The 113,998-nt window shown below is 59.1% G+C and carries 110 protein-coding genes (2 of these 110 running past the window's edge); 54 read left to right on the plus strand and 56 right to left on the minus strand.

The window, feature by feature from the left end; all coding sequences use genetic code 11:
* Positions 1–239, plus strand: the final stretch of a protein-coding gene (locus C4S59_RS10760; protein WP_103910513.1) for a capsule biosynthesis protein. 1,498 nt of this gene lie to the left of the window's left edge; the window shows 239 of its 1,737 coding nt (coding positions 1,499–1,737); the start codon falls outside the window, past its left edge; the stop codon is at positions 237–239.
* Between the two features lie 33 nt (positions 240–272).
* Here the strand turns inward: C4S59_RS10760 and C4S59_RS10765 are convergent, their stop codons facing one another.
* Entirely contained in the window at positions 273–1,313 is a 1,041-nt protein-coding gene (locus C4S59_RS10765; protein WP_103910514.1) for an NAD(P)/FAD-dependent oxidoreductase, read from the minus strand.
* A 50-nt stretch (positions 1,314–1,363) separates the two neighbouring features.
* Here C4S59_RS10765 and mnmD point away from each other — a divergent pair, with 50 nt between their 5' ends.
* On the plus strand, positions 1,364–2,038 hold the full coding sequence (mnmD, locus tag C4S59_RS10770; protein ID WP_103910515.1) for a tRNA (5-methylaminomethyl-2-thiouridine)(34)-methyltransferase MnmD: 675 nt from the start codon (positions 1,364–1,366) through the stop codon (positions 2,036–2,038).
* Complete coding sequence (locus C4S59_RS10775; RefSeq protein WP_103910516.1) at positions 2,035–2,901, plus strand: DMT family transporter; 867 nt, start codon at positions 2,035–2,037, stop codon at positions 2,899–2,901. The genes mnmD and C4S59_RS10775 overlap by 4 nt, the downstream gene beginning before the upstream one ends.
* On the opposite strand, the gene C4S59_RS10780 is transcribed toward C4S59_RS10775, so the two are convergent.
* Positions 2,875–4,830 carry a lytic transglycosylase domain-containing protein gene (locus C4S59_RS10780; RefSeq protein ID WP_103910833.1) on the minus strand — a complete coding sequence of 652 codons (1,956 nt, stop codon included), beginning with the start codon at positions 4,828–4,830 and terminating at the stop codon, positions 2,875–2,877. The genes C4S59_RS10775 and C4S59_RS10780 overlap by 27 nt on opposite strands.
* 133 nt (positions 4,831–4,963) lie before the next feature.
* On the opposite strand from C4S59_RS10780, the gene dapA reads away from it, so the two are divergent.
* Positions 4,964–5,839: a 4-hydroxy-tetrahydrodipicolinate synthase gene (gene dapA / locus C4S59_RS10785; RefSeq protein ID WP_103910517.1), complete on the plus strand. Its 876-nt coding sequence runs from the start codon at positions 4,964–4,966 to the stop codon at positions 5,837–5,839.
* 120 nt (positions 5,840–5,959) lie between these two features.
* On the opposite strand, the gene rlmH is transcribed toward dapA, so the two are convergent.
* From rlmH to C4S59_RS10815, 6 genes are all read right to left on the minus strand, one after another.
* Positions 5,960–6,430: a 23S rRNA (pseudouridine(1915)-N(3))-methyltransferase RlmH gene (gene rlmH, locus C4S59_RS10790; RefSeq protein WP_103910518.1), complete on the minus strand. Its 471-nt coding sequence runs from the start codon at positions 6,428–6,430 to the stop codon at positions 5,960–5,962.
* A 27-nt stretch (positions 6,431–6,457) separates the two neighbouring features.
* Complete coding sequence (gene rsfS, locus C4S59_RS10795) at positions 6,458–6,832, minus strand: ribosome silencing factor (RefSeq protein WP_103910519.1); 375 nt, start codon at positions 6,830–6,832, stop codon at positions 6,458–6,460.
* 162 nt (positions 6,833–6,994) lie between these two features.
* Positions 6,995–9,328 carry an aldehyde dehydrogenase family protein gene (locus tag C4S59_RS10800; protein ID WP_103910520.1) on the minus strand — a complete coding sequence of 778 codons (2,334 nt, stop codon included), beginning with the start codon at positions 9,326–9,328 and terminating at the stop codon, positions 6,995–6,997.
* Complete coding sequence (locus C4S59_RS10805) at positions 9,325–9,624, minus strand: hypothetical protein (protein WP_103910521.1); 300 nt, start codon at positions 9,622–9,624, stop codon at positions 9,325–9,327. Before C4S59_RS10805 ends, C4S59_RS10800 begins: the two co-directional genes overlap by 4 nt.
* A 3-nt stretch (positions 9,625–9,627) precedes the next feature.
* Positions 9,628–10,611 (minus strand): deoxyribose-phosphate aldolase, encoded by a 984-nt coding sequence (deoC, locus tag C4S59_RS10810; protein ID WP_103910522.1) that lies wholly within the window; start codon positions 10,609–10,611, stop codon positions 9,628–9,630.
* Positions 10,612–10,683: 72 nt separating this feature from the next.
* On the minus strand, positions 10,684–11,373 hold the full coding sequence (locus tag C4S59_RS10815) for a glycosyltransferase family protein (protein ID WP_103910523.1): 690 nt from the start codon (positions 11,371–11,373) through the stop codon (positions 10,684–10,686).
* Between the two features lie 184 nt (positions 11,374–11,557).
* Between C4S59_RS10815 and C4S59_RS10820 the strand changes: the two genes are divergently transcribed.
* Positions 11,558–14,485 (plus strand): error-prone DNA polymerase, encoded by a 2,928-nt coding sequence (locus tag C4S59_RS10820; RefSeq protein ID WP_103910524.1) that lies wholly within the window; start codon positions 11,558–11,560, stop codon positions 14,483–14,485.
* Here C4S59_RS10820 and C4S59_RS10825 read toward each other — a convergent pair.
* The 8 genes from C4S59_RS10825 to uraH all read right to left on the minus strand — a co-directional run bounded on the left by C4S59_RS10825 (position 14,471) and on the right by uraH (position 22,394).
* Entirely contained in the window at positions 14,471–15,094 is a 624-nt protein-coding gene (locus C4S59_RS10825; protein WP_146064528.1) for a LysE family translocator, read from the minus strand. The two genes, C4S59_RS10820 and C4S59_RS10825, sit on opposite strands and share 15 nt — an antisense overlap.
* 130 nt (positions 15,095–15,224) lie before the next feature.
* Entirely contained in the window at positions 15,225–16,019 is a 795-nt protein-coding gene (locus tag C4S59_RS10830) for an SDR family oxidoreductase (protein ID WP_103910526.1), read from the minus strand.
* A gap of 302 nt (positions 16,020–16,321) precedes the next feature.
* Complete coding sequence (locus C4S59_RS10835; RefSeq protein ID WP_103910527.1) at positions 16,322–17,506, minus strand: amino acid aminotransferase; 1,185 nt, start codon at positions 17,504–17,506, stop codon at positions 16,322–16,324.
* The gene (gene sseA, locus C4S59_RS10840; protein WP_103910528.1) at positions 17,506–18,363 is read right to left on the minus strand and encodes a 3-mercaptopyruvate sulfurtransferase; all 858 of its coding nucleotides are present in this window, start codon (positions 18,361–18,363) and stop codon (positions 17,506–17,508) included. Before sseA ends, C4S59_RS10835 begins: the two co-directional genes overlap by 1 nt.
* A gap of 89 nt (positions 18,364–18,452) precedes the next feature.
* Positions 18,453–18,743 (minus strand): hypothetical protein, encoded by a 291-nt coding sequence (locus C4S59_RS10845; RefSeq protein ID WP_103910529.1) that lies wholly within the window; start codon positions 18,741–18,743, stop codon positions 18,453–18,455.
* A gap of 129 nt (positions 18,744–18,872) precedes the next feature.
* A complete protein-coding gene (smpB, locus tag C4S59_RS10850) occupies positions 18,873–19,346 on the minus strand; it encodes an SsrA-binding protein SmpB (protein ID WP_103910530.1) in 474 nt (157 codons plus the stop codon).
* Positions 19,347–19,411: 65 nt separating this feature from the next.
* Positions 19,412–21,964, minus strand: coding sequence for a cation:proton antiporter (locus tag C4S59_RS10855; RefSeq protein WP_103910531.1), 2,553 nt, complete (start codon positions 21,962–21,964; stop codon positions 19,412–19,414).
* A gap of 70 nt (positions 21,965–22,034) precedes the next feature.
* Positions 22,035–22,394 carry a hydroxyisourate hydrolase gene (gene uraH, locus C4S59_RS10860; protein ID WP_103910532.1) on the minus strand — a complete coding sequence of 120 codons (360 nt, stop codon included), beginning with the start codon at positions 22,392–22,394 and terminating at the stop codon, positions 22,035–22,037.
* A gap of 159 nt (positions 22,395–22,553) precedes the next feature.
* Here uraH and puuE point away from each other — a divergent pair, with 159 nt between their 5' ends.
* Genes puuE through C4S59_RS10880 form a run of 4 tightly spaced genes read left to right on the plus strand, consistent with a single transcriptional unit; the run spans position 22,554 to position 26,680 of the window.
* Complete coding sequence (puuE, locus tag C4S59_RS10865; protein WP_103910533.1) at positions 22,554–23,969, plus strand: allantoinase PuuE; 1,416 nt, start codon at positions 22,554–22,556, stop codon at positions 23,967–23,969.
* On the plus strand, positions 23,966–24,781 hold the full coding sequence (locus tag C4S59_RS10870) for a bifunctional allantoicase/(S)-ureidoglycine aminohydrolase (RefSeq protein WP_103910534.1): 816 nt from the start codon (positions 23,966–23,968) through the stop codon (positions 24,779–24,781). Before puuE ends, C4S59_RS10870 begins: the two co-directional genes overlap by 4 nt.
* Positions 24,778–25,284 carry an ureidoglycolate lyase gene (locus C4S59_RS10875; RefSeq protein WP_103910535.1) on the plus strand — a complete coding sequence of 169 codons (507 nt, stop codon included), beginning with the start codon at positions 24,778–24,780 and terminating at the stop codon, positions 25,282–25,284. Before C4S59_RS10870 ends, C4S59_RS10875 begins: the two co-directional genes overlap by 4 nt.
* Positions 25,285–25,321: 37 nt before the next feature.
* Entirely contained in the window at positions 25,322–26,680 is a 1,359-nt protein-coding gene (locus C4S59_RS10880) for a uracil-xanthine permease family protein (protein WP_103910536.1), read from the plus strand.
* A gap of 77 nt (positions 26,681–26,757) precedes the next feature.
* Here the strand turns inward: C4S59_RS10880 and C4S59_RS10885 are convergent, their stop codons facing one another.
* The 4 genes from C4S59_RS10885 to C4S59_RS10900 form a co-directional block, all read right to left on the minus strand.
* Entirely contained in the window at positions 26,758–27,423 is a 666-nt protein-coding gene (locus tag C4S59_RS10885; protein WP_160006832.1) for a GntR family transcriptional regulator, read from the minus strand.
* A 117-nt stretch (positions 27,424–27,540) separates the two neighbouring features.
* A complete protein-coding gene (locus C4S59_RS10890) occupies positions 27,541–28,320 on the minus strand; it encodes an ATP-binding cassette domain-containing protein (protein ID WP_103910538.1) in 780 nt (259 codons plus the stop codon).
* Entirely contained in the window at positions 28,317–29,384 is a 1,068-nt protein-coding gene (locus C4S59_RS10895; protein WP_103910539.1) for an ABC transporter permease, read from the minus strand. The genes C4S59_RS10890 and C4S59_RS10895 overlap by 4 nt, the downstream gene beginning before the upstream one ends.
* A gap of 150 nt (positions 29,385–29,534) precedes the next feature.
* Positions 29,535–30,572 carry a sugar ABC transporter substrate-binding protein gene (locus C4S59_RS10900; protein ID WP_103910540.1) on the minus strand — a complete coding sequence of 346 codons (1,038 nt, stop codon included), beginning with the start codon at positions 30,570–30,572 and terminating at the stop codon, positions 29,535–29,537.
* 199 nt (positions 30,573–30,771) lie between these two features.
* Here C4S59_RS10900 and C4S59_RS10905 point away from each other — a divergent pair, with 199 nt between their 5' ends.
* Complete coding sequence (locus C4S59_RS10905; protein WP_327346337.1) at positions 30,772–31,995, plus strand: ROK family transcriptional regulator; 1,224 nt, start codon at positions 30,772–30,774, stop codon at positions 31,993–31,995.
* A 121-nt stretch (positions 31,996–32,116) separates the two neighbouring features.
* Here C4S59_RS10905 and C4S59_RS10910 read toward each other — a convergent pair whose 3' ends face one another.
* Together C4S59_RS10910 and C4S59_RS10915 are read right to left on the minus strand one after the other, a co-directional pair.
* Positions 32,117–33,436: an ammonium transporter gene (locus C4S59_RS10910; protein WP_103910541.1), complete on the minus strand. Its 1,320-nt coding sequence runs from the start codon at positions 33,434–33,436 to the stop codon at positions 32,117–32,119.
* Between the two features lie 38 nt (positions 33,437–33,474).
* Positions 33,475–33,813: a P-II family nitrogen regulator gene (locus C4S59_RS10915; RefSeq protein ID WP_103910835.1), complete on the minus strand. Its 339-nt coding sequence runs from the start codon at positions 33,811–33,813 to the stop codon at positions 33,475–33,477.
* Positions 33,814–34,072: 259 nt separating this feature from the next.
* On the opposite strand from C4S59_RS10915, the gene C4S59_RS10920 reads away from it, so the two are divergent.
* The gene (locus tag C4S59_RS10920; protein ID WP_103910542.1) at positions 34,073–36,244 is read left to right on the plus strand and encodes a transglycosylase domain-containing protein; all 2,172 of its coding nucleotides are present in this window, start codon (positions 34,073–34,075) and stop codon (positions 36,242–36,244) included.
* Between the two features lie 9 nt (positions 36,245–36,253).
* Here the strand turns inward: C4S59_RS10920 and C4S59_RS10925 are convergent, their stop codons facing one another.
* Positions 36,254–37,147, minus strand: a complete 894-nt coding sequence (locus C4S59_RS10925; protein ID WP_103910543.1) for a class I SAM-dependent methyltransferase — start codon at positions 37,145–37,147, stop codon at positions 36,254–36,256.
* 80 nt (positions 37,148–37,227) lie between these two features.
* On the opposite strand from C4S59_RS10925, the gene C4S59_RS10930 reads away from it, so the two are divergent.
* The 6 genes from C4S59_RS10930 (at position 37,228) to C4S59_RS10955 (ending at position 43,105) form a co-directional block, all read left to right on the plus strand.
* Positions 37,228–38,964 carry a type I secretion system permease/ATPase gene (locus tag C4S59_RS10930; protein ID WP_103910544.1) on the plus strand — a complete coding sequence of 579 codons (1,737 nt, stop codon included), beginning with the start codon at positions 37,228–37,230 and terminating at the stop codon, positions 38,962–38,964.
* Positions 38,961–40,265, plus strand: a complete 1,305-nt coding sequence (locus C4S59_RS10935) for an HlyD family type I secretion periplasmic adaptor subunit (RefSeq protein ID WP_103910545.1) — start codon at positions 38,961–38,963, stop codon at positions 40,263–40,265. The genes C4S59_RS10930 and C4S59_RS10935 overlap by 4 nt, the downstream gene beginning before the upstream one ends.
* A gap of 90 nt (positions 40,266–40,355) precedes the next feature.
* Positions 40,356–40,820: a RidA family protein gene (locus C4S59_RS10940; RefSeq protein WP_103910546.1), complete on the plus strand. Its 465-nt coding sequence runs from the start codon at positions 40,356–40,358 to the stop codon at positions 40,818–40,820.
* Positions 40,820–41,575, plus strand: a complete 756-nt coding sequence (locus C4S59_RS10945; RefSeq protein WP_407703054.1) for a glycerophosphodiester phosphodiesterase family protein — start codon at positions 40,820–40,822, stop codon at positions 41,573–41,575. The genes C4S59_RS10940 and C4S59_RS10945 overlap by 1 nt, the downstream gene beginning before the upstream one ends.
* 43 nt (positions 41,576–41,618) lie before the next feature.
* Positions 41,619–42,818, plus strand: coding sequence for a GNAT family N-acetyltransferase (locus tag C4S59_RS10950; protein WP_103910548.1), 1,200 nt, complete (start codon positions 41,619–41,621; stop codon positions 42,816–42,818).
* Positions 42,815–43,105 carry a 4a-hydroxytetrahydrobiopterin dehydratase gene (locus C4S59_RS10955; protein ID WP_103910549.1) on the plus strand — a complete coding sequence of 97 codons (291 nt, stop codon included), beginning with the start codon at positions 42,815–42,817 and terminating at the stop codon, positions 43,103–43,105. Before C4S59_RS10950 ends, C4S59_RS10955 begins: the two co-directional genes overlap by 4 nt.
* 82 nt (positions 43,106–43,187) lie before the next feature.
* Here the strand turns inward: C4S59_RS10955 and C4S59_RS10960 are convergent, their stop codons facing one another.
* Complete coding sequence (locus C4S59_RS10960; protein WP_103910550.1) at positions 43,188–43,676, minus strand: peroxiredoxin; 489 nt, start codon at positions 43,674–43,676, stop codon at positions 43,188–43,190.
* 79 nt (positions 43,677–43,755) lie between these two features.
* Here C4S59_RS10960 and C4S59_RS10965 point away from each other — a divergent pair, with 79 nt between their 5' ends.
* Both C4S59_RS10965 and rsmD read left to right on the plus strand, forming a co-directional pair.
* Positions 43,756–44,964 (plus strand): NAD(P)/FAD-dependent oxidoreductase, encoded by a 1,209-nt coding sequence (locus C4S59_RS10965; RefSeq protein ID WP_103910551.1) that lies wholly within the window; start codon positions 43,756–43,758, stop codon positions 44,962–44,964.
* Positions 44,961–45,518, plus strand: a complete 558-nt coding sequence (rsmD, locus tag C4S59_RS10970) for a 16S rRNA (guanine(966)-N(2))-methyltransferase RsmD (protein WP_103910552.1) — start codon at positions 44,961–44,963, stop codon at positions 45,516–45,518. The genes C4S59_RS10965 and rsmD overlap by 4 nt, the downstream gene beginning before the upstream one ends.
* On the opposite strand, the gene C4S59_RS10975 is transcribed toward rsmD, so the two are convergent.
* Positions 45,515–46,693, minus strand: coding sequence for an MFS transporter (locus C4S59_RS10975; RefSeq protein WP_160006837.1), 1,179 nt, complete (start codon positions 46,691–46,693; stop codon positions 45,515–45,517). The genes rsmD and C4S59_RS10975 overlap by 4 nt on opposite strands.
* A complete protein-coding gene (map, locus tag C4S59_RS10980) occupies positions 46,686–47,495 on the minus strand; it encodes a type I methionyl aminopeptidase (RefSeq protein WP_146064529.1) in 810 nt (269 codons plus the stop codon). The genes C4S59_RS10975 and map overlap by 8 nt, the downstream gene beginning before the upstream one ends.
* Positions 47,496–47,688: 193 nt before the next feature.
* Here map and C4S59_RS10985 point away from each other — a divergent pair, with 193 nt between their 5' ends.
* Positions 47,689–48,294, plus strand: coding sequence for a hypothetical protein (locus tag C4S59_RS10985; protein WP_103910555.1), 606 nt, complete (start codon positions 47,689–47,691; stop codon positions 48,292–48,294).
* Positions 48,295–48,438: 144 nt separating this feature from the next.
* Entirely contained in the window at positions 48,439–49,197 is a 759-nt protein-coding gene (locus C4S59_RS10990) for a DUF695 domain-containing protein (protein ID WP_103910556.1), read from the plus strand.
* 88 nt (positions 49,198–49,285) lie between these two features.
* Here C4S59_RS10990 and sfsA read toward each other — a convergent pair whose 3' ends face one another.
* A complete protein-coding gene (gene sfsA / locus C4S59_RS10995; RefSeq protein WP_103910557.1) occupies positions 49,286–49,996 on the minus strand; it encodes a DNA/RNA nuclease SfsA in 711 nt (236 codons plus the stop codon).
* 48 nt (positions 49,997–50,044) lie between these two features.
* Between sfsA and C4S59_RS11000 the strand changes: the two genes are divergently transcribed.
* The 5 genes from C4S59_RS11000 to C4S59_RS11020 all read left to right on the plus strand — a co-directional run bounded on the left by C4S59_RS11000 (position 50,045) and on the right by C4S59_RS11020 (position 54,405).
* On the plus strand, positions 50,045–50,767 hold the full coding sequence (locus tag C4S59_RS11000; RefSeq protein WP_103910558.1) for a competence/damage-inducible protein A: 723 nt from the start codon (positions 50,045–50,047) through the stop codon (positions 50,765–50,767).
* A complete protein-coding gene (locus tag C4S59_RS11005; protein WP_103910559.1) occupies positions 50,764–51,486 on the plus strand; it encodes a GNAT family N-acetyltransferase in 723 nt (240 codons plus the stop codon). The genes C4S59_RS11000 and C4S59_RS11005 overlap by 4 nt, the downstream gene beginning before the upstream one ends.
* A 16-nt stretch (positions 51,487–51,502) precedes the next feature.
* Positions 51,503–52,075, plus strand: coding sequence for a peroxidase-related enzyme (locus tag C4S59_RS11010; protein WP_103910560.1), 573 nt, complete (start codon positions 51,503–51,505; stop codon positions 52,073–52,075).
* Positions 52,059–52,982 (plus strand): OmpA family protein, encoded by a 924-nt coding sequence (locus C4S59_RS11015; protein WP_234994739.1) that lies wholly within the window; start codon positions 52,059–52,061, stop codon positions 52,980–52,982. The genes C4S59_RS11010 and C4S59_RS11015 overlap by 17 nt, the downstream gene beginning before the upstream one ends.
* A gap of 73 nt (positions 52,983–53,055) precedes the next feature.
* Entirely contained in the window at positions 53,056–54,405 is a 1,350-nt protein-coding gene (locus C4S59_RS11020) for an aminotransferase class III-fold pyridoxal phosphate-dependent enzyme (RefSeq protein ID WP_103910836.1), read from the plus strand.
* A 77-nt stretch (positions 54,406–54,482) separates the two neighbouring features.
* Here the strand turns inward: C4S59_RS11020 and serA are convergent, their stop codons facing one another.
* Positions 54,483–56,078 (minus strand): phosphoglycerate dehydrogenase, encoded by a 1,596-nt coding sequence (gene serA / locus C4S59_RS11025; RefSeq protein WP_103910562.1) that lies wholly within the window; start codon positions 56,076–56,078, stop codon positions 54,483–54,485.
* Between the two features lie 81 nt (positions 56,079–56,159).
* A complete protein-coding gene (locus C4S59_RS11030; RefSeq protein WP_103910563.1) occupies positions 56,160–57,314 on the minus strand; it encodes a phosphoserine transaminase in 1,155 nt (384 codons plus the stop codon).
* 282 nt (positions 57,315–57,596) lie between these two features.
* On the opposite strand from C4S59_RS11030, the gene serB reads away from it, so the two are divergent.
* Positions 57,597–58,469 carry a phosphoserine phosphatase SerB gene (gene serB, locus C4S59_RS11035; RefSeq protein ID WP_103910564.1) on the plus strand — a complete coding sequence of 291 codons (873 nt, stop codon included), beginning with the start codon at positions 57,597–57,599 and terminating at the stop codon, positions 58,467–58,469.
* Positions 58,470–58,472: 3 nt separating this feature from the next.
* On the opposite strand, the gene C4S59_RS11040 is transcribed toward serB, so the two are convergent.
* Entirely contained in the window at positions 58,473–59,468 is a 996-nt protein-coding gene (locus C4S59_RS11040) for an asparaginase (protein WP_103910565.1), read from the minus strand.
* Between the two features lie 170 nt (positions 59,469–59,638).
* Between C4S59_RS11040 and C4S59_RS11045 the strand changes: the two genes are divergently transcribed.
* Positions 59,639–60,166: an invasion associated locus B family protein gene (locus C4S59_RS11045; protein ID WP_103910566.1), complete on the plus strand. Its 528-nt coding sequence runs from the start codon at positions 59,639–59,641 to the stop codon at positions 60,164–60,166.
* A gap of 138 nt (positions 60,167–60,304) precedes the next feature.
* Positions 60,305–61,483: a 23S rRNA (adenine(2503)-C(2))-methyltransferase RlmN gene (rlmN, locus tag C4S59_RS11050; protein ID WP_103910567.1), complete on the plus strand. Its 1,179-nt coding sequence runs from the start codon at positions 60,305–60,307 to the stop codon at positions 61,481–61,483.
* 143 nt (positions 61,484–61,626) lie between these two features.
* Here the strand turns inward: rlmN and C4S59_RS11055 are convergent, their stop codons facing one another.
* The 5 genes from C4S59_RS11055 to dnaK all read right to left on the minus strand — a co-directional run bounded on the left by C4S59_RS11055 (position 61,627) and on the right by dnaK (position 68,724).
* Entirely contained in the window at positions 61,627–62,532 is a 906-nt protein-coding gene (locus C4S59_RS11055) for a LysR family transcriptional regulator (protein ID WP_103910568.1), read from the minus strand.
* Between the two features lie 192 nt (positions 62,533–62,724).
* On the minus strand, positions 62,725–63,285 hold the full coding sequence (locus tag C4S59_RS11060) for a type 1 glutamine amidotransferase domain-containing protein (protein WP_103910569.1): 561 nt from the start codon (positions 63,283–63,285) through the stop codon (positions 62,725–62,727).
* A gap of 121 nt (positions 63,286–63,406) precedes the next feature.
* Entirely contained in the window at positions 63,407–65,431 is a 2,025-nt protein-coding gene (locus tag C4S59_RS11065; protein WP_103910570.1) for an NADPH-dependent 2,4-dienoyl-CoA reductase, read from the minus strand.
* A 147-nt stretch (positions 65,432–65,578) separates the two neighbouring features.
* A complete protein-coding gene (gene dnaJ / locus C4S59_RS11070) occupies positions 65,579–66,730 on the minus strand; it encodes a molecular chaperone DnaJ (protein WP_103910571.1) in 1,152 nt (383 codons plus the stop codon).
* Positions 66,731–66,810: 80 nt separating this feature from the next.
* On the minus strand, positions 66,811–68,724 hold the full coding sequence (dnaK, locus tag C4S59_RS11075) for a molecular chaperone DnaK (RefSeq protein WP_103910572.1): 1,914 nt from the start codon (positions 68,722–68,724) through the stop codon (positions 66,811–66,813).
* 246 nt (positions 68,725–68,970) lie between these two features.
* Between dnaK and C4S59_RS11080 the strand changes: the two genes are divergently transcribed.
* Entirely contained in the window at positions 68,971–69,558 is a 588-nt protein-coding gene (locus C4S59_RS11080) for an alpha-ketoglutarate-dependent dioxygenase AlkB family protein (protein ID WP_407703062.1), read from the plus strand.
* 4 nt (positions 69,559–69,562) lie between these two features.
* Here C4S59_RS11080 and C4S59_RS11085 read toward each other — a convergent pair whose 3' ends face one another.
* Positions 69,563–70,393 carry an ABC transporter permease gene (locus C4S59_RS11085; protein ID WP_103910574.1) on the minus strand — a complete coding sequence of 277 codons (831 nt, stop codon included), beginning with the start codon at positions 70,391–70,393 and terminating at the stop codon, positions 69,563–69,565.
* 96 nt (positions 70,394–70,489) lie between these two features.
* Here C4S59_RS11085 and cysQ point away from each other — a divergent pair, with 96 nt between their 5' ends.
* The 8 genes from cysQ (at position 70,490) to C4S59_RS11125 (ending at position 79,955) form a co-directional block, all read left to right on the plus strand.
* Positions 70,490–71,311 carry a 3'(2'),5'-bisphosphate nucleotidase CysQ gene (gene cysQ / locus C4S59_RS11090; protein WP_103910575.1) on the plus strand — a complete coding sequence of 274 codons (822 nt, stop codon included), beginning with the start codon at positions 70,490–70,492 and terminating at the stop codon, positions 71,309–71,311.
* Between the two features lie 3 nt (positions 71,312–71,314).
* On the plus strand, positions 71,315–72,556 hold the full coding sequence (locus C4S59_RS11095; protein ID WP_103910576.1) for a glycosyltransferase family 2 protein: 1,242 nt from the start codon (positions 71,315–71,317) through the stop codon (positions 72,554–72,556).
* 124 nt (positions 72,557–72,680) lie between these two features.
* Complete coding sequence (galU, locus tag C4S59_RS11100; protein ID WP_103910577.1) at positions 72,681–73,574, plus strand: UTP--glucose-1-phosphate uridylyltransferase GalU; 894 nt, start codon at positions 72,681–72,683, stop codon at positions 73,572–73,574.
* 4 nt (positions 73,575–73,578) lie between these two features.
* On the plus strand, positions 73,579–74,562 hold the full coding sequence (gene galE, locus C4S59_RS11105; RefSeq protein WP_103910578.1) for a UDP-glucose 4-epimerase GalE: 984 nt from the start codon (positions 73,579–73,581) through the stop codon (positions 74,560–74,562).
* 4 nt (positions 74,563–74,566) lie between these two features.
* Positions 74,567–75,760 carry a glycosyltransferase family 4 protein gene (locus tag C4S59_RS11110; RefSeq protein WP_234994741.1) on the plus strand — a complete coding sequence of 398 codons (1,194 nt, stop codon included), beginning with the start codon at positions 74,567–74,569 and terminating at the stop codon, positions 75,758–75,760.
* A gap of 50 nt (positions 75,761–75,810) precedes the next feature.
* Positions 75,811–76,821, plus strand: a complete 1,011-nt coding sequence (locus C4S59_RS11115) for a glycosyltransferase family 2 protein (RefSeq protein WP_103910580.1) — start codon at positions 75,811–75,813, stop codon at positions 76,819–76,821.
* On the plus strand, positions 76,818–78,518 hold the full coding sequence (locus C4S59_RS11120) for a DUF5927 domain-containing protein (protein WP_103910581.1): 1,701 nt from the start codon (positions 76,818–76,820) through the stop codon (positions 78,516–78,518). Before C4S59_RS11115 ends, C4S59_RS11120 begins: the two co-directional genes overlap by 4 nt.
* A gap of 6 nt (positions 78,519–78,524) precedes the next feature.
* Positions 78,525–79,955, plus strand: coding sequence for a sulfotransferase family 2 domain-containing protein (locus C4S59_RS11125; protein WP_103910582.1), 1,431 nt, complete (start codon positions 78,525–78,527; stop codon positions 79,953–79,955).
* A gap of 66 nt (positions 79,956–80,021) precedes the next feature.
* Here the strand turns inward: C4S59_RS11125 and C4S59_RS11130 are convergent, their stop codons facing one another.
* The 6 genes from C4S59_RS11130 to C4S59_RS11155 all read right to left on the minus strand — a co-directional run bounded on the left by C4S59_RS11130 (position 80,022) and on the right by C4S59_RS11155 (position 83,852).
* Positions 80,022–80,486: a PTS sugar transporter subunit IIA gene (locus C4S59_RS11130; RefSeq protein ID WP_103910583.1), complete on the minus strand. Its 465-nt coding sequence runs from the start codon at positions 80,484–80,486 to the stop codon at positions 80,022–80,024.
* A 51-nt stretch (positions 80,487–80,537) separates the two neighbouring features.
* The gene (hpf, locus tag C4S59_RS11135) at positions 80,538–81,104 is read right to left on the minus strand and encodes a ribosome hibernation-promoting factor, HPF/YfiA family (RefSeq protein WP_103910584.1); all 567 of its coding nucleotides are present in this window, start codon (positions 81,102–81,104) and stop codon (positions 80,538–80,540) included.
* Between the two features lie 244 nt (positions 81,105–81,348).
* Complete coding sequence (lptB, locus tag C4S59_RS11140) at positions 81,349–82,107, minus strand: LPS export ABC transporter ATP-binding protein (protein ID WP_103910585.1); 759 nt, start codon at positions 82,105–82,107, stop codon at positions 81,349–81,351.
* Entirely contained in the window at positions 82,107–82,613 is a 507-nt protein-coding gene (gene lptA, locus C4S59_RS11145; protein WP_103910586.1) for a lipopolysaccharide transport periplasmic protein LptA, read from the minus strand. Before lptA ends, lptB begins: the two co-directional genes overlap by 1 nt.
* Before the next feature lie 10 nt (positions 82,614–82,623).
* On the minus strand, positions 82,624–83,238 hold the full coding sequence (lptC, locus tag C4S59_RS11150; protein ID WP_103910587.1) for an LPS export ABC transporter periplasmic protein LptC: 615 nt from the start codon (positions 83,236–83,238) through the stop codon (positions 82,624–82,626).
* On the minus strand, positions 83,238–83,852 hold the full coding sequence (locus C4S59_RS11155) for a ribonuclease D (protein ID WP_103910588.1): 615 nt from the start codon (positions 83,850–83,852) through the stop codon (positions 83,238–83,240). The genes lptC and C4S59_RS11155 overlap by 1 nt, the downstream gene beginning before the upstream one ends.
* A gap of 930 nt (positions 83,853–84,782) precedes the next feature.
* On the opposite strand from C4S59_RS11155, the gene C4S59_RS11160 reads away from it, so the two are divergent.
* Positions 84,783–85,472, plus strand: coding sequence for a sugar transferase (locus tag C4S59_RS11160; RefSeq protein ID WP_103910589.1), 690 nt, complete (start codon positions 84,783–84,785; stop codon positions 85,470–85,472).
* 6 nt (positions 85,473–85,478) lie between these two features.
* The gene (locus C4S59_RS11165; RefSeq protein ID WP_103910590.1) at positions 85,479–85,880 is read left to right on the plus strand and encodes a VOC family protein; all 402 of its coding nucleotides are present in this window, start codon (positions 85,479–85,481) and stop codon (positions 85,878–85,880) included.
* Here C4S59_RS11165 and C4S59_RS11170 read toward each other — a convergent pair.
* The 3 genes from C4S59_RS11170 to C4S59_RS11180 all read right to left on the minus strand — a co-directional run bounded on the left by C4S59_RS11170 (position 85,871) and on the right by C4S59_RS11180 (position 88,137).
* Positions 85,871–86,419 carry an NADPH-dependent FMN reductase gene (locus C4S59_RS11170; protein ID WP_103910591.1) on the minus strand — a complete coding sequence of 183 codons (549 nt, stop codon included), beginning with the start codon at positions 86,417–86,419 and terminating at the stop codon, positions 85,871–85,873. The two genes, C4S59_RS11165 and C4S59_RS11170, sit on opposite strands and share 10 nt — an antisense overlap.
* A 90-nt stretch (positions 86,420–86,509) precedes the next feature.
* A complete protein-coding gene (locus C4S59_RS11175; RefSeq protein WP_103910592.1) occupies positions 86,510–87,178 on the minus strand; it encodes an OmpA family protein in 669 nt (222 codons plus the stop codon).
* A 122-nt stretch (positions 87,179–87,300) separates the two neighbouring features.
* On the minus strand, positions 87,301–88,137 hold the full coding sequence (locus C4S59_RS11180) for a methylated-DNA--[protein]-cysteine S-methyltransferase (RefSeq protein ID WP_103910593.1): 837 nt from the start codon (positions 88,135–88,137) through the stop codon (positions 87,301–87,303).
* Positions 88,138–88,245: 108 nt separating this feature from the next.
* Between C4S59_RS11180 and nth the strand changes: the two genes are divergently transcribed.
* Together nth and C4S59_RS11190 are read left to right on the plus strand one after the other, a co-directional pair.
* Positions 88,246–88,890 carry an endonuclease III gene (gene nth / locus C4S59_RS11185; RefSeq protein WP_103910594.1) on the plus strand — a complete coding sequence of 215 codons (645 nt, stop codon included), beginning with the start codon at positions 88,246–88,248 and terminating at the stop codon, positions 88,888–88,890.
* On the plus strand, positions 88,887–89,876 hold the full coding sequence (locus C4S59_RS11190) for an adenosine kinase (RefSeq protein WP_103910595.1): 990 nt from the start codon (positions 88,887–88,889) through the stop codon (positions 89,874–89,876). Before nth ends, C4S59_RS11190 begins: the two co-directional genes overlap by 4 nt.
* A gap of 54 nt (positions 89,877–89,930) precedes the next feature.
* Here the strand turns inward: C4S59_RS11190 and C4S59_RS11195 are convergent, their stop codons facing one another.
* The 3 genes from C4S59_RS11195 to C4S59_RS11205 form a co-directional block, all read right to left on the minus strand.
* A complete protein-coding gene (locus tag C4S59_RS11195) occupies positions 89,931–90,614 on the minus strand; it encodes an SGNH/GDSL hydrolase family protein (RefSeq protein ID WP_234994742.1) in 684 nt (227 codons plus the stop codon).
* A gap of 31 nt (positions 90,615–90,645) precedes the next feature.
* Complete coding sequence (polA, locus tag C4S59_RS11200) at positions 90,646–93,462, minus strand: DNA polymerase I (RefSeq protein WP_103910838.1); 2,817 nt, start codon at positions 93,460–93,462, stop codon at positions 90,646–90,648.
* A gap of 158 nt (positions 93,463–93,620) precedes the next feature.
* Positions 93,621–93,800 (minus strand): zinc-finger domain-containing protein, encoded by a 180-nt coding sequence (locus C4S59_RS11205; RefSeq protein ID WP_103910596.1) that lies wholly within the window; start codon positions 93,798–93,800, stop codon positions 93,621–93,623.
* Positions 93,801–93,875: 75 nt separating this feature from the next.
* Between C4S59_RS11205 and C4S59_RS11210 the strand changes: the two genes are divergently transcribed.
* On the plus strand, positions 93,876–94,808 hold the full coding sequence (locus tag C4S59_RS11210) for an ABC transporter ATP-binding protein (RefSeq protein WP_103910597.1): 933 nt from the start codon (positions 93,876–93,878) through the stop codon (positions 94,806–94,808).
* 90 nt (positions 94,809–94,898) lie between these two features.
* Here C4S59_RS11210 and C4S59_RS11215 read toward each other — a convergent pair whose 3' ends face one another.
* Positions 94,899–95,270, minus strand: coding sequence for a histidine triad nucleotide-binding protein (locus tag C4S59_RS11215; protein WP_103910598.1), 372 nt, complete (start codon positions 95,268–95,270; stop codon positions 94,899–94,901).
* 8 nt (positions 95,271–95,278) lie between these two features.
* The gene (locus C4S59_RS11220; RefSeq protein WP_103910599.1) at positions 95,279–96,856 is read right to left on the minus strand and encodes a DUF5928 domain-containing protein; all 1,578 of its coding nucleotides are present in this window, start codon (positions 96,854–96,856) and stop codon (positions 95,279–95,281) included.
* A gap of 151 nt (positions 96,857–97,007) precedes the next feature.
* Between C4S59_RS11220 and C4S59_RS11225 the strand changes: the two genes are divergently transcribed.
* Entirely contained in the window at positions 97,008–97,826 is an 819-nt protein-coding gene (locus tag C4S59_RS11225) for a sulfotransferase family protein (protein ID WP_103910600.1), read from the plus strand.
* Positions 97,827–97,828: 2 nt separating this feature from the next.
* Here the strand turns inward: C4S59_RS11225 and C4S59_RS11230 are convergent, their stop codons facing one another.
* Together C4S59_RS11230 and C4S59_RS11235 are read right to left on the minus strand one after the other, a co-directional pair.
* A complete protein-coding gene (locus C4S59_RS11230) occupies positions 97,829–98,584 on the minus strand; it encodes a hydroxypyruvate isomerase family protein (RefSeq protein WP_103910601.1) in 756 nt (251 codons plus the stop codon).
* Positions 98,585–98,587: 3 nt separating this feature from the next.
* Complete coding sequence (locus C4S59_RS11235) at positions 98,588–99,166, minus strand: DUF1285 domain-containing protein (protein WP_103910839.1); 579 nt, start codon at positions 99,164–99,166, stop codon at positions 98,588–98,590.
* A gap of 69 nt (positions 99,167–99,235) precedes the next feature.
* Between C4S59_RS11235 and C4S59_RS11240 the strand changes: the two genes are divergently transcribed.
* From C4S59_RS11240 to C4S59_RS11255, 4 genes are read left to right on the plus strand one after another with little or no spacing between them, the layout of a single operon-like run.
* The gene (locus C4S59_RS11240; protein WP_103910602.1) at positions 99,236–100,243 is read left to right on the plus strand and encodes an AAA family ATPase; all 1,008 of its coding nucleotides are present in this window, start codon (positions 99,236–99,238) and stop codon (positions 100,241–100,243) included.
* On the plus strand, positions 100,240–101,118 hold the full coding sequence (locus C4S59_RS11245; protein ID WP_103910603.1) for a DUF58 domain-containing protein: 879 nt from the start codon (positions 100,240–100,242) through the stop codon (positions 101,116–101,118). Before C4S59_RS11240 ends, C4S59_RS11245 begins: the two co-directional genes overlap by 4 nt.
* On the plus strand, positions 101,115–103,874 hold the full coding sequence (locus tag C4S59_RS11250) for a DUF4159 domain-containing protein (RefSeq protein ID WP_103910604.1): 2,760 nt from the start codon (positions 101,115–101,117) through the stop codon (positions 103,872–103,874). The genes C4S59_RS11245 and C4S59_RS11250 overlap by 4 nt, the downstream gene beginning before the upstream one ends.
* Positions 103,871–105,913, plus strand: a complete 2,043-nt coding sequence (locus C4S59_RS11255) for a hypothetical protein (RefSeq protein ID WP_103910605.1) — start codon at positions 103,871–103,873, stop codon at positions 105,911–105,913. The genes C4S59_RS11250 and C4S59_RS11255 overlap by 4 nt, the downstream gene beginning before the upstream one ends.
* A gap of 3 nt (positions 105,914–105,916) precedes the next feature.
* Here the strand turns inward: C4S59_RS11255 and C4S59_RS11260 are convergent, their stop codons facing one another.
* From C4S59_RS11260 to C4S59_RS11270, 3 genes are read right to left on the minus strand one after another with little or no spacing between them, the layout of a single operon-like run.
* Complete coding sequence (locus C4S59_RS11260) at positions 105,917–106,303, minus strand: hypothetical protein (RefSeq protein ID WP_234994743.1); 387 nt, start codon at positions 106,301–106,303, stop codon at positions 105,917–105,919.
* A 36-nt stretch (positions 106,304–106,339) separates the two neighbouring features.
* Positions 106,340–107,059 carry a DUF599 domain-containing protein gene (locus C4S59_RS11265; protein ID WP_103910606.1) on the minus strand — a complete coding sequence of 240 codons (720 nt, stop codon included), beginning with the start codon at positions 107,057–107,059 and terminating at the stop codon, positions 106,340–106,342.
* 2 nt (positions 107,060–107,061) lie between these two features.
* Positions 107,062–107,472: a CopD family protein gene (locus tag C4S59_RS11270; RefSeq protein ID WP_103910607.1), complete on the minus strand. Its 411-nt coding sequence runs from the start codon at positions 107,470–107,472 to the stop codon at positions 107,062–107,064.
* 120 nt (positions 107,473–107,592) lie between these two features.
* Between C4S59_RS11270 and C4S59_RS11275 the strand changes: the two genes are divergently transcribed.
* From C4S59_RS11275 to C4S59_RS11300, 6 genes are all read left to right on the plus strand, one after another.
* Positions 107,593–109,041 (plus strand): FAD-linked oxidase C-terminal domain-containing protein, encoded by a 1,449-nt coding sequence (locus C4S59_RS11275; RefSeq protein WP_103910608.1) that lies wholly within the window; start codon positions 107,593–107,595, stop codon positions 109,039–109,041.
* A 19-nt stretch (positions 109,042–109,060) separates the two neighbouring features.
* Positions 109,061–110,176 (plus strand): FAD-binding protein, encoded by a 1,116-nt coding sequence (locus C4S59_RS11280; protein WP_103910841.1) that lies wholly within the window; start codon positions 109,061–109,063, stop codon positions 110,174–110,176.
* Positions 110,173–110,514: a hypothetical protein gene (locus C4S59_RS11285; protein WP_103910609.1), complete on the plus strand. Its 342-nt coding sequence runs from the start codon at positions 110,173–110,175 to the stop codon at positions 110,512–110,514. Before C4S59_RS11280 ends, C4S59_RS11285 begins: the two co-directional genes overlap by 4 nt.
* A complete protein-coding gene (gene glcF / locus C4S59_RS11290; protein WP_103910610.1) occupies positions 110,514–111,827 on the plus strand; it encodes a glycolate oxidase subunit GlcF in 1,314 nt (437 codons plus the stop codon). The genes C4S59_RS11285 and glcF overlap by 1 nt, the downstream gene beginning before the upstream one ends.
* 77 nt (positions 111,828–111,904) lie before the next feature.
* Positions 111,905–112,708, plus strand: a complete 804-nt coding sequence (locus C4S59_RS11295; protein ID WP_234994744.1) for a trypsin-like serine peptidase — start codon at positions 111,905–111,907, stop codon at positions 112,706–112,708.
* A gap of 130 nt (positions 112,709–112,838) precedes the next feature.
* Entirely contained in the window at positions 112,839–113,312 is a 474-nt protein-coding gene (locus tag C4S59_RS11300) for an Hsp20 family protein (RefSeq protein WP_103910843.1), read from the plus strand.
* A 76-nt stretch (positions 113,313–113,388) separates the two neighbouring features.
* Here C4S59_RS11300 and C4S59_RS11305 read toward each other — a convergent pair whose 3' ends face one another.
* Positions 113,389–113,998, minus strand: the final stretch of a protein-coding gene (locus C4S59_RS11305) for an NAD-dependent succinate-semialdehyde dehydrogenase (RefSeq protein ID WP_103910844.1). 866 nt of this gene lie beyond the right edge of the window; the window shows 610 of its 1,476 coding nt (coding positions 867–1,476); its start codon lies off the right edge, out of view — the gene reads right to left on this strand; the stop codon is at positions 113,389–113,391.

Below are 113,998 nucleotides of genomic sequence, written 5' to 3' on the forward strand. Positions count from 1 at the left end.
CCGACCTCGCGACCCGCGATATGATGTTGCAGGCGGCTCTGGAACGGCTGGAAACGGCCCGCGCCGATGCGACCAGTCAGGCACGTTACCTGACCACGTCGGTTGTGCCCGTCGCCTCAGAAGACCCCGCCTATCCGCGCAAATTCGAGAATACGATTTTGTCGTTCCTGATTTTCTCGGGTCTGTATCTGCTGTTCTCGCTGACAGCGTCGATCCTGCGGGAACAGGTGTCGTCCTAAGCTTTCGGGACAGGAAAAATACGGGTCGTGGCCTCAGATCGAGGCTGCGACCCGAAAGCTTTCAGGGATGGTGTCACGGCCTTCCAGCAGCAGATCGGCCATGACCTCGGACACTTTCGGTGCCATGCCAAAGCCGATCTTGAACCCGCCGTTCACAATGAAATGCCCGTCCCGATCCGGCCAAGCGCCCAGCATCGGAGCGCGCGACTTGGCGCGAGGCCGCACCCCTGCCCAACGTTCGATCGCGGGGGCATCGGCCAGTTCCGGCAAAGCAGCGATAGCGCGGTCGATCAGCGTATCACACTGATCGTCCGTCGCAGTCGGACTGTCGAATTCCCGTTCGCTGGTTGATCCGATGGCAACCGTTCCATCTGCGTGGGGCACGATGTGCAAGCCATCGACAAACAGCTGTGGCGCGTCCGGCGCGGCGTAGTCGAACAACACCGCCTGCCCTTTGATCCCCGCACCGACGTTTTTGCCGACCCAAGTGTTCAGGTCCAACAACCCCTGCCAGCCTGTCGCCCAGACGACCAGCCCTTCGTCGGGCGCGTCCGTCACGACCTCGCAGCCCTTAGCCTGCAAAGCCGCAACCAAAGCAGCGCAGGCACGGCGTGGGTGCATGCGGGCGGTCAGTGTGTCGTGGATCAATAGGCCGGACGGCGTGGCAGGCCGAAACGCACCTGCGGCGTCTGCTGGCTTTACCCCCCATTCCGCACGGCCTTTCCACAGGCTCTTGGCATTTTCGCCCCGCGCCCGCGCCAGACCTTCGGCGGCGTCATCTGCAACGGGCTGCAACCGTCCTGTCCGGCCATAGCCGGACGACACACCGCCTGCGGCCTCGACCGCGGCCCAAAAACCTTCGGCCATCAGCAGGCTTTCCAGTTGGAATTCCTTTTTGTCGTTCCAGTTTTCCGGCACGTGCGGGGCCAGCGCCCCCACGATCCCGCCGGACGATCCCGCCCCTGCGCCGAACGGATCAACCACGCGCACAGAGGCCCCGCGCATCACGCAGGCCCATGCCACCGACAGGCCGAAAATCCCTGCCCCGCGAACTGTGATGTCGATCCTTGCCATTCCCGTTTTTCCGTCGCAGTGTCCACCTGACCCAACTAAGGCTTTCAGGCATGGACGACCAGACTCCACTTGACTGGCGCGATGGACGCGTGCCGGTTTCGACCCGTTTTGATGACCCGTACTATTCGCTGGATAACGGTCTGGCGGAAACACAGTACGTGTTTCTGGCGGGCAACGGTCTGCCTGATCGGTTCAAGGATGGGTTCCTGATTGCCGAACTGGGGTTCGGCACGGGCCTGAACCTTTTGGCCGCGCTAAAGCTGTGGCGCGACAGCGGGCAAACCGGCCAGATGCGGTTCACGACCTTTGAGCTTTATCCCCTTTCCGCCGGCGACATGATCCGCGCGCAGGCCGAATTCCCCGAGGTCGCGGATATCGCCGCCGAACTGGCCCCGTTCTGGGAACAGGGCGCGACGGACATCGACCTGCCCGACCTGCAATTCCGGATGATCACAGGCGATGCGCGCCAGACGCTGCCGCATTGGACTGATCAGGCCGATGCGTGGTTTCTGGACGGCTTTGCGCCTGCGAAAAACCCCGAGCTGTGGGAACCCGATCTGATGGCCGAGGTTGGACAACACACCGCGCCAGATGGCACCGCTGCAACCTACTCTGCCGCAGGTGCCATCCGCCGCGCGCTTGAGGCGGGTGGATTTACCGTTGACCGCATTCCAGGATTTGGCCGCAAACGCCATATGACCGTCGCCCGAAAGGCCACCGCATGACACGCAACGACACACGCACCGGTATCTGGCTGATGGTCGTCACGACCTTCATTTTCGCCATGCAGGACGGCATCTCGCGCCACTTGGCCGAGGCCTATAACACCTACATGGTCATCATGATCCGTTACTGGTTCTTTGCGGCCTTCGTGATCGCCATCGCGCGACTTCAGGCCGGGTCGATCAAGAAAGCCGCCGCCACGACCCAGCCGCTGGTTCAGGGCTTCCGCGCTGCGATTCTTGCGCTTGAGGTGTTGGTGATGGTGCAGGGCTTTGTCTATCTGGGGCTGGTCGAAAGCCACGCGGTTTTCGCCTGTTACCCGCTGTTGATCGCCGCCCTGTCGGGCCCTGTTCTGGGCGAATATGTGGGCTGGCGCAGATGGGCCGCGATTGGCGTGGGCTTCATCGGGGTGATTATCATTCTGCAGCCCTCGGGCGGTGTGTTTTCACCCTACGCCGCGATTCCCCTGTTGGCGGCTTTCATGTTCGCGCTTTACGGCCTGTTGAACCGCTATGTGGCGCGTAAGGACAGCGCTGCGACCACGTTCTTCTGGACGGGCGTTGTTGGCGCGGTCGTCACCACCGCGATCGGCATCTGGCATTGGGAACCTATGAGCCAGACCGACTGGATGTGGATGGGCGTGTTGTGCCTGACCGCCTCTTTGGCGCATTGGACGCTGATCAAAGCCTATGAGGCCGCCGAGGCCAGCGCTGTTCAGCCCTTTGCGTTCCTCCAACTGGTCTTTGCCTCTGCACTGGGTGTGACTGTGTTTGGCGACACGATCCGCACGAATGTGGTTCTGGGCGCTGTCATCATTGTCAGCGCGGGCCTCTTCACCCTATGGCGAGCGCGGCAAAAGGGTTGATCCGACCAACTCTTTGGAAAACGGGATAGGCAGGGGATCACGGCCCAAGCGTGCTCGGTAGATCGGCAGGCTTTCGGCAACCCGCATCACATAGTTGCGGGTTTCGTCGAACGGGATGGTTTCGATCCAGTCGATCACGTCGATCTGGCCCTTGCGCGGATCGCCATATAGCTCCATCCAGCGTTCTGGCCGCGATGGGCCAGCATTATAGCCCGCCGACATCATCACGACGTTGCCGTTAAAATCCTCGGCCAGTTTTGCCAGATAAGCAGAGCCCAGTTCCGCATTATATTCCGGATCACTGGTCAGTCTGGACAGTTCATAATCCTTGCCCAACCAGCCCGAAACAGCCTCGGCTGTGCGAGGCATCAACTGCATCAATCCACGTGCGCCGGCGTGCGAGATGACCTTTGGGTCAAATTCGGATTCCCGCCGCGCGATGGCCAACACCATTTCGGTCGGGATCGGGAAACTCCGGTCAATCAGCGGATGCAGCGCATAGTACGAGGCATGCATTTCCATCCCCACCTGCGCGGCGCGTTTGCCCAGCATGACCTGGACATGGGGTCGGTCGAAATCCGCCAGCATCCGGCCCATTTGCCCGATCTGAGTGCGATCCAGAGACTCGGCCAGATGCGTCAGAAAGCGTTCGCCAAGGTCCAGTTCGTCCGACGCCAACAGTAGAACCGCCGCCTGATAGACCGAGGACTTCAACCATTCCGCATCTTTCCAATCGGGGAACTCCTCATTTCCCGCCAAACGCGGATCAACATCCATCCCCGCCTTTTCCGCAGCAAGCAGTCCGTAGAACGATGTCTGATACGCGCCACCGAATTCATACGCCTGCTGCGCGGCCTGTACGTTGCCAGCGGCCTCTTCCGCGCGACCGATCCAATACCCCGCTCGGCCCAGTGAAATCGGCGTGTCCACGGCCAACAACTGGTTGCGGAAATGCTCGACCGCCTTTTTCGGCTCTTTCAGGAACCGCAGAGCAATATAGCCCGACAGCCACTCCAATTCAGCGAAATCCGACCCCTCTGTCAGGAAATGGGTCGAGGCGATTTTGTACGCCTCTTGATAGCGCCCGTCGCGCATCGCCTCACGCGTCAGATCGCGGCGCGGGTTGCCCCACGCCCAAGGCTCTTTCAGGCTTTCGGCGGATGTGGACCGTTCCAGCAGCAACTCCACCGCATCCGCTGTACGACGCTTTGCCAAACGCCACGCAAACCGATCACGCGCCAACCCTGCATCATTCTGCAAGGCCGCGGGAACGGCCTCGATAAAACTGTCCACCCCTGCCGCCTCGGATTGCAGGGCAAGCCGCGCCTCGGCCAAGGCCCGTTCACCGTCAGAGACCAAAGGCAACATGGCCCGCGCGTTGGATGACCAGCGTTTCCAAAGCGCCATATCCAGACGCGCCGCGTGGTGCGGTTTCAGCAATGCACCGTGATCCGCCAAAAACGCCGCGTGTTCGTCCGACGACAGCGCCAAAGTCCGCCACGCCAGAACGATCTCGGCCTCAGCCTCGCCCCCACGCCCCGCGGCCTGCAACGCCCGCGCATAGCTGAGCGCGCCTGTTCCTGTCTGCGGGCCTTGTTCGGCAAAAAACGCGCGCACCGCATCATGTGATGCCTCGACAATCGCCGCTTCGCTTTTCTCACGCAGATAAGGCATGCCGGGCCAATCAGGATTACGCGTCACAAAATCGATCAACTGCCGCGCATCGCCGTGACCTGCGCGCAGCCAATGCCATAGAATCAGATCAAGCCCGACCTGCCCGTCGCCCCGCGCGGTGATCATGGCTGCGGTCCAGTTGCCGTCGCGCATTTCGTCCATTGCGGTCGCAAGCGGCCTGTCCTGAGCTGCAGTCCCGAATGGCAAGGCAAACAGCACACAGCAGAGGGCGATCTTGGCAAAGACGCGATACATGATCTTGCATTTTCCCGTTTGAAACACGATAGACACGCGTTGGAACATATCCTTTGCGCCAGCCGATACAAATCAACTCGGCGGGATTATGCAAAGAGCCACCACGAACGTGTGAAAATGAAAGGAGCGTGTCATGTTCAAAGGGTCAATGCCTGCACTGGTCACGCCGTTTAAAGACGGCGCAGTGGATTTTGACACGCTTAAACGTCTGGTTGACTGGCACGTCGATCAGGGCTCGCACGGTCTGGTGCCGGTGGGGACAACGGGCGAAAGCCCCACGCTGACCCACTCCGAACACGAAGCCGTCGTAGATACCGTGGTCAAAGCCGCCGCTGGGCGCATCCCTGTCATCGCAGGCGCGGGCTCGAACAACACAGCCGAAGCGCTGCGTTTTGTGCACCACGCGCAGAACGTCGGTGCAGACGGCGCGCTGGTCGTGACACCCTACTACAACAAGCCGACGCAAGCGGGCCTGTACGAACACTTCCGCATGCTTCATGACGAAAGCAATATTCCGATCATCATCTACAACATTCCGGGTCGCTCGGCTGTGGATATGACACCGGAAACCATGGGCAAACTGGCCCAGCTGCCGCGTATCGCAGGCGTCAAGGATGCCACCGGCGATCTGGCCCGTGTCTGCGCCCAGCGCATCACCTGCGGACTGGACTTCATTCAGGTCTCTGGCGAAGACGCCACGGCACACGGCTTCAACGCCCAAGGCGGCACAGGCTGCATCTCGGTCACCGCAAACGTGGCCCCTGCGCTCTGCTCGCAGATGCAAGAGGCCTGCCTTGCGGGCGACTACGCCACAGCGCTCAAACTGCAAGACCGTCTGATGCCGCTGCATCAGGCCATCTTCACCGAACCGGGTGTCAGCGGCGCGAAATACGCCATGAGCCTCTTGGATCTTTGCGAAGACAGCGTGCGCCTGCCACTGATGCCGCTGACCGATCCGACAAAGGACAAAATCCAAGCCGCCCTGCGCCACGCAGGCCTGCTGAACTAAAACAAAACGGCCCGCGGATCACCCCGGGCCATTTTTCGTTTAAAGCTTTCATCTGTCCTTAAATACTCCGGGGGTCTGGGGGCTTGCCCCCAGCCTGTTGTCTCGCGAAGCGAGGCGAAATCATTCCCTGTGATAGGGGGAGCCCGCCAGAATGGAGGCCGCACGGTACAGCTGTTCGCTGAGCATCACGCGGGCCAGCATGTGCGGCCAGACCATTTTGCCAAAGCTGAGTGACATGCGTGCCTCGGCCCTGAGCGACGGATCAATCCCGTCTGCCCCGCCGATGACAAAGGCCATGTCTTGCGTGCCCTGATCGCGGAACTGGCCAAGGCGTTGGGCAAACTCGGGCGAGGTCATCACTTCGCCCCTCTCGTCCATACAGCAGAGCGTGGCGCCCTTGGGGATCGCGCGGCGCAGCAGATCGGCTTCGGCAGACATGCCGCCGCCTTTCTTATCCTCGACCTCAATAATCTTTGCCGGACCAAGGCCAAGCGCCCGTCCGGTTTTGTCAAAGCGTGTCAAGTAGTCGTCGATCAGGGTGCGTTCCGGACCGGCCCGTAGCCGGCCCACGACGCATAGGCTTACGCGCATATCACTGCCTCGTTCAGCCTGTCAGGCTTATTGTTCTGTCGGCTTGCCGGTTGCGCCTGCGGGCAGCCACATCTTCTCAAGCTGATAGAATTCGCGCACTTCGGGGCGGAACACGTGAACAATCACGTCGCCAGTGTCGATCAGAACCCAGTCGCCTGTTTCCTTGCCTTCCATCTTGGACAGAACGCCAAAGTCGGCTTTCAGGTCTTCTGTGACCTTTTCCGCCAAGGCAGCTACCTGACGGGACGAGCGGCCCGAGCAGATTACCATGTAATCGCCCATGGCTGTTTTGCCGCGCAGGTCAATCTGCACGATCTCTTCCGCCTTGTTGTCATTCAGGGACTCAAGAACCGAGGCAAGGATTGCTTCGCTTGTCAGTTCAGGATGGGTGGCGCCCGTCATCGGGTGACCCGCGTCTGCGGCATTGGCCGCATTTGTGTCGAGTGACAGGACATTGTCCTCCTATAGTCAACACGCCGACCAGTATGGCCCCGGCGCTGGGCCTTACTGCAAAGATAACATCGGATTCGCAAAATCTCAATGACCGGAGGTGTTGGCGCGGCGTTACGCGCCATAGGGAACCCAAACGGTTTTGACCTCGGTCGCTTCTTCAAGGAAGTTGCGGCTTTGGCCATCGGGTCCGAACCAGTCGCGGCCGTGGCCGTGGTTGACCCATGTGCGCTTCAGGTTGCCAGCGGCGCGGCGTTCGATATCGCCCGCCAGGGCCGCAGCACCAAAGGACCAGAGCGCATCGACATCGGCGTGATCCGCCAGTGTCGCAGCCAGTTCTGCATGGGGCCCTGTGATCAGGTTCACGGCGCCTGCGGGCACGTCAGAGGTTTCAAGGATCTGCGTCAGGTCCTGCGTGATCAGCGGGTAAGCTTCGGACGCGACGATGACCGTGCGGTTGCCCATGGCGATGGCGGGGGCCATGACAGACACAAGACCCAGCAGCGGGAATTCGTTGGGGGCAATCGCACCGATCACGCCCACCGGTTCGCGCAGGGCCATAGCTAGGCCGCGCATCGGAACGGCGCGGGCGTCGCCTGCGAATTTGTCGGACCATGCGGCGTAGTGGAACAGGCGGTTTACGGCGACTTCGACCTCATCCGCGCCGGTATCCTGTCCGGTCATGCGGTCAATCGTTTTGGCCAGTTCGCCTGCGCGGGCAGATAGGTTTTCAGCAAGGAAATAGATCACCTGCGCGCGGTTGTGCGCGGTGGCCGCTGACCAGCCCTTGGCACCGCGTGCCGCCTCGACCGCGTTGCGGATGTCTTTGCGGTTGCCGATGGGCGATTGGCCGATCAGCGCGCCGGACGCGTCATAGATATTGCGGGCATAGCCCCCGTCGGGCCGCGCCTGTTTGCCGCCGATATAATGCTTGGCGGTACGGTCCACCGGCTGCGGTTCGGCGCTGTCGCCTTCGAAGGCTGCGATTTCCGTGACCAGCGGGCCTTTTTCGGCGGGCTTGGAGTAGGCCCGGAGCCCCTCGGGCCCACCTTCGCGGCCAAAGCCGGATTCGCGGATGCCGCCAAAGGGCGCTGCTGCGTCGAACATATTGGTGCCGTTCACCCAGACCACCCCTGCGGCCAGTCTCGGCGCAACGTCCAGCGCGACGTTGATGTTTTCAGACCAGACCGTCGCGGCAAGGCCATAGCGCGTGTTGTTCGCGATCTCGATCGCCTCGGACGGGGTGCGGAAGGTCGTGGCGACCAGAACGGGGCCAAAGATTTCTTCCTGCATCAGCGGATCGGCATTCGACAGATCGGTGATCAGCGTGGGGGCATAGTAGCAGCCCTCGGGCACGCCAGCGGTCTGGTGCATATCGCCGCCGCTGGCCTCGACCATCGCGCGGATGCGGGCCAGTTGTTCGGGGTGCACGATGGCACCCACATCGATGGATTTGTCCAGCGGGTTGCCCACGCGCAGCTTGTCCATGCGGGCGCGCAGTTTGGCGTAAAACCGATCCGCGATGCCTTCCTGCACCAACAGGCGCGACCCTGCGCAACAAACCTGACCGCCGTTGAACCAGATCGCATCGACCAGCCCTTCGACGGCGCTGTCCAGATCGGCGTCTTCGAACACGATGTAGGGGGATTTCCCACCCAGTTCGAGCGTCAGGGATTTGCCGCTGCCTGCGGTGGCCTGACGGATTTTACGCCCCACTTCGGTCGAGCCGGTAAAGGCGATTTTGTCGACGTCGGCGGTGACAATCATCTCGCCCACAGCACCGTCACCAGTGACGATGTTTACAACACCCTTGGGCAGACCCGCCTGACGGCAGATATCAGCAAACAGCAGCGCTGTCAGCGATGTCCACTCGGCAGGTTTCAGAACCACTGTGTTGCCCATCGCCAGCGCAGGCGCGACCTTCCACGCCAGCATCAGCAGGGGGAAGTTCCACGGGATGATCTGGCCGCAGACGCCTTGTGCCACGCGGCCTTGCGCCTGTGTTTCTTCCAGCTGGGCGCAGCCCGCGTGATAATAGAAATGACGATGCGCCAGCGCGATATCCACGTCCCGCGCCTCGCGGATCGGTTTGCCGTTATCCAGCGTCTCCAGCACCGCAAACAGGCGGGAATGCTTTTGCAGCAAACGGGCCAGCGCATAAAGGAACCGCGCGCGGGCAGGGCCGCCGATGGCTTCCCATTCCGGCTGTGCCGCGCGTGCGGCTGCGACGGCAGCGGCCACGTCGTCAGCGGTTGCCTGTGTGATGTCTGCCAGCACCTCGCCCGTGGCGGGGTTGGTGGTTTCGAACGTGTCGCCCGGAGCCGTGAATTCACCGTCGATAAACAGGCCAAACCGCGCACCCTGATCCGTAATCCAAGCCAACGCATCGCCCGCGCTTTCAGGGGCGCTGCCGTAGTCCATGTTTTCGAAAATATCTTTGACGGTCATAGGAACTGCTTTCTCAGGACGAGGAAGATAACAAAAGCCAGCCACAGTCCGGCAAGGCCCCAAAGGCCCTTCTGGATTTGGCCGCTACGGCGATGAAGGCGCAGATAGCCCGCCAGTTCAGGCGGCGCGCTGTCTTGTGATGGTGGCAGGTAATCCGGCTCTGGCCCCAGCAAGCGGCGGCTGGCTGTCGGCAGGTCGCGCACGGCACGGCGTAGACGATTGCGCCGCCACGATTTCGCGCCCAGCCAGATGGCAAAGAAGATGCCGAACAGAAGGATGTAGGGGTTATTCTGCATCCCTTACGCCATCGCGTGCCGCCACGATGCCGAATAGGCACCAGTGACATGATGTTCGATCTGGCGTTCGATATCGCCCAACAGGGACGACGCACCAAAACGGAACAGATCGGGCCGCAACCAGCGATCGCCCAACTCTTCCTTGATCAGCGCCAGATAGGTGATCGCGTCTTTGGCCTTGGAAATTCCGCCCGCGGGTTTGTAGCCGACGCGGTATCCCGTCGCGTCATAGAAATCACGGATCGCGCGGATCATGACCAGACTGACGGGCAAGGTCGCGTTGACGCTTTCCTTGCCGGTCGAGGTTTTGATGAAATCCGCCCCTGCCATCATGCAGATCAGGCTGGCCTTCGCGACGTTCGACAGTGTGCCCAGTTCGCCCGTGGCAAGGATGGCTTTCACATGGGCATCACCGCAGGCGTCACGGAAAGTGCGCATTTCATCATAAAGCGCCTGCCAGTTGCCGGTCAGCACATGGCGGCGCGAAATCACGATGTCGATCTCGGCGGCACCGGCAGCGACGCTTTCCTTGATCTCTTGCACACGCAGGTGAAACGGCGACAGACCGGCAGGGAAACCTGTGGATACCGCCGCAACCGGAATACCGGAGCCGTCTAGTGCTTCAACCGCAGGGGCGATCATGTCGTGATAGACGCAGACGGCACCGACCGTCAGATCGGGCAGGCCAATCGCTTCTAGCAGATCGGCGCGGACCGGCTGTTTTGCCTTGGCGCACAGACGACGGACGCGGCCAACAGTGTCATCGCCCGCCAGCGTCGTCAGATCGATGCAGGACACAGCACGCGCCAGCCAAGCCGCCTGATGATCCTTTTTGACCGACCGGCGTGCAGGCAGGGTTGCCGCGCGGCGTTCAATCGCGGACCGGTTGGCCGTGGCGCGCATGACCCAATCAAGATCAAGCGCAGTTCCGGGGTTACGGGGCTCGACCGTTTGGGGAAGGGTGCCGGTTGCGCTGATGGTCTGCATGGGCGATACCTTTTTATCAATTGGTCAAGAAATGCCATGTCGCCCCCGCCAAGACAAGCAGCGACGCCACGTCTAACGTATCAGATTCGACAGCCACCGTTTGATCGGGTTCTTCTGGGGCCGCAAAATCTCAAGATGCAGGATACGCGGGCGCGGCTGATCCGACCAGATCAGTTCTGAGGCCTCGAACACCCGTTTGTTGAACTGTGTCGGCAGCACATAAAACGCGATGTCGGACCGCCACAGCACTTCACGGAAGCTGGGTTGGTCGATTTTCAAACCAGACGCGAGAAAGGTATCAGTCCAGTCCTTCAAAAATGCCAAGACGCGATCCGTCTTACGATAGAGTAGCACACCTGCATTGATCTCTGGAAATGACTCGGGCAGGTCGAGATTGACCTTTTTCTGATGTCGCGGTCGATGCCACAGGATGACTTGTGCACCGCACATTTCGTACTTTTGTAAAAGGTCGAACATGGACCCAAGATCGTCACGCACAATTGTGTCGTTGTCCAAATAAAGCGTTTCATCGTATGGGCTGTCCGCCAAGGCCTCCACCTTGGGACGTTTCATTTGTTTTGGGATGATAAACGCCTGATCAAAGCCGCTGGTATCATCGCCCTCCTTGCACCATATTGCTGTGCCCAGATCGGGGTTGGTTCGCTTTACACTGGCAGCAGAGCGGCGTGCCACATCCACGTGGTCATGGCCCCAAGCGGTATAAATGACACCGCGTGTTGGTTTGGCGGATGTTTCGGCCATGATTATTCCTCTTCTTGCACGCGCTTTGGTCTATCCGCTCTGAGGGCAATGGAAAACCCATGGGCTGTGTCGGGGTGGCAGTTTCCTGCACAGGCGCGGCAAAGCCCCTCTTCGAAAAAGAACAAAAGTAGAACACAATGGGCGTACTGTATCCCGATTCGTCTTTTGGTCCTGATCTGATCCCATGTTTGCCGAACTCAGTATCACGTCGAATTTCACTTTCCTCACAGGGGCCTCCCACCCCGAGGAATATATGGAGCGTGCGGCCCTGACCGGCCTGTCCGCCATCGCGATCGCCGATGAGAACTCGGTCGCGGGGATCGTACGGGCATGGACCAAGGCCCGCGATATCGCGCGGCAAGTCAAAGAACGCACCGAGGCCGAGGCGGTGGATGGCCCCATCGGCCCGCCCGCGCCGGACGGGCATATCCCGCAGGGCATCGATATCACCAACGTCCCCCGCCTGATCCCCGCGGCACGGCTGGTGTTCCGCGAAGGGATTGAGATTACCGCTCTGGCGGCCAGCCGGACAGGCTGGGCGCATCTCTGCCGGTTGATCACGAAAGGGCGGCTGAGAACGGAAAAAGGCAGCTGCGATCTGCGTCTGGACGACCTGACGAACATGGCGGGCGGGCTGCAACTGATCCTGCATCCCTCAACACAAGCGACTACGTCACCGCGCGGCGCGGGGGCTTGGCTGACACAGGCGGAACGGCTGTCGCGCCGCTTTGCCGGACAAATCCACCTTGCGCTTGGCCCTGTCTATGACGGGCAGGATGCCCAACGTCTGACTGCCCACACAGAACTCGCCCAACACCTTAATATCCCCACCATCGCCACAGCCCGCCCGCTGATGCACCACGGCGCACGGCGCAGGCTGGCGGATGTACTGACCGCTGTGCGTCTGGGGTGCCGCGTTGATCAACTGGGGCGCAACGCGCTGGCCAATGGCGAACAACGCCTGCGCAGCGAAGGCGAAATGCGCCGCATCCTTGGCCCCCACGCCGATGCCATTGCGCGCACCCAAGCGCTGGCCGACACATGCCAGTTCGATCTGGGTAGCCTGCGCTACGAATACCCGTCCGAGGTGGCCCAAGGCGAAAGCGCCAGCGACAGGCTGGCGCGCCTCGCCCGTGCGGGGCTGAAGTGGCGCTACCCCTACGGCGCGCCGGAACGGGTCCGCGCCATGCTGGAACACGAACTGACCCTGATCGCCAAGCTGAAGTACGAACCCTATTTCCTGACCGTGCGTGACATCGTGGCCTTTGCCCGTGATCGCGGTATCCTCTGTCAGGGCCGCGGCTCGGCGGCCAATTCCGTGGTCTGCTACTGCCTTGGCGTCACCAGCGTCAGCCCCGAAATCGGCACCATGGTGTTCGAACGCTTCGTGTCCGAGGCTCGCGACGAGCCGCCCGATATCGACGTGGATTTCGAACATGAACGCCGAGAAGAGGTGATCCAGCACATCTATGACCGCTACGGCCGCCACCGCGCGGGTCTTTGCGCAACCGTCATCCACTACCGTGGCAAACGCGCCATTCGCGAGGTCGGGGCAGCCATGGGCTTGAGCCAAGATACCATCGGTGCGCTCAGTTCCCAGCTTTGGGGGTTTTTCTCGACCAAGGGGCTGGAACCCCAGCGGATGCGCGAAATCGGGCTGGACCCGACCGACCGGCGGCTGATCCAGACGATGGATCTGATTTATCAGATCATCGGCTTTCCCCGCCACCTGTCGCAACACGTGGGCGGGTTCATCGTGACCGAAGGCAGGCTCGATGAACTTGTGCCCATCGAAAACGCCGCGATGGAGGACCGGACCGTTATCTGTTGGGACAAAGACGATATCGACAGCCTTGGCATCCTGAAGGTCGATGTGCTGTCTCTGGGGATGCTGACCTGTATCCGCAAGGCCTTTGATCTGCTGCGCCAGCACCATGGCGACACCCACACGCTTGCCACGCTGCCGCCCGAGGATCCGGCAGTCTACGACATGCTGTGCAAGGCCGACAGCATCGGGGTGTTTCAGGTGGAAAGCCGCGCGCAGATGAACTTTCTGCCGCGCATGCGCCCGCGCTGTTTCTATGATCTGGTGATCGAGGTCGCGATCATCCGGCCCGGTCCCATTCAGGGCGACATGGTCCACCCCTACATCCGCCGCCGCAACGGCGAGGAAGAGGTGTCGTTCCCGTCAGATGCGTTGGGGCAGGTGCTGGGCAAAACGCTGGGCGTGCCGCTGTTTCAGGAACAGGCCATGCAGATCGCCATCATCGGCGCGGGCTTTACCCCGTCCGAGGCTGACCGCCTGCGCCGGTCACTGGCCACGTTCAAAAAACACGGATCGGTCAGCGAATTCCGCGACCGGTTTCTGCGCGGCATGCGCAAGAACGGCTATGATCAGGACTTTGCCGAACGCTGCTTTTCCCAGATCGAAGGGTTCGGGTCCTACGGCTTTCCCGAAAGCCACGCAGCCAGTTTTGCGCTGCTGGTCTATGCCAGCGCGTGGATCAAATGCCATCACCCCGGCATCTTTGCCTGCGCGCTTCTGAACGCCCAGCCCATGGGGTTCTACGCCCCCGCCCAGATCGTGCGGGATGCGCGCGAACATGGCGTGACGGTGCTGCCCGTGTCGATCAACGCCAGTTTCTGGGACAATGTGATGGAACCCGACGGCAGGGGCGGTCTGGCGCTTCGGCTGGGGTTCCGGCAGATCAAGGGGTTGCGCGAAGAAGACGCCGCATGGCTGACGGCGGCGCGGGGCAACGGTTATCAGGCGCTGCGCGATGTCTGGCGCCGCGCGGGCCTGCCGCCCAAGGTGCTGGTCCGTCTGGCCGAAGCGGATGTGTTCGCCGATATTGGCCTGAACCGGCGCGAGGCGTTGTGGGAGGCCAAGGCGCTGGATGCGGACAAACCCCTGCCGCTGTTCGCCGGTGATCTGGAGGGCGACGGCATCATCGAGCCTGCCGCCCATCTGCCCGAGATGACGGAAGGAGAACAGGTGGTCGAGGATTACGTCGCCCTGCGCCTGACCCTGCGCCGTCATCCTGTGGCTTTGCTGCGCCCGATATTGACGCCGGAACAAGGCCGCGCGCCCGGGTTTTCAGGGCTGCCGTGAAAACAGCGTCGCGACCCCTGCACCAATGATCGTCACACCCGCCGTCCGGTTCACGCCGGTCTGAACCCGAGGCGACCGGATCAAACGGCCCAACCTGTCGGCCAGAAGGGCATAGCAGGTGTCAACCACCATGCCGGTCAGGACGAAGACCATAACGAACACGGTGGCTTGGGTCGTGTAGGCCAGTTCGGCTGTTATGAACTGCGGAACGAAGGCTGCGAAAAACAGGATGCCTTTGGGATTGAAGACCATGACCAGAAACCCGTCACGGAAGGTGGTGAACGGCGTCTCGTCCGGTGTGATGGAGATGTCGAAATCCTGAGGTTTCGCGGTCAGCAGTTTGAAGCCAAGGTAGAAAAGATAAAGCGCGCCGACCAGTTTGAGCGCGTTGAACGCCGTAGCCGATCCCATCAGGATGGCCGACACCCCGGCAAGCGCCAATGTCGCCGTGACTGTGCCACCCGCTGCGATCCCGAGAACCATCGGAACAGCATTGCGTTTTCCATGCGACATGGATTTCGAGATGATCAGGGCGATTGTCGGGCCAGGCACGACCAACAGGATCAAGCTGGCAGTGATGAAGGTCAGGAGGGTCGGGAAATCAGGCATATAAAATTCCACAGAAGTGATTTTGAGATAGCCTGACTTGCCGCGACCCGCATGTCCAGTTCTGAGGATCGGTTTCGCTTTGGCTTACCCAAAGCGACCGGAGCGGGGGCAAGCCCCCAGACCGCCAAGCTCACTGACCAGGCGTTGCTGCTGACCCTGCCAGTATCCCGCCATCAATCGACAGCTCGGCCCCCGTCATATACGCCGCTTCATCTGACGCCAGCATCGCTGCCACCGCCGCCACTTCGCTCGCCTCTCCGAACCGCCGCATGGGCGTGTCGGCAACCATGGCGGCCTCTTTCTCGGCCCGATCAGGGCCATCGCCCAACATCGGCTCCCACATGGGTGTCATGATCCCGGCGGGATGGATCGAGTTGCAGCGGATCCGAAGGCCCTGCCCCGCACAGTACAAAGCCACGGATTTGGTGTGATTGCGCACCGCCGCCTTGGACGCAGCATAGGCCACCGCCATGGGGATACCGACGATGCCCGAACGGGACGAGATGTTGATGATACTGCCCTGCCCTTTCGTGCGCATGGCGCGAATCCCATAACGACAGCCAAGGAACGTCCCATCGTTATTCACCGCATGAACCGCCCGCCAATCCGCAAGCGTTGCATGCTCGGGATCATGCGCAGGCGGCGCTCCGTCAAACGGCCCCTCGAACCCTGTGATACCGGCGTTGTTCACCAGCACGTCGATCTGGGGAAACTGCGCCTCAATCCGCGCCCAGTCGTCCTCTGATGACACATCAAGACGGGCAAATACGGCCCCGATGCGATCGGCCAACGCCTGACCAGCGACCGCATCGACGTCCGTCACAATGACATGCGCGCCTTCTTGTTGAAATCTTTCCGCAATAGCGGCGCCAATGCCCCGCGCAGCCCCTGTCACAAGGGCAATTTTATGTTCCAGTCTTTGCATGGAAACTCCGAATAATGAACGTGATGGAAACCGGGCAGAAGGTGCCCGAAGCGCAGGTCATCCCTCAACAGGAAACCCTATTCAAAAACCGCGCTGATCCATCGTCGTTCACTCCTCTTCGGATGCCCAAAGGCTACGCCCCTCAGACCCGATGGTCAATAAACGCAAAAAGGCCCGCCACACGGGCGAGCCCCAATTCTTTATCCCAACCCTCCCCAAAGGCACCCGCCCGAGGAAAAATCCAAAGGGTTTTGACGAGATAAAACAGCGCGCGGCGACAGCCGCGCACCGCCAGATCACGCTTAGCAGCCGACGTCGATGATCGCCTTGGCCAGCTTCGGGATCGTCATATCGTTCAGACCCGCAATGTTCATACGGCTGTCGCCCACCATGTAGATGCCATGCTTTTCACGCATCGCTTCCACCTTGTCGGGACCAACACCCAGACGCGAGAACATGCCGCGGTGCTGTGCCAGGAACCCGAAACGGTCAGAACCGGACAACGTGCGCAGCTCATCCGCCAAAGCCTGACGCAGGCGCAGCATACCCAGACGCACCTCTTCCAGTTCCGCCTCCCAATCCGCGCGCAGGGCCGGATCGTTCAGAACCATCGTCACAAGGCGTGCACCGTGATCCGGCGGGAACGAAAAGTTCTGGCGGTTCAGATAGGACAGTGTACCCTGGTTCACCTTGAACTTCGCCGGATCGCTGGACACAGCCATCAACAGACCTGTGCGCTCGCGATAGATGCCAAAGTTCTTGGAACAGGACGCCGCAATCAACACCTCGGGGCAGCTGGATGCCACCAGACGGGTTGCTGCAGCATCCGCTTCAAGACCGTCACCAAAGCCCTGATAGGCAATGTCGATCATCGGAACCGCGCCGGTTTTGTTCAGCAGGTCCACAACCTCTTGCCACTGGGGCAGTGTCAGGTTTGCGCCTGTCGGGTTGTGGCAGCAACCGTGCAGCAGAACCACATCGCCAGCTTTCACATTCGCCAGATCAGCCATCATGCCATCAAAGTTCACGCCACCTGTTTCCGCGTCGAAATAGCGGTAGGGCACGTGTTCGATGTTCATGTGCTTCAGGATCGACAGGTGGTTCGGCCATGTGGGATCGGACACGAAAACACGCGCATTCGGGTTCGCCATCTTGATCAGGTCGAACGCCTGACGCACAGCACCCGTACCGCCCGGCGTCGCCGCAGCAGCAACAGAGCCACGCGCAACCGCGTCACCCAGAACCAGCGACACCATCGCATCCGCGAAACCCGGATCGCCCGCCAGACCTGTGTAGGACTTCGTCTCTTCCGCTTCCCAAAGCTGCTTTTCCGCCGCTTTGATCGCACGCATGATCGGCGTCTTGCCTTCTGCGTCCTTGTAAACGCCTACGCCCAGATCGATCTTGTCGTCCCGCGGATCTTCACGGTACGCCGCCATCAGGGCGAGGATTTTGTCAGCCGGTTGTTCCTTGAGCTGTTCGAACATCATTGGTCTCCAGTGGCGACGGGCAAGGTGGGGAACTGCCCCCATTCAGACCAAGACCCGTCATAAAGCGAATGATCAGTTTTCCCGAAGCGTTCCATCGCCAGCGACAGGATCGCAGCGGTCACGCCAGAGCCGCAGGTCATGATTGCCGGTTTCGAAAGATCAACACCCGCTTTTTCAAAAATCTCGCGCGTGGCTTCGGGGGATTTCATAGTGCCGTCTGCATTCAGCAGCTCACCAAAGGGCACGTTGCGTGACCCGGGTATATGACCGGACCGCAGGCCTTCGCGTGGTTCCGGCACTTCGCCGCGGAACCGTTCGGCCGCGCGGGCGTCGATGATTTCGTGATCGACCAGTTTCGACGCGGCAGACACCTGCGTGACGTCCTTGACCATGTGGTTCTGGCGGCGGACGGTCATGTGACGGTCACGGATGATCGGCGGCAGGTCCTCTGTCGGGCGGTCTTCTGCCAGCCATTTCGGCAGGCCACCATCCAGAACAGCAATGTCCATCTGCCCCATCAACCGGAACAGCCACCACACACGCGCCGCCGAAAAGATACCGACCGAGTCGTAGACCACGACCTGATGGCCGTCACCCACGCCCATGGCGCGCATACGGCTCATGAATTTTTCCACCGGCGGCACCATGTGCGGCAGCGGCGAACGCAAATCGCTGATTTCATCAATGTCGAAGAAGCGTGCGCCGGGGATGTGGCCTGCGTCATATTCCGCGCGGGCGTCACGATCTGAACCGGGCATATGCCAGCTTGCGTCAAGCAATCTCAGGTCTGGATCCTTGAGATGCGTGGCCAGCCAGTCAGTAGAAACAAGTGTCTTCGGGTCGTCAGCAGCCATGGCAGCCTCCTTGCGTCACGTCGGTGTGTTAGGCAAGCAAGCCGTGGCATGCAAGCGGGACTCGGCCCCGCTTGCACCATTTTGTCGGGTTATTTACTCAAAACATTGCGCAGAAGGCCAACAACGGCCAGACCTGCGCCACCACCAACACCACCCGATAGCACCTGACCGATGATTGCCCCGATATCGAGGCCACCCGCTGCACCTGCAGCACCGGCCAGATCAGGAGCACCCAGTGCGCTCAGGATTGTACCACCCAAACCTCCACCAAGGATGCCCGCGATCGAGTTGATCAGCGTCCCTTGATCGATACCTTTCACAGCGGCACCTGCCGCGTTTCCGCCGACAGCACCGGCGATGAGCGAGATAATCAATTCCATTGTGACAGTCCCCTTCCAATGGCCACTCGGTAACCAACAAGGACTGTATACGCGGCCACAACAGACACGCGCGACGGGAGAATGCAAACGCAATTCCCCCCAAATATTCCGATAGTCAAATGAAAGGCTTTAGCTACCCTGTTTCAGCAAGCGCTGCTTCTGGCGGTTCCAGTCGCGCTTGGCGTCGGTGGCGCGTTTGTCGACGTTCTTCTTACCCTTGGCGATGCCGATCTTCAGCTTGGCCACGCCTTTGTGGTTGAAGTACAGAACCAGCGGAACAAGGGTCATACCCTTGCGCTGCGTATCGCTCCAAAGCCTTGCGAGTTCACGCTTGGACACCAGCAGTTTACGACGGCGGCGGTCTTCGTGGCCGAACATCGCCTGCTCGTAGGGCGCGATGTAGCTGTTGACCAACCACAGTTCGCCGTTATCGACGGTGGCATAGCTTTCAGCGATATTGGCGGAATTCACCCGTAGGGATTTGACCTCGGAGCCTTGCAGGATGATCCCGCATTCGATGTCGTCCTCGATGGCATAGTCGAACCGTGCCCGCCGGTTTTCGGCGATCACTTTGTAGTTCGGGTTTTCTTTCTGCTTAGCCATGGGGCGCTTGGGTATCCGATAGGGTCAGTGCTGTCCATCGCAGATAGGCATCAATCCCTGCCGTATCAATCCGATTCCGCGGGCTTTTCTGCTTTGCCCCGCTTTCGTTGCTTTGCCGCAAGCTCATCCAGATAGGGCACCGAGATGCCGCGTTTTTCTGCGCTTTCGCGAACAGCCTGCTGCACTTTGACCGACCGGCGCAGCAACCGTCGGAAGCGGCGTTCTTCCAGTGTCAGAAGCGTGGACGGCGCAATCGCCCGCACCTCGGTGCGCGGGGTGGATTTGTTCAGCATGGATAGCTGGCCAAACAATTCGCCCCGACCCAGTCTATGCGATGTGGCCGCAGCAGTACGCAAATCGACCGCGCCAGAGGCGATGAAATACACACGATCCGGCTGACGCCCGCGCGCAAGGATCAGATCGCCTTCGTTGACATAGCGGGTGGTCAAGGCACGGCTCAGGCGTTTCAGCGTCGCCTCGTCCAGTTCGCCGAACAGCGGGAACTGGCGGGCCAGATCGGCCTTGCGTACCGCGATGTCCAACTTGGGGCGTTTGGCGACGGCATTGAAACGGGTATCAAGCTGGTCTTCGAGATCGGCAAACACCTCATCCCCGATCAGGCCTTCTTCGTGCAGCTGGGCGTATTCCTGACGTTCCAACCGCAGGGCGGTACGGCGGATAAAGCGGCGTTCCAGTTCTTCGGCATAGCCGGGGTACTGAAGGCGCAGACCATCCAGAGCCTGTTCGATCATTTCGCGGCGGCGGTTCAGCAGTTCATGTAGCAGATCCGCCACACGCCGCCCGTGGATGCGCCGGATACGCGTGTCGATAAAGCTGTCCAGATCGCGCATCACCAGACCCTGCAGCAGCAGAATTTCGAACCTGTCCGCCGTTTGCTGCGCCAATGGCGCGGAAATGCGCAGACGGTTATAGGCCCACAGGGCCAGACGCAGACCACCGCCCAAGCCCACGCTCTGGCGCGCGGCCTTGCGATAGCCCGTCCGCCCCGACTGACGCGCGGCTTCGGCCAGACGGTCCACATCCGTGACAACGCGGTCTTTCAGACGCGAGGATAGACCACGCTCCGACAGCCTCTCTAACACCAGGTCACGTTCGGCCCCTGCCAACGCGATCAGTCCCAGCGTGATGCGGTCACGGTCTTGGATATCGTCGGTATTCTCAGCCCGCCGCACGGCCTTTTCCAGACGTTCGCCAAAGGCCTTGGCCTCGGATCGGGTGGTTTCGCGGCTGAGGTTATAGTTCTCGGTGATCTCGGCCACCTGTTCGCGCACGCTTTGAAGCGCGACCGCGATAACCTGTTTTGAAAGCGCCGCATCAATCGGCTGAAGCTTATCCAGCCCCAAGCGCCGGATCACATAGCGCAGGCTGGTGCCCTGCACGACCAAAGTAAACAGCGTGTAGCCGGTGGCCAGCACACCCACCATGCGGCGGGTTTCCGGCGGCACGCGCAGGCTTTCTGTCACGGCCAGCGCCAGCGCCAGCGTAACGGCCCCGCGCAAACCGCCCCACAGGATCGCGCCGCGATAAGCGGGTTCCACATGTGGCGACATCCGCAAAAGGGTGAGCGCAGGCAAAACGCCAAACAGGATCAATGCCCGCGCCAAAAGCGCGGCGGCTGCCACGACAAGGATCAGGCCGAAGTCCACCAACGTCACGTCCTCTAGCAATCGCGGGATCAACAGCGCGGCCAGCACAAAGATCATTGCCCCCGCCCAGTGGGCCAGCAAATCCCACGTGTCGCGCATGTTGCGCCATGCGCTGGTGGTCAGAACCGCAGGGGCCGTGACGTTCACGGTCAGGCCCACGGCTACAACGGCAATCACACCCGATGCGCCAAAGACCTGTTCCGCCAGAATATAGGCAAAGTACGGCAATGCGACCGAGGCCGAGATTTGCGCCAGTTCATAGCGCTGCATGAACGCCATACAGATGACCGCCAGACGCCCCAGAACAATACCGACCGCTGCGCCACCAAGGATCAGGAACGGGAACCGCGCAAGGGCCGAGCCCAGATCAGGGTCCGGCACGCCCCGCATGACAAAGCCCATGAACAGACCGAAAATCGCGATGGCGGCGGCGTCATTCATCAGGCTTTCGCCTTCGATGATACGGGCCAGACGGCGCGGGGCTGCGATCGAGCGAAAGATCGTCACAACCGCCGACGGATCGGTGGTCGAGATGATCGAGCCAAGCAACAAACAAGGGATCAGGGCGATGCCGCTGATCCACGACAGCGAATAGCCCACAACGATGGTCGATACGAACACCGCCACAACAGCCAGCGTCAGGATCGGCACCCAGTCATCCGCCATCCGGCGCAGGTTCATGCCCAAAGTGACCTGAAACAACAGCGTCGGCAGAAAGACATACAAGAAGACGTTCGACCGGATCGGCAGGTTCAGAATGCCGGTGGCAACAGGGTTCAGGACATCGGTCAGATCGGTGCGCAGGAAAAACGCAGCTGCAAGACCGATGATAATCCCCAGCCCCGCAAGCATGACGCTGTAGGGCAGGCGCAGACGCGCTGCCAATGGTTCGGCCAGACCAAGCACAAGGAAAAGGGATGCGATGATCCCTGTAATAACGACGACGTCCATGCGTCTGAATTATCCAACCTGCCCGATAAGCGGAATAGACATTCAGTCGCTACTGCCGCTTTTCCGCCGATCAGCTGCCGCGATAGGTGGAATATCCGTAAGGCGACAGCAAAAGCGGCACGTGATAGTGCGTGTCGGCATCCGACATGCCAAAGCGGATCGGCACCTGATCCAGAAACAGCGGATCATCCCCTGCCTGATCGCTCGCGCGCAGATAGTCGCCCGCATGGAACACAAGTTCGTACTGACCCGTGGCAAAGTCACCCTCAGGCAGGATTGGCGCGTCAGTGCGACCGTCGCCATTGGTCACCATCTCCGCCATTTTTTTGCGCGTCTCACCGTCCAAATAGAACAGTTCGATCCGCAAACCGGCGGCGGGTGTGCCCTTGGCCGTATCCAAAACATGGGTCGTCAGATATCCTTGGGCCATGAAGTGCTCCTTTTTGCGGCGTTTCACAGGTAGTTTGCCCGACAACGCACCGGTTTGAAGCCCAAATCAAGCTGCCGAAAGACCTTTCGGATTTTCTTGAAAATGCTTCGGTGATTTTCTTGTCTATTGTGCACAGAGTTTCATCCAGAAGGGAACAGAATGAACAGATACCCCCGTGACATGATCGGATATGGCCCCACCCCGCCGGACCCGCAGTGGCCCGACGGCGCGAAGGTCGCGGTACAGTTTGTCCTGAATTACGAAGAAGGCGGCGAAAATTGTGTCCTGCATGGCGATGCAGGGTCCGAGGCGTTTTTGTCCGACATCGCAGGTGCCGCCCCGTGGCCCGGTCAGCGGCACTGGAACATGGAATCGATCTACGAATACGGCGCAAGGGCCGGTTTCTGGCGCCTGCACCGCATGTTCACCGGCGCGGATATTCCCGTGACGATCTATGGCGTGGCAACGGCGCTGGCCCGTTCCCCCGAACAGGTCGAAGCGATGCAGGACGCCGGTTGGGAAATTGCATCGCATGGTCTGAAGTGGGTCGAACACAAGGACATGCCCGAGGAAGAGGAACGCGCCGCCATTGCCGAGGCCGTGCGCCTGCACACCGAAGTCACCGGCGAACGCCCGCGTGGCTGGTACACGGGCCGCTGTTCGGTCAACACCGTGCGGTTGGTCGCAGAAGAAGGCGGGTTCGACTACATCTCGGACACCTATGACGATGACCTGCCCTATTGGGCGCAGTTCAGCGGGCGCGATCAGTTGATCATCCCCTATACGCTGGAAGCCAACGACATGCGCTTTGCAACAGCACCGGGGTACATCACGGGCGAACAGTTTTTTAGCTATCTCAAAGATGCGTTCGACACGCTTTATGCCGAAGGTCAGGCGGGCCATCCCGCGATGATGTCGATCGGCCTGCACTGCCGTCTGATCGGGCGTCCGGGCAAGTTTGCGGGACTGCAAAGGTTCATCGAGTACATCAAGGGCTTTGACGATGTCTGGTGCCCGCGCCGGATCGACATTGCGAAACATTGGGCAAAGGTGAACCCGCCCAAGGCTGGCCTGAAGCCATCACAAATGTCGCAAAGCGATTTCGTGGCGGCCTTTGGCGGGATTTACGAACATTCCCACTGGGTCGCCGAACGTGCCTTTGATCTGGAACTCGGGCCGGCCCATGACCGCCCCGCCGGTCTGGCCAACGCCATGGCCCGCGCCTTCCGGTCGGCCAGCGACGACGAACGCCTGTCGGTCCTACGCGCGCACCCTGATCTGGCCGGTAAGCTGGCGGCTGCCAAACGGTTGACCGAGGCCTCGACCTCGGAACAGGCCAGCGCGGGGCTGGATGCGCTGACCGATGACGAACGCGCGCGGTTTACCGAATTGAACAACGCCTACACCGACAAACACGGATTTCCGTTCATCATCGCCGTCAGGGACCACGACAAAGCGTCGATCCTTGCGGCGTTTGAACGGCGCATCAACAACGACACGCAGACAGAAATGGCCGAGGCCTGCAAACAGGTCGAACGCATCGCACGCCTGCGCCTGAACGAGGTTCTTTTATGACCGACTACGCCTTTCCCATGGGCGGCTTGCCCGGGCAAAACCAATCGCCCGAAGGCAAAGCGATTTTCACCACGGCCTACGCCGTTATCCCCGCGGACACGATGCGCGATATCGTGACGTCCTTCCTGCCCGGCTGGGTCCACACGCGGGCTTGGGTTCTGGCGCGCCCGCTGTCAGGCTTTGCCGAAACATTCGCACAACTGGCCGTCGAACTGGCGCCGGGTGGTGGCAGCAACGATCCAGAGCCTGACAAAGGCGCCGAGGGCGTTTTGTTCATGGCCTTTGGCGAAGCACGCCTGACCCTTGGTCGTGACAGTTATGAGCTGAAGGCAGGCAGCTATGTCTATCTGCCACCCGCTGCAGTTTGGACGATCTTCAATACCTCTGACGAACCCTGCGGCTTTCATTGGGTGCGGAAGAAATACAAAGAGGTCAAAGGCATCACGGTGCCCGAGGCCGTTGTCACACACGAAACCGATGTCGAGATCGCCCTGATGCCCGGCACCGAAAAATGGGGCACGCAACGCTTTGCGGATCCGCTGGATCTGGGCCACGACATGCATGTGAACATCGTGACGTTCCAACCGGGCGGGCGCATTCCGTTTGCCGAAACCCACGTGATGGAGCACGGGCTGTATGTGCTGGAAGGCACCGCAGAATACCTGCTGAACGACACATGGGTCTCGGTCGGCCCCGGTGATTTCATGTGGCTGCGCGCCTTCTGCCCGCAGGCCTGCATTGCAACTGGCGACAGGCCGTTCCGGTATCTTCTATACAAAGACGTCAACCGCCATCCGGAGCTGACGCTGTGAAACAGATCATCGCACAGCCCCTGACGGCCAAGGCCTTTGCCCCCTTCGGCGATGTGCTGGATGCCACTGGAACGGCAGACAAGCTGATCAATCAGGGTCTGTGCGAACGTCACCATGACCGCGCTGCGCTGGATTTCGGGCCGGACGGTCAGGCGGGCATTAGCATTTTCAACGCCAAGGCCCGCAGCCTGCCCTATCAGCTTGATCTGGTAGAACGTCACCCCGAAGGATCACAGGCCTTTCTGCCGATGCACGGCAATCCTTGGCTGGTTATCGTGGCAGAAGGCGGCGATCAGCCCGGCGACATCCACGCCTTTCTGGCCTCGCCCTATCAAGGCATCAATTTTCACCGTGGCACATGGCATGGCGTTCTGACGCCCCTTGCTGACCCCGGACTGTTTGCTGTGGTCGACCGCATCGGCGCCACGCCCAACCTTGAAGAACACTGGCTGGATCAGCCCGTGCTCATCACCGCGCCCGAAGGCGCCCAATCCTGCACGTAGAAGGCAGACCATCTGAAACCAACAAGGGAACAGTAACATGACAGACGCTACATCATCGGGGCTGGGCACACCTGCGCAGTTGTCCGATCCGAACTATACGCCACCACTTGGCAAAGCCGTGCCGCTGGGCATCCAGCACGTTCTGGCGATGTTTGCCTCGAACGTGACGCCCGCGATCATCGTTGCCGGTGCGGCGGGCTTCGGCTTTGGGTCGAACAGCCCTGATTTTCCGAACATGATCTACATGATCCAGATGTCGATGCTGTTTGCCGGCATCGCCACGCTGTTCCAGACCATCGGCATGGGCCCTGTGGGCGCACGCCTGCCGATTGTTCAGGGCACATCCTTTGCCTTCCTGCCTGTTATGATCCCCGCCGTCGCGGGTCAGGGCGTGGCCGGATTGGCAGGCCTGATGACCGGTGTCGCCATTGGCGGTATCTTCCATTTCATCATCGGTACCTTTGTGGGGCGCATCCGCTTTGCCCTGCCGCCGCTGGTCACCGGCCTGATCGTTTTGATGATCGGTCTGTCGCTGATCAAAGTCGGCATCCAGTATGCTGCCGGTGGTGTGCCGCTGATTGGCAAGCCCGAGTACGGTTCGCTTGCGATGTGGACCCCTGCCTTGGCGGTGATCATCGTCACTTTGGCGCTGAAGTTCTTCACCAAGGGCCTGATGTCTGTCGCCGCCGTACTGGTTGGCCTGATCGCAGGCTACGTGGTTGCGCTGATGATGGGTCAGGTGAACTTTGGCAACGTTGGCCGCGCGGCGATGTTCGCCCCGCCGATGCCGTTCAAATGGGGCTTTGAGTTCAACAGCGCGATCATCATCGGCATGTGCTTTATGGCGGTCATCTCGGCCATCGAAACTGTCGGTGACGTGTCCGGTATCTGCAAAGGCGGCGCGGGTCGTGAAGCAACTGACAAAGAGATCGCAGGCGCGACCTATGCGGACGGTCTGGGCACAGCGGTGGCCGGTGTCTTTGGCGGTCTGCCGAACACATCTTTCAGCCAGAACGTCGGCCTGATTTCGATGACAGGCGTCATGAGCCGCCACGTCGTCACCATCGGCGCGATCTTCCTGATCGTCTGCGGTCTGATCCCGAAAATCGGCGCGATTGTTTCGACTGTTCCGATCAACGTGCTGGGTGGCGGTGTGATCGTCATGTTCGGCATGGTCGCGGCTGCCGGTGTGAACATGCTGTCCGGCGTGAACTGGAACCGCCGCAACATGGTGATCTTTGCAGTATCGCTGTCCATCGGCCTGGGCCTGCAACTGGAACCCGGCGCGCTTCAGCACCTGCCCAAGACAGCGCAGATCCTGCTGACCTCGGGCCTGTTGCCTGCCGCGTTCCTGTCCATCGTTCTGAACCTGATCCTGCCGGAAGAACTGGACTGAACCGAGCCCGACTGAACAACAAAGGGCCCCGTGCATTGCGGGGCCTTTTTTGTATCTGATGCCGTCGGGACGAAGACCTAAAGATCAATCGGCAAAGGGTCTGGCCGCGCCATACGGTCCAGCACATCGCTGATCAACTGCCAGCGGATCAGGACCTGTTCGGCTGACGCCTCTGCGTCGCCCTTTTCAATGGCGTTAATCAGGCGATTCTGTGTCTGGATCGCTTTGCGCAGTGCCTTGCGATCCTTCTTTTTGTCCGGCGCATAGAAATCGACGCTGAAACGGGTCACGTCGATCATCAATCGGGTCAAACACAGATCAAGGTAAGGGTTCCGAGACGCAGCACCCAAGGCCGCGTGAAAGTCATGCGCCGCCAGTGCGGCCGCTTGGGCGTCGTCCTGTTCAATGGCCTCGGCCATACGCGTCTGCTGGGCATGCAGCGGATCAATGTCGGTCGGGCCGCGAAATTGGGCCGCCTGACGGACAACCGCGTTCAGCAGCATCGGGCCGGTCTGCACAAGGCTTCGGAAGCCGTGCAAATCCAGCGCGGCAACCCGCGGGCGACTGTTGTGATCGTTGGTCACATAGCCAACACCGGACAGACGTTGAAAAATCTCGCGCAGCGGGGTGCGGGAAAGTCCATATTCCGCGCAGAAACGGGACTCTTCCAGAATTTCATCGGGTTTCAGAGTGCCCAGCAGGATGCGACGTCGCAGATCGTCCTGAGCTTCGATTTTCGACATTGCTACCATGGATTCAGCATAGGGCCGGAACTTCGATTCGCACTACTCTCTTTTGATTTCCTCAGGCGACAAAAAAACCCGCACGGGCGGACCGTGCGGGTTCTGCGTAAAGGGGATTTACGCAGCTTGCGGATGTTCAGGGGGTTCCTGCGCACCCGTCATAAAGGCCACTGCATCTGACATGCTGTGTTCTTTCGGATCAATGACACACAACCGGCGACCCAGACGATGAACGTGGATGCGGTCGGCGACCTCGAACACGTGCGGCATGTTGTGCGAGATCAGGATGATCGGAATGCCACGCGATTTCACGTCCTGGATCAGCTCCAGAACACGGCGGCTTTCCTTGACCCCAAGTGCGGCGGTCGGTTCGTCCAGAATGATCACCTTGGACCCGAAGGCCGCTGCGCGGGCCACGGCAACACCCTGACGCTGACCGCCAGACAGGGTTTCCACCGCCTGATTGATGTTCTGGATCGTCATCAGACCCAGTTCATTCAGCTTTTCGCGGGCGATTTCCTGCATCTTGGCTTTGTCCAGACGACGGAACAGTTTGCCCATGACGCCGGACTGGATGATCTCACGGCCCATGAACATGTTGTCGGCAATCGACAAAGCAGGCGACATAGCGAGCGTCTGGTAAACGGTTTCGATCCCTGCCTCGCGCGCATCGATGGGCGAATGGAAATCGACCTTCTTGCCGTCCAGCTCGACCGAGCCCTCGTCCGGCACAACCGCGCCGGACAGCGCCTTGATCAGGGTGGATTTACCGGCACCGTTGTCGCCGATCACGGCAAGGATTTCACCGGGCATCAGGTCAAAGTCACACCGGTCCAGCGCTGTCACTTTGCCATAGCGTTTGGTCAGGCCGCGGGCCTTGAGGATGGGCTGTGTCATGCTGTCACCTTTCTGATCCACTGGTCCACACTGACGGCGGCAATGATCAGCACACCGATAAGAAGATAGGTCCACTGCGGGTCGGCACCTGCCATGCGCAGGCCAAGTTCAAACACGCCCACGATCAGCGCACCAAAGAACGCACCCATGATCGAACCGCGCCCGCCGAACAGCGAGATGCCCCCGATCACAACCGCAGTAATCGCCTGAATGTTGCCGATCACACCGGTCGTGGCAGACGGCGAAACCGAGCCATAGCGACCGATCATCACCCAAGCGGCCAGGCCGCAGATAAAGCCAACCAGCATGTAGACGGACATCAGCGTTTTGTGGACGTTCACGCCCGCCAGTTCCGCTGCCTCGGGATCATCACCCACGGCATAGACGTGACGGCCCCATGCGGTAGAGCGCAGCATATAGGCCAGCACCAGAACCAGCGCGATCATCAGGATCACACCCAGTGGGAACACCGCGCCGCCGAACTTCAGCTTGTAACCAAGGAACTGCAGGAACGCCGCGTCATTGGCGATATCCTGACTGCGGATCGTCTCATTGTCCGAATACAGGTAGTTGGCCGCCAGAACGATCTGCCACATGCCCAGCGTTACGATGAACGGCGGCAGCTTCACGCGGCTGACCAGCCAGCCGTTCACCGCGCCGATCGCTGTGCCCATGGCCAAACCACAGGCCACAGCCGCCGCAGGAGGCATGCCATAGCGGAAAGAAAACTGGCCCATGATCACGGTGCAGAAGACAGCAATCGCGCCAACCGACAGGTCAATACCTGCCGTCAGAATAATCAAGGCTTGCGCCGCAGCCAGAACACCAACGATCTGCACCTGCTGCAGGATCAACGTCAAAGCAAAGGGCGAAAAGAATTTCGACCCTAACACCAATCCGAAAATACAAATGGCTGCGACCAGAACGATCAGCGGAACCAAAGCGGGATTGACGTGCAGCGTGTGCTGGATTTGACCAACCAGCCCTTTGTGCGTGTCTTCGAAGGATGCAACGTCGGTTGCTGCACCACTCGCGGCTGCTTCAAAATTGTCCGATTGGGACATCAAGCCTCTCCATGTTTTTGAGGTTTAAAACGAGAGAACTAGCAAAAAGTCAGGGGCGGGCCGAACCCGCCCCCGCGCTTTACACTGTTCTGTGCCGGGGGTTTTGGTCAAGGGCGCGGTCCAAACCGCACCCTCACCCCCAAGGAGCGATTAGCCCCAGCAGAGTTCGGTGCCTTCGGCGGTATCGATGCTTTCAACACCTTCCGCAGGTTTGTCTGTGACCAGAGCAACGCCTGTGTCAAAGAAGTCTTTTCCTTCGGTCGCAGCCGGCTTCACGCCGTCCTTGGCCCATGCGGCAATCGCTTCGATGCCTTTGGATGCCATCAGCAGCGGGTACTGCTGGGATGTCGCGCCGATCACACCGTCTTTGACGTTCTGAACGCCCGGGCAACCGCCGTCGACAGACACGATCAGCACGTCGTTTTCACGACCGATGTCTTTCAGCGCTTCGTATGCACCGGCAGCGGCAGGTTCGTTGATGGTGTAGACCACGTTGATTTCAGGGTCTTTCGCCAGCAGGCTTTCCATCGCCTTACGGCCACCTTCTTCGTTACCGGCGGTTACGTCGTTGCCAACGATACGCGGATCTGTTTCATCGCCCCATTTGTTCGGGTCGCCCAGATCGATGCCAAAGCCCTGAAGGAAGCCCTGATCGCGCAGAACGCCAACGGTCGGCTGGCTGATCGCAAGGTCCAGCATGCCGATTTTCGCGTTTGCCGCGTCGTCACCCAGTGTGGCTGCGGCCCACTGACCGATCAGTTCGCCAGCAAGGAAGTTGTCTGTCGCGAATGTCATGTCAGCCGCGTCGATCGGGTCCAGCGGTGTGTCCAGCGCGATGACCAGCAGGCCTGCGTCGCGCGCTTGCTGTACGGACGGCACGATGCCGGATGTGTCAGACGCTGTCAGCAGGATGCCTTTCGCGCCGTTCGCGATGCATGTCTCGATGGCCTGAACCTGAGTTTCGTTGTCGCCGTCGACTTTGCCCGCGTACGAGTTCAGCTCGATGCCCAGCTCAGCCGCTTTTGCTTCCGCACCTTCACGCATTTTTACAAAAAACGGATTTGTGTCCGTTTTAGTAATCAGGCACGCGCTGACAGAGTGACCGGCTGCAAACGCAGGGGCCGCCATAGCTGTTGTGATCGCTGCCGCACCCAAGAGTGTCGCAATGCGAGTTGTTTTGAATGTCATGTTCTTCCTCCCATGCAGGCGGATGGTCCGCCCAAATCAATCAAAGGCGAAGAAGGCGCTGATCCGCCCGCTTCGTCGGGATGCAGAAAACACAGAATCACCGGCGACTGTCAATAAATAAATCACTCTTATTTATTATTGACAGCGACCAGCCGCTTGCCCAATGTCACGGCCACTGTGAAGACGTTCGAGGTAAGCCGTGACACCATCCCACAATTCCGAAAAAGACGATCGCGCGGATGGCGTTCTTATCTCGTCGGCACGCGGCACCAACCAAAGCGGGATGCGCGCACGCAATGAACGGCTGGTTCTGACACTGGTCCGCCGCCATACCGCGCTTGCCAAAGCTGAAATCGCCCGCGCCACAGGGTTGTCCGCGCAAACCGTGTCCGTGATCATGCGCGAATTGGAGGCGGACGGCCTGCTGGTCAAAGGCGAACCTATTCGCGGGAAAGTCGGGCAGCCTTCTGTGCCTATGCGCCTGTGCCCGGAGGGTGCGTTTTTCTTCGGTCTCAAGATCGGCCGCCGAAGCGCCGAACTGGTTCTGACCAACTTTCTTGGGGAAGAAATAGAAAGCCGCCAGTCGACGCACCGTTTCCCGAAGTTCGAAGATATTTTGTCCTTTACCATGAAAGGCATAAACGAACTGACCCGCAAAATCCCACCCGAGCATCGCAACCGGATTGCGGGACTTGGCATCGCGATGCCCTTCCAGATCTGGGACTGGGCGCGCATGATGAACCTTGAACCCAGCGTAGCCAACGCATGGCGCACCCGAAGCATGCGCGAGGAAATCGCGGCCAGCCTGCCTTATCCCGTATTCATGCAGAACGACGCCAGCGCCGCTTGCGGAGCCGAGCTTGTTTTCGGCACGCAGGAAGATCTGCCTTCGACGTTTCTGTACTTCTACATCGGCTATTTCATCGGCGGTGGCGTGGTTCTGAACGGGGCGCTTTATACGGGCGAATCCGGCAATGCCGGCGCCATCGGTTCGATGCCCGTGCCCACCGGTTCGGGCAGCGCGCAGCTTATCGATCTGGCGTCGCTTTCTGGCATTGAAGCGATGATCGAAAAGCGCGGCGAAAACGCCGATTCACTCTGGAAACAACCCGAAAGCTGGGAGGTCGATTCGACAATTCTGGACGAATGGCTGGCGCAGGCGAGCATGGGAATCGCCCATGCGATCGCGGCATCCGTGTCGGTGATTGACTTTGAACTGGTGATGATCGACGGCTGGATGCCCGAACATCTGCGCACACGACTGGTCGAAGAAACACAAACAGCCATCGCCAAAGTGAACATCGCAGGCCTGTCCACGCCCCAGATTGTCAGCGGCACCGTCGGACCCAAGGCCCGCGCCATGGGCGCCGCCAGCCTGCCGCTGTCGGAACGGTTTCTGCTGGAAGGCGCGGCCTTCTACTAAACCCCGCCAGATCCGCACCAAACAAAACCGCCCACATCTGTCGGGCGGTTTTTCTTTTGGCCAACAAAAAACCCGGGCGCGAACGCCCGGGTCAGTAAGAAACGCTGATTGGAAGGAGTTATCAGCCTTTCGAGAACTCAGGGTACGCTTCCATACCCAGCTCAGCCATGTCGAGACCGTTGATCTCGTCCTCTTCGCTGACACGGATACCTGTGACGGCTTTGAGGATGAACCAAACAACGGCGGAGACGACGAAGGTGAAGACACCGATGGCGATGATGCCAGTGATCTGAGCACCCCAGTTACCTGTGTAGAAGGCAACCGCCAGAGTACCCCAGATACCTGCAATCAGGTGAACCGGGATCGCACCAACAACGTCGTCGATCTTCATTTTGTCCAGCATCGGGACGGCGAAGACAACGATCACACCACCGATACCACCAGTGATCAGCGAGCCGAACAGGGACGGTGCCAGCGGTTCCGCTGTGATGGATACCAGACCGGCCAGAGCGCCGTTCAGGGTCATTGTGAGGTCAGGCTTTTTGTACAGAACCTGTGTCAGCAGCAGAGCAACTACAGCACCGGCGGCCGCCGCCATGTTTGTGTTGGCGAAGATGCGGGATACGTCTGTTACGTCACCTACTGTGCCCATTGCCAGCTGCGAACCGCCGTTGAAGCCGAACCAACCCAGCCACAGGATGAATGTACCCAGTGTTGCCAGTGCAAGGTTCGAACCCGGCATCGGAACTGTGCGGCCGTCTTTGTACTTGCCGATACGCGGGCCAAGGATCAGAGCACCTGCCAGAGCTGCCCAGCCACCTGCTGCGTGTACCAGTGTGGAACCGGCGAAGTCAGAGAAGCCCAGTTCGGACAACCAGCCGCCACCCCACTGCCAGGACGCTTCGATCGGGTAGATAAAGCCTGTCAGTACGACAACGAAGATCAGGAAGGGCCACAGTTTGATACGCTCGGCCAGAGTACCGGAAACGATCGATGCTGTTGTGGCACAGAACATCAGCTGGAAGAAGAAGTCGGAACCAACGGATGCATAATCCAGAGCAGCTGCGTCAGCCGCCAGACCTACGGGCTCAAGCACTGTCGGCGAGAACAGCGTGCCAAGGTAGCCGGAAACGATCCAGCCGTCGCCCGGGTACATCAGGTTGAAACCAACCAGCCAGTACATGATTGCCGCGATCGAGAAGAGCGCGATGTTTTTTGTCAGCTGCATGGTCACGTTCTTGGAACGCACCAGGCCTGCTTCAAGCATTGCGAAACCGGCTGCCATCCAGAAGACGAGGAAACCGCCCATGAGGAACAGCAGGGTCGTAAAAATATAGGGGTTGATGTCAGGCGTTGCGGCCGCTTCGGCCTCCTGCGCCATACCGAGCGTCGGAAGTGCGGCAAGCGCGACGACCGGGGCCAGTGTTTTCAAAAGCTTCATTGTCCGTTTTCCCTTAGTTTTTTGTGTGCTGGCAGAAATCAGATCGCGTCTGCGTCTGTTTCACCGGTCCGCACACGAACCGCTTGCTGAACGTCCAGCACAAAGATTTTGCCGTCGCCGATTTTGCCGGTCTGAGCTGTCTTGGTGATGGTTTCGACCACTTGGTCGGCCATCGAACCCGCAACTACGATTTCCAGCTTGATTTTCGGCACAAAGTTCACGGCGTATTCCGCGCCACGATAAATCTCTGTGTGTCCCGACTGAGAGCCGAAGCCCTTGATTTCTGTCACCATCATGCCGCGAACGCCGATGGCGGTCAGTGCTTCGCGGACCTCCTCCAGCTTGAACGGCTTGATCGTCGCAATGATCAGTTTCACCTTGTTCCCTTTCCGGTCTTTGGCAGGACGGACCTGCACTTCGCCCTTGCAGCAAAAGAGCGTGAGGGACTGTTTTGAAAGGTGAACTGCCCATTTTCTGGGCCTCTGGACTCGAATAGTTGCACAATTTTTGCACAATTTAAGTTTAATGATGAAAATTTAAGCACAAATAAAACCCAAACCGGCACTTGCAATGGTGCACATTGCTGCCGTCAGCCACTATCTTAGGTGCAAACTAAGACTGGCTGGGCAGAGCAAAATGGCTGATTCACCCCGTGGCAAAGGCAAGCTTGTTGCCGACCGCCGCTATCCGAAAAGAAAATCGGCACCTGCCAGTAAGGCAAAGGCGGCGCCCAAGAAACGCAAAGCGGCCAAAAAGCCCGTCAAAGGTGGAAACGTTGTGACGCGTGGCATTCGTGGACTGTTCCGCTGGATATTCCGCGTGATCTGGCTTGTTACCTCGCGGGTTACCGCCGTTGGCCTGATCATCCTCGGGCTTGCTGTGGCGTATTTTTATGCACAACTGCCCGAAGCAAAGGCATTTGTAGACGGTCGCGCACAAGGGTCGGTCACGATGTACGACCGCAATGGGCAGGTTTTCGCATGGCGCGGCGACCAGTTCGGCGGTGCGGTCACCGCAGACTCGGTCTCGCCCCACCTGAAAAACGCGGTCATCGCGACCGAAGACAAACGTTTCTACTGGCATCTGGGAATCAGCCCGCGGGGTATTGCCTCGGCGGTGCGCATCAACCTGCGCGAAGGACGTGGACCGCTTCAGGGGCACGGCGGCTCGACCATCACCCAGCAGACCGCGAAACTTCTGTGCCTTGGCGTCGAATATGATCCCGCGATTTGGGAAACCGAAGCGGAATATGTTGCTGACTGTCGCCGTTCGTCGCTGGCCCGCAAGGCCAAAGAGGCGATCTATTCCATGGCGATGGAAGTCAAATACACCAAGGATGAAATCCTTTCGATCTACCTGAACCGCGCCTACATGGGCGCAGGTGCCTACGGCGCAGAAGCAGCATCCCAGCGCTATTTCTCGAAACCTGCGTCGGCGCTGAATGCATCCGAGGCCGCGATCCTTGCAGGCCTTCTGACTGCTCCCAGCACACTGGCACCCACATCAAACCTGGAACGCAGCCGCAACCGTGCCGAAGTCGTCCTTGGGCTGATGGAAGATCAGGGATACCTGACTGCGACCGAAGCCGATGCTGCCCGCGCCAATCCTGCGGTTCTGTCGGATGCCGCCGAACGTTTGCGTGGCGGCTACTTTGCTGACTGGGTGATGGACACCCTTCCGCCTTTTGCAGACGTGTCGTCCCGTCAGGACATCGCGATCCAGACAACACTCGATCCGCGCCTGCAACGCGCAGCCGAACAGGCGATGACCGAGATTTTCAGCACCAAGGTCCGCGAAGGATCAAAGGCGCAGGCCGCAATTGTGGTCATGAGTGCCGACGGCGCTGTCCGCGCCATGGTCGGTGGCCGCCAGATTAACGTATCGGGCGTCTTCAACCGCGCGACACAGGCGAAACGGCAGACCGGTTCGGCGTTCAAGCCATTTGTTTATGCGACTGCGCTGGAGCTGGGGTACTCGCCCTATGACACTGTGATTGATGAGTCATACTGCTTGTTCGCCAACGGAAGAAATGAATGGTGTCCTAAAAACTATACAAACCGGTACGAAGGCAAAGTGACTCTGGTTTACGCACTTAAACACTCACTGAACATTCCTGCCGTGAAGATTTCCGAAAGCGTCGGTCGCGACTTGGTACGCCGTGTCGCGGGGGACTTCGGCATCAACAGCGACCTGATCGATACACCGTCTTTGGCACTTGGCGCGTCCGAGGCTTCGCTTCTGGAAATGACCGGTGCCTACGCGGGTATTTTGAATGGTGGCTCGTCCGTACGCCCCTATGGCGTCCGCGAGCTACGCATCAAGGGGGATGACGAAGCGATGATCGGCCAGCGTGGCGGGATCGGTGAACGGGTCATTAACGAAACAGCCGCCAAGCAGCTTGTCTTCATGATGGAAAAGGTCGTGTCCGAAGGCACAGGTCAACGCGCCAAACTGCCTGACCGTCAGGCGGCGGGCAAAACGGGCACAACACAGGCCGCTCGGGATGCGTGGTTTGTGGGCTTTACCGCTGATTACGTCGCCGGTGTCTGGATGGGCTATGACGACAACACACCACTGACCGGCGTCACAGGTGGCGGTCTGCCAGCAGAAATCTGGCGCGAAACCATGGTGCGTGTGCATGAGGGCGTCCCGCCCAAGCCGCTGCCGATGATCGTACCGGAACCGCCGCGCGTTGTTGAAACCCAGCCCGCGCCGCAGCCTGCCCCGCGTCAGCAACAACAGCCGCGCCGTCAGGATCCGGTCGAGGGTTTCGTCGAACAGCTGCTGCGCGATATTTTCGGCAACTAAGGCAGAGTATCAGGCCAGTGCGGAGAACACATTGATCCGCGCTGGCACCGAAATGCCTGTGTCGGTCGCAAATTCGCTGAACGCCTTATCCAGATCATCGAACAACGCGGCGCGCTGTTCCTGCGTGACCTCGCAGTCGCGCAAGAAGCGCCCCACAGGCCCGATATGCGGCACCAGTTGGCGCAACGCGGGCCACCCGTCGGGGTGATCCAATGTCAGATCGACCGCCTCGCCCACCGGATCGGCAAAACCGCCCGCCTTCAGAAAGCTTACCCCGCGATCGATATCGCGCAGCGACATCGGGCCGGGCGCATCCGGATCGCCATCGGGCAAATCGCCGAAATGCTGCACCGCGATTTTTCGGGCCAGCGAGAACCACGGGTTAAATTCGGACGCGGCCCAAGTAATGAACACGATACGGCCACCGGGACGCAGGGCGCTGTGCAGGTTGGCAAAGGCCGCCTCGGGATCGTCAAAGAACATCACCCCGAATCGCGACACGATCAGGTCGGCAGACCCGTCAAAACCCGCCGTTTGCGCATCCGCCAGATGAAAACTGACGTTCGACACGCCTTTCTCGGCACGGCGTTCTTCGGCTTTGGTCAAAAGAGGCTCGGAAATATCATAGCCCGACACGGACCCTGACGACCCGACCAGTTCCGCCAGCGCAAACGAAGACGTGCCCGCCCCGCAGCCGATATCGATCACCGTTTCACCGGCCTCGGGCGCGGCGCAATCCAGAAGCTTTTCCAGAACCGAGTGATGCATGATGTCCAGATCGCGGTAGAACCGCACCCAGTTCGCACCGGGTTTGTCGTTCCAGAACTGGCGTTGGCTTTCGTTCGCTTCGGTCACTGTGATCCCCCGAATATGCCCGAACCTCTGAAAGTTGTTCTTGGGCATTCTGCATTCATCCTTTAACGAATGTGTCTATAAAGAATTTCAGTATGTAAACATGTCCCGATTTTTGGGCGGAGCCTTTTATGACCAAACTCAGCGAAACCACAGGGGCCGAGGAACTGCGCCAGGCGCGCCGTGAAAGTCGTGGGCTGTATTGGGCGGTGGGTATTTTCAGCGTCTTTGTGAACCTGCTGATGCTGACGGGCCCGCTTTATATGTTGCAGGTCTATGACCGCGTTCTGGGGTCACGGTCGGTCGAAACGCTGGTGGCTTTGTCGGCGGTGGTTCTGTTCCTCTATGCGATGATGGGCCTTCTGGACTATGTGCGCGGTCGGATCATGGCGCGGGTGGCCGCGCGATTCCAGTCGCGCCTGGACACGCGCGTGTTTGACGCCGTGATGCGCCGTTCTGCTGTGCGCCCTGATGCGTTGGCCGCAACCGGCCTGCGTGATCTGGAATCGGTGCAGCGCCTGATGTCATCCCCCGTGATCGGTGCCCTGTTCGATCTGCCATGGACGCCCGTATTCCTGTTCGGAATTATGCTGTTCCACCCGTGGCTGGGATACCTTGCCATGTCCGGTGGTGCCGTTCTGATCGCGATCACGCTGTTCAACCAGTGGCTAAGCCGGAAACCTACGTTGGCGTCCCAACGCGCGGGCCACGCGGCAGATAAAACCGCAGAAGATATTCGAGCAGAGGCCGAGATGGTACAGGCCTTGGGCATGCGCGATCAGGCCTTTGGCCGGTGGCAAACCGCCCGCGACACATCGCTTGAGGCGCATATCGCAACCACCGATGTGACCGGCGGCTTTACCGTCATGACCAAGACTTTCCGCATGATCCTGCAATCGGCGATGCTGGGTCTGGGGGCCTATCTGGTTCTGCAAAACGAACTGACTGCTGGCGCGATGATCGCGGGGTCAATCCTGTTGGGTCGTGCGCTGGCCCCGATCGAACTGATCGTCGGGCAATGGCCCATGGTCGAACGGGCACGCAAAGGGTGGGACAACCTCGCCACCTTGCTGACCGAACATCCCGTTGAACAGTTGAAGACACAGCTGCCCGACCCGCGCGCGATTCTGAACGTTCAACAACTGACCATCGTGCCGCCGGGCGACCAGCAGGCAGCGCTGCGCATGGTCAGCTTTCAACTGAACCAAGGTCAGGCCCTAGGCGTGATCGGGCCGTCTGGTGCGGGGAAATCCACACTGGCTCGGGCCCTGACGGGCATCTGGCATCCGGCGGGCGGCAAAATCCGTCTCGATGGCGCGACGCTGGATCAGTATGGGGTCGAACGGCTGGGCCGCCACATCGGGTACTTGCCCCAGCGCGTGACGCTATTCGAAGGCACAGTCGCCGAAAACATCGCCCGACTGCAGCCTGATGCCGACCCCGCCAAGATTGTCGAGGCCGCAAAGAAAGCCGCCGCGCACGACATGATCCTCAAGCTGCCCGAAGGCTATGACACCCGCATCAGCGCCACAGGCGGTCGCCTGTCCGGCGGGCAGATGCAGCGGATCGGTCTGGCCCGCGCGCTTTATGGTGATCCTGTCCTGCTGGTTCTGGACGAGCCGAACTCGAACCTCGACAACGAAGGATCCGAGGCCGTGAACGCCGCAATCCGCGATTTCAAAAACACCGGCCGCGCCGTGCTGGTCATGGCCCACCGCCCCGCCGCCATTCAGGAATGCGATCTGCTGTTGATGCTGGAAGGCGGGCAGCGCACCGCCTTTGGTCCGCGCGATGAGGTGTTGAAATCGGTGGTGTCGAATTACCAGCAACTCACAGGCGCTAAGAAAGCGCCGGGGGGCGTACGATGACCGACAAGAAACGCTATTCCGTCCGTGGATTTACGATGCTGGGTCTATTGGGTCTGGCCATTTTGGTCGGCGGCTTTGGCACATGGGCCGCGATCACCAACATCTCGGGCGCGATCATTGCGCCGGGCCAGATCGTGGTCGACCGCAACCGTCAGGTCGTTCAGCACCCTGATGGCGGCGTTGTGTCGGAAATTCTGATCGATGAGGGCGACACAGTTGTGGCCGATCAGGTTCTGCTGCGGCTGGACCCGACGCTGTTGCAATCGCGCCTGTCGATTGTCGAAAGCCAGTACTTTGAAATCATCGCACGGCGCGCACGGCTTCAGGCGGAACGGGATGGACTGGAACAGATTTCCTTTCCTGAAGAATTGCTGACCGAGGCCGAAACCTCGGCCGAGGTGGCTGAACAGATCGAAGGTCAGCGTAGCCTTTTCGTGGCCCGCAAGGCGTCGGACGCGCGCGAGTTGGAGCAGCTTCAGAAACGGGCCGATCAGATTGCCGACCAGATCGTCGGCATCGACGCCCAGCAAGATGCGCTGAACGAACAACTGGAATTGATCGAAAGCGAATTGGTCGATCAGCAATCGCTGTTGGACAAAGGATTGGCGCAGGCCAGCCGCGTTCTGGCGCTGAAGCGCGAGAAATCGAACCTGATGGGCACCGTCGGTGAACTGACCGCACAAAAGGCCCAATCCGAAGGCCGGATCACCGAACTGGACCTTGAGGCGATCAAGCTGGAAACCCAGCGCCGTGAAGAAGCGATTAGCGAAATCCGCGACCTTCAAGTGAACGAACGGGAAATGGCCGAAGAACGCCGCGCGCTTCGCGAACAGCTTGACCGTCTGGACATCCGCGCGCCGGTGTCGGGCGTGATCTATGGCCTGACGGTCTTTACCCCGCGCTCGGTCATTCGCGCGGCTGATCCGGTGCTGTTTCTTGTGCCTCAGGATCGCCCCCTGATCATCGAGGCCCGCGTCGACCCGATCCACATCGACCAGATCCGACTGGGTCAAGAGGTGCTGTTGCGCTTCTCGGCTTTGGATCAACGCAGCACGCCGGAACTGGTGGGGCAGGTCACACAGGTGTCCGCCGACGCGTTTCAGGATGATAACACCGGTCTGAGCTTCTACATGGCTGAAGTGACCCTGTCCGAGGGCGAAATCGACCGCCTGCCAGAGGGTGTGACCCTGATCCCCGGCATGCCTGTCGAAAGCTTCCTGCGGACAGAAGATCGCACGCCCTTGGCCTATTTTGTCAAACCGCTGTCAGATTACTTTGCTAAGGCGTTCCGCGAAAGCTGACCCGCTGTCGTGATTGCGCCGAAAAGCGATCTTTCGCTGCGCGCGACAACGGCGTAGCGTGGCCGCAAAGCAAACACCTAAGGACACGACATGACACAAGATGCCCTGACAAAACTGGCCGAACTTGGCCTAACCCTGCCCGCTGCCCCCGCACCTGCGGCGAACTACGTGCCGTTCGTCAAATCGGGCAACCAGCTGTTCGTTTCCGGCCAGATTTCCAATGGCCCCGACGGGCTGATCACAGGCAAACTGGGCGCGGACATGTCGGTCGAAGAGGGTGCTGCCGCCGCACAGTCCTGCGCACTTAGCCTGATCGCCCAGCTGAACGCCGCCGTTGATGGCGATCTGAGCCGTCTGGTCCGCGTCGTCAAACTGGTAGGCTTTGTGAACTCGACCGCCGATTTCACGGACCAGCCCAAGGTCATCAACGGCGCGTCCGATCTGATGGTTGCGGTCTTCGGCGATGCTGGCCGCCACGCGCGCTCGGCCGTTTCTGCCGCATCCCTGCCCCTTGGCGTCGCGGTCGAGATCGAAGCGATTTTCGAGATCAACTGATGAAAACCCTGCCCGCCTCGTTTCTGGCCGCTCCGATTGCCCATCGCGCCTATCATGACATCCATGACGGACGTCCTGAAAACAGCCGCTCCGCAATCCGCGCGGCCATCGCGGCGGGCTTCGGGATCGAGATTGATCTGCAACTGTCCAAAGACGGGCAGGCCATGGTTTTTCACGACTATGACCTGCGCCGTCTGACACCCGAACAAGGTGCCCTGCGCCAGCGGACAGCGGCAGAATTGCAGGCCATTCCCCTGCTGCACGGTGACGAAGGCATTCCGACCCTGATCGAGGTGTTGGACATCGTCGCGGGCAAGGTACCGCTGCTGATCGAAATCAAGGATCAGGATGGCGGCATGGGCACCAACGTAGGACCTTTGGAACAGGCTACCGCCGACGCGCTTAAGGGCTATACCGGCCCTGTGGCGGTCATGTCCTTCAACCCGCACAGCATCGCGGAAATGGCCCGCCTTGCGCCCGATGTCGCGCGCGGCCTTACCACCAGCGCCTATGATCCGGACGATTGGAAAACGCTGAAACAGTCCACCTGCGACACGCTGCGCGATATCCCCGATCTGGAGCGCACCAGATCGTGCTTTATCAGCCACGAAGCCGCCGACCTGCCCCGCCCGCGCGTGGCCGAGATCAAGGCGCAAGGCCTGCCGATCCTGTGCTGGACAATCAGATCGCCGGAACAAGAGGCAGAGGCGCGGAAAATCGCGGATAATGTCACCTTCGAGGGCTACGCCGCTTGAAGCGCCGCCGCGGAACACCAGATACTCTGGTGCACGAGGGCCCATGACTGACATCACCGAAGATACCACTTTCACCATCAACGCGCTGTCGTCACTGGACCAGATCGACGCCGCCACATGGGATGCCTGCGCCTGCCCCGAGGCCGCGGATGGTGGCCGCCCAATTGACCCGTTCACGACCTACCGCTTTCTGAAAGCGCTGGAAGACAGCGGATCCGTGGGGGCCGGAACGGGCTGGGATCCGCGCTATCTGACGGCTGAAATCGACGGTCAGGTGATCGCGGTCGCGCCGCTTTACGGCAAATCCCATTCACAGGGCGAATACATCTTCGATCACAACTGGGCCCATGCCTATGAACAGGCGGGCGGGCGGTATTATCCGAAACTGCAAATGGCGGTGCCCTTCACACCTGCCACAGGCCGCCGGTTCCTGACCCGTCCGGGCTATGACACCGTCGGCATGTCGGCCTTGGTTCAGGGGGCTGTTGAGCTGGCCACACAGAACCACGTCTCGTCGCTGCACATCACCTTCTGCACCGAGGCCGAGGCGATCGCAGGCGGCAAAATGGGCCTGATGCGCCGCATCACCCAGCAGTTCCACTGGCTGAACGACAACTACGCCAGTTTCGACGATTTCCTGACCAGCCTTTCGTCGCGCAAACGCAAAACCATCCGCAAGGAACGGCGCACCGCGCAGGACTTCGGAGGAGAGATCGTCACCCTGATCGGCGACGATATCCAACCCGAGGATTGGGACAGCTTCTGGCAGTTCTATCAGGACACCGGCGCGCGCAAATGGGGCTCGCCCTATCTGACGCGGGCGTTTTTTGATATCATGCACGACACAATGCGCGACGACATCGCCTTGGTCATGGCGCGGCGCGACGGGCAGAACGTGGCAGGCGCCATGAACCTGATCGGGCGCGATACGCTCTACGGACGATACTGGGGATGTATCGAAGATCATCCCTGCCTGCATTTTGAGGCATGCTATTATCGGGCAATTGATCTGGCGATTCAGCTGGGCCTGAAACGGGTCGAGGCCGGCGCGCAGGGCGAACACAAACTGGCCCGCGGCTATCTGCCTGCCGAAACCCATTCGCTGCACTGGGTCGCCGATGCCGGATTTGCCAACGCAATCGACCGCTATCTGGCCGAAGAACGCCGCGCGGTCAGCCACGACATAGAAGTCCTGACAAGCTACGGCCCGTTCCGGAAAACCGAAATCGAGGAACAACAATGATCGAAAAACTGAGCGAGACCGCCCGAAAGACGATGCTGGAACCCCTGTTCGACACAGGCTGGGCCATGGTCGATGGTCGCGACGCGATCAGCAAGACCTATACGTTCGAAACCTTCGTCGACGCGTTCGGCTGGATGACCCGTGCCGCGATGTGGGCGGAAAAATGGAACCATCATCCCGAATGGTTCAACGTCTACAACAAGGTCACTGTCACCCTGTCGACCCATGACGTAGACGGCCTGTCATCGCTTGATGCGAAACTCGCCCGCAAAATGGACAGCCTGTAGTTTGGGTATTTTCTGTCCCCAAATACCTTGGGGGAATTGGCCGCAGGCCAAGGGGGCAAAGCCCCCTCGCCCCTAGCCAGAATCACATCGCTTCCAGCAATGTCTCACCAGCAGAAATGCTGCACTCGCCCGCCGCTTCTTCTTCGTTCAGGATGGTCACAACGCCGTCCTCGACCAGCATCGAAAACCGCTTGCAGCGGTCATAGAAACCAACCGGCGGTGCGGTAAATTCCATGCCGATCGCTTTGGTGAACGATGCATCGCCATCCGCCAGCATTGTCAGGCCCGCGTCTTCTGCGCCTGTGTTTTCCGCCCATGCCTTCATGACAAACGGGTCGTTCACGGCCACACAGATGATTTCATCCACGCCTTTTTCGGCAAACGCATCTTTGGTGCGGATAAAGCTGGGAACATGCGCCGCCGAACAGGTGCGGGTGAACGCGCCCGGAAGACCGAACAGAACAACCTTCCGTCCTTTCAGCTTCTCGGCCAGATCGACCGTCGCCGGACCCTCGTCGCCCATGACCAGAAATGTTGCATTCGGCAGTGTATCGCCTTTTTTGATAGCCATTACGCTCTTCCCAAATTTGCGTTTCGTTCTCTGCCAGATATAGGGTGCCCCAAGCAAAAACCAGTAAGGGTTCGAAAAGATGACAAAGGTCGTTGTTGTAGGTGCCGGACAAGCCGGCGCTTCGGTGGTTGCAAAGCTTCGCAACAAGGGGTTCGAAGGGGCGATCACCATGATCGGCGAAGAACCCGCAGTGCCGTATCAGCGCCCGCCGTTGTCCAAAGCCTACCTGCTGGGCGAGATGGAACTGGACCGCCTGTATCTGCGTCCCGAAAGCTTTTATGCGGAAAACAACATCGACCTGATCCTGTCCAATAAGGTCGAGTCCATCGATCCCGCGGCAAAGACCGTCACCGTGGATGGCAAGACCGTGGATTATGACGAGCTGGTGCTGACTACAGGCTCCTATCCCCGTCGCTTGCCCGCTTCGATTGGCGGCGATCTGGACGGTGTGTTCACTGTTCGCGGTCTGGCCGATGTAGATGCCATGCAGCCGCGTTTTACCGAAGGCGCCAAGGTGCTGATCGTCGGCGGTGGTTATATCGGGCTTGAGGCCGCAGCCGTCGCTGCCAAGCTGGGTTTGGATGTGACGCTGGTCGAAATGTCCGACCGTATCCTGCAGCGCGTTGCGGCCAAGGAAACCTCGGACTATTTCCGCAAACTTCACACAGATCACGGCGTAAAAATTCTGGAAAGCACCGGCCTGAACCGCCTAACAGGTGAAGGTCATGTATCCGGTGCGGAACTTAGTGACGGCACCACGCTGGATGTGGATTTCGTGATTGTTGGTGTGGGGATCGTGCCAGCCACCGAACTGGCCGAGGCCGCGGGCCTTGAGATCGACAACGGCATCAAGACCGACAACTTTGGCCGCACATCCGATCCGCACATCTGGTCGGCAGGCGACTGCGCGTCCTTCCCCTACAAAGGCGACCGCCTGCGTCTTGAAAGCGTGGGCAACGCGATTGACCAGGGCGAAATCGTTGCTGAAAACATTATGGGCGCGGAAACACCCTATACCGCCAAGCCGTGGTTCTGGTCGGACCAGTATGACTGCAAACTGCAGATCGCGGGCCTGAACGCGGGCTATGACCGTATCGTGACGCGCCAAGGGGCCGATGGATCGGTGTCCTACTGGTACTACAAGGGCGAAACGCTGCTGGCGTTGGACGCGATGAATGACCCGCGCGCCTACATGGTCGGCAAGCGCCTGATCGAAAACGGCAAGTCGCCCAACCCGACGCTGATCGCCGACCCTGCCCAAGATCTCAAACCGCTGCTCAAAGCGTGAGGATCATCGCAGGCACCCATCGCGGTCGCGCCTTGACCCCTGTGGGCAAGGGCGATCCGGGCGCACATCTGCGCCCGACCACCGACCGTGTCCGCGAAAGCCTGTTCAACACGTTGGCGGGGGGCCGTTTCGGTGACCCGTTCGACAGCGCGCAGGTGCTGGACCTGTTCGCGGGAACCGGCGCTTTGGGGCTCGAGGCGCTGTCGCGCGGGGCCGAACACGTGACCTTTGTCGACGACGGGCGCAAAGCCGGTCAGCTGGTGCGTGCGAATATCAAGCTGTTGGGCGTGGGCGGGCAAACCACTGTTCTAGGCACCAACGCCACCCGCCTGCCCGCCGCGACCACCCCCGCCACGCTGGTTTTTCTGGACCCGCCCTACGGCAAATCGCTGGGGGAAAAGGCGCTGGCATCGGCGCGTGACGCTGGCTGGATCGCACCCGAGGCCCTGATCGTCTGGGAAGAATCCGCCCCAATGGACGCGCCCGAGGGCTTCGAGTTTCTGGAACACCGCAAATACGGCGACACGCATGTGACGCTGCTGGAAGTCGTTTAGGTCTCGCGCCCTGCCAGCTTAGCCGCGCGGTGGGTCCAAAGCACGTGGCCCAAAGCCCCCAGTGCTCCGATCCCGCCTGCGATGCCCAACGCCAGAAGACCGAATTGTTCAAGCACCAGCCCGCCCACAGCCGCGCCAGTCGCCGTGCCGACGTAGATCGCGGCAGCGTTCAGGGCAAAGACCACGCTGGCCTCTTCAGGCGCCAGGGCCAACAGGCGGATTTGCTGGGATGCCATAAAGGCCCAGCAGGACATGGACCAGAAGAACACCACAGCGAACAGCCCGAGCTTGGCAAAGGGCAGCGCAGAAAACAGCGGCATTAGAAAGACCAGCGCAAGGCATAGGATCACCAGCGTTTTGACTGCGCCCAAGGCATCGGCCATCCGCCCGCCCAACTGGTTGCCCGTTACAGCGGCGATCCCGAAGATCAACAGAACCAGCGCGATCCCGTCGCGGCCAAAGCCCATCGTGTCTGTCAGCAGCGGCGACAGGTAGGTGTAGATGATGTAGATCGGCCCAAGGAATGCGGCGGTGAACAGAACCACCGCGATCAACAGCCCGTCCTTCAACACCCGCCCCAGATCACGCAGCGACACGGGCTGAAGGCTTAGCCCCTTAGGCACACGCAGCCACACGACCACCAAAGCGATCAGAGCCAGCACAAGCACCATGACAAAGGCCATGCGCCAGCCGAATGTATAAGCCACCCAACTGCCCGCAGGCACGCCGAACACCTGCGCCAGTGACAGGCCGAAGACCACATTCGCCAGGGCCCGCCCACGCGCGGCCGCAGGTGATACCGCTGCCGTCACCGCCGCTGCGACGGGCGTGAACATCCCCGCGCCCGCCGCCGCCAAAGCGCGCGAGGCATAAAGCGTCGGCAGGTTCGGGGCAAAGGCACATCCCGCAGCGCCCAGCGCGAACATCCCCATGCCCAGCGCCAGCACACGCCTACGCCCGATGGCACCGGTTGCTGACACCAGAAGCGGGGACAGGATTGCATAGGAAATGGCGTAAAACGTCATCAGCCACCCCGCCGCCGCGCGCGAGATGGTAAAGGCGTCGGCCACCGGATCGATCAAACCGACCACGATGAACGCGCCCATGCCGATAACAAAGTTGCAGGCCGACAGCGCCCAGATCAGATCGGTGGGCGCCGAGGTATCCTTAGCCATAGGTGGGGTGGAACTTGCCTGCCGGTGACAGGGTAAAGATATCCACGCCATCTGCCGTCACGCCGACGGAATGTTCGAACTGCGCCGACAGGGATTTGTCGCGGGTGACCGCTGTCCAGTCGTCTGCCAGAACCTTGGTTTCGGGGCGTCCCAGATTGACCATCGGCTCGATGGTAAAGAACATACCTTCTTCCAGCACAGCGCCTGTGCCAGCGCGGCCATAGTGCAGAACGTTCGGCGGGGCGTGGAACACGCGGCCAAGACCGTGGCCACAGAAATCCCGCACGACGGACATGCGCTGCGCTTCGACATAGGTCTGGATCGCGTTTCCGATGTCGCCGAATGTGTTGCCGGGTTTGACCATCTCGATCCCCAGCATCAGCGCATCATGGGTGACCTGAATAAGCCGTTCGGTTTTGCGCGACAGCTTGCCCGCCACATACATGCGGCTTGTGTCACCGTACCAGCCATCGACAATCACGGTGACGTCGATGTTCAGGATATCGCCATCCTTCAGCTTTTTGTCGCCGGGGATGCCGTGGCAGACCACGTGGTTCACGCTGATACAGGTCGCGTGCTGATAGCCCTTATAGCCGATCGTCGCCGAAATCGCGTTTTCTTCCTCGATCCGGTTGCGGATGAAGTCATCAATCGCGCCAGTGGTCTGGCCCGGAAAGACATGCTCGGCAACTTCGTCCAACAACTGCGCTGCCAGACGACCGGCCTTGTGCATGCCGTCATAGTCGCTTGCGTCGTAAATGCGGATGCCTTCGCGGGTCAGGCGGCCTCTTGCTTCGTTCAAAACGGGACTCCCGTAGCTTCGTTGCCCGTTATGTAATGCCGTTTTCGCCAAGAGGCCAGAGTAACGCCGCGGTGCCGCTAATTTCGAAGGCGTTGGCATCTAAGCGAACGATGCAGGCAGCCACATGAGTATTGACCAATCCAACGGGACGTCCGACTATCTACCCTAGATTGAAAACAAAGGCGTTAGACTGTTGATTTACAAATTACTCGGCGTGATTTTCGGTGCCTCGGTGGCGGCAACTTTCTTCATTTGGAAAAGCCAGCAAGTCGACCAATCGTTAGAGCAAGACTTCGTCGAACTGTTCGAACGCTGCCGGACATCCATCGAAACCGGCCAGCCTTTTGACAGCACCGGATTAGAGGAAACCGAGGTTCGGAAAAATAGTAAGCAAAACTATGGCATGTCGTCAGAGCAAGTCGCGTGGGCCCTGCCCGGCTCTGATTTTCAGGTTCTTTTAACCGCGTGGGTTGGCCGAAATAACGTCACTCGGCATCTCTGCGATATTGAGCTGCAAGACGAACGTCGCTTCCTGAGCCCCGTTGAACAAGGGCTTCTGATGCGCCAATTCGCTATTTTTCAGGGAAAGTACGTCGGCGCCAGAACGCATAAACTCGACCCTCTCTATGTCCTCATACCACCGGTGATAACGAACACGTTTTTGCTTTCTGAACGCAATCCAAGAGGATGTTCGGTGATCAATACGATCAGCATGGGGCCTGATGGCTACTTCTTTTCCGCAGGCAGCGGCGAGCAGGGTACAAAAGAATGCGAGACCGAGAAGGCTTCACTCAACTAGCCCGATCATAAGGCGCGCAGCAAATTCAGGGCCATAGTATCGTGAAGCTGGAAGAGCTTTGGCGTCAGTGGTGACTAAAACCTTTATTGGGCCGCCCACATCGCTACTGTATGCGCATCGTATTTGTTGAAAGCCGTTTTAATCATGTCTTTACACACAGCCTCTGACAACTGGGATTTCTATTCCTGCTCAATTGAAGAAAAGCCACATTCCACGATGGTAAACCTATCTTTGCACGACCTCGCACCAATACGCGGGCTGGATTGGTTTCATTGCTTAGAGGTCCTTCTGAAGTCGCCCAATCCCCAAAACGGGATGACGACAAGTGACGAATTCGAACCCCTTAGTGAAATCGAAGATTTTATTGCGCGGAATGAATCTGAAAGCCTGAGATACGTCGCGCGGCAAACAGGGGACGGCCGACGCAAATTTTATTTTTACGCAACACCCGACTTCAAGTTCTCGGATATCGTCGATGAAATAAACCAAGCGTTTCCGACCTACGAGAAAAGCACATTCAATTTTGAAGACGCGGAATGGGAGACATATTTTGGCAATTTGTATCCCAACGCCATGGCGATGAATGAAATTGCCAATCGAAGTGTTTTCCTGCTGCTCGAAGAACACGGTGACAATTTAGAAGTTCTGCGGGAAATCGATCACAACTTTATCTTCAAAAACCGCGAACACGCAGAGCAACTTACTAAGACGCTGGAGGAAAAAGGCTTCAAGGTAAGCACCAGCACCCGCGGCCTCTTTAAAAAATCCTACGATCTTCTTGCTCAACGGGTTGATGCACCACGCCAACTCGACCCGATCACATTCGAATTAAAGCAACTCGCCGACGAACTTGGAGGGGAATACGATGGCTGGGGATGCTCGGTGCAATCCGATAGCGAATAGCGCCATTTGTTCTCACTTAGAGCCCTTCAGTCACGAAAGGTACTCAGAGAGCGACGCATAAAACCGCACAAGCTAAATTTTTCCCAATTTATCCCTCTGCCACAAACGGCAGCTTCCGACCCAGTGTGATCTGCTCTGGCGTGATCTGGCAATCGTAGGCGATGACTTCGATGCCCTGTTTGGAGGCCTCTGCAAAGGCCTTTGCGTAGGCAGGGTCGATGTCAGCGGCCAGTCCAACGCGGTCGGCATCTGTGCGTTGCACCAAATAGAGCATCACCGCCCGCGCGCCTGCCTGAGACATCTGCGCCAGTTCGGCCAGATGTTTCGCCCCGCGTTTGGTCACGCTGTCAGGAAACTCGGCCAGACCGGACTGGCGCATCAGCGTAACGGATTTGACCTCGACATAGGTGTCCGGCTGATCCGCGCCTTGCAGCAGGAAATCGATCCGGCTGCTTTCGCCGTATTTCTGTTCGGGCTTGACCGTGTCGAACTGCGTCAGCCCCTCGACCAGACGGTCCTGAATGGCTGCTTTCAGCATCCGGTTCGGCACGGCTGTGTCCACCCCCGTGAACGCGCCGCTGTCGTGCTCCACCAGCTTCCACGCCCATTTCAGTTTGCGCTTGGGATCGTCGTTCGGCTCCAGCCAGACGCGCAGCCCTTCGTCTGCCAGTCCCATCATCGATCCGGGGTTGGCGCAATGGGCCGTGACCTCGCGCCCGTCTTCAAGACGGACATCTGCCAGAAAGCGTTTATAGCGACGTATCAGCCGGGCGGGGACGAGAGGGGTTTGAAAGCGCATGGTGCCGCCCTATAGCTTGTCCCGAAGACAACGCCAAGGAGTGCCGCCATGTCCAACCCTACAGCCGCCATGCTGGTGATCGGTGACGAAATCCTGTCCGGCCGGACCCGCGATGCGAACATGCACTATCTGGCAGGAGAAATGACCAAGATGGGCATCGACCTGAAAGAGGTGCGCGTGGTCAGCGATGATCGCGATGCGATCATCCGTGCCGTGAATGATCTGCGCAGTGGGTATGACTCGGTCTTTACCAGCGGCGGCATTGGCCCGACGCACGACGACATCACCGCCGATTGCGTGGCCGCAGCTTTTGGTGTGCACATCGACGTGCGCGATGATGCCAGTGCGCTTTTGGCAGCATTCTATGAACAAACGGGCCGCGAGTTGAACGAAGCGCGGCTGCGCATGGCGCGCATCCCGGACGGCGCGACGCTGATCGACAATCCTGTTTCTGTAGCACCGGGTTTCAAGCTGGAAAACGTCTATGTCATGGCCGGTGTGCCGTCGGTGTTTCAGGCCATGTTGGCCAGCATCACCCCCACACTGACCGGCGGCGCACCGCTCTTGACCCAATCCATCCGCATTGAACGGGGCGAAGGCGATATCGCCGCGCCTTTGGGCAAACTGGCTGACGAGTTCTCGGACCTCAGCTTTGGCTCCTACCCCTTCCAACACAATGGTGTGCATGGTGCGAATATCGTGATCCGTGGTACCGATGGCGCACGCGTTGAGGCGGCGGCGATCCGAGTGGCAGGACTTTTTGACGAATGACCAAACCCGATATCCAGAAACTGTACGATGTGACCGAGGCCACATGGCCGCCCGCTGCGCGTTTCGACCTTGGGCCTGTCACGCTCCGCGATGGAGCGGGTGGTGGCAAACGTGTGTCGGCGGCGACGGCACAAGATGGCTGGACGCCCGTCGATCTGGACGCCGCAGAGGCGCGGATGAATGAGATGGGGCAGCAGCCGCTGTTCATGATCCGCGAAGGTCAGGATGATCTGGACGCCACGCTAGATGCCAAGGGCTATAAGGTCATTGATCCCGTCTATGCCCGCATGTGTCCTGTGTCGAACCTGACCGATCTGCCGATCCCGCGTGTCACGGCCTTTGCCATTTGGGAACCGCTGGCCATCATGCGGGATATCTGGGCCGAAGGCGGCATCGGGGCGGAACGGCTGGCCGTGATGGACCGTGCCTGCGATCCGAAGACAGGCATTCTGGGCCGCGTCGATGACAAACCCGCCGCCACCGCCTTTGCGGCGATCCACGATGGTGTGGCCATGGTCCATGCAGTGGAAACCCGCGTCGCGCATCGCCGCAAGGGCATGGGCAAATGGGTCATGCGTCAGGCCGCGCATTGGGCGGCGGCCAACGGGGCCGACTGGATCGCGATCCTTGTGACCACTGGCAACGAAAGTGCAAATGCGCTGTATGAATCCTTGGGTATGGAGATCGTCGGCAAGTATCACTACCGTATCAAAGCCTAATAGGAGGATCGGCAGCATGACCAAATCAGATCAAGTCACCGCACTGGACCTGCCAATGGTCGATCCGCTACCACCCGAAACCCAACGCTATTTCGACATCTGCCAGGAAAAGCTGGGGATGATCCCGAATGTTCTGAAGGCTCACGCCTTTGACATCGACAAGCTGAACGCCTTTACCGCTTTGTACAACGATCTGATGTTGGGCAACTCTGGCCTGAGCAAGCTTGAACGCGAAATGATCGCGGTCTGTGTCAGCAGCATCAACAAATGCTTTTACTGCCTGACGGCGCATGGGGCGGCTGTGCGTCAACTGTCCGGCGATCCTAAACTGGGCGAAGCGCTGGTGATGAACTGGCGGGCGGCTGATCTGTCTGATCGGCAGGTCGCGATGCTGACATTCGCCGAAAAGGTCACCAAAGCATCCCATGAAGTGGTCGAAGCCGACCGTCAGGCGCTGCGCGATGCTGGTTTCAGTGATCGCGACATTTGGGATATCGCCAACGTGACCGGTTTTTACAACATGTCGAACCGTGCGGCCTCTGCCGTCGATATGCGGCCTAATGACGAATACCATGCGCAGTTCCGTTAAATCGGCGCTCACTGCATTTTTGCTGCTGGCGGGTCTGCCTGCCGCAGCGCTGGATCTGGAGCTGCCGATCAGCGCACAGTTGTCCGTCGCGACATCAGATCCGCTTTCCAGCTATCGCCTGCCCGTCGGCAAATGGACCGAAGAAACAGGCGTGCCCGTGAAGGTCTATGAAGGGGCGATCGAACGTCAGGCATGGCGATTGGCGGGTAACAGCGCGACCACGCTGCAAATGATGGATCCTCTGCGCGACGATCTGACGGACGCCGGATACGAGATCGTGTTTCAATGCGCCAATCAGGGCTGCGGCGGGTTCGATTTCCGCTTTGATATCGAGGTGCTGCCCGCGCCTTCGATGCATGTGAACCTGATCGACTACCGGTTCCTGTCTGCCGAACACCCGACCGAAGGCGCGATCAGCATCCTGACCAGCCGCAACCAAGCCGCAGGCTTCATCCAGATCATCCGCGCGGGCGGCAAGCAAAAGCAATCTGTGAATGTCGAAACCACGGCCCTGCCCGCCGAGGTGGCGACAGGCGACATTATCGGATCGCTCGAAACGCTGGGCCACGTCGTTCTAAGCGATATGCGGTTCAAAGCGGGCTCATCCGAGCTGGCCGATCAGGTTCCGTCACTGGATCAACTGGCCGCCTATCTGAAGGCTCGGCCTGACCGTGTAATCGTCTTTGTCGGGCACACGGATGCCACCGGATCGCTTGCCGCCAATCAGGCGCTTTCCCTGCGCCGCGCGACGTCGGCGGTGGATTATCTACAAGATCGCCATGGCATCACCAGCGCCCAGATTTCGGCGGACGGGGTCGGGTATCTCTCGCCCATCGCGACCAATCTGACCGAAGAAGGCCGCATCAAAAATCGACGTGTCGAGGCTGTTCTGATCTCGACCGAATGATTTCTCTTTTGTCGTCGCGGCGACTCTGGCAAAGTGCGGTCCAAATTTGATCAAATTATGGATCGAGATCGCCATGAAAGACGAAAACTTCCTGAAGGAAAACAATGCGCGCCATCTTTGGCACCCCATGGGTCACCCCGGCGATGCGCAACAAAACCCGCCCAAGATCATCACGGACGCGGAAGGTGTGAAGATCACTGATATCGACGGCCATTCCGTTGTGGATGCCGTGGGCGGCCTGTGGTGCGTGAACCTTGGCTACTCCAACGATGTGGTGAAAGAGGCGATCTCGAAACAACTGTACGATCTGCCTTACTATTCGGCCTTTGCGGGGTCGACGAACCCACCGGCGATCGAGGCCAGCCATGCTGTGCGCGAATTCTTTGAAGAAGACGGCATGGCGCGGGTGTTCTTTACTTCGGGCGGATCGGATTCGGTCGAAACCTGCCTGCGTCTGGCGCGGCAGTATCACCGCCTGCGCGGCGAACCGACACGAACCAAATTCCTGTCGCTGAAAAAGGGCTATCACGGAACGCACTTTGGCGGCGCGTCAGTGAACGGCAACAACCGCTTCCGCCTGAACTATGAACCTTTGCTGCCGGGCTGCCACCACCTGCCCGCGCCCTATCCCTATCGCAACCCGTTCAACGAAACGGACCCTGCGAAACTGGCGCAGAACATCGCCGCCGTGCTTGAGGATGAAATTGCTTTCCAAGGCGCGGAAAACATCGCAGCGCTGATCATGGAGCCGATCCTTGGTGCAGGCGGCGTGATCGTGCCCGACGCGACCTTTATGCCGCTGATGCGCGAGATCTGTGATCGCCACGGCATCCTGCTGATCTCGGACGAGGTCATCACCGGTTTTGGTCGTACAGGCGACTGGTCCGGCGCGCGTCACTGGGGTGTGAAACCGGATATGATGAGCACGGCCAAGGGCATCACATCGGGCTACTTCCCTGTGGGTGCTGCGCTGTTCAGCGACAAGGTGGCAGAGGTGTTTGAGACCGCCGGTGCCGATGGCGCGATCTTTACCGGCTACACCTATTCCGCCCATCCTGTTGGTGCCGCAGCGGTAATTGCGACGCTGTCCGAAACCAAACGCCTGAACACCGCCGCCAACGCAGGCCCGCGTGGCACGCAGCTGTTCGAAGGCGTTCAGAAACTGGCCGAGAAATACGACATTATCGGCGATGTGCGCGGTGGCCACGGGCTGATGACCGGGATCGAGATCGTGTCGGACAAAGCGGCAAAAACGCCGATGAATGCCGCGACGATGAAGCGTATCCACGAAACCACCTATCAGGCAGGCGCGATGGTGCGTCTGGGGATGCACAACATTCTGATGTCGCCGCCGCTGACCATCACAGAGGACGAAGTGAACGTCATCCTGTCGGCGCTTGATGCAGGCTTTGCTGCCGCCTGATCCGGCAGTTCAGACAAAAGAAAAGGGCATCGCGAACCTGTCGCGATGCCCTTTCTGATTTCTGGCGTTGCCCGCGATTAGGCGACGTCGAATGCCAGCGGCTTGACCTGGTTGAACAGGCCGGTTGCTTCCAGCTTGCCCAGAACTTCGCCCGGGACCGGTGCGTCAACGTACAGCAGAGCAATCGCTTCGCCCTTCACAGCCGCACGGCCAAGGGTGAAGTTCGCGATGTTGACGTCGTTTGTGCCCAGCGTCTGGCCCAGCGTACCGATGATGCCCGGAACGTCTTCGTTTGTGGTGTACAGCATGTGCGCGCCGACCTCGGCATCGATGTTGATGCCTTTGATCTGGATAAAGCGCGGCTTACCATCCGAGAAGACAGTACCAGCAATCGAACGTTCGCGTGTATCTGTCACAACCGTCACTTTGATATAGCCGTCAAACGCGCCCGACTTTGCCTGATTGGTGGTCGAGATTTTGATGCCACGCTCTTTCGCGATGACCGGCGCGGAAACCATGTTCACGTCAGGGTTCGCGCGCTTCATGATGCCCGCCACAACCGAGCAGTTCAGCGCAGCAAGGTTCATCTCGGACACGGAACCGTCGTACAGGATGTTGATCGCCTTGACCGGCTCGTCTGTCATCTGGCCGATGAAGCTGCCCAGATGGTCAGACAGTTTGATCCACGGGCCCATGACCTTGGCTTCTTCCGCTGTCACGGACGGCATGTTCAGAGCGTTCTCAACAGCGCCTGTCAGCAGGTAGTTGGACATCTGGTCAGCAACCTGAAGCGCCACGTTTTCCTGTGCTTCTGTTGTTGCGGCACCAAGGTGCGGTGTGCAGACAACGTTCGGCAGGTTGAACAGCGGGTTTTCTTTTGCAGGCTCGACCGAGAACACGTCGAACGCCGCACCAGCCACGTGGCCGGATTTCAGCAGTTCTGCCAGTGCTTCTTCGTCTACCAGACCGCCGCGGGCACAGTTGATGATGCGCACGCCTTTTTTGGTCTTGGCCAGGTTTTCCTTGGACAGGATGTTACGTGTCGTGTCTGTCAGCGGAACGTGCAGCGTGATGAAGTCAGCGCGCGCCAGCAGGTCTTCCAGTTCGACCTTCTCGACACCCATTTTCTGGGCTTTCTCTTCGCTCAGGAAGGGGTCGTAGGCCGCAACTTTCATCTTCAGGCCACGGGCACGGTCGCACACGATACCACCGATGTTACCGGCACCGATGACGCCCAGTGTCTTGCCTGTCAGTTCGACACCCATGAACTTGGACTTTTCCCATTTGCCTGCGTGTGTAGATGCGGACGCTTCGGGGATCTGACGCGCAACTGCGAACATCATCGCGATGGCGTGTTCGGCTGTTGTGATCATGTTGCCGAACGGCGTATTCATGACGATCACGCCTTTTTTCGACGCGGCTTCACGGTCGACGTTGTCGACACCGATACCGGCGCGGCCGATGACTTTCAGGTTTGTCGCCGCTTCAAGGATCTTGTCGGTAACTTTGGTGGCGGAACGGATCGCCAGACCGTCGTACTGACCGATCACTTCGGCCAGCTTGTCCTTGTCTTTGCCAAGGTCGGGCTGGAAATCAACGTCGATGCCACGATCGCGGAAGATCTGAACGGCGGCTTCGGACAGCTTGTCGGAAATAAGAACTTTGGGGGCCATGTATCTTGGTCCTTTGGATGTATCTCTGGGTCACGGGCGCGCGTCAGGCGCACCCGCTGATATGTCAGGAAAGTAGTCGGATCAGGCCGCTTCGGTCTGAGCTTCGATCTCGGCGTGGAAGGCCCATTCAAGCCACGGCAGCATGGCCGCAACGTCGGACTGTTCCACAGTACCACCGCACCAGATGCGCAGACCGGCAGGCGCGTCACGGTAGGCGCCGATGTCCAGTGCAACACCTTCCGCTTCCAGACGCTTGGCCACGGCCTTGGCAAAGGCTGCGCCGTCCTGAATGCGGTCGTCGGTGAACTTCAGGCAGACCGAAGTGTTCGAACGTGTCGCCGGATCTTCGGCAAGGTTCGCGATCCAGTCGTTCGCATCGCAGAAATCCCAAACGGTTTTCGCGTTTGCATCTGCGCGGGCCATCAGACCTTTCAGGCCGCCTTCGGCGCGTGCCCAGTCCAGAGCGACAAGGTAATCTTCAACCGCCAGCATGGAGGGCGTGTTGATTGTCGCGCCTTCAAAGATACCGTCGATCAGCTTGCCGCCTTTGGTCAGGCGGAAGATTTTCGGCAGGGGCCATGCGGGTGTGTAGCTTTCCAGACGTTCAACAGCGCGGGGGCTGAGAACCAGAATGCCGTGCGCCGCTTCGCCGCCCAGAACCTTCTGCCAAGAGAAGGTGGTCACATCCAGCTTGTCCCACGGCAGGTCCTGCGCGAAGGCGGCGGATGTTGCGTCACAGATCGTCAGACCTTCGCGGTCAGCGGGGATCACGTCGCCGTTTGCAACGCGGACGCCCGATGTTGTGCCGTTCCATGTGAACACAACGTCTGTGTTGTAATCGATAGACGCCATATCGACGATCTTGCCATAGTCGGCTTCCAGAACGTCAGCGTCGATTTTCAGCTGCTTGACCACGTCGCTGACCCAGCCAGAGCCGAAGCTTTCCCATGCGACCATGGTTGCTTTGCGTGCACCCAGAAGCGACCACATAGCCATTTCAACCGCGCCAGTGTCGGACGCAGGAACGATGCCAATTTTGTAGTCTGCAGGGATGCCCAGAATTTCGCGCGTGCCTTCGATGGCCGCTTTCAGCTTGTCCTTGCCGACTTTCGCACGGTGCGAACGGCCAAGTGCTGCGTCCTGCAGCAATTCAAGCTTGAATGTGGGGATTTTGGCGCAGGGGCCAGAGGAGAAACGCGGATTAGCCGGCCGCGTTGCCGGAGTGGTCAGTGCCATGTTGTGATACCCTCACAGATATATGCCCTTCGTTGGGGAAGGGTGTCCCACCGCCGGACCTATTGCGTTGCTTGAAATCGCGCAATGGGGATTCTGCACCTTGTGACCGCCTGTCGCATTTTTTTTATGAATGGTCGGTTCCGATAGGAAACTTCGGATTTTGGCGGGGCTCGACGCTTTCATGTCAGGCAGGCCCATAGTCCCAGTGAACCCTTCCGTTCCGCCCGCGCATTGCGTATGTCCCCCGTCGAAACCCCTGTTCGACTGCGTGAAAGAGACGCCATGTATACCGTCACCCTTTTGACCAACCCCGAAACCCCTGCCCTGCAACCCGCTGCCGCAGATGCGCTGCGCAACGCGTGGGGCGGTGGCGATATCCAGTGGTTGGCCGCGGATGAGGCCTGCGCCTTTAACATCGCAGAAATCCCCGAAAACCGCTGGCAGGTGTGGGAAGACATGCAGGCGCTGAAAACCGATATGGTGATCCAGCCCACAGCCACTCGACGCAAAAAGATGCTGCTGGCGGATATGGATTCGACCATGATCCAGCAGGAATGCATCGACGAGCTGGCAGAAGAGGCCGGCGTCGGCGCGCATGTCAAAGACATCACCGCCCGCGCCATGAACGGCGAGTTGGATTTTGAAGGTGCGCTGACGGAACGCGTGGCGCTGCTCAAAGGTCTACCGGAAAGCGTCATTGATCAGGTCCTGCAAACACGCATCACCCTTATGCCGGGCGGCAAGACACTTCTGGCGACCATGAAAGCAAACGGCGGCTATGCGGCGCTGGTGTCTGGCGGCTTCACCGCGTTCACAGCCAAGGTCGCGGCGGAACTGGGCTTTGACGAAAACCGCGCGAACACGCTTATCGCCGAAAACGGCACCCTGACAGGCGAGGTTGGTCGCCCGATCCTTGGCCGCGAAGCCAAAGTGTCGGCGCTGGAAGAGATCAGCAAACGTCTGGGCATATCCGAAGCAGACGTGCTCGCCGTGGGTGACGGTGCCAACGATCTGGGCATGCTGGGCCGCGCAGGCACAGGCGTTGCCCTGCACGCGAAACCCTCGGTGCAGGCGCAATGCGATGTTCGGGTGAATTTCGGTGATCTGACCGCCCTGCTGTACCTGCAGGGCTATGCCAAATCTGAATTCGTCTAAGACTTAGGCCATCAAACCCGGCGCGGGGCGAATCTGTCCCGTGACCAAACCGGCGCGGTTCTTGATATCGGGGTTCAGGAAGCGTTTTACGTCGGGATGATCCGCATCCAGAACGCCCATGCGCACCAGAACCGCCGCAATCGCGCACTCTGCACCGCGCGTCGCACCATCCACACATTTCACCGCCACACCAATCCCGCGCTGCGGCAGGATCGCGATGAAGTAACCCTCGGCCCCTGTTTTCAGCGCAACCGGTTCTTTGGCCGCTTGCATCAGAAGGGTACAAGCACGGCCTTGGCCCGCGACCAGCATCGGATGCGCGATCATCGCCTCGGTCAACTGCGCAGCAGCACGGCTTAGCGAATCGTCACGCGACGCGGCAGTCGCAAAGAACGCCATCGCACGGGCCATTCCAGCCATCGACGTGCCGAAATTCGGCGCAGAACAGCCATCGATCCCGTATCCCGGGCTTGGCATACCAGTGACCGACTCAAACATCTCTTTCGCCATCTGCTGAACTGGGTGATCCGGTTCGACGTACTCGGACCCGCCACCCACATGCTTGTTCAGCGTCAGAAAGCCCGAGTGTTTGCCGGAACAGTTGTTGTGGCACTGATTGGGGTGCTCACCGTCGCGGATCATCTGGAGCTTCAGCTCTTTGTCTCGCGACACCTCGGGCCCACAGCGCAGATCGCTTTCGGACAGGCCGATATGATCCAGCCAAGTCATCACAGCATCAGCGTGCAACGGCGCACCTTGATGACTGGCACAAGCCAAAGCCAGATGTTCGCTGTTCAGCCCGAATTCCCGCGCAGCCCCTGTCGCCACCAAAGGCAACGCCTGCATCATCTTGGCCGAGGACCGAGGCAGAATGATTGCTTCGGGATCGCCCCAGGCTTCGATGATTCCCGACTGGTCTGAAACCACGATATGGCCGTTGTGCAGGGACTCGGCGATGGGTCCACGCCAGACTTCTGCGATAGGTGCGGGCACAGGCATACTGTTAATCCTTGGACAGTGGCGAATATCTGCCAACAGGGGTTTTCGCTACGTGAAAAAACGCGCTACACTCGCGCGCATCACATCGGGTTGACGTGGCAACATAAGCTTGGACAAAACAAACGCAACCCGCCTTCATTGGGGCATGAGGATCGCTGGAGAGTGGATAAATGAATTCTTGGACGACACGCGTCATCAGCAGCGCAGTACTTCTTGCGGCCGCGAATATGGCCGCCGCTCAGCAGGAAAGCACAAACCGGGTTAACGCGATCACCGCATGGTCGGTGTTTGAAGAAAAAGACCCGCGCGAATGCTGGGCCGTTTCGACCTACAAGGAAAGCGTCAACACCAAGAACGGCAACGTCGTTGCGGTGACACGCGGCGATATTCAGTTGATGGTGTTCTACCGTCCTGACGCTGGCGTAAACGGTCAGGTTGCCTTCACAGGTGGCTATCCCTTTGCCGAAGGGTCGACCGTGAACGTGAATGTAGGCGGGACCGAGTTTGAACTCTTTACCGAAGGTCAGTGGGCATGGCCCGCGACCCCGCAGGACGACGTAAAACTGGTCACTGCCATGAAACGCGGTGCGGATGCGATTCTGACGGCACGGTCTTCGCGCGGCACCCAGACCAAAGATACGTTTTCTCTGATCGGCTTTACCGCTGCCGTCGAGGACGCCGCGAAACGCTGCCAGTAAGCGAAGCTGTCGCACTGGAAACACGCAAGGCCAGAGGCAACTCTGGCCTTTTGCCGTCGAAACCGGACCGGAACGCTTTTCTTTTGGATTCCGTTTCGCTTTCCTATATGAGGCAGGACTTCTGAACAGGAGCCGACCATGAGCGCATCTGCACCGATCACACAGGACCTCGTGACAATCCCCCGCAAAATGCCGGAGGGACCGACCAATATCGTCGGTCTGACACGTGACACCCTGCGCACCGCTTTGATCGAAGCGGGCACAGCGGAAAAGCAGGTCAAGATGCGCGTCAATCAGATCTGGCAGTGGATCTACCACTGGGGTGTCCGTGACTTCATGGACATGACCAACCTTGCCAAAGACTACCGCCAACTGCTGGCCGATAACTTTGTGATCGAGCTGCCCGAGATCGTGTCGAAACAGGTCTCGGCTGACGGCACACGCAAATATCTGGTCAAAATCGCGGGCGGCCACGAGGTTGAAGTCGTCTACATCCCCGAAGCCGATCGCGGCACGCTTTGCATTTCGTCTCAGGTCGGCTGCACACTGACCTGTTCGTTCTGCCACACAGGCACCCAGAAACTGGTGCGCAACCTGACCGCTGGTGAAATCGTCGGTCAGATCATGCTGGCCCGTGACGATCTGGGCGAATGGCCCAAACCCGGCGAAAAGAAAGACGAAACACGCCTGCTGTCCAACATCGTTCTGATGGGCATGGGCGAACCGCTTTATAACTTCGAAAACGTACGCGACGCGATGAAGATCGCCATGGACCCCGAAGGCATTTCCCTGTCCCGCCGCCGCATCACCCTGTCGACCAGCGGCGTGGTCCCCGAAATCGCCCGCTGCGCCGAAGAAATCGGCTGCCTGATGGCGGTCAGCTTCCACGCCACCACAGATGAGGTCCGCAACAAGCTGGTCCCCATCAACAAGCGTTGGAACATCGAAGAACTGCTGAACGCCCTGCGCGAATACCCGCGTCTGTCGAACTCGGAACGGATCACCTTTGAATACGTGATGCTGAAAGACGTGAACGACACGGACGCCGATGCACGCCGTCTGGTCAAACTGATCCAAGGCATCCCTGCCAAGATCAACCTGATCCCGTTCAACGAATGGCCCGGCGCCCCCTATGAACGCTCGGACTGGAGCCGGATCGAGGCCTTTGCCGACATCATCTACAAAGCCGGCTACGCCTCGCCCATCCGTACCCCGCGCGGCGAAGACATCATGGCCGCCTGCGGTCAGTTGAAATCCGCCACCGAACGCGCCCGCAAATCTCGCCGTGAAATCGAGGCCGAAACAGCGCAACGCTAATCCAGCGCGCCCGCCCGAGGACGAAGGCCAAAGGCCTGAGGACGAGACAGGCCTGCGCGCGCGACAGCGCGCTCAATCAAATAAAAAACCCCGCCACGGATACCGCGGCGGGGGCAGTCAGCCCAGGAACGGGCAGGGAATGTTTACCAGTCTTTCGGGCCTTTATCGGCGAACTGGTGGACAAGAAAATCAATGAAAGCGCGCACTTTGGGCTGGGTAAAACGACCCGGCGGGTAGACCGCGTAGATGCCCTGCGTGTCGATCGGCAGATCGGGGATCGCATCCTCGACCAGACCCTGCTCCATCGCATCCGCATAAAGGAACGACGGCAGGTAAGCGATGCCAAGACCAGCGATACATGCGTTCAACAGCGACTGACCGTCATTCACCGACAACCAGCCAGCGGTGCGCACCTGACGCTTTTCACCGGACGGGGCCGTGACCTTCCAGACGTTGCCGGACGACTGGTTCGAATAATGCAGAAGCTTGTGTTCATTCAGATCGTCGATCCGCGTCGGACGGCCGAATTTCTCGAAATACGACGGGGCCGCGATCATCCGCTTGGTGGTTTCCGTCAGCTTACGAGCCCGTAGCGTGGAATCCTCCAGCTCACCGATCCGCACGGCCATATCAAAGCCTTCCGAGATCAGTTCGACATAGCGGTTGTTCAGAACCATGTTCACCGTGATGTCTGGGAACTCGGCCAGGAAATCGCCCAGCACAGGGCTTAGGTGGTTTACCCCGAAATCCGTCGCCACGCTGATGCGCAGCAGGCCGGATGGCGCGGATTGCATTGATGTGACCAGCGCATCCGCCTCGCCCGCATCATTCAGAACGCGGCGGGCGCGGTCATAGTAGGCCAAGCCGATTTCGGTCGGCGATACGCGGCGTGTGGTCCGGTTCAGCAAACGCGCGCCCAACCGTGCCTCAAGCGATGAGACATGTTTCGAGACGGCGGATTTCGAAATCCCCATCTTCTTGGCTGCGTCCGTGAAGCCACCCTGATCCACCACCGTGGCAAAGGCCTCCATCTCAGTCAGGCGATCCATGCACTGGCTCCTTGAAAACTCTCGTGTCCATGGTTGTATGCCCCCCAATCTGGGCACAAACTTGGCGTCACGCAGACAATTCGTAGGTTTTTGGCCGAGTGTCCCAAAGCTGGAAACAGCGTTAACGACGCAAAAAGGCCCCCGCCAAAAGGGGCGAAGGCCTTGTTTTACCGGCTTTTAATAGCCTGCGCGTTACGCGGCGACGCGGTAATGCGTGCCTTCTTCGATCTCTTCGATAATTTTCGCGACGAAATCCGGCAGGTCGTCGGGGTTCCGGCTGGTCACGATACCGCGGTCTGCCACAGCGGATTGATCGACAACCTTCGCACCCGCATTGGCAATGTCGGTTCGCAGCGACGGATAGGACGTCGCCTCAAGCCCGCGCAGCACGTCGGCCTCGGCCAACAGCCACGGCGCATGACAGATCGCGGCAATCACCTTGCCCTGATCGAAAAACCCTTTGATCAGGGTGATCGCATCCTTGTCGCGGCGCAGGATATCTGGATTGATCAGACCACCGGGCAGCACCAGCGCGTCATAATCCATCGCGGACACTTTGTTCAGCGCGGTATCGACGTTGACAGTGTCGGACCAGTCGCTGCCTTTCCAGCCACGAATGGCTTTGCCATCGGTCGAGGCGACATGCACCTCTGCGCCCGCTTTGGCCAGTTCGTCACGGGGGACTTCCAATTCGGATTGTTCAAAGCCGTTAGTGGCAATGATAAGAATTTTTGCATCTTGAATACGGGGCATTGTGGCCTCCTTTGCGTTTCGCGTTGCGTTCACAAACCAAACGAAGGCCCCCGTGGGGATGTTCCATAAAAAAAGGCCGCCAGCGGGAATGCGCCGGCGGCCTTTTGCTGTCTGTTCCCGATTAAAGCGTTGCCGCCAATCGCGTGCCCTGATCAATCGCGCGTTTCGCGTCCAGTTCAGCCGCCACATCCGCACCGCCGATCACATGAGGGGTCACACCCTTTTCGATCAGCGCGTCGGCAAGGCTGCGTTCGCTCAGCTGGCCCGCGCACAGAACAACGGTGTCACAGGCGATCACCTCGGGACGTTGGCGCGCTTCGCCATAGCTGATGTGCAGCCCTTCAGCGTCGATCTTTTCATAGTTCACACCGGCCTTCATCTGTACCGCTTTCATCTGAAGCCCTGCGCGGTGAATCCAGCCCGTGGTCTTACCCAGACGCTTGCCCGGTTTTTCCGCCTTGCGCTGCAACAGCGTGACCTCGCGCACCGGCGCGTCGGGTTGCGGGCCTTCAGGGGCCAGACCGGAACGCGCCTCGGACGGGTCGGTGACGCCCCATTCCTTCATCCACTCGGGCAAGTTCGTGGTCGGGCTGTCGTCGGTCACAAGGTATTCAGAGATATCAAAGCCGATGCCGCCCGCGCCGATCACAGCGACGCGTTTGCCCACCTCGGCCCCGTCGCGCAGCACATCAATATAAGACAGAACGTTCGGCCCATCCTGACCCGGAATTTGCGGATCGCGGGGGATGACACCGGTGGCGATGACCACCTCATCAAAGCCCGCCAGATCGTCAGAGCCAACCTCTTGACCCAGTTTCAACTCCACGCCCGACTGGTCCACCATCGTGCCGAACCAGTCGACCAGACCGTAGAATTCTTCCTTGCCCGGAACGCGTTTGGCCAAGTTCAACTGGCCGCCCAGCTTGTCGGCCTTATCAAACAGCGTCACCTTGTGACCGCGCTGAGCCGCGGCGATGGCCGTCGACAAACCAGCAGGACCAGCACCAACAACAGCCACAGTTTTGGGCGTGTCGGTCGGTTTCAGAACCAGTTCCGTTTCATAGCCCGCACGCGGGTTCACAAGACAGGACGACACCTTGCCCATGAAGGTGTGATCAAGGCAGGCTTGGTTACAGGCGATACAGGGGGCGATTTCCGCCGCACGACCCTCGGCCGCTTTGGCCACGAAATCAGGATCGGCAAGGAACGGACGCGCCATCGACACCATATCGGCGCAGCCGGTGGACAGCACCTCTTCTGCGACATCAGGGCTGTTTATGCGGTTGGATGTGATGATCGGGATACCGACCTTGCCCATCAGCTTTTTCGTGACCCACGCAAAGGCCGCGCGCGGGACCGATGTGGCGATCGTCGGAATGCGCGCCTCGTGCCAACCGATGCCTGTGTTCAGGATCGTGGCGCCGGCCTTTTCGATTTCCTGCGCCAGTTGCACGACCTCATCATGGGTCGAGCCATTGGGCACCAGATCGATCATCGAAATCCGGTAGATCACGATAAAGTCCGGGCCAACTGCTTCGCGGACGCGGCGGACGATTTCGATGGGCAGGCGCATCCGGTTTTCATAGCTACCGCCCCAGCGATCAGTCCGCTTGTTGGTATGTTCCACCAGAAACTGGTTGATGAAGTAGCCTTCCGACCCCATCACCTCGACCCCGTCATAGCCTGCCTCGCGGGCACGGGCGGCAGCGGTGACGATGTCGGCGATCTGCTTTTCGATGCCTTCTTCGTCCAGTTCAATCGGCGGGAAGGGCGAGATCGGAGATTTGATGGCAGATGGCGCCACGCATTTCGGACCGTAAGCATAACGCCCCGCATGCAGGATTTGCATTGCGATTTTGCCGCCTGCGTCATGCACGCGGTCTGTCACCATCTTGTGGTTGGCAATGTCTTCATCCGTAAAGAGACCCGCCGCACCAGGAAATACGCCACCCTCAACGTTCGGCGCCATGCCGCCCGTCACCATCAGCGACACGCCACCACGGGCGCGTTCCGCATAGAATTCGGCAACGCGGTTCCAGTCGCCGGTTTCTTCCAGATTGGTGTGCATCGATCCCATCAACACGCGGTTTTTCAGCGTGGTGAATCCCAGATCGAGCGGTGCAAACATATGCGGATATTGGGTCATGAAAGGCCTCCCTTAATTGAGATCAGAGTTTCCACGCCCTGCCCCGATTGTCGATCTCAACGTGACGTCATGGGCGGTTGCGTCAAGCAAATGAAAAGGCCCCGCAGTTTCCTGCGAGGCCTTTATAAGGTGTCGATGTCGGGCTGATCAGCCCTTCATGCTGTCCCAAAACCCCTTCACCGATTTGAAGAAGCTTTTGGATTCGGGGTTGTTGTCTTCGCTCAGGTCTTCGAACTCGCGCAGAAGTTCCTTCTGGCGCGATGTCAGATTGACCGGCGTTTCAACGGCCAGTTCGATCAGCATATCGCCAACGGATGCACCGCGCAGACCGGGCATACCTTTGCCACGCAGACGCATCTGACGGCCTGATTGGCTGCCTGCCGGAATCTTCACGCGGCTGCGGCCACCGTCGATCGTCGGGACTTCGATATCACCGCCCAGCGCAGCAGATGCCATGGACACCGGCACACGACAGAACAGCGTTTCGCCTTCGCGTTCGAACAACTTGTGACGCTCAACCTCGATAAAGATGTACAGATCACCCGGAGGACCGCCGCGCATACCCGCCTCGCCTTCGCCAGCCAGACGGATACGCGTGCCTGTTTCCACACCTTTCGGAATGTTCACAGACAGAGTGCGTTCCTTTTCGACCCGACCGGCACCGCTACAGGTTTTGCAGGGATTCTTGATGATCTGGCCAAGGCCGGAACAGGTCGGACAGGTGCGTTCAACAGTAAAGAAGCCTTGGGTCGCGCGGACCTTGCCCATGCCCGAACAGGTCGGACAGGTCTGGGGTTCAGCACCACCTTCGGAGCCCGAGCCATCACAGGACCCACACTGAACCGACGCCGGAACAGTGATGGATTTCTGCATCCCCGAGAACGCATCTTCCAAAGAGATGCGCAGGTTATACCGCAGATCGGCACCGCGTGTTGCGCGGTTGCGACCGCCGCCGCCACGTCCGCCACCCATGAAATCGCCGAACAGGTCGTCGAAGACATCGGAAAAGGCCGAGGCAAAGTCACCGTTGCCGCCCATACCGCCACCGGGACGCGGGCCGCCGCCCATGCCGCCTTCGAATGCGGCATGACCATAACGGTCGTAGGCCGCCTTTTTATCGGCGTCCTTCAGAACCTCGTAGGCTTCGTTCGCCTCTTTGAACTGGGACTCAGCGTCGGGGTTGTCAGCGTTGCGGTCGGGGTGAAGTTCTTTCGCTTTGGTGCGATAGGCCTTCTTGATCTCGTCCGCGGAAGCGCCCTTGGAGATGCCCAGTACATCGTAATAGTCACGTTTGGACATTGTGCCCTCCTTTCGTGCGGAACGCTAAGGGGCCGGTCCGGTGCCCGGACCGGCCCCTTGTGTTAGGTTCCGCCTTGATCTCAGCCGCGATTACGGTCGTCGCCAAGATCTTCGAAGTCGGCATCAACGATGGTGTCGTCATCGCCTTGCGCTGCGTCTGCTGCTGCAGGCTCGGGTTCGCCGTCTTCCTGCGATGACTTGTAGATCGCTTCGCCCAACTTCACGGCTGATTCAGACACGTTCTGGATGCCGCTGCGGATTTTGTCCGCGTTGTCTGTTTCCAGTTCGTCTTTCAGAGCCGCGATAGCCAGTTCGATCGCTTCGACGGTTGTCGGATCGACCTTGTCGGAATGCTCTTCAATCGCCTTTTCGGTCGAGTGAATGAGGCTCTCCGCCTGGTTTTTCGCCTCGACCAGATCGCGACGTGCCTTGTCGGCATCCGCGTTGGCTTCGGCGTCCTTAACCATCTGTTCGATGTCAGCGTCGGACAGACCGCCCGAAGCCTGGATCGTGATCTGCTGTTCCTTGCCGGTGCCTTTGTCTTTCGCACCAACCGACACGATGCCGTTGGCATCGATGTCGAAGGTCACTTCGATCTGCGGAATGCCGCGCGGTGCCGGCGGGATGTTTTCAAGGTTGAACTGGCCCAACATCTTGTTGTCGGCGGCCATTTCACGCTCACCTTGGAACACGCGGATCGTCACAGCGTTCTGGTTGTCTTCCGCAGTCGAGAAGATCTGCGATTTCTTCGTCGGGATTGTTGTGTTGCGGTCGATCAGACGTGTGAACACACCACCCAGCGTTTCGATACCCAGCGACAGCGGTGTAACGTCCAGAAGAACAACGTCTTTCACGTCGCCCTGCAGAACGCCGGCCTGAATGGCCGCACCCATGGCAACAACCTCATCAGGGTTCACACCCTTATGCGGTTCTTTACCGAAGAACTTGGTCACTTCGTCGATAACCTTGGGCATACGTGTCTGACCACCAACAAGAACGATCTCGTCGATGTCGGATGTGGACAGGCCCGCATCTTTCAGGGCTGCCTGACACGGCTTCAAGGATGCCTTGATCAGATCGCCAACCAGGCTTTCCAACTTGGCACGGGTCAGTTTCATAACCATGTGCAGCGGCTGGCCGTTCGAACCCATCGAGATGAACGGCTGGTTGATTTCTGTCTGGCTGGAAGAAGACAGTTCGATCTTCGCTTTTTCTGCCGCTTCCTTCAGACGCTGAAGCGCCATCTTGTCTTGCGTCAGGTCGACCGAGTGCTCTTTCTTGAACTCGTCTGCCAGGTAGTTAACGATGCGCATGTCAAAGTCTTCACCACCAAGGAACGTGTCACCGTTGGTGGATTTCACTTCGAACAGACCGTCGTCGATTTCCAGAATGGTGACGTCGAATGTACCACCACCAAGGTCATAAACGGCGATTGTGCGCGTTTCTTTTTTGTCCAGACCGTAGGCCAGAGCAGCAGCTGTCGGTTCGTTGATGATCCGCAGCACTTCCAGACCGGCAATCTTGCCAGCGTCTTTGGTGGCCTGACGCTGTGCGTCGTTAAAGTACGCAGGAACGGTGATAACCGCCTGTGTCACTTCTTCACCCAGATAGCTTTCTGCGGTCTCTTTCATCTTTTGCAGGATGAAGGCCGAGATTTGCGACGGGGAATATGTTTCGCCGCGGGCGCGTACCCACGCGTCACCGTTGCCGCCGTCGACAACTTCGAACGGCATGTTCTTTTTGTCTTTGGCCAGATCAGCGTCGTCGAACCGGCGGCCGATCAGACGCTTGACGCCAAATACTGTGTTTTCGGGGTTTGTAACCGCCTGGCGTTTCGCCGGCTGGCCGACAAGGCGTTCATCTTCTGCGAACGCAACGATGGACGGGGTTGTCCGTGCGCCTTCTGCGTTTTCGATAACGCGCGGCTGCGAACCATCCATGATGGCGACGCAGCTGTTCGTGGTGCCGAGGTCGATACCAATCACTTTGCCCATTTTTGATCCCTTTCTTCAGGCGATGCATTGGCCCTGACCCGCTGCTGCGGCACCAAGGCCCATGGTTATTTAAGGAATAACGTCCTCCTGACGTGCTCAGGATTCCGTGATCGAGAAGTATATAGGAGCCGACAAATACGCCTGCAACCGCGTTGGGTAGGCAGAATTGGCAAAAAATCTAAACTAATCCCAAAGAAATGCATTTTGTGGGCTCGAACCGTGGAAAAACCGCCAAAACCGCACCTCATTCGCGATTTCGCGCTGTATCCCGCCTATCTGAATCGCTCGGAACAAGAGGATTTGGTGGCGGATTTACGCGACATCCTGAAGGCTGCACCTTTGTTTCAGCCGATCACACCACGTGGACAGAAGATGTCGGTGCGCATGTCGGCTGCCGGACGGTTCGGATGGATATCGGACAGGTCCGGCTATCGCTATAGCCCGACACATCCCGATGGCACGCCTTGGCCGGACATTCCAGACAGCATTCTAAAAATCTGGAACACGGTTTCCGGATGCGACCGGATGCCGGAATGCTGTCTGATCAACTGGTACGGTGAAGGCGCGCGCATGGGGATGCATCAGGATCGCGATGAAGCGGACTTCGGCGCGCCGGTCCTGTCGATTTCGCTGGGCGATGACGGGCTGTTTCGAATGGGCAACGACACCCGCGGCGGCAAGACTGAATCCTACTGGCTGAAGTCGGGCGACGTTGTGGTCATGGGCGGGGCCGCGCGCCTGCGTTATCACGGCGTGGATCGCATTCGTTTCGGCTCATCCACATTGCTGCCCAAAGGCGGGCGCATCAACCTGACTTTGCGGGTGGTCAGTTAGGCCGTTAGCGGCGTGCGAACCAGGATGCGGACACGTGCTTACGTGTAAAAAACTCGCCCATCAACCCGATCATCATAAATATAAGCGTGAACCACAGCGCATATTCCCAGCTCGAATTGCGCGGAAAGTAATTGATGAACGCATAGCCGCGCGCCTGATCGATGGTGTGGAACAACGGGTTCCAATCGAACAAAGCCAGCATTTGAGGGGTCAGCGAGTTCGCGACAAACATTTTACCGGACGCAATCATATTTGCCCGCTGATAGATCGTGCGCAGAACGCCCACAGGCGTCGGATACCACGGGGATGCCGCCAGAAAGACCAAACCAACCGCACCGCCCGACAACCACGCCAAAAGCAGCATACCAAAGGCCTGAATTGGGTTGTGGATTTGCCCGATCACACCGGGTGCGAACAGCATGTCGTAGAAGAACAGGATCAGCAGCAAGCTGGAAACCTGAATATAAAGCGTCGACAACATCCGCGACATGATCGAAATCGCCGTGTTCATCGGCGCGTGCAGCATCATACCGCCAGTTGGCCCTTCGGCACCTGATACCGCAGCAACTGCCTTGGTGTGGGTCATGAACAGGAAGATGCCTGACATGATATACACCATGAAATCACCGCGAATGGCGGCCGCGCGCATGCCCAGAAGCTGGAAGAACATGAAGAACGCCAGCGTAAAGATCACCGACTGCAGGATGTTCGTGAACAGCGCCATAAAGGCGTTGCCGTGCTTGGACCGCACGGACTGCACCGCGTTCAGATATGTCAGCTCTAAAATATTAAGAGCCGAACCGAACTTGGTCGTCGGGACATTCTTTTCAAACATCAGCGCCTGCTCCGATTTAGCGGGTTAAGTTTTCTTGCTGTTCCCGCTATGCCCGATCATAAGTGACCAAACACTTCTAAGCAATGAACGCACCAAATGTGCCAAGGGAAGGGCAAGAGTTTGAATTATTCTGACCTAACCACGATTTTTCGCCGTCTCGCGTTGGAAGCGGGCGATAAAATCATGGAAATTTACGAGTCCGACGATTTCGAGGTTAAATCGAAGTCTGATGAAAGCCCCGTCACCGTCGCTGACGAAGCCGCTGATGCTTTGATCTCGGCCGGTCTGCGCGAGGCGTTTCCCGATGTTGCATTGGTCACAGAAGAACAAGCCGACAGCCATGATCAGGACGTATCCACCTTCCTGATCGTCGACCCGCTGGACGGCACCAAGGAATTCATCAACCGCCGTGGCGATTTCACCGTCAACATCGCGCTGGTTGAAAACGGTGTGCCCACGCGCGGCGTCGTCTATGCCCCTGCCCGCAACCGCATGTTCTTTACCGACAGCGTTGGCAACGCGGTCGAGGAAATGGGCCCGTTTGACAGAGACACCGTGGGTGAGACGAAAAAGATCAGCGTCACCACCCCCAACAATGACGAACTGATGGTTGTCGCGTCGAAATCGCATCGCGATCAGGCGACCGATGACTACATCAACAAATACAACGTCAAAGACATGAAAAGCGCGGGTTCCTCGCTGAAGTTCTGTCTGGTTGCGACGGGCGAGGCGGACATCTATCCGCGCGTTGGTCGCACGATGGAGTGGGACACCGCCGCAGGCCACGCCATTCTGGCGGGTGCCGGTGGCCGCGTTGTGCGCTTTGACGACCACACACCGCTGGTCTACGGCAAAGCGGGTTTCGCGAACCCGTTCTTTATCGCCTACGCGCCGGGCGTTGATCTGAAAGACGCTTAAACCATGACATGCCTCCCGGTCAGCGTTGTCATCGTGAGCCGGGAGCGCCCAGACGCGCTTGATCGTTGCCTGACGGGCATTTCCCAACTTGATTACCCTGACCTTGAGGTCGTCGTTGTCGCCTGCCCCGCAGGCATGACACGCATTCGCTCGCGCTTTGACGCCCGACGCATCAAGACGGTTCCCTTCGACACGCCCAATATCTCAGAGGCGCGCAACTTGGGCATCGCCGCCGCCGCAGGCGAGGTCATCGCCTTTATCGACGACGATGCAGTGCCCGAACCCCTGTGGCTTCGATATCTGATGCCTGCCTTCAATGACGCCGAGGTGATGGCGGCAGGCGGCTATGTTGTCGGGCGCAACGGGATTTCGTTGCAATGGGGTGCGCGCAGCGTGGATCACGGCGGGCACACCGCCCCCATCAAAGTGGCTGATAATGCCATCACCGTACTGCACCCGACGGCCCAGCGCGCAATCAAGACCGAAGGCACCAACATGGCAGTGCGCCGCGATGTTCTGGCGTCCTTCGGCGGGTTCGATCCGGCCTTCCGCTTTTACATGGATGAAACCGACCTGAACCTGCGACTGGCCCGCGAAGGGCTGGCCACGGCCATCGTCCCACAGGCGCGCGTGCACCACGGTTTCGCCCCCAGCATCCGGCGGCGGGCCGACCGCACGCCAAAGGATCTGACGGAAATCGGGGCCTCTTATGCGGTTTTTCTGCGCAAACATTGCCCAAAAAATCAGCATGATGCTCAAATTGCCACTTTTATCAGCAACCAAGGGCAGCGTTTACTAAGGCTGATGCAGTCAGGCCAACTGGATCCTTTAGACGTCCAACATCTGCTCAAAGGGCTGAAATCGGGGATCGCACAAGGCAGCGAACGACCGCTAACCAATCAGCCCTCGCTACCGAAACCAAGTACAGGTTTTTTGCCCTACCCGACCAAAACCGGCACGCGGCATATCCTGATCTCGGGGCGGCGTCACCAGCGCGCGGCCCTTCTGGACAAGGCCAGAGCTGTTTTGAAGACGGGTGACATCCCTGTCGTCCTGTGCCTGTCGCACACCGCACTGTACCATCATCTGCGCTATCTGCCCGAGGGCATCTGGCTGCAAACAGGTGGCTTGTTCGGCCGCTCGGACCGCGCCGCTCCGCTTGTGCAAATGACAAGACTGCAACCGCGCGCCAAGGCCGAGAGGAGAAGAATGAACCAATCGTGGAATCTTTCCCCTGCCCTGTGATGCAGAACTTGCACTACACGACACAAATAAGGCCCATTGTGCAGACAAGGTTGCACGGAGTGTGTTAAACCGAGTGCAAAAGGCGATGTAGGCCTAAGCCATCGCCTGTAACGAGGAGCAGACTATGAAGCATAAGGTGTCCAAGGCAATTTTTCCGGTGGCGGGTATGGGGACACGTTTCCTGCCAGCGACCAAATCTGTGCCTAAGGAGATCATGACACTGGTGGACCGCCCGCTGGTGCAATACGCCATCGACGAAGCCCGCGCCGCTGGTATCAAGGAATTCATCTTTGTGACCTCGCGCGGCAAAGGCGCGCTTGAGGATTACTTCGACCACGCCCCGCAGCTGGAACAAGAGCTGAAGAAAAAGGGCAAGACCGAGCTTCTGGAAACGTTGAAGTCCACCAACATGGACTCCGGTGCCATCGCCTACATTCGTCAGCACAAGGCGCTTGGCCTTGGTCACGCCGTCTGGTGCGCGCGCCGTCTGATCGGGAACGAACCCTTTGCGGTTATGCTGCCCGACGACGTTATCGCAGCGGAAAAGCCCTGCTTGCAGCAGATGGTCGAAGCATACGAGGAAACCGGCGGCAACATGGTCGCCGCGATGGAAGTGCCGCGCGATAAAACATCGGCCTACGGTATTCTGGACGTTAACGAAGACATGGGGTCTTTGGTCAGCGTCAAAGGCATGGTTGAGAAGCCCAAGGTCGAAGATGCACCTTCCAACCTTGCGGTTATCGGTCGTTACATCCTATCGCCCACCATTTTGAAAAACCTAAACAAAATGAAGTCCGGCGCCGGCGGAGAAATCCAGCTGACCGACGCGATTGCGCAGGAGATCGGTGGTAAAGAAGGCGTTCACGGCCTGCGCTTCCGCGGTCAGCGTTTTGACTGTGGTTCCAAGGCTGGCTTCCTGCAAGCAACCGTGGCCTTCGGTCTGGCCCGCGACGATCTGAAAGACGATCTGCGCCGCTACATCAACGAGATTGCTGCGGTCGACAAAGCGGCGGAGTAAACCAGTGACAAAGATTCTGGTGACAGGCGGAGCGGGCTATATCGGCTCGCACGCCTGTAAGCTTTTGCGGGCGGCGGGTTTCATCCCTGTGACCTTCGACAACTTTTCGACCGGCTGGAAACAGGCGGTCAAATTCGGACCTGTGTTCGAAGGCAACCTGTTGGATCCCGACGCGCTGAAGCGGTGTTTCGAAGAACACAAGCCAGTCGCCGTCATGCACTTTGCCGCGCTCAGCCAAGTGGGCGAGGCGATGTCAAAGCCCGGCCTGTACTGGCGCAACAATGTCTCGGGTTCGCTGAACCTGATCGAAGCCGCCGTCGAAGCAGGCTGCATGAATTTCGTCTTCTCATCGACCTGTGCGACCTATGGCGATCAGGACAACGTTGTGCTGGACGAAAACTCGGCCCAGATGCCGCTGAACGCGTATGGCGCGTCCAAGCGCGCGATCGAAGACATCCTGCGCGATTTCGAGGCCGCCCACGGGCTGCGCCACATCATCTTCCGCTATTTCAACGTCGCAGGCGCCGACCCCGAGGCCGAAGTGGGCGAATTCCACCGCCCCGAAACGCACCTGATCCCCGTCATGCTGGAAGCCATCGAAGGCAAGCGTGACGCGCTTACGATCTACGGCACCGACTATGACACGCCCGACGGCACCTGCATCCGCGACTATGTCCATGTCTGCGATCTGGTCGAGGCGCATATTCTGGGTCTGAAGTGGCTGCTGGATGATAAAGAAAGTCGCGTGTTCAACCTTGGAACGGGCGACGGTTTTTCCGTCCGCGAAGTCATCGATGCCTCGCGCAGCGTGACCAACCGCGACGTGCCGCACACCACAGGCCCGCGCCGTGCAGGTGATGCGGTGAAACTGGTGTCGGGGTCCGAACGCGCGATCAAGGAACTGGGCTGGTCGCCGAAACGGTCGAACATGCGGGACATGATCGAAGATGCGTGGCGCTGGCAACAGCACGGCGAATACACGGAATAACACTGTGACACCCCCTGCCCGCCTTCTTGACCTGACCCGCCTGACCAGCCGCGCAGGCCGTCCGATGACGGGTGTCGACAGGGTCGAGTTTGCCTATCTGACTTACGGGCTGACGGACGACGTGCCGCTCCATGGTCTGATCCGCACATCGGTGGGCTATATCCTGCTGGATCAGGAAGGCTGCCGTGAATTCCGCATCCGGCTGATGACCAATGATTGGGACCAGCCCGGCTTTCTGTCACGACTAGCAAGGCGCGGTGATCCAGCCCGCGCAGGGGTCGAGGCGACACTGCGCAAAATGGCGCGCGGGCGCACGGTAAGATCCCGTCTGGGCAAACTTCTGCAACGCCACCTGATGCCCGGAACGCACTACATCAACACCGGTCACACCATGCTGGATGCGCACACGGTTAAAGGGCTCCGGCAGGTTCTGGACCTGAAAATCGCCTTTCTGGTGCACGACACGATCCCGCTTGATTACCCGCAGTATCAACGTGCCTGCACGGTCGAGACTTTCCGCGTTTTGCTATCGCGCGCCGCGGATAACGCCGATCTGCTGATCGCGAATTCCCAACAGACCGCCCGCGATATTGCCCGCCACTGCCCCAGCGCGCCGCCGGTCGTTATGGCCCACCTTGGCGTGCAAATCCCGCGTTGCGGCACCCCACCTGAGGGGCCTTGGAACAAAGACAACTACTTTGTCACCCTCGGCACGATCGAGCCGCGAAAGAACCACGCGCTGTTGCTGGATGTCTGGGAAGATTTAGGCGACGACGCCCCTGACCTGCTGATCATCGGATCACGCGGCTGGGAAAACCGCGAAACACTGGCGCGACTGGATGCAAAGCCGCCGCACATCCACGTGCTCAGCGGTTTAAACGACGATCAGGTCTTTGGACTTATGAAAAACGCCCGCGCGCTGCTGTTTCCAAGCCACGCAGAAGGCTTTGGACTACCACCTGTAGAAGCAGCGGCACTGGACCTACCCGTAATAGTACACGAACTGCCGATCTATCACGAAGTCCTTGGCGACAAAGCCATTTACGCTGACATCGGCGACCGTTATCTTTGGCGGCAATATATAGAACGGCTTGCCCAGTCGGGCGACGCGCAGATTGACGGCCTTATAGATCGCACCATCCAATTTGTTCCGCCAAATTGGGAAGATCATTTCAAGGTCGTCTTTACGCATATCTGATAGGGCCGTTGTAAAGGGCATGGTCATTCGACTATGCAGGAGGTTGGTAGTTGGGCGTCTGGCGGTCCTACAGATTACGATTGCAAAGACGGCGCTGGTTGATCCGCGCCTTCCGCAAGCGTCGTGACCTGCGGGCCATTGCAAACCGCACCGACCAGATCCGAAAATCCGATCTGCTGCTGTTTTCGACCATGCGGAACGAAGGCATCCGCCTGCCTTACTTCCTGAATTACTACCGTGACATGGGGATCAACCACTTTCTGTTCGTCGACAATGACTCGACCGACGGATCGCTGGATTACCTTGCGCGGCAGCCGGATGTGTCTGTCTGGCATTCCAAGGCCAGCTATAAACGGTCCCGTTTCGGCGTGGACTGGCTGAACTGGCTTCAGATGAAATACGGGCACGAACATTGGTGCCTGACCGTCGATCCCGACGAATTCTTTCTGTACCCGTTCTGCGATACGCGCCCCTTGCGCGCGCTGACCGACTGGTTGGATGCGTCCTCGATCAAATCCTTTGGCGCGATGCTGTTGGATATGTACCCCAAGGGGCGTATCGACGCGCAACCCTATGAGGCTGGCCAGAACCCGCTGGAAATCGCGTCATGGTTTGATCCCGGCAACTACATGATCCAGAAGAACCCGCAGTACGGGAACCTGTGGATTCAGGGTGGCCCGCGCACGCGCATGTTCTTTCCCGATGAACCGGAACGGTCGCCTGCGCTGAACAAGATTCCGCTGGTCAAATGGAACCGGCGCTATGCATTTGTCAGTTCGACCCACACGCTTTTGCCGCGCGGCCTGAACCTTGTGTATGACGAATGGGGTGGTGAAAAGGCATCCGGCGTTCTGCTGCACACCAAATTCCTTGATACGTTTTCGACCAAGGCGCAGGAAGAACTGGAACGCCGCCAGCACTATGCGGGGTCCAAGGAATACATCGCCTACGCCGACGGGCTTCAGGACAATCCTGACCTGTGGTGCAAGTGGTCTGAGAAATACATCAACTGGCGCCAGCTTGAGATTCTGGGACTGATGTCCAAGGGGAACTGGGCATGAGCGTCGGGATCATCATGCTGGTGCACACCGCGCTGGGACGCGCGGAACAGGTCGCCCGCCACTGGGCCAAGGCCGGTTGCCCCGTTGTGATCCATGTCGACGCCAAAGTGCCGCGCAAGGCTTACACGGATTTCGTTGAACGGCTGTCTGACATTGACGATCTGGCCTTTTCCCTGCGCCACCGCTGCGAATGGGGATCGTGGGGGCTGGTCGCCGCCAGTCAGGACGCGTCCGAGCTGATGCTGTCCAAATTCCCTGACGTACGCCACGTCTATCTGTCGTCAGGGTCGTGCCTGCCACTGCGTCCGGTTGAGGAACTGATCGACTATCTGGCCGAACGCCCGCGCGTGGATTTCATCGAAAGCGCCACAACCGCTGATGTGCCTTGGACCGTGGGCGGTCTGGACGAAGAGCGCTTTACCATGCGGTTCCCGTTTTCGTGGCGCAACAACCGCTATCTGTTCGACAAATTCGTCGACCTGCAACGCGCCGTCGGCTACCGCCGCCGCGTGCCGCGCGGCATCGTTCCCCACATGGGAAGCCAGTGGTGGTGCCTGACCCGTCAGACCCTGTCGGCGATCCTTCAGGACCCGCGCCGTCATGTCTATGACCGGTATTTCCGCCATGTGTGGATTCCGGATGAAAGCTATTTCCAGACACTTTCGCGGCTGTATTCGACCACGATCGAAAGCCGGTCGCTGACCCTGTCCAAGTTCGACTTCCAAGGCAAACCGCACATCTTCTATGACGACCACCTTCAGCTTTTGCGGCGGTCGGACTGTTTCGTTGCGCGGAAAATCTGGCCACATGCGGAACGGCTTTATAATGCGTTCCTTGGTGATGCCGAGGCACAAGCCAGCCGGACTGAACCGAACCCAGGCAAGATCGACCGCATCTTTGCCAAAGCGGTGGACCGCCGGACGCGCGGCCGCCCGGGCCTCTATATGCAAAGCCGTTTTCCGAACTGGGGTTGGGAAAACGGGCTGACGGCGGGCAAGTATTCGGTTTTCCAAGGGTTCAGCGAACTTTTCACCGATTTCGAACCTTGGTTGGCGCGCGCGACTGGCACTCAGGTTCATGGCCATCTTTTCGGGCCTGACGCCACCAACTTTGCCAACGGACAAAGCGTGATCAACGGTGCTTTGTCGGATAGTGCCGCCATTCGTGACTATAACCCGCGGTCCTTCCTGACGAACCTGATCTGGAACACCCGTGGCGAACGGCAGTGTTTCCAATACGGGCCGACGGACACGCCCGAAATCAACGAACACTTCGCCCGCGACCCGAACGCACAGATTTCCGTGATTTCTGGCGCGTGGGCTGTTCCGTTGTTCAAATCCAACCGCAACTTCGGCGAAATCCGCGCCGAGGCCGCGCAGCTTCAGAAAATCGAAGCCAAGATGCTGGATGAGCTGCGCTCGCCCGACGCCAAGGCGCGCATCCGTATCTGGACCATGGCCGAATTTATCGAGGCCCCGATGGAACCCCTACAGGTCATCATCGACGAGATCGGGCAGAAATCCGTTCGCCGCCTGTCCGAGGCACCGAGAATGGAAAACCTTGCGGGCTTTGGTCAGTTTTTGCAGAATTTGAAGAACCAGGGGATGCACCCCTATCTGATGGGGGATTTCCCCGTGGATCCGCCACAACGCCATGGCGCAAGCCGTGCGCGCAGACCGTATCTAGTTAAGAAATAACGTTTTATGACGCAGCGCTTCGACTATTTCGTGGTCTTCGCCGAAATGCGGACCGGCTCGAATTTTTTGGAAACGAACATCAACGCCTTTCCGACCCTGACGTGTTACGGCGAGGCGTTCAACCCGCATTTCATCGGCTATCCGAACAGCACCGAAATCCTTGGCATCACTCAGGAAGACCGTGAAAAAGACCCGCTGCGCCTGTTGGCCCAGATCGCCAAGGCCAGTCATGGCTTGGGGGGCTTCCGCTATTTCCACGATCATGATCCGCGCATTCTGGATGCGATGCTGGCGGACCACCGCTGCGCCAAGATCGTCCTGACACGCAATCCGATCGACAGCTATGTCAGCTGGAAAATCGCGCAGGCCACCGGCCAGTGGAAACTGACCAACCTGAAAAAGCGCCGCGAAGAAAAGGCCGTATTCGACCGCCGCGAATTCGAAGAACATCTGACCGCGCTGCAGGAATTCCAGATCACGCTTCAGAACCGGCTTCAGGTGACCGGACAGACGGCGTTTTACGTGGCCTACGAAGACCTGCAAAGCGTTGAGGTCATGAACGGCATGGCCGCATGGCTGGGCATTCCGGACCGGCTGGAAGAACTGGACAAGTCCCTGAAACGCCAGAACCCGCAGCCCATCGCGGACAAGGTGGAAAACTTTGACGATATGGAACGCGCACTGGTGCGTCTGGACCGGTTCAACCTGACCCGCACCCCGAATTTCGAACCCCGTCGTGGACCGGTTGTGCCCAGTTACATTGCGGGTGCCAAAACACCTTTGCTGTACATGCCGCTACGTTCAGGGCCCGAGGATGCGGTCAAGAGGTGGCTGGCTGCGCTGGATGGCGTCAGCGAGGCGGAACTTGTCGGCGACTTCAGCCAGAAAACCCTACGACAGTGGAAAAACGCCAACCCGCAGAACCGCAGCTTTACAGTGGTGCGCCACCCACTCGCCCGCGCCCATGCCGCCTTTTGCGAGAAGATCGTATCAACAGGCAAAGGCAGCTTTGCGCAAATCCGCCGCAACCTGAACAAGCACTATAACCTTGGCTTGCCCGACGACGTATCGCCCGAAACCTATGGGGCCGAAGATCACCGCAAGGCATTCCACGGCTTTTTGCGGTTCATCAAGGCCAACCTGTCCGGCCAGACCAGCATCCGGACCGATGGCCATTGGGCCACGCAAAGCCTGACGCTGACAAACATGGGTGAATTTGCGCTGCCTGATCTGATCGTTCGCGAACACGAAATGGAAACCTATCTGCCCGCACTGGCGATGCAGGCAGGCAACCCTGCGCCCGCTGATCCGGTGCCCGCCGCGAAAGACGTGCCTTTCACGCTGTCCGACATCTATGACGACACGATGGAACAGCTGTGCCGCGACGCCTACGGGCGCGACTACATGATGTTCGGCTACCAGGACTGGTCGGAATAACCTACGCTTTGGCCAAAGAAAAACCCCGCCGGAAACCGACGGGGCTTTTTGATTTTTCAGGTCAGCTTAAGCCGCTTGAACAGACTGGGCTTCGGTCAGGATGGTGAACAGCTTGTTCGCATCCGGATTTGACCGCAGCTTGGTGCAGAAGTTCGCATCCCGCAGCGTCCGCGACACAAGCGCCAAGGCCTTCAGGTGTTCAACACCCGCATCTTCGGGCGCGAACAGAGCAAAGACCAGATCAACCGGTTGGCGGTCGACCGCCTCAAAGTCGATTGGCTTTTCCAACAGAATGAACAGACCTTTGACCTCGTCCAGGTCCGGAACCCGCGCGTGCGGTAGAGCGACGCCGTGGCCCACACCAGTGGGACCAAGGCTTTCGCGTTCCATCAACGCCTCGACTGTCATCGAAGCGTTAAACCCATAGGCCGAGGCCGCAAGATCGGCGATGTCATGCATCAGCCGTTTCTTACTTGATACCGCACCGACGATTTTGACAGCGTCAGGCGTTAAAAGATCCATGAAATTCATTTGCAGATTGCTCTTGCTTATCCGATCAGGCCGGCCAGTTCATGGCGTGACTTATGGGTCAATCCAACCGATGTTCCCGTCTTCACGGCGATAGACAACGTTCACGCCGTCTTTCTTTTCGTTCCGGAAGACAAGTACCGGCGCGCCGGCAAGCTCCATTTGCATGACCGCCTCACCTACAGAAAGGGAAGGGATCTTGGTTTCCATTTCAGCCACGATGATCGGTTGAAGCGTATCCGGTTCAACGGCCTCATCGGCCTCTGTCGTTCCGGCGAGGATATACGAGGAGGCTCCGAAAAGTTCAACCGGAGTCGTCCGTTCCTTATGATGATCTTTCAATCTGCGCTTATAGCGGCGCAGTTGTTTGTCCATTTTCTCAACACATGCCTCGAATGCAGCATAAATTTCATTCTCATGTGCCTTGGCTGTACAGGTTAGGCCAGTGGACAGGTGAACAGTGGTTTCGCAGACGTACTCATGCCCGCTTTTTGAAAAAATGACGGTTCCGTCAGTGGGACGGCCAGCGTACTTTTCGATGACAGAGCCCAGTTCGGTTTTGACGTGCGTCTGAAGAGCTTCGCCAACATCGATCTGCTTTCCCGTAATCTGATAGCGCATGGAAGTGTCCTTCTTATTATGTCTGCACAGGCGAACAGGACGGACCAAACCGGTCCGGTTTTTTACGCCAGGCAGAGGTGGTAAGGGCGGGCGGATTTTGGTTGATCGACTTGGCCCCTTGAACAAGGGGGAGCCGATTTCCAACCTGGATCGTGCATCGCCATACTTAATATGAAAGCATGCCGCGCCCGACTGTCAATCGAATCCTATAGAAAACTATCTAATGCTCGCGGAAACGGGCAATTCAGCCGAAGCGGAAGCTGTCACCCAGATACACACGGCGCACGTTTTCGTTCTGAACCACTTCGTCCGGCGCGCCGGACATCAGAACCTTGCCGTCGTGCAGGATGTAGGCGCGATCGACCAATTCCAGTGTTTCGCGCACGTTGTGGTCGGTGATCAGAACACCGATGCCACGGTTTTTCAGATCAGACACCAGATGACGGATATCCCCGACCGAAATCGGGTCGACACCGGCAAAAGGTTCATCCAGCAGCAGGTACTTTGGATCAGCCGCCAGACAGCGCGCGATCTCCACACGGCGCCGCTCACCACCCGACAGCGCAAGCGCGGGCGCGCGGCGCAGGTGTTCGATGGAAAATTCGCTTAACAGTTCTTCCAGACGTTCGCGACGCTTGCGCGCATCTTTCTGCGAGATGTCCAGAATGGCAGCGATGTTCGCCTCGACCGTCAGGCCGCGAAAGATCGACATTTCCTGCGGCAGATAGCCGATCCCAAGACGCGCACGGCGATACATGGGAAGGAAGGTGACATCCTTGCCATCAATGTTGACCTGCCCGCCTTCGGGATTCACCAGACCGGCAATGGCATAAAAGCTGGTCGTTTTACCGGATCCGTTAGGGCCAAGCAGTGCCACAACCTCGCCAGGCTGTACTTCCATGCTGACGTCACGGATCACGACACGCTTGCGATAGCTTTTGCGCAAGTGCGAAATGACCAATCCACCTTGGCCTTTGGTGACTGTCAGCTTGGGTGCCGTCATTACTGGCCTTCGCCCTCTTCGGTGTTCGAACTGGGCTGGATGATCGACCGGACACGCCCGTCCATCTGGGCCGTGCCATCCTTGAGGTAAACGGTCATACGATCCGACGACAGCGCGTTGCCCCCTTGGGTCAAAAGCACGTTGCCGATCATGACCACGACATTGTCTTGCAGGTTATAGTCGGCGCGATCCGCCTCTGCGGCTTCCTCGCCGCTGACCAGCGTGACGCCGCCCGTGGCCTCAAGCCGGTCGATCTGACCTGCGCCCTCGGCGTAAACCACCAACACGCGGGGGGCGGCCAGACGCATCTCGCCCTGACCGATCACAACGTTGCCTGTATATAAAGCCGTGCCGTCGCTTTGGTTGACCGACAGGTTATCAGCGCTGACTTCGATCGGCAGAGACGAGTCCTGCTGCACTGACCCAAAGGCCACGTTTGCCCCTTGGGCAAAAGCCGCACCACCTGTCAGGCAAAGTGCGGAAATCAATAGAAGTCTTTTCAACATACGGCAGCACTCAATCGCTTTGGGGTTCGTATATCATCTTGACGCCGTCAGTGAAAAGCAATTGCACGTCATCCCCGCCACTTTCCGCCTGATCTGTGATCACCATGCGACCGGCGGTCAGAGTGCCCTCGGGCGCCGTAGCGGTGACAGTGCCTTCACTTTCGGCAGAGATCCGGTTTGTGGCTGCCTTCAGCGTGTCGGTTTCGATGGTGTAGCCCGTAGAACTGATAATCCGCACGCCCCCGCGCAAGGTTGCAGTGCTGGCTTCATTATCCAACGCAGCATCCGGCGAAGACAGATTGATGCGTGACCCGTCGGTCATATCCATCTGGGCCGCGAAATCGCTGGCGACCAACCCATCTGTCGCATCCGGATCAGGGCGCGTTGTCGCCGCACGCAATGTCAGCAAAGCACCATCGTCCATCGTGGCGGAGTAGGTCGCGTTGCTGGCTTGCTCGGATTCTTTTTCCTCTAGGATCGCGCGCGTGCGAACGGGAAGATCTTCGGTCGGGTCGCTTTTCTTGGAGAACAGAAAGATCGTCGATAACAGTCCCAGCGCCACAAGTGGCAACAGGATTTTCATCCACGCGACAACCCGCGAATATGTGCCCTCTGCCCGTGCCATCAGGAATGAGCAAAGATATCCGTGTCCGGCCAACCCGCCAGATCAAGCTTGGCGCGGGTGGGCAGAAACTCAAAACAGGCATCGGCCAGTTCTTTGCGACCTTCGCGGATCAGCATCTCATCCATCTTTTCGCGCAAGCGATGAAGATGCAGAACATCCGATGCCGCGTAATCCAGTTGCGCGTTGGTCAGTTCGTCCGCGCCCCAATCGCTGGACTGTTGTTGCTTCGAGATGTCGACGCCCAGCTGTTCCTGCAAAAGGTTCTTCAGACCGTGGCGGTCAGTATAGGTGCGCACCAACCGGCTGGCGATTTTGGTGCAATAAACCGGCGCGGCCAACGCACCAAAGGCATTATACATAGCTGCGATATCGAAACGGCCATAATGGAACAGCTTCAATACGTTCGAATCTTCCAGAAGCCGCGCAAGGTTTGGCGCGCTGGTCTGACCTTTGGCGATCTGAACCATATGGGCGTTTCCGTCACCGCCCGACAGCTGCACAACGCACAGCCGGTCGCGATGCGGATGCAATCCCATCGTTTCGCAATCAATGGCAACGGTGTCGCCCAAGTCCAGATCATCGGGCAGGTCGCCTTGATATAGAAAATTGGCCATGCGTTCGCCCTTAAGTGCTCAGTTCGATGTATCGGACATAGACAGCCCGCCCGCGCGAGGCAACTCACCTAGGAAAACCTTCGCCGATATCGGGGGATTCAGCGGATGATTCGGGCGAATCCCGCCTTAATTCGGTCCAATTTCAGGGGTGGTATCGAAAGACACACCACATTATCGCCCGATTTGTAACATTTCGTGAGCACTTTCCTACAGCTTTCGCGTGTCGGCTTTTTTACCCGAAACACGAAACCGGCAGGTATTGGGTCAAGTAGAATCAATGACCAACTAAAGTCACTTTGATTATACAAGAACTTTCAAAAATATCACTCACGTTGAATATAAATTCGGTCAAAAAAGACAAAAGAATGACCGCCTTTGATAAAAAATAGCCCAAATGAGAAACAATCGAGATTTATTTCAAAATTGTTCTCAAATGCAGCCCAATAGCGCCGCCCTGAACAGGTGAAAAATCGCACTTTTTAGGGGGAATTCTCTGACTTTTTCCCCCATTTTATTACCCGACTGCATCCCCACATACAAAACGCACCAGTGGCCAGACAACCGTCCGCGCGGAATTAAGGGGTTAATATGAGAACCGCGCGCGGGTTTTGCATGAAAATGCGATACAACTCAAAAGTGCATGCAAAACTGCCCCGTTGACTAAAATCTGCCACAAATGCATATCGAAAGAGTATCCAATGTCTTTCGGACGGCGGATGCAAACAAAAGCGCCTGGGGGCTGGTGCTGAAATTACGGGGTTAAGTTCGGTCTGCGCGTCGCTGCCTGCTTTGTGTAACGATCATCCCAGCATTCGCCTTGGCGAAAGCACTCAAAAGCCTCGGTTTCAGGTTTTTGGGCACGGGACATGTTTGTGTACAGTTAGCGATTGATCGTTCGGAACTCCACTAGTGGGTTTTCGGAGGGTCTTCATGACCATGCACTTGTACCAGTCGGTTAAGTCTAACGAGTTCGAAAGTTTAGTGGTTGGCGCCCTTGATGGTGCCCGTACGAGTTCTGTTTATCGTGGCGTCGCGAAACGCGCCCTGGACATTATGCTTGTCTTGCTCGCAACCCTCCCTGCTTTGATGATTGCTCTGCCGTTTGTACTTCTCGTCGCTCTGGATGGGCGGTCTCCGTTTTATCGTCAGCGCCGTGTCGGCAGAAACGGCGCTGTCTTCAACATGTGGAAACTGCGCAGCATGGTCCCGAACGCGGACCAGATGCTGGAAGGGTATCTTGCGGCCAACCCCGCAGCCCGTTCCGAATGGGACCTGACACAGAAACTGCGTCACGACCCGCGCATCACCAAAGTTGGCCACCTCATTCGCAAAACGTCCATCGACGAACTGCCGCAGCTCTGGAACGTCCTGAAGGGCGATATGTCCATCGTTGGCCCGCGTCCGATGATGGTTGATCAGCAGAAAATCTATCCCGGCACGGCGTATTACGCGCTGCGTCCCGGCATCACCGGTTTTTGGCAAACCTCGGTTCGTAACGAATCCAGCTTTGCCGACCGCGCGCAGTTTGATACCGATTACCTGCGCCAGATGTCCTTCCTGACCGATTTCCGGGTCATGCTGCGTACTGTGCGCGTCGTGGTTAACGGAACAGGCTGCTAAAAACGCATGACATCACCGCAGATCAAGTCACTTGATCATCTGGTTCTGACGGTCGCGGATATCTCCGCGACCATTGCGTTTTATTGCGATGCTTTGGGCATGACCCATCAGGAATTTCGCGGCGCAGACGACGTCCTGCGCCACGCGCTGGTGTTCGGGTCGCAAAAGATCAACTTGCATCAGGCCGGGGCCGAGTTTGAACCCAAGGCCAACCACCCGACACCCGGAAGCGCTGACCTGTGCCTGTTGTCAGATACGGCTCTGGACGACTGGATCGTCCATCTGTCGGCTTGCGGTGTAGGGATAGAAGAGGGCCCAGTGGGTCGCACAGGCGCTGTGGGGCCGCTCAGGTCCATTTACCTGCGCGACCCCGATGCAAACCTGATCGAGATATCAAATCAGCTCTGACGCGCTTCTGCGAGTTCGCGAAGCTGGCCCATCAGTTCACCAAGGAACTTGTGCGTGCCGTCGTTGGTCAGCTTGCCGTTTTCATCAAACTGCTGACCGGATTGACCAAGCATGATCTCGGGACCCGGAATGACATGAGGACGAAACGGGTTCAGGCACAGACGCAGCATGGATTGTGCGCGGGCCCCACCCTGCACACCAGCCGCCGCCGACATCACAGCCACCGGACGACCTGACCAAGGCTGCGTTTTGGTCCGGCTCAGCCAGTCCAGCGCGTTCTTCAGCGATCCGGAAATGCCTTTGTTGTATTCAGGCGTGGTCACGATCACCGCATCAGCGGATCGCAGCAATTCGTCCGCTTTCAGGACGGCCTCGGGGATGCCTTCGGCTTCGACATCACCATTATAAACCGGCCAGTCGATATCCATTTCCTCGAAATCCGCAGGTCCGAAGTGTTCCACTGCCGCCATCATCAACATACGGTTCGTCGATGCCTTGCGCAGCGATCCGCAAATTCCAACCAGTTTCAATTCAGCCATGTGATCGTTCCGTCCTTCTTGCCGTCCTGCCGAAAAAGAAGGCGCCACAGCAAGCTGCAGCGCCTTTGCTTGCACTAAAATTGTGTCAGATCAGGTTGTTGGCAAGATCACAATTTCAACACGACGATTCTGTGCGCGACCTTCCGGTGTCAGGTTCGACGCGATCGGTGCGTCTTCACCACGACCGATGGTCTGGATACGGCCAGAAGACACGCCATTCGAAATCAGGATACCGGCAACGGCCTGCGCGCGGCGCTGCGACAGATCAAAGTTGTAACCTGCGTCACCTACGTTGTCGGTGTGACCGACGACCTGAACGGTGCTGTTCGGGTATTGCAGAAGGTTGTTGGACAGCGCAGCCAGATCACCTTGCAGCACGGGGCTGACGGATGTGGAATCTGTGGCAAACAGGATGTCCTGCGGCAGGGTCACGATCAGACGGTCACCTGTGTTGCGGATAATGACGTCGTCGTTTGCCATCTGCTGGCGCAGCGCGGCTTCTTGCTTGTCTAGTTCATTGCCGATCAACGCGCCTGCGCCTGCACCGATTGCGGCACCTACGATAGCGTTGTTGCGGCGTTCTTCAGCGTCGTTGCCGGCGATCACGCCAGCCAGTGCACCCACGCCAGCGCCAATCAGGGCACCTTGCTGCGTGTTACGACGTGTGTTGTCGGGGCTGTTCATCACGGCCGGATCACAGGCGGTCAACGCCATAAGCGCGGCTGTGGACAACAGGATATTTCTGCTCGTACGGATCATTTGGGTCCCTCGTGTGTTGGTCATCCCAGAGTGAGTTCAACGCAGCTTATACGAGGTTCGTTCCATCCATCCCAAGAAAACATCCTGTGAATAGGCAGCATTTTGCCAATAAGTTGATTTACTCACGCATCCTCTCGCGCACCTTCCCATGCCAGAATCGCGCGTTTCACAGGAAGCCCCCAATGATAGCCACCCAAACCACCTGATTTGCGCAGGGCACGGTGGCACGGGATCAGATAACTGATCGGGTTCCGACCGACGGCTGTTCCCACGGCCCGCACCGCTTTGGGGTTACCAATCGCCTCGGCAATCTCGGAGTAGGTGGTCACATATCCCGACGGGACTTGCATCAGCGCCTCCCACACCTTGATCTGGAACGGCGCACCGATCAGCACCAAAGGCACCTCGCCCGGACCGGTGCCAAAGGCGGTCTGCGTCCATTGCGCCAGCTTCTCGGGCGCTTCAACAAACCGTGCTGCTGGCCAACGCGATGTCATATCGCGCATCGCTTCTTCTTCGCCGCTTTCAGCCGAAAACGCGATGCCGCAGATGCCTTTATCTGTACCCATCACCAATGCGGGGCCAAAGGGGCTATCGAACCAGCCCCAGTAAATCTCGCGCCCCTCTGCACCTGTGGCGTATTCACCGGGGCTCATAGCCTCCCACCGCAGGAACATGTCATGCAGGCGGCCCGTGCCGGACAGCCCTGTCGCATGGGCCGTTTCCAGCGTGGTGAACCGATCCCGCAGCAGCGCCTTGGCGTGTCCAAGCGTCAGATACTGGCTGAACCGTTTCGGGCTGACACCAGCCCACTGGGTGAACACACGCTGGAAATGCGCAGGACTCATGTCCATCGCAGCGGCCAGTTCCTCAAGCGTGGCGGTTGGTCCCACCTGATCCACAAGTTCGATGGCGCGGCGCATGATCTGGAAATGGTAGCCTTCGGTCTGCACGTTCATCGGGGGCCTCGGTCAAATCAGGGTAGCTTGGCCACACCTTAGCGTCAGGACGCCGCGTCCCGCGACCCGAATGTTGCGCAATGTGCCCGCAGCCGTCATTAACGCGCCATGGCAAAGCAGCTTGATTATCATACGATCCGCGAAATCTTTACCCGCTTCCAAGCGGCCGAGGCGGAACCGAAAGGCGAATTGAACCACGTCAACGCCTACACGCTTGTCGTGGCGGTCGCGCTGTCTGCGCAGGCCACCGATGCGGGCGTGAACAAAGCGACCGAAAAACTGTTCCAGATCGCGGACACGCCGGAAAAGATGCTGGCACTTGGCGAAGAGGGCGTGATCGAACACATCAAGACGATCGGGCTTTATCGCAACAAGGCCAAGAACGTCATCAAGCTGTCCAAAATTCTGGTCGAAGAATACGGCAGCGAGGTTCCCAATTCCCGCGCCGCGCTTGAAAGCCTGCCGGGTGTGGGCCGCAAGACTGCGAACGTCGTGCTGAACATGTGGTGGCATTATCCGGCGCAGGCGGTGGATACCCACATCTTCCGCGTCGGCAACCGGACAGGCATCTGCCCCGGCAAAGATGTGGTCGCCGTAGAACGCGCCATCGAAGACCACATCCCCGTCGATTTCCAACAACACGCACACCACTGGTTGATCCTGCACGGACGCTATATCTGCGTGGCCCGAAAACCCAAATGCGCGGCCTGCCATATCCGCGACCTCTGTCAGTTCGAGGACAAAACCGAATGAAAAAGTACCAAGTCGTCGGCATCGGCAACGCCGTTGTAGACGTGATCACCCGCGCCGAAGACAGCTTTCTGGATCACATGGGGATCGAAAAAGGCATCATGCAACTGGTCGAACGCGAACGCGCCGAAGTGCTGTACGGCGCGATGGATGACCGCGTTCAGGCACCCGGTGGATCGGTTGCGAACACGCTGGCGGGCCTGGGCAATCTGGGTCTGCGCACCGCGTTTATCGGCCGTGTCAAAGATGACGCGCTGGGCCGCTTTTATGCGCAGGCCATGGCCGATGACGGCACCGATTTCGTGAACGCGCCTGTGGCGGGTGACGAACTGCCTACATCGCGATCCATGATCTTTGTATCGCCCGACGGCGAGCGCTCGATGAACACATACCTTGGCATCTCGTCCGAGGTCGGCCCCGATGACGTATCCGAGGACGTCGCAGGCGAGGCCGAGATCGTGTTTCTGGAAGGCTACCTGTTCGACAAGGACAAGGGCAAAGAAGCGTTTGTCAAAACCGCCCGCACCTGCCGCGCTGCGGGTGGTAAGGCTGGCATTTCTCTGTCCGATCCGTTTTGCGTCGACCGCCACCGCGATGACTTTCTGACGCTGATCGAAAACGAACTGGATTTCGTGATAGGGAATGAGGCCGAGATTCGCGGCCTCTACGGCAACGACGATCTGGAATCCGATCTGGCCGCTGTCGCCGCGATCTGCCCGATTGTGGTCTGCACACGTTCCGGTGACGGCGTCAGCATCATCCGCGACGGCCAGCGCACCGACGTGCCGGTTCAGAAAACCGTGCCTGTGGATGCCACAGGCGCAGGTGACCAGTTTGCTGCCGGCTTCCTGTACGGCTTGGTGACAGGCGCGGATATGGACGCTGCGGGCCGCATGGGCTGCGCCGCTGCCGCCGAAGTTATCAGCCACATGGGCCCCCGCCCCGAGGTCAGCCTGCCCGAGTTGTTCAAGACCAACGGCCTGATCTGAAACCTGAAGACTTGACTAGAAACCGGCGCGATCCAGCGCCGGTTTTTTTGTGCCTTACTGCCGCTCGGTCCGGACGATGATTTCGGCGATACGGCGGGCGATTTCCTGACTGGTTTTCGTCGCCGGATGCACCAGATCATTCGCGAAATAACTGGCATCGCCTTCTGGCACCAAGCCCTGCAAAGACAGATAGTTCAGCCGTCCGGATTGCTGCGAAAACAGATCAATCCGCGCTTCCAGCGCATCGCCCCACGGTTTGCAGGCCTCGATCGGGGTGTCGATACCGGGGCTGCGCAGGTAGCCCACATAGATCACGCGCGATCCGTTATTGTGTATAGCGCTCAGTAACTTGGGGATTTCGCCACGCTTGCCGTCGGCCGAAATCAGGCGATCCAGCTTGCCCTTGCATGACTTGCTGCACCCACAGCCCAGCCACAGATCGTTGCCGCCACCGTTCAGTACCACCCAGTCCCAGTGACCGGGTTTGTACTGGCGCGGAATAGAAAAGCCCAAAGCCCCCGTCAGCGGCAGGCGATAGATCATCCATGCGCCAAGCTTGGAGTTATCTTCGACCTCGGTTTTCAGGTAGCGTTCAAGGTATTGCCCGACCGAGCGGCCCTTGATCTTGTGCACCGCCATCAGGGAATCGCCCATCACCAACACTTTGCGCTCTTGCGCCAGCGAACTGGTCGCTGACAGCAAAACGCTTATGCAAAGTGCCAATAAAAAACGGGCCATGTATCCTGCCTTGTTTAACGTGGTCAGCCGATCAATGCGCCTCGGCCCAGTTCGCCCCCTGACCGGCATCAACAACCAGCGGCACATCCAGTTTTACAACGGGATCAGCGGCGTTTTCCATGACGTCGCGGGCCGCAGCGATCAATTCGTCGACAGCGCCTTCTTCCACTTCGAACAACAGTTCGTCGTGCACCTGAAGCAGCATCGTCGCGGGCAATTTCGCAATCGCATCCGGCATACGGATCATCGCGCGGCGGATGATGTCGGCGGCGGTGCCTTGAATGGGCGCGTTGATCGCGGCACGTTTAGCAAAGCCTGCGCGCGGGCCTTTGGCGGCGATCTCGGGCGTGTGGATCACGCGACCGAACAGGGTTTCCACACGGCTGTGTTTCTTGGCGAATTCGGTGGTTTCGTCCATGTAGGTCCGGATACCGGGGAAGCGTTCAAAATACCGATCGATAAAGCCCTGCGCCTCGGCCCGCGGAATGCGCAGGTTCCGCGCAAGTCCAAAGCCCGAGATACCGTAAATCACACCGAAGTTGATCGCCTTGGCCTGACGGCGCACGTCCGGCGTCATTTCGTCCAAGGGCACGTTGAACATTTCAGACGCGGTAGCTGCGTGAATGTCCTGCCCTTCGCGGAACGCCTGTTTCAGCGCATCAATGCCCGCGATATGCGCCAGAATGCGCAGTTCGATCTGGCTGTAGTCCAACGACACCAGCACCTTGCCCTGTTCGGCAATGAACGCCTCGCGGATGCGGCGGCCTTCTTCGGTCCGGACGGGAATGTTTTGCAGGTTCGGATCGGTCGAGGCCAAGCGCCCCGTGTTCGCGCCCGCGATGGAATAGGACGTGTGCACGCGGCCCGTTTCGGCGTTGATGTGTTCCTGCAGCGCGTCGGTGTAGGTCGATTTAAGCTTGGACAACTGACGCCAGTCCAGAACGCGGCGCGGCAGTTCGTGTTCGGTTGCCAGATCCTCAAGCACATCAGCGCCGGTTGCATAGGCGCCGGTCTTGCCCTTTTTGCCACCCTCGAAACCCATCTTGTCGAACAGAATCTCACCCAGCTGTTTGGGCGATCCGACGTTAAAGGGCTGGCCCGCCATTTCGTGGATTTCGGCCTCAAGCCCCGCCATTTTCTGCGAAAACGCGTTGGACATGCGCGACAGCGTATCGCGATCCACCTTGATGCCCGCACGTTCCATATCCGCCAGAACCGGCACCAAGGGGCGCTCCATGCCTTCATAGACACGGGTCACCTTGGCCTGATGCAGTTGCGGCTTGAAAATCTGCCAAAGGCGCAGGGTGATATCCGCATCCTCGGCCGCGTATTTCGTGGCCTCATCAATCGGGACCAGATCAAATGTAATCTGACTTTTGCCCGAACCGATGACCTCTTTGATCGGGATCGGCGAATGGGACAGATAGCGTTCGGACAGTGCGTCCATGCCATGGCTGTGCAGACCTGCATTCATCGCATAAGACAACAACATCGTGTCATCAATCGGTGCGATATCAATGCCATAGCGCGCCAGTACCTTGGCGTCGTATTTCATGTTCTGGCCGATTTTCATCACAGCCGGATCTTCCAGCAGCGGTTTCAGCAGCGCCAGCGCCTCGTCCAGTTTGATCTGCCCTTCGGCCAATTCGGCCCCACCGAACAGATCATCGCCCCCTTGGCTGCGATGCCCCAAGGGGATGTAAGCCGCCTTTCCCGCCTCGACCGACAAAGACACACCGACCAGTTCCGCCGTCATTTCGTTCAGGCTGGTGGTTTCGGTATCGACCGCCACGTAACCAAGCTCATGCGCCTGCGCGATCCACGTCTTCAACGCCTCGACATCGCGCACACAATCGTAGCTGGCCGGTTCAAACGGGATGTCCGCCACCGACGGGCCGTTGTCGGCGGGCGGGTTCGCACCCTGCGGTGTGGTGTCAGGAATGACCGGAGCCTCGACCCCGAACGCATCCGCAATCCGCTTGGTCAGCGTGCGGAATTCCATCTCTTTCAAAAAACCTAGCAACGTGCCGGGATCAGGATCGGTGTGTTCCAGATCATCCAGCGTGAAATCCAGCGGCGTTTCACAATCCAGCTGCACCAGCTTTTTCGACAGTTCGATCTGATCGCGCTTTTCGATCAGGGTCTGACGGCGCTTGGGCTGTTTGATCTCTTCCGCGCGGTCCAACAGTTCTTCCAGCGTGCCGAATTCACCCAGCAACTGAGCCGCCGTTTTCACACCGATCCCCGGCGCGCCCGGCACGTTATCGACGGAATCGCCTGCCAGCGCCTGAACATCCACCACGCTTTCGGGATAAACGCCGAACTTTTCAAACACGCCATCGCGGTCGATCACACGGTTCTTCATGGCGTCGTACATGACAACACCATCGCCTACCAACTGCATCAGGTCCTTGTCCGAACTGACGATCGTGACCGACCCGCCCGCCTCACGCGCCTGACAGGCCAGCGTGGCGATGATGTCGTCAGCCTCGTAGCCTTCAAGCTCTTTGCAGGCGATATTGAACGCCTCGGTCGCGCGACGGGTCAACGGGATCTGCGGGCGCAGATCTTCGGGCATCGCCTCTCGGTTGGCTTTGTACTGATCGTACAGATCGTTGCGGAAGGTATGACTGCCTTTGTCGAAGATCACCGCAATATGCGTCGGCGCATCCTTGCCCGAGTTATTTTCGACATAGCGCTGCAACATGTTGCAGAACCCGGACACGGCCCCAATCGGCAAACCGTCAGATTTGCGGCTCAGCGGCGGCAGGGCGTGATAGGCGCGAAAGATGAAAGCCGATCCATCAATCAGATGCAGATGCGATCCCTTGCCAAATCCCGTGCTCATGCCGTCGTCTCCATAATCAGCGTCATCAGGTTTCTGACATGTTCCGAAGGATGCCGCCAGCAAGTCTTTTGCCGACAACAGTCACAAACAGCCGAAACAGCAAAAGCCGCCAAACCGCAGGTCTGGCAGCGATCGGGTCAATCTACAGAAAGAATGGATCAGGCTTTGTCGGCGTGATCTTTGTGAATAAAGCGGGCATCGCAATAGCCGCACTCGACCCAGCCCTGATCTTGGGGGATCTGCAGCCACACACGGGGATGACCCAAAGCACCTTCGCCGCCATCACAGGCAACACGATAGGTATCGACGATTTTAGTTTCAGGCGCGTCCTGGCTCATTGCGTGGATTCCCCTCGGGTCTTCTTTGCACTAGATGCCTTATGAGCAAATCTTACGAAGGGGGCAAGTCAGAGCATGAGCAATGATGCAATCCGTATCCAAGGGTTACGCAAAACCTACAAAGCCCAAGGCAACGCCCCAGCCAAAGACGCGCTAAAGGGGATCGACCTGACAATCCCCGAAGGCAGCGTATTCGGCCTGCTTGGGCCAAACGGTGCGGGCAAGTCCACATTGATCAACATTCTGGCGGGCCTTGTGAAGAAAACAGCCGGTCAGGTGGAAATCTGGGGCTTCGATCAGGACAAGAACCCGCGCCAGTCCCGCGCGTCGATCGGTGTGATGCCGCAGGAACTGAACCTCGACCCGTTTTTCACCCCACGCGGCGCGCTGGAAGTGCAGGCAGGCCTCTACGGCGTGCCGAAATCCCAACGCCGGTCAGATGAAATCCTGAAAATGGTCGGGCTAGAGGATAAGGCCCACGCCTACGCCCGCACCCTGTCCGGCGGTATGCGCCGCAGGTTGCTGCTTGGGAAGGCGCTGGTTCATCACCCCCATATCCTTGTTCTGGATGAACCCACCGCAGGCGTGGATATCGAACTTCGCCAGATGCTGTGGGAAAACGTGCGCAAACTGAACCGCGAACGGGGTATGACGATCATCCTGACCACCCACTACCTCGAAGAAGCCGAGGAAATGTGCGACGAGATCGCGATCATCAACAAAGGCAGCCTGATCGCCCGCGACAGCACGAAGAACCTTCTGGGCCAACTGGACAGCCGCACCATCGTGATCGACCCGTCTGAGCGACCAGACACACTACCAGACGTCGACCACGTCCGGATCGAAACCCGCGAAGACGGCACTCTGGCCTTCCACTACCGTGCCAGCGACATCAGCGCCGACGACGTTCTGGATGCCGTGCGCGATGCAGGCATCCGCATCCGCGATGTGCGAACAGAACAACCCGATCTGGAAGATGTGTTCCTGAAACTCACGCGCGCAGCATAAACCAAGCCGACCAAACCCGAGCCCCTGCCAAAGCAGGGGTGAGATAAACCTGCGCGTGGCCCACAGGGCCGCGCACAATGGGATCAGGACTTAGCTGGCAGGCGTCAACATACGGCCAAGGTTGCGACCCGCCAGAATATGCACATGCAAATGCGGCACTTCCTGCACACCGTTCTTGCCAGCGTTGGCGATCAGACGGAAACCATCCGCCTCGACACCTTCCATCTTGCAAACCTCACCGACCGCACGCACGTAATCGACGATTTCCACATCCGAGGCTGTCTGCGCAAAGTGATCGAAGCACACGTAAGGCCCCTTTGGGATCACCAGAACATGGGTCGGCGCCTGCGGGTACAGATCGCGGAACGCAAGGCTGTGTTCGGTTTCAAGAACCGTGGTGTTCGGAATTTCCCCGCGCAGGATTTTCGCAAAGATATTCTGATCGTCGTAGCTATAGGCCATGTCTGTCCTCAGTCGGCAAATAAGTAAGGGCTGCGCGCAATTTCGATCGCCTGATCATGCGGCACCGTCAAAAACGCCTCAAGCGTTTCTGCATTGACCTCGGGCGTCTCGGTTTCACGGATACGCATGTAGTGTTCGAACTCGGCATCCCTGATCCGGTCGGATTCGTGAAGGATGTCGTTGCGGATTGTCGGCAACAAACGGTTCAGCGTTTCCTGCGGCGTCTGATCGCCCGCAAGCCCCACACGCATCGCATGCCCGATCATGTATTCGTCACTGAACTGGCATTCGATTTCCAGCACCCGAGTCGTCGCACGGTCGCGGCAGAAATCTTCCAGCAGGTCGAGGTTGCCGGGATCGATACAAACCACCAGCTTGTCCGTGTCATAGTAGTCAAACAACATCCGCATCAACGCGCGCCTATGACGGTGTCGTTTGCCCAATGTTGTCTGAATACCCCCCAGATCAGGCAGGGCCGTCTGTTCTTCGTTGAACAGGTATTCGATGCACGGGATGTTGGTCATCTGCCGGATGCGATCCAGCAGACGTTTGGCGACATGCCACTTCTTGCAAACCACGATAAGCAATTCACGCTCACGCCCGAGCGAGCTTTCGGTTTCCCAGAACCGCGGCGCAAACCGGCGTCCGATCCGGCCCTTACCAGACAGGAACTTGAACAGCGACCGGCCTTCGTTCGAAATCTGGAAGTTGACGCCTTCAGTCGAATAAAGAACCCCCAATCGCCGCTTCATATCCCGCGCGGCGGGGCTGATTTTACGGGCGAACAGGAAATCCTGACTGAGCAGCATGTCGTAGTGGTCATTGTAGAACACCACCGGCATCCCGTAGTCGGTAAACATCAGGAATGTCAGCGTCCGACACTCGATTTCCTTTTCCGGCACAAGATGGCGCACCAGCGTTTGGAAAAATGTCTCATCCGGAATCCACGTTGTACGGAAGAACCGCATCACATCGGGGCGCTTCTTGGTGAAATCCAGAATCCATTCAACTGTGCGGCGGCGCAGGCACCACCACTGACTGCCGATCATGATCTCAAGATCATCGGGCACTTTGCGCGTCAGACCCAGACGTTTCTGGAACTCGAACATCCCGTAGAATAGTTTTTTCTGGGTCCGTTCGTTAAAGATATGACGATAGATCAGACGTTCTTCTTTCCAGCCGGTCTTGATCCAGTCGGATTTGAAGTAATCGTAGCTTTCGATGTAATCGACTTCGCGCTTGTCCAGAAACTCGTGCGCATATTCCGCCGATTTGATCGCCATGCAATCGCCGGACAGCATGTAGAAATGTGTGGCCCGCGGGAATGCGTCTACTGCCGCTTCGACCGCGTACAAAGTCGCCTGAACAAGGCTCCATTCCCCCCACCCGCAGCGGATGCGTTTTTTCGAGAATGTGACATTTGGGTTATCTTTCAGCGCACTACGGATTTTATCGTAGGCCGCTTTCGGCGCGCTGGCATCAAAGTGGATCGACATATAATCGCCCACAGCCGTAAGGCTGAGCGCCTGTCGAATGATGGCGTCAGGGTCTTTGTGACACAGCAGAATGAACGCGATTTTTGCCATTCCAGATACTGACTGCCCTATTTTCGCCCGATTTTGTAACTTGATACGCGCAAACTAAGATTGAATGAACCTCGGTTCTTTGCTTTTTTGGCCTAATAATGCCAGTTGTTGCAAGCAGCAGGCCAAAAAGAGCAGTTTCTGGAGTGATGATATGGGCTTCCCCGGTACATGGATGACCGAGAGCGAAAGCGTGGTCTACCGCGTGGTCCCCAAATGTGCGTGTTCGACCATCGGTCAGATCATGTATTATTCGGACCACGGCGAATTCTTTGACGGTGACATCCACGACGCCCAGACCGGTCTGCACAAATGGGCCCGCGAAGAAAGTCAGGCGGCGATCCGCGCCAATGTCAAAACCCGTTCGTCCTATGCCTTTACCTGCGTTCGGAACCCCTACACGCGCATCCTGTCGTCGTTTTTCGACAAAATCTGCGGCATCCAGCGGAACGGCAAACGCTATCGCGGCAACCTTGTGCCGCTGCTGATCCAGAAATACGGGATCGAGGTTGGCGGCGATGACGGCAAGCAGGACTTCGACCAGATTCAGTCCTTCCGCCGCTTCCTGCTGTTCGCGCGCGACACCATCCGCTGGCGTCGTCCGATGGACCCCGACATTCACTGGTCCGCCATGTCCGGCCATGTATCGACGTTCATCGTGAACGGCGGCCGCTATAACAAGATTTTCTGGACAGAAGCATTCAACGACGGGATGCAAGAGGTGCTGGACAACATCGAAACCAAACACCCGGTCGTTCTGGCCGATATCCCGCGCTTTAACGAAAGCGAAGGTCACGGCCCCAAACGCGCCCATCCGGTCGAGGATTACTTCGACGATCTGTCGATGCATCTGGTCTATGAAATCTACAAACGGGATTTCGACCTGTTCAAATACGATTTCGAAAATCCGGGCAACAAGATGCCCATCGCCGAGATCGATCTGGACGAGGTGCACGCCAAGCTTGGCGACTGACCCTAACCTGTGATCTGCCGTGCCTTGGCCAGCCAGTCGGGATCATCCGCTGGCGCAGGCATGTATTCCGCGCTGACCCAGCCGTCATATCCGTGATCCGCAATCGCCTCTAGCAGCGCCACTTCGTCTGCGTTCGTCAGATCAGGGGCGTTGCGGGCGGCTAGCCCTGCGATTTGAACGTGGGTGACATAGGTTTTGCAATCCTTCCACACATCCAGAGCCGAGCCGTGAATGCGCTGAGCGTGCCATGCATCGTATTGCAGGCCGACATTGGGCCGATCCACCTGCGCAAGAATATCAATCGCCAGATGGTAATCATTCAGGAAATAACCCGGCATATCGATCGGATTCAGCGGTTCAATCGTGTGTATCAGATCAGGCGCGCTGTCCGCCGCCCATTGCAGATTTTTCACCAGTGCCGACTGCGCATCTGCGCCCGCTGCATTTCCCGACAACAGATGCAGCCGATCCGCGCCCAGCGCCTTGGCATACGTCTGCGCTTTCTCAACGCGTTCACGAAACGTCTCTTCCCAGCCAACCAGCGCCCCGCACCCACGGGCCCCTGCCGCCCAATCCGGTTCCGGCGAATTGATCAACGCGACAGGCAGACCGGACAAAGCGGTATCCCATTCGTCCAACGAATGGTCATAGGGAAACAGACACTCGATCCCGTCGAACCCAAGCGCCTTGGCCCGCGACGGCCGGTCCAAAACCGGACAGTCGAAATCCAGCAAGGTGATGTTCGCCGCGAACTTCACCTTTTACAGGTCCAGTTCGTCCGCAGGGATCATCGGAAAGAACTGCCCCTGCGACCAAACCCCGAACCACCCGTCATTTTCGACGCCCAGTTCCACCAGCCGATAAAAACTTTTGCGGTCGATCAACGCCTCAAGGCCCGCACGGACATGGACATAAGGCGCAGGCTCTCCGCTTTCGTCATCACGCTCCACTCGGATCGGATTGTCAGGACCTGCATCGGTGAAATCGCCCACATGGGTTTCGAACCGGATCACCTGATCGTTCCCCTCGCCTGTCACCGTGAAATCCGTTGCCACAAAGGGCGCGTCATCGACGGTGATTCCGACTTTTTCTACAGGCGTCACAAGAAAGTAACGTCCGTCTTCCATCTTCAGAATCGATGAGAACAGCTTCACCAAACCGATGCGCCCAATCGGCGATCCTTCGTAGAACCACGTGCCATCCCGCGCGATGCGCATGTCCAGATCGCCGCAGAACGGTGGGTTCCATTTGTGCACCGGCGGTAATCCGCGTGTTTTTGATGCACGAACCGATGCTGCAATCCCTTCTGCGGACGGGATAACGGGATTTTGTGTACTCATTGCTTTTGCCATTTCCTGTTCGCGCGATACACTCATCTACATTAGTTTAGCCTGCAAGGGAGTTATGTCATGGCCGACACGGAAAATCTGGTCGCCGAGATCGAGGCGCTGGAAAGCAAACTGGCCGAGGCCAAGCAGGCAATCACCAAACGCTTTATCGGTCAGGAACAGGTCGTCGATCTGACGCTGTCCGCGTTGTTGTGTGGCGGTCATGCCCTGTTGATCGGTCTGCCGGGTCTGGGCAAGACGCGACTGGTCGACACGCTTTCAACGGTTATGGGGCTGGACGGCAACCGCGTTCAGTTCACGCCAGACCTGATGCCCGCGGATATCCTTGGCTCCGAGGTTCTGGAAACAGGCCCTGACGGATCGCGGGCCTTCAAATTCATTCAAGGCCCGATTTTCTGCCAGCTTCTGATGGCCGACGAAATCAACCGCGCCTCGCCGCGCACCCAGTCGGCGCTGTTGCAGGCAATGCAGGAAAAGGTCGTGACCGTTGCGGGCGAAACCCGCGCATTGGCCGCGCCGTTCCATGTGTTGGCAACGCAAAACCCCATCGAACAGGAAGGCACCTATCCCCTGCCCGAGGCGCAGTTGGACCGTTTCCTTGTCCAGATCGATGTGGCCTATCCCGACCGCGACACAGAACGCGACATTCTGCTGGCCACAACGGGCACCGAAGATGCGCAGGCCCATCAGGTGTTCGATCCCGCATCCCTGATCGCGGCCCAGCACCTGCTGCGCCGTATGCCCGTGGGTGAAGGCGTTGTGGAAATGATCCTTGATCTGGTCCGCACCTTCCGCCCCGATGATCCCTCTGCACCCGATCTGGTGCGCGACACCGTGGCATGGGGCCCCGGCCCGCGTGCTGCACAGGCGCTGATGCTGACGGTTCGGGCCCGTGCGCTGCTGCAAGGCCGCCTTGCCCCGTCGCCCGAAGACGTGCTGGCGATGGCGAAACCCGTTCTGATCCATCGCATGGCGCTGACCTTCTCGGCCCGTGCGCGGGGTGAAGACCTTGGCAAAATCATCGACACAATCGCCGCTGGCCTGCAAACGTCCGAGGCCGCTGCGTGACACAACCGCTCACCCTAAGACGCGACGCGGAAATCGCCGCCAGCACGCTGCCTGCGTTGCTGGCCAAGGCCGATCATCTTGCCAGTGGCGTTCTTTTGGGTGAACACGGCCGCCGCCGCGCGGGTCAGGGCGACGATTTCTGGCAATACCGCCCGATGATGCAGGGCGACAGCCTGCGGTCCATCGACTGGCGCAGATCGGCCAAGGGCGACGCGCAGTTTGTCCGAGACCGCGAATGGCAGATCGCCCAAAGCGTGATCCTGTGGCTGGACCAAGGCGCATCCATGCAGTTCGCTGGTACCAAAGACACTGAAAGCAAAGCGTCCCGCGCCAGGGTTCTAATGCTGGCGATGGCGATCCTGCTGATCCGTGGGGGCGAACGTGTGGGCCTGACCGGCTTCACCCTGCCGCCCCGTCGTGGTGAACAGCAAATCCTCAGACTGGCCGAGGCGTTTTCGACCGACGATGCACAGGATTATGCCCCGCCAGAAGCACGCGGAATGATCCCCCACGCAAAGGCCGTGTTCGCCTCGGATTTCCTAGGCGATATCGACGCGGTTGAGGCCGCCTTGGCCAAAGCGGCGGATCGCGGTGTGCGTGGCGTTCTGCTCCAAGTGCTGGACCCGATGGAAGAGGCGTTTCCGTTCGAAGGGCGCACGATATTCGAATCCGTTGGCCGCACCATCAGCTTTGAAACCCTGAAGGCCAAAGATCTGCGCGACCGCTATCTGGACCGCCTGAACGAACGCCGCGACCGGCTGCAACAGTTGTGTCGCGCGACAGGCTGGCAGTTCAATTGCCACCACACCAACGAAAGCGCACAGTCCGCGCTACTCTGGATGTGGCGCGCCTTTGACGGGGGTGCTGCACGATGATCGGCGCGTTGGGCTTTACCGCACCTTGGTTGCTGTTGGGTCTGCTGGCCCTGCCGATCTTGTGGATCATCCTGCGGGCCGTGCCGCCCGCACCTGTACGCCGCATGTTCCCCGGCGTGGTCCTGCTGCTGGGCCTGAAAGACGAAGAACAGATCAGCGACCGCACCCCTTGGTGGCTGTTGCTTTTGCGAATGCTGGCTGTGGCCGCCGTGATCATCGCCATGGCAGGCCCGATCCTGAACCCCGAAGCCCGCGACCAGACAGCCAGCGACTCGCCGTTGCTGGTGGTGATGGACGCAAGCTGGGCCTCGGCCCCTGACTGGCGGGCAAAGATTTCCAGCCTCGAAGACCGTCTGTCGCAGGCGGGCCGCGACGACCGTCCAGTCGCCTTGCTGCGTCTGACTGATCCCGAGGCACCTGTGTTTCAGGCGGCAGGCACCCTGATTTCCCGCCTGACCGGCATTCTGCCGGAACCGTGGGAACCGACGAATGCGATGATCGCCGAGGCCACGAATATTCTGCCCGAGGGCGACTTTGACACGCTCTGGTTTTCCGACGGCATCGCCCGCGAAAACCGCGCGCCCCTGCTGACCGCGCTAGAAGCCAAGGGCAGTGTCACCGTGTTCGAAAGCCCGCGCAGCCTGTACGGGCTGGAACCCGCCACGTTCGAAGATGGCGCTGTGCAATTGACCGCCCGCCGCCTGCGTTCAGGGCCGGAACAGACCATCACCGTTCAGGCCATCGGCCCCGATCCATCCGGCAATGAAACCACGCTTGCCACCCAGGACCTGTCCTTTGCTGCCGACGTTCTGGATGCCCGTGGCAGTGTCGAAATCCCTGCCGAACTACGCGCCCGTATCCAGCGCTTTACCATCGCAGGAAGCCGCGGCGCCGGTGCTGTCAGCCTGCCGGACGACACGCTGCGCCGTCGCGAAGTTGCGCTGATCGCCAGTTCGCAAAACCGCGAGGGGTTGGAGCTACTGTCGCCCACCCACTACCTTGAACGCGCGTTAGAACCGACAGCCGACCTGATTGAAGGCGGCCTGACGGATGTGTTGCCAGCCAATCCCGACGTTGTCGTCTTTGCCGACGTCGCGACCGTCAGCGAAGGCGAGGAGGCGCTGCTTCTAGAGTGGCTGGAAAAGGGCGGCATGCTGCTGCGCTTTGCCGGTCCGCGCCTTGCGGCCAGTGACGTATCCCGCAGCGAAGAAGATGCGCTCATGCCAGTCCGCCTGCGCGCCGGTGGCCGCACCGTCGGCGGCGCGATGAGCTGGGGACAGCCCAAAGCCCTTGCACCTTTCGACGCCGAAAGCCCCTTCTTCGGCCTCGATATCCCCTCAGACGTCTCGGTCACGTCTCAGGTGATGGCCCAACCTGACCCGACGCTGGCATCCCGCGTGATTGCGCAACTGACCGATGGCACACCGCTGGTCACCCGCAAGCGCGTCGGCCAAGGTCAAATCGTGCTGATCCACGTCACCGCGAACGCCGAATGGTCCAACCTGCCGCTGTCGGGCCTGTTCGTGGAAATGTTGGAACGCCTTGCCGTGTCATCGATCACCGCCACACCGGAAGCCGCCGATCTGGCAGGCACCACATGGCAGCCTGCCAAAGTGCTGGACGGGTTCGGCACGCTACGCGACGCGCAAAACCTGCCCGGTATCGCGGGCGAAGAACTGGTGACAGCCGCGCTCGGCCCCGATCTGCGCCCCGGCCTGTATCAAGGCGAAGACCGCAGCCTTGCGCGCAACGTGGTAACCTCGGCCACCGAACTGACGCCGACCCAATGGCCAGACCGCATTCCCGTCGAAGGGCTGAGTACATCCCGCGAAACACCGCTTGCTGGATGGCTTTTGGCGCTGTCGATGGTGCTGCTGTTTGCCGATGTGCTGGCGTCGCTGGCGCTGTCAGGCAAGCTGCGTGGCGCGCGTGTCGCGTCGCTGATCACGGCTGCGGCAATGACAATGGGCATGCCCGATATCAGCCACGCCCAAACCGATGACCGCGCCGCGATTGACGCCACATCCGAACTGCGTCTGGCGCATGTTCTGACAGGTGACGACAATTTGGACGGTCTGGCGGCAGCGGGCCTGAAGGGGCTGTCTGACGTTCTCTATTTCCGCACATCCATCGAGCCGTCCGATCCCATCGGTGTGAACCTTGAAACCGACGAACTGGCGTTCTTCCCGTTGCTTTACTGGCCGATCACCCCTGATCAGCCAACCCCGTCGGCTGAGGCCTATGCCAAGCTGAACACCTACCTGCGCACCGGCGGGATGATCCTGTTCGACACGCGCGACGCTGACATCGCATCGTTCGGCACCTCCAGCCCGAATGGCCGCAAGCTTCAGGCACTGGCCGCACCGCTGGATATTCCGCCGCTTGAACCGCTGCCGCAGGATCACGTTCTGACCCGCACCTTTTATCTGCTGCAGGACTTTCCCGGTCGTTACACCGGTCGCGATATCTGGGTCGAGGCCGCACCAGCCGATGCGGAACTGATCGAAGGTATGCCGTTCAGAAACCTGAACGATAACGTCACGCCTGTGATCATCGGCGGCAATGACTGGATTGGCGCGTGGGCAACCAACGCCAGCGGCATGCCGTTGAACCGTCTGGGCACCGGATTTTCCGGCGAACGCCAGCGCGAGATTGCGTATCGCTTTGGCGTAAACCTTGTGATGCATGTGCTGACAGGCAACTACAAATCCGATCAGGTCCACGTGCCTGCGTTGCTCGACAGGTTGGGCCAATGACCGGAACCATCGTCTTTGATCCCCTTCTGCCATGGCTTGCCATCGGCGCTTTGGCCGCTTTAGGCCTGTTCGGCGTGACCCTTGCGCTGTGGCGTGGGTTGCGGGGCTGGGCATGGCGGTTGCTGGCGGTCACCGTGCTGGCGGCGGCCTTGGCGCAGCCGTCTTTCCAACAGGAAAACCGTGCGCCTTTGTCGGACATTGTTCTGATGGTCGTCGATCAAAGCGCCAGCCAGAAACTGGCAGATCGCGCAGGCCTGACCGAAGACACCGCCACAACGCTTGAGGCACGGCTGGCCGACCGCCCCAACACCGAAGTACGCCGCATCAACGTGGGCGACAGCGCCGACGATGCGGGCACGCAGTTGATGTCGGCACTATCCGAGGCACTGGCCGAGGAACCCCGCGGCCGTGTTGCCGGTATCCTGCTGCTGTCCGACGGTCGCCTGCATGATCTGGAACGCGCCCCTGACCTGCCCGCACCACTTCATTTGCTGCTGACCGGTAAGGAGTCCGATTGGGACCGCCGCCTGATCGTGAAAAACGCACCGGCCTTTGCCATCCTTGGCGAACCTGTGACCCTGACCTTAAGTGTTCAAGATGACGGTGCCGCGCCCAACGAGCGTGAAACCACCATCGATATTTCCGTCGACGGCGCACCGGCACAGACCTTTGCCATGCCCATCGGGCGTGACGTGGAACTGCCCATCACCCTGCCCCATGGCGGTATGAACGTGATCCAGTTCTCGGTCCCTGAAGCCGATGGCGAACTGACCGACCGCAACAACACCTCGCTGGTGCAGATCAATGGTGTCCGCGACCGCCTGCGCGTTCTGCTGGTGTCCGGCGAACCCCATGCGGGCGGACGCACATGGCGGAACCTGCTGAAATCCGACAGCTCGGTCGATCTGGTGCACTTCACCATTCTGCGCCCACCGGAAAAGCAGGACGGCGTGCCCGTCAACGAACTGTCCCTGATCGCCTTCCCGACCCGCGAACTGTTTCTGGACAAGATCGAAGACTTCGACCTGATCATCTTCGACCGCTACAAACGCCGTGGCATTCTGCCTGCGATCTATCTGGATAACGTGCGCAACTATGTCGAACAGGGCGGTGCCGTTCTGATCAACGCAGGCCCCGATTTCGCAACAGCACAAAGCCTGTACCGTTCACCCTTGGGCGAGGTCATTCCCGGTGCCCCCACCGCCCGCGTGGTGGAAGAGGCCTATCGCCCGACCATCACCGATCTGGGCGACAAACACCCTGTGACCGCGGGCATGCTGAACCAAGACACATGGGGCCGCTGGCTACGTCAGATCGACATCGCGGCGTCAGACGATGCCGAAGTGCTGATGACAGGCGTGGATGAACGCCCACTTCTGATGCTGGATCGCGTGGGCGAAGGCCGTGTGGCGCTAATTGCCTCTGATCAGGCGTGGCTCTGGTCGCGTGGGTACGAAGGGGGCGGTCCTCAGTTGGAACTGCTGCGTCGTCTAGCCCATTGGATGATGAAAGAGCCCGAGCTTGAGGAAGAAACCCTGTTTGCCGAAGCGACCGGCCAAACCATGCGCATCATCCGCCGCACGCTGGAGGACAGCGTTGGCGCGGTGACCATCACCCACCCCGATGGCACGACCGAGGAAATCGAACTGGAAGAAACCGCACCCGGCCGGTTTGAGGCCACGTTTACCGGCCCGGAAATCGGTCTGTATCGTCTGGCGGAAGGCGACAAAGAGGCTGTCATCGGCCTTGGCCCCGCCGCGCCGAAAGAGTTCGAGGAAACCATCGCCACATCGGAAATACTGGACCCCGTGATCGCATCCATGCGCGGTGGCGCGCCCCGTCTGGAAGACGGCATTCCCGCCCTGCGCAACGTCGGCGAAGGCCGCCCCGCCGCTGGCCGCGGCTGGATCGGCATCACGCCAAGGAACGCGTTTGAAACGGTGGATGTGACGCAGACGCCGCTGCTTCCTGCGTGGCTGGTTCTGCTGCTGGCGTCGGTTGTGATCTTGGCAGGCTGGCTGCGCGAAGGTCGGAACTAGCGTTTAACGCGCGATCTTCACCTTGGTGGTCTCATCGTGCCAACCACCCTTGGAGCAATGCGCGCGCACGAAAATTTCACGCGTGCCGTCGGGCAACACCACAGATGACAAAGACCGCGTGAATGGTTGCTCATCGACGTGCGGATGCATCAGTTTGCGAACGGCAATCACCTTGCCCTCGGCATCCTCGATCCGCCAGCTATCGGCGAAATGATCCCACCCCGTATCATCATGGCTGAGCGTCACAGACACCCGCCAACCCATACCGGTTTTCTCCATTTGGACATCTTCGACCACGGGTCCGTCCGCCATGGCAGGCAGGGCCATACCAGTGATGGCGGCTGCGGTTAGACATGCTTGGCGTAGGGAATGAATCATAGATGTTCGCATGCTGTCACCTTAGCATCCACGTTCATCTGCTGCCCGTCAACTTTGTGTGTCATCCACGCGAGCGTTGCCTGAAAGCAGCACGGCCCGCGACTCGGACGCGAATTCGCGCCGCAGGATCACCGCAACGGTGAACACAGTGGCCATCAACAAGGGCACCGCGCCCAACAACCACGCGACACTGGCGATCCCAAAATAGACAGACCGTAGACCACGATTATACCCGCGCGCGGCGGTGATGTTGATCTCGCCTGCTTGCGACGCGCGCACGTAGACATTCGGGTCATCCAGATCGTTTGGAACCGCCGCCATCAGGACCGAGCAATAGCCGAACAGCCTGTGCGACCAGACGAATTTCAGAAAGGCATTCACGGCGAACAGCAGCATGAAGAAAATCTTCACTTCCCACACCAGAACCGGATCAGCGCCTAGTGTCAGGTCTTGAGCGACACCGCGCAAACGGTCTGCATTGCCTAAAAGCGCCAAGCCGCCACCGATCGAGATCATCGAGGCCGAGGCAAAGAACGCTGTTCCCTGACGCAGGCTGGACACGATCTGGGAATCGAATATTCGCGGCTGGCGGGTCACGAACTGGCGCATCCATTCACGGCGATACCCCGCCATGATCTGCGACGTCGACGGATACCGCTTGGGCGCGTTTTCGATCAGCAGGGACAATAGGCTCCAGACCACCAGCAAGGTGCCAACAGCGACAAAGTCCATCAATGAGAACAGGGAAAGGTCGGGCAACGTAATCATGATCAGAACGGCTTTACCACAACAACCCAAAGCACCGCGATGACGGCGAACACCGACACCTCGTTAAAGATGCGCAGGAACATGTCGCTTTCTTTAAACTCGCCGCGCTTGGCCCGCAGCACCATGCGTCCGGTCCAGATGTAATGAACGACCAGCCCTGAGACCAAAGCCAGCTTCAGCCAGACCCAGTTCGGCATGCCCCAAAGACCGCCCAACCAAAGACCGGTGATCAGGGCAATCACGCCAAGGCCTGCGGAAAAACGATAAAGCCGGATCGTAAGATCGCCCAAGGGTCCGAATTCACCCAGTCGGGCGTATTCCCGTTTCCAGTAAATCAGCGCACGAGGAACGGCGAAAATCGACGTCATCCAACCCATGACGCAAAGAAGGTGTATGATCTTGATCCAGTCCATGTCCTATGCCTGCGGCAAACTGGACGCCGCTGCAAGAGGCTACGTAGTTTCACGGATTTGATCTGGCGTCATGTCCCGCTATTGTAAAAGCCAGCGCCTTAAGGCGTAGGGAGGAACATCATGGAAATGCCGGTACCCAACGCGGGGCTTCTCGCGCGGAAACCCAATATCGTGGCGCGTCTGTCTGCTGTGCTGCCGCCCGACGCCCTGATCTCGGACCCTGCGGAAACGCGGGCCTACGAATGCGACGCGCTGACGGCCTATCGCTGCCCGCCCTTGGCTGTGGCCCTGCCGTCCACGACTGAAGAAGTCTCGGCCGTTCTGAAGATCTGCCACGAAGAGGGTGTGCCTGTTGTACCACGCGGGTCCGGCACATCGCTGGCCGGTGGCGCGATGCCCACGGCGGATTCCCTGATCCTTGGTGTGTCCCGCATGAATGACGTGCTTGAGACCGACTATGAAAACCGGATCATCCGCGTCCAGACCGGCCGCACGAACCTGAGTGTCACCGGCGCGGTCGAGGAAAACGATTTCTTCTATGCCCCCGATCCGTCATCGCAGCTGGCCTGCGCGATTGCAGGCAATATCGCGATGAATTCCGGCGGTGCGCATTGCCTGAAATACGGTGTGACAACGAACAACCTGATGGGCGTGACCATGGTTTTGATGGACGGCACCATCGTGGAACTGGGCGGCGCGCATCTGGATGCGGCAGGTCTGGACCTGCTGGGCGTGATCTGCGGCTCGGAAGGTCAGCTTGGCGTCGTGACCGAAGCTACCCTGCGCATCCTGCACAAACCCGAAGGCGCGCGGCCTGTTCTGATCGCCTACGATTCGAACGAAGTCGCCGGCGAATGCGTGTCCGACATCATCAAAGCGGGCGTTCTGCCCGTGGCCATCGAATTCATGGACCGCCCCTGTATCGAGGCCTGCGAAGCATTCGCCAAAGCGGGCTACCCGATGTGCGAAGCGCTGCTGATCGTCGAGGTCGAAGGCAGCCCCGCCGAGATCAACGAACAACTGGCGCTGATCAAAGACATCGCCCAGCGCCACAACCCGGTTGAGCTGCGCGAAGCACGGGATGCGGACGAAGCAGGCCGCATCTGGCTGGGCCGTAAATCGGCCTTCGGCGCGATGGGACAGATCAACGATTATATGTGCCTTGATGGCACGATCCCTGTGTCGTCACTGCCCTACGTACTGCGCCGGATTGGCGAGATGTCAAAGGAATACGGGCTGGGCGTGGCAAACGTCTTCCACGCAGGTGACGGCAACATGCACCCGCTGATCCTGTTCAACGCCAACAAAGAAGGCGATCTGGAACTGTGCGAGGCATTTGGCGCGGACATCCTGCGCCTCTGCGTCGAGGTCGGCGGATGCCTGACTGGTGAACACGGCGTCGGTATCGAAAAACGCGATCTGATGGTCGACCAATACGCACCCGAAGACCTTGAAGCGCAGATGGCGATCAAGGACGTGTTCGACGCCCAGTGGCTTTTGAACCCTGCCAAGGTGTTCCCGCTGGCCGCGTCCGAGACGCGTCGCAACATGGCAATCGCTGCGGAATAGGATTGATCCGATGACATCACTGAAACCGCAAAGCGAAGCCGAGCTGGCAGAGGCGATCAAATCGGCCAAAGGCCCGCTGCACATTCGCGGCGGCGGCACCCGTCGCACGGGCGCTGAACTGGGTCAGGTTCTGGAAACCAGCGGATTGTCCGGCATTTCCCTGTACGAACCCGGTGCTTTGACCGTTGTCGCAGGCGCTGGCACCCCGCTGGCCGAGATCGAGGCCGCGCTGGACGCCGAAAACCAGCGTCTTGCTTTTGAACCCATGGATCATCGCGGTCTACTTGGCACCACGGGCGAGCCCACTTTGGGTGGCGTCGCGGCGGCCAATGTATCCGGCCCCCGCCGTATCCAATGCGGCGCGGCACGGGATTTCATGTTGGGCGTCCGCTTTGTCGATGGCCAAGGCAGCATCGTGAAAAACGGTGGACGCGTGATGAAGAACGTGACCGGCTATGATCTGGTCAAGCTGATGGCAGGCAGTCAGGGCACCATGGGCGTGCTGACCGAGGTGTCGCTGAAAGTTCTGCCGAAACCCGAAACCATGGCCTGCCTTTTGATCGACGGGCTGAATGACCGCGACGCGATTAACGCCATGACCCGCGCCATGGGGTCGCCCTATGACGTGACAGGCACCGCGCACCTGCCCAAAGGCCTGGACGGCACGCCCGTCACCATGATCCGCATCGAGGGCTTTAACGATTCCGTCGCCTACCGGCTTGAGCAACTGGCGGGACTGTTCCCGAACCACGCGCTGCGCCGTGAAACCGATCCCGAGGCCGTAGCCAAAGGTTGGGCCTACATCCGCGACGCCCAGCCGTTCCACGGAACCACAGGCGATGTCTGGCGGATTTCAACCAAACCCACCGACGCCCCCGATCTGGCAGCAAAGCTGGACGCCAAAGAGGTCTTCTATGACTGGAGCGGCGGCTTGATCTGGGCGCTGACACCAGCAGGCAGCGATATCCGCGCTAAGCTGGGGGCCTTTGACGGTCACGCCACATTGGTCCGCGCATCTGGCACGACGCTGCCGCTGTTCCACCCGCAGCCCGCGCCTGTCGCGATGCTGTCGGAAGGCGTGCGTCGCAAGTTCGACCCGCGCGGCATCCTGAACCCCGGATTGATGACCGCATGACACCGGCGCTGATCACAGCCTTTGTCCTTTGCTTTGTGGTCGGCCCGATGATCTACGCGATTATCTTTCGCCGTCCACTGACCAAGGCATTGATCGCCGCGCTGGCGATTTCTGTGGTTGCGCTTTTGCTGTTTTCCAACCTGTTCAAATCAACAACGCCAAGTGCGGCGCTGTTGTGCATGTGGGTGTCGTGGGTGCTGGCGATCACTTTGGTGGTCCGCGCGCTGTACACCCGCCTTCGCACACAAACGACCCGCCGCTGGACCTATATCGCAGGCATGATCGCAACCACAGCCCCGTGGTTCGGCCTGGCCACTGCCAAGATGATGAGCCCCTGATGCAGACCAACTTTACCGACAGCCAGCTACAAAAGCCCGAATTGCAGCGCTCCAACGAAATTCTGCGCGCCTGTGTGCACTGCGGGTTTTGTACCGCGACCTGCCCGACCTATCAGGTTCTGGGCGACGAATTGGACAGCCCGCGGGGCCGCATCTACCTGATCAAGGACATGCTGGAAAACAGCCGCGAGCCGGACGAAAAGACGGTCCAGCATATCGACCGCTGCCTGTCCTGTCTGGCCTGCATGACGACCTGCCCGTCCGGCGTGCATTACATGCATCTGGTTGATCACGCCCGCGCCTATATCGAGGAAAACTACGACCGTCCGGTCAAGGACCGTGCCCTGCGCTGGGTTCTGTCCCAGATCCTGCCTTACCCCACCCGCTTCCGCGTGGCGCTTTTGCTGGCCAAAATCGCCCGTCCCTTCCGTGGTCTGGTGCCCGATGCGCGTCTGCGGGCCATGCTGGATATGGCGCCCAAGGTGATTCCGCCGGTCAGCCGCAATGACGACCCACAAAGCTTTGCACCTGAAACTGCGCCGAAAATGCGCGTGGCGCTGATGACGGGCTGTGCGCAAAAGGCGCTGAACACAGACATCAACGACGCCACCATTCGCCTGCTGACCCGTCTGGGGTGCGAAGTGGTCGTGGCCGAAGGCGCGGGTTGCTGCGGGGCGTTGACCCACCACATGGGCAAGATCGACCAAAGCCATAACAGCGCCGCCGCCAATATCCGCGCATGGACGCAGGAAATGGACAATGGCGGGCTGGATGCCATCGTGATCAACACCTCTGGCTGCGGCACGACGGTCAAGGATTACGGCCACATGTTCCGCACCGATGACACGCTGGCCACTGACGCCGCGCGTGTATCTGCCATCGCGATGGATGTCAGCGAAGTGCTGGCAAAACTGGTCGAACAGACCGGGCCTGAGGTGTTCAATGCAGGCGTTGCCAAACAGCGCGTGGCCTATCACGCGGCCTGTTCCCTGCAGCATGGTCAAAAGATCAAAACGCACCCCAAGAACCTGCTGAAAGCCGCTGGTTTCGAGGTGGTCGAACCCGCCGACAGTCATCTGTGCTGTGGATCGGCGGGCACCTACAACCTGATGCAGCCTGAAATTTCCGGTCAGTTGAAGGAACGCAAGGTTCGCACGCTAGAGGCCAAGCAGCCCGAGATCATCGCTGCAGGCAACATCGGCTGCATGATGCAGATCGGTTCAGGCACAGACATTCCCGTTGTCCACACGGTCGAACTGCTGGATTGGGCCAGCGGCGGGCCTGTGCCACCCAAGCTGGCTCCTCAAACTTAACATTGCGGAAACCGTATAAATCGCCCTAATTTCGCCCTAACGCGCCAATAAAAAGACGCGAAAGGCAGGAGTTGTTCGTGCGGCGAGTGGTTGTTTTTATCGTCGGAATGTTTTGTCTCATGGGTCAGGTGGCCTATGGGCAGGGGCTTCTGTCGCTTGGATCCAGCCAACAGGGTCGCGGATGGGATGCTGTCGGGCGCCTGGAAATCGGCGGCAAAGCCTTTTGCACCGGTGCGCTGATTGCCCCCAATCTGGTTCTGACGGCCGCGCATTGTCTGTACGATCCTTCGACATCCGAGCTTGTCCCCGCAAGCGACATCCAGTTTCTGGCCGGTTGGCGGAACGGGCGTGCGGCGGCCTACCGGCATGTCCGGCGCGCTGTGCACCATTCGGAATACAACTATCAGGCCAAGGCCAACACCGATCGCGTCAGCAACGATGTGGCCCTGCTTGAGCTTCAGCATCCGATCCGGAACACCACCATCACGCCCTTCGAAACGGCCCGCCGTCCGTCCAGCGGCGATGAGGTCGGCGTTGTGTCCTACACCCATGACAACGCAGAAGCGCCCTCTCTTCAGGAGTTGTGCGAAGTGATTTCACGACAAGACGGGATCATCATCATGTCCTGTCAGGTCGATTTTGGCGCGTCCGGATCGCCGGTGTTTTCGTTTCAGGCCGGCAAGCCCAAGATCGTGTCCATCGTCTCGGCCAAGGCCGAAGCAGACGGCATACCGGTGTCTTTGGGCGTTTCGCTAGAAGGCCCGATTGACGCGCTGCGCCGCGAACTGGAACAGGCCACCGGCCTGTCCGGCACCCCCGGCACCCGTGTGTTGGGCGCAGGCAATCGCACGGACACTGGCGCGAAATTTGTCAAACCCTAAGGGGTTGAACCCGCCTCGGGGTATTCCCACATAATTCTGCACAGGGCCGCCAATGACGGGGTTCTGTTCCATGCGTGCCTGTCCATGAGGAAGGCACGTCAACACAGTTGTCGCTCAATGGAGGATGACCATGCGAAGCTATGATTTTGCACCCCTTTACCGTGCAACCGTTGGTTTTGACCAACTCGCCGATATGATGGACCGCGTTCTGTCCAACGACGTGTCCCAACCGGCTTACCCACCTTACAACATCGAAAAAACCGCAGATGACGCGTACCGGATTTCCATCGCTGTCGCCGGTTTTGCCGAAAACGACCTGTCGGTCGAGGTCAAGGAAAACGCGCTGGTCGTATCCGCGCGGAAATCCGAAGATGACCAGTCCCGCACCTACCTGCATCGCGGTATCGCCACCCGTGCGTTCGAACGCCGGTTCCACCTGGCCGATCATGTCCGCGTAGAAGGCGCATCGCACGCCGACGGCATGCTACATATCGATCTGGTGCGCGAAATTCCCGAAGCGCTAAAGCCACGCCGCATCGCGATCAGCAAGTCTGACAGCGCGAAGATCGAAAAAGACGTGGTTGACGCCAAAGCGGTCAACTAACAGGTCTCTCACATCCCGAATATCCAAAGAAAAACGCCCCGGTTTTGCCGGGGCGTTTTGCGTTGCTGTGGTCTGATCAGACCGACAGGCAGACGTATTTCATTTCGAGGTATTCCTCGATGCCGTGATGGCTGCCTTCGCGGCCAAGGCCGGATTGCTTGACGCCACCGAACGGCGCGACCTCGGTCGAGATGATGCCGGTGTTTACACCAACGATCCCGTATTCCAGCGCCTCGGCGACCTTGTACACGCGACTCAGGTCTTTGGCGTAGAAATAGGATGCCAGACCAAAGATCGTGTCATTGGCCATTTCGATCACATCGTCTTCGGTTTCGAACTTAAAGAGCGGCGCAAGCGGGCCAAAGGTTTCTTCGGTCGAGAACTTCATATCCTGCGTCGCGCCCTTCACGATGGTCGGGTGCAGGAAGTTGCCGCCCAATTCATGATCTTCGCCACCCAAGATCACCTCGGCGCCCTTATCCTTGGCGTCGGCGATGTGTTCCTGAACCTTGTCGATGGCCTTGCGCGTAATCAGCGGGCCAAGATCGACCTCACCGGCCAGACCGTCACCGACCTTCATCTCGGCCACTTTGGCACGAAGCTTTTCAGCGAATTCGTCGTAGACACCCGCCTGCACATAAATGCGGTTCGCACAGACGCAGGTTTGGCCGTTATTGCGGAACTTG

It is taken from the genome of Thalassococcus halodurans, assembly GCF_900108225.1.
GTDB lineage: Bacteria > Pseudomonadota > Alphaproteobacteria > Rhodobacterales > Rhodobacteraceae > Thalassococcus > Thalassococcus halodurans.

What these genes read in the sequence shown, in the direction of transcription:
- C4S59_RS10830 (WP_103910526.1), bottom strand. Translation starts at nt 16,019, where the DNA reads ATGCAAAGACTGGAACATAAAATTGCCCTTGTGACAGGGGCTGCGCGG.
- lptB (WP_103910585.1), bottom strand. Translation starts at nt 82,107, where the DNA reads ATGACGGCACCCAAGCTGACAGTCACCAAAGGCCAAGGTGGATTGGTC.
- C4S59_RS11065 (WP_103910570.1), bottom strand. Translation starts at nt 65,431, where the DNA reads ATGACCCAATATCCGCATATGTTTGCACCGCTCGATCTGGGATTCACC.
- nth (WP_103910594.1), top strand. Translation starts at nt 88,246, where the DNA reads ATGGCAAAGCAGCTTGATTATCATACGATCCGCGAAATCTTTACCCGC.
- C4S59_RS10870 (WP_103910534.1), top strand. Translation starts at nt 23,966, where the DNA reads ATGACCGACTACGCCTTTCCCATGGGCGGCTTGCCCGGGCAAAACCAA.
- deoC (WP_103910522.1), bottom strand. Translation starts at nt 10,611, where the DNA reads ATGCAGACCATCAGCGCAACCGGCACCCTTCCCCAAACGGTCGAGCCC.
- C4S59_RS10920 (WP_103910542.1), top strand. Translation starts at nt 34,073, where the DNA reads ATGGCTGATTCACCCCGTGGCAAAGGCAAGCTTGTTGCCGACCGCCGC.
- C4S59_RS11055 (WP_103910568.1), bottom strand. Translation starts at nt 62,532, where the DNA reads ATGGATCGCCTGACTGAGATGGAGGCCTTTGCCACGGTGGTGGATCAG.
- C4S59_RS11120 (WP_103910581.1), top strand. Translation starts at nt 76,818, where the DNA reads ATGAGCGTCGGGATCATCATGCTGGTGCACACCGCGCTGGGACGCGCG.
- C4S59_RS11060 (WP_103910569.1), bottom strand. Translation starts at nt 63,285, where the DNA reads ATGCCCCGTATTCAAGATGCAAAAATTCTTATCATTGCCACTAACGGC.
- C4S59_RS11040 (WP_103910565.1), bottom strand. Translation starts at nt 59,468, where the DNA reads ATGCCTGTGCCCGCACCTATCGCAGAAGTCTGGCGTGGACCCATCGCC.
- C4S59_RS10805 (WP_103910521.1), bottom strand. Translation starts at nt 9,624, where the DNA reads ATGCAGAATAACCCCTACATCCTTCTGTTCGGCATCTTCTTTGCCATC.
- C4S59_RS11190 (WP_103910595.1), top strand. Translation starts at nt 88,887, where the DNA reads ATGAAAAAGTACCAAGTCGTCGGCATCGGCAACGCCGTTGTAGACGTG.
- galU (WP_103910577.1), top strand. Translation starts at nt 72,681, where the DNA reads ATGAAGCATAAGGTGTCCAAGGCAATTTTTCCGGTGGCGGGTATGGGG.
- rlmH (WP_103910518.1), bottom strand. Translation starts at nt 6,430, where the DNA reads ATGCGCGTAAGCCTATGCGTCGTGGGCCGGCTACGGGCCGGTCCGGAA.
- dnaJ (WP_103910571.1), bottom strand. Translation starts at nt 66,730, where the DNA reads ATGTCCAAACGTGACTATTACGATGTACTGGGCATCTCCAAGGGCGCT.
- cysQ (WP_103910575.1), top strand. Translation starts at nt 70,490, where the DNA reads ATGTGCCAAGGGAAGGGCAAGAGTTTGAATTATTCTGACCTAACCACG.
- mnmD (WP_103910515.1), top strand. Translation starts at nt 1,364, where the DNA reads ATGGACGACCAGACTCCACTTGACTGGCGCGATGGACGCGTGCCGGTT.
- puuE (WP_103910533.1), top strand. Translation starts at nt 22,554, where the DNA reads ATGAACAGATACCCCCGTGACATGATCGGATATGGCCCCACCCCGCCG.
- C4S59_RS10930 (WP_103910544.1), top strand. Translation starts at nt 37,228, where the DNA reads ATGACCAAACTCAGCGAAACCACAGGGGCCGAGGAACTGCGCCAGGCG.
- C4S59_RS11260 (WP_234994743.1), bottom strand. Translation starts at nt 106,303, where the DNA reads ATGCGAACATCTATGATTCATTCCCTACGCCAAGCATGTCTAACCGCA.
- rlmN (WP_103910567.1), top strand. Translation starts at nt 60,305, where the DNA reads ATGAGCGCATCTGCACCGATCACACAGGACCTCGTGACAATCCCCCGC.
- C4S59_RS11235 (WP_103910839.1), bottom strand. Translation starts at nt 99,166, where the DNA reads ATGAGTACACAAAATCCCGTTATCCCGTCCGCAGAAGGGATTGCAGCA.
- C4S59_RS10935 (WP_103910545.1), top strand. Translation starts at nt 38,961, where the DNA reads ATGACCGACAAGAAACGCTATTCCGTCCGTGGATTTACGATGCTGGGT.
- polA (WP_103910838.1), bottom strand. Translation starts at nt 93,462, where the DNA reads ATGAGCACGGGATTTGGCAAGGGATCGCATCTGCATCTGATTGATGGA.
- C4S59_RS11085 (WP_103910574.1), bottom strand. Translation starts at nt 70,393, where the DNA reads ATGTTTGAAAAGAATGTCCCGACGACCAAGTTCGGTTCGGCTCTTAAT.
- C4S59_RS11045 (WP_103910566.1), top strand. Translation starts at nt 59,639, where the DNA reads ATGAATTCTTGGACGACACGCGTCATCAGCAGCGCAGTACTTCTTGCG.
- C4S59_RS11285 (WP_103910609.1), top strand. Translation starts at nt 110,173, where the DNA reads ATGACACCGGCGCTGATCACAGCCTTTGTCCTTTGCTTTGTGGTCGGC.
- C4S59_RS11095 (WP_103910576.1), top strand. Translation starts at nt 71,315, where the DNA reads ATGACATGCCTCCCGGTCAGCGTTGTCATCGTGAGCCGGGAGCGCCCA.
- C4S59_RS10925 (WP_103910543.1), bottom strand. Translation starts at nt 37,147, where the DNA reads ATGCCCAAGAACAACTTTCAGAGGTTCGGGCATATTCGGGGGATCACA.
- C4S59_RS11215 (WP_103910598.1), bottom strand. Translation starts at nt 95,270, where the DNA reads ATGGCCTATAGCTACGACGATCAGAATATCTTTGCGAAAATCCTGCGC.
- dnaK (WP_103910572.1), bottom strand. Translation starts at nt 68,724, where the DNA reads ATGGGCAAAGTGATTGGTATCGACCTCGGCACCACGAACAGCTGCGTC.
- C4S59_RS10975 (WP_160006837.1), bottom strand. Translation starts at nt 46,693, where the DNA reads ATGGCTAAGGATACCTCGGCGCCCACCGATCTGATCTGGGCGCTGTCG.
- uraH (WP_103910532.1), bottom strand. Translation starts at nt 22,394, where the DNA reads ATGGCCCAAGGATATCTGACGACCCATGTTTTGGATACGGCCAAGGGC.
- C4S59_RS10890 (WP_103910538.1), bottom strand. Translation starts at nt 28,320, where the DNA reads ATGACACAGCCCATCCTCAAGGCCCGCGGCCTGACCAAACGCTATGGC.
- serB (WP_103910564.1), top strand. Translation starts at nt 57,597, where the DNA reads ATGTATACCGTCACCCTTTTGACCAACCCCGAAACCCCTGCCCTGCAA.
- C4S59_RS11000 (WP_103910558.1), top strand. Translation starts at nt 50,045, where the DNA reads ATGTCCAACCCTACAGCCGCCATGCTGGTGATCGGTGACGAAATCCTG.
- C4S59_RS10765 (WP_103910514.1), bottom strand. Translation starts at nt 1,313, where the DNA reads ATGGCAAGGATCGACATCACAGTTCGCGGGGCAGGGATTTTCGGCCTG.
- C4S59_RS10895 (WP_103910539.1), bottom strand. Translation starts at nt 29,384, where the DNA reads ATGTCCCAATCGGACAATTTTGAAGCAGCCGCGAGTGGTGCAGCAACC.
- C4S59_RS10940 (WP_103910546.1), top strand. Translation starts at nt 40,356, where the DNA reads ATGACACAAGATGCCCTGACAAAACTGGCCGAACTTGGCCTAACCCTG.
- C4S59_RS10910 (WP_103910541.1), bottom strand. Translation starts at nt 33,436, where the DNA reads ATGAAGCTTTTGAAAACACTGGCCCCGGTCGTCGCGCTTGCCGCACTT.
- C4S59_RS10960 (WP_103910550.1), bottom strand. Translation starts at nt 43,676, where the DNA reads ATGGCTATCAAAAAAGGCGATACACTGCCGAATGCAACATTTCTGGTC.
- C4S59_RS10950 (WP_103910548.1), top strand. Translation starts at nt 41,619, where the DNA reads ATGACTGACATCACCGAAGATACCACTTTCACCATCAACGCGCTGTCG.
- C4S59_RS10880 (WP_103910536.1), top strand. Translation starts at nt 25,322, where the DNA reads ATGACAGACGCTACATCATCGGGGCTGGGCACACCTGCGCAGTTGTCC.
- C4S59_RS11270 (WP_103910607.1), bottom strand. Translation starts at nt 107,472, where the DNA reads ATGGACTGGATCAAGATCATACACCTTCTTTGCGTCATGGGTTGGATG.
- C4S59_RS11180 (WP_103910593.1), bottom strand. Translation starts at nt 88,137, where the DNA reads ATGAACGTGCAGACCGAAGGCTACCATTTCCAGATCATGCGCCGCGCC.
- C4S59_RS10820 (WP_103910524.1), top strand. Translation starts at nt 11,558, where the DNA reads ATGTTTGCCGAACTCAGTATCACGTCGAATTTCACTTTCCTCACAGGG.
- C4S59_RS10990 (WP_103910556.1), top strand. Translation starts at nt 48,439, where the DNA reads ATGTCTTTACACACAGCCTCTGACAACTGGGATTTCTATTCCTGCTCA.
- C4S59_RS11225 (WP_103910600.1), top strand. Translation starts at nt 97,008, where the DNA reads ATGGGCTTCCCCGGTACATGGATGACCGAGAGCGAAAGCGTGGTCTAC.
- C4S59_RS11220 (WP_103910599.1), bottom strand. Translation starts at nt 96,856, where the DNA reads ATGGCAAAAATCGCGTTCATTCTGCTGTGTCACAAAGACCCTGACGCC.
- sfsA (WP_103910557.1), bottom strand. Translation starts at nt 49,996, where the DNA reads ATGCGCTTTCAAACCCCTCTCGTCCCCGCCCGGCTGATACGTCGCTAT.
- C4S59_RS11130 (WP_103910583.1), bottom strand. Translation starts at nt 80,486, where the DNA reads ATGAATTTCATGGATCTTTTAACGCCTGACGCTGTCAAAATCGTCGGT.
- C4S59_RS11005 (WP_103910559.1), top strand. Translation starts at nt 50,764, where the DNA reads ATGACCAAACCCGATATCCAGAAACTGTACGATGTGACCGAGGCCACA.
- C4S59_RS11160 (WP_103910589.1), top strand. Translation starts at nt 84,783, where the DNA reads ATGACCATGCACTTGTACCAGTCGGTTAAGTCTAACGAGTTCGAAAGT.
- rsfS (WP_103910519.1), bottom strand. Translation starts at nt 6,832, where the DNA reads ATGACGGGCGCCACCCATCCTGAACTGACAAGCGAAGCAATCCTTGCC.
- smpB (WP_103910530.1), bottom strand. Translation starts at nt 19,346, where the DNA reads ATGGCTAAGCAGAAAGAAAACCCGAACTACAAAGTGATCGCCGAAAAC.
- C4S59_RS11195 (WP_234994742.1), bottom strand. Translation starts at nt 90,614, where the DNA reads ATGGCCCGTTTTTTATTGGCACTTTGCATAAGCGTTTTGCTGTCAGCG.
- C4S59_RS11020 (WP_103910836.1), top strand. Translation starts at nt 53,056, where the DNA reads ATGAAAGACGAAAACTTCCTGAAGGAAAACAATGCGCGCCATCTTTGG.
- C4S59_RS11125 (WP_103910582.1), top strand. Translation starts at nt 78,525, where the DNA reads ATGACGCAGCGCTTCGACTATTTCGTGGTCTTCGCCGAAATGCGGACC.
- lptA (WP_103910586.1), bottom strand. Translation starts at nt 82,613, where the DNA reads ATGTTGAAAAGACTTCTATTGATTTCCGCACTTTGCCTGACAGGTGGT.
- sseA (WP_103910528.1), bottom strand. Translation starts at nt 18,363, where the DNA reads ATGGCTGCTGACGACCCGAAGACACTTGTTTCTACTGACTGGCTGGCC.
- C4S59_RS11175 (WP_103910592.1), bottom strand. Translation starts at nt 87,178, where the DNA reads ATGATCCGTACGAGCAGAAATATCCTGTTGTCCACAGCCGCGCTTATG.
- C4S59_RS11015 (WP_234994739.1), top strand. Translation starts at nt 52,059, where the DNA reads ATGCGCAGTTCCGTTAAATCGGCGCTCACTGCATTTTTGCTGCTGGCG.
- C4S59_RS10855 (WP_103910531.1), bottom strand. Translation starts at nt 21,964, where the DNA reads ATGGACGTCGTCGTTATTACAGGGATCATCGCATCCCTTTTCCTTGTG.
- C4S59_RS11155 (WP_103910588.1), bottom strand. Translation starts at nt 83,852, where the DNA reads ATGGCCAATTTTCTATATCAAGGCGACCTGCCCGATGATCTGGACTTG.
- C4S59_RS11240 (WP_103910602.1), top strand. Translation starts at nt 99,236, where the DNA reads ATGGCCGACACGGAAAATCTGGTCGCCGAGATCGAGGCGCTGGAAAGC.
- C4S59_RS10885 (WP_160006832.1), bottom strand. Translation starts at nt 27,423, where the DNA reads ATGTCGAAAATCGAAGCTCAGGACGATCTGCGACGTCGCATCCTGCTG.
- C4S59_RS11250 (WP_103910604.1), top strand. Translation starts at nt 101,115, where the DNA reads ATGATCGGCGCGTTGGGCTTTACCGCACCTTGGTTGCTGTTGGGTCTG.
- C4S59_RS10775 (WP_103910516.1), top strand. Translation starts at nt 2,035, where the DNA reads ATGACACGCAACGACACACGCACCGGTATCTGGCTGATGGTCGTCACG.
- C4S59_RS10900 (WP_103910540.1), bottom strand. Translation starts at nt 30,572, where the DNA reads ATGACATTCAAAACAACTCGCATTGCGACACTCTTGGGTGCGGCAGCG.
- C4S59_RS11170 (WP_103910591.1), bottom strand. Translation starts at nt 86,419, where the DNA reads ATGGCTGAATTGAAACTGGTTGGAATTTGCGGATCGCTGCGCAAGGCA.
- C4S59_RS11300 (WP_103910843.1), top strand. Translation starts at nt 112,839, where the DNA reads ATGCGAAGCTATGATTTTGCACCCCTTTACCGTGCAACCGTTGGTTTT.
- C4S59_RS10845 (WP_103910529.1), bottom strand. Translation starts at nt 18,743, where the DNA reads ATGGAATTGATTATCTCGCTCATCGCCGGTGCTGTCGGCGGAAACGCG.
- C4S59_RS10780 (WP_103910833.1), bottom strand. Translation starts at nt 4,830, where the DNA reads ATGTATCGCGTCTTTGCCAAGATCGCCCTCTGCTGTGTGCTGTTTGCC.
- C4S59_RS11205 (WP_103910596.1), bottom strand. Translation starts at nt 93,800, where the DNA reads ATGAGCCAGGACGCGCCTGAAACTAAAATCGTCGATACCTATCGTGTT.
- C4S59_RS10945 (WP_407703054.1), top strand. Translation starts at nt 40,820, where the DNA reads ATGAAAACCCTGCCCGCCTCGTTTCTGGCCGCTCCGATTGCCCATCGC.
- glcF (WP_103910610.1), top strand. Translation starts at nt 110,514, where the DNA reads ATGCAGACCAACTTTACCGACAGCCAGCTACAAAAGCCCGAATTGCAG.
- C4S59_RS10835 (WP_103910527.1), bottom strand. Translation starts at nt 17,506, where the DNA reads ATGTTCGAACAGCTCAAGGAACAACCGGCTGACAAAATCCTCGCCCTG.
- C4S59_RS11210 (WP_103910597.1), top strand. Translation starts at nt 93,876, where the DNA reads ATGAGCAATGATGCAATCCGTATCCAAGGGTTACGCAAAACCTACAAA.
- C4S59_RS10965 (WP_103910551.1), top strand. Translation starts at nt 43,756, where the DNA reads ATGACAAAGGTCGTTGTTGTAGGTGCCGGACAAGCCGGCGCTTCGGTG.
- C4S59_RS10825 (WP_146064528.1), bottom strand. Translation starts at nt 15,094, where the DNA reads ATGCCTGATTTCCCGACCCTCCTGACCTTCATCACTGCCAGCTTGATC.
- C4S59_RS11030 (WP_103910563.1), bottom strand. Translation starts at nt 57,314, where the DNA reads ATGGCACTGACCACTCCGGCAACGCGGCCGGCTAATCCGCGTTTCTCC.
- dapA (WP_103910517.1), top strand. Translation starts at nt 4,964, where the DNA reads ATGTTCAAAGGGTCAATGCCTGCACTGGTCACGCCGTTTAAAGACGGC.
- C4S59_RS11255 (WP_103910605.1), top strand. Translation starts at nt 103,871, where the DNA reads ATGACCGGAACCATCGTCTTTGATCCCCTTCTGCCATGGCTTGCCATC.
- serA (WP_103910562.1), bottom strand. Translation starts at nt 56,078, where the DNA reads ATGGCCCCCAAAGTTCTTATTTCCGACAAGCTGTCCGAAGCCGCCGTT.
- hpf (WP_103910584.1), bottom strand. Translation starts at nt 81,104, where the DNA reads ATGCGCTATCAGATTACGGGAAAGCAGATCGATGTTGGCGAAGCTCTT.
- C4S59_RS11165 (WP_103910590.1), top strand. Translation starts at nt 85,479, where the DNA reads ATGACATCACCGCAGATCAAGTCACTTGATCATCTGGTTCTGACGGTC.
- C4S59_RS11265 (WP_103910606.1), bottom strand. Translation starts at nt 107,059, where the DNA reads ATGATTACGTTGCCCGACCTTTCCCTGTTCTCATTGATGGACTTTGTC.
- C4S59_RS11275 (WP_103910608.1), top strand. Translation starts at nt 107,593, where the DNA reads ATGGAAATGCCGGTACCCAACGCGGGGCTTCTCGCGCGGAAACCCAAT.
- C4S59_RS11010 (WP_103910560.1), top strand. Translation starts at nt 51,503, where the DNA reads ATGACCAAATCAGATCAAGTCACCGCACTGGACCTGCCAATGGTCGAT.
- C4S59_RS10815 (WP_103910523.1), bottom strand. Translation starts at nt 11,373, where the DNA reads ATGGCCGAAACATCCGCCAAACCAACACGCGGTGTCATTTATACCGCT.
- lptC (WP_103910587.1), bottom strand. Translation starts at nt 83,238, where the DNA reads ATGGCACGGGCAGAGGGCACATATTCGCGGGTTGTCGCGTGGATGAAA.
- C4S59_RS10800 (WP_103910520.1), bottom strand. Translation starts at nt 9,328, where the DNA reads ATGACCGTCAAAGATATTTTCGAAAACATGGACTACGGCAGCGCCCCT.
- C4S59_RS10955 (WP_103910549.1), top strand. Translation starts at nt 42,815, where the DNA reads ATGATCGAAAAACTGAGCGAGACCGCCCGAAAGACGATGCTGGAACCC.